108 protein-coding genes, 1 tRNA gene and 1 pseudogene are annotated in these 110,842 nt (G+C 58.3%); 55 read left to right on the forward strand and 55 right to left on the reverse strand.

Annotated elements, in window-relative coordinates:
- Window positions 1–232: 232 nt before the first annotated feature.
- From GWQ29_RS13985 to GWQ29_RS14000, 4 genes are read right to left on the reverse strand one after another with little or no spacing between them, the layout of a single operon-like run.
- Entirely contained in the window at window positions 233–1,015 is a 783-nt protein-coding gene (locus GWQ29_RS13985) for a hypothetical protein (RefSeq protein WP_275909587.1), read from the reverse strand.
- On the reverse strand, window positions 1,008–1,382 hold the full coding sequence (locus tag GWQ29_RS13990) for a hypothetical protein (RefSeq protein WP_275909586.1): 375 nt from the start codon (window positions 1,380–1,382) through the stop codon (window positions 1,008–1,010). The genes GWQ29_RS13985 and GWQ29_RS13990 overlap by 8 nt, the downstream gene beginning before the upstream one ends.
- Before the next feature lie 25 nt (window positions 1,383–1,407).
- Window positions 1,408–2,082, reverse strand: a complete 675-nt coding sequence (locus GWQ29_RS13995) for a hypothetical protein (protein WP_275909585.1) — start codon at window positions 2,080–2,082, stop codon at window positions 1,408–1,410.
- Between the two features lie 26 nt (window positions 2,083–2,108).
- Window positions 2,109–2,780 carry a hypothetical protein gene (locus tag GWQ29_RS14000; RefSeq protein ID WP_275909584.1) on the reverse strand — a complete coding sequence of 224 codons (672 nt, stop codon included), beginning with the start codon at window positions 2,778–2,780 and terminating at the stop codon, window positions 2,109–2,111.
- Window positions 2,781–3,413: 633 nt separating this feature from the next.
- Between GWQ29_RS14000 and GWQ29_RS14005 the strand changes: the two genes are divergently transcribed.
- Window positions 3,414–4,592 (forward strand): aspartyl protease family protein, encoded by a 1,179-nt coding sequence (locus GWQ29_RS14005; RefSeq protein WP_275909583.1) that lies wholly within the window; start codon window positions 3,414–3,416, stop codon window positions 4,590–4,592.
- A 41-nt stretch (window positions 4,593–4,633) separates the two neighbouring features.
- Here the strand turns inward: GWQ29_RS14005 and GWQ29_RS14010 are convergent, their stop codons facing one another.
- The 5 genes from GWQ29_RS14010 to GWQ29_RS14030 all read right to left on the reverse strand — a co-directional run bounded on the left by GWQ29_RS14010 (window position 4,634) and on the right by GWQ29_RS14030 (window position 9,091).
- Window positions 4,634–5,230, reverse strand: coding sequence for an MliC family protein (locus GWQ29_RS14010; RefSeq protein ID WP_275919669.1), 597 nt, complete (start codon window positions 5,228–5,230; stop codon window positions 4,634–4,636).
- A 90-nt stretch (window positions 5,231–5,320) separates the two neighbouring features.
- A complete protein-coding gene (locus GWQ29_RS14015) occupies window positions 5,321–5,683 on the reverse strand; it encodes a DUF2061 domain-containing protein (RefSeq protein WP_017413068.1) in 363 nt (120 codons plus the stop codon).
- Between the two features lie 195 nt (window positions 5,684–5,878).
- Window positions 5,879–6,733 carry a 23S rRNA (adenine(2030)-N(6))-methyltransferase RlmJ gene (rlmJ, locus tag GWQ29_RS14020; RefSeq protein ID WP_275919670.1) on the reverse strand — a complete coding sequence of 285 codons (855 nt, stop codon included), beginning with the start codon at window positions 6,731–6,733 and terminating at the stop codon, window positions 5,879–5,881.
- Window positions 6,727–7,188 carry a DUF2390 domain-containing protein gene (locus GWQ29_RS14025; protein WP_059168304.1) on the reverse strand — a complete coding sequence of 154 codons (462 nt, stop codon included), beginning with the start codon at window positions 7,186–7,188 and terminating at the stop codon, window positions 6,727–6,729. Before GWQ29_RS14025 ends, rlmJ begins: the two co-directional genes overlap by 7 nt.
- Window positions 7,181–9,091: an ABC transporter ATP-binding protein gene (locus GWQ29_RS14030; RefSeq protein ID WP_021140959.1), complete on the reverse strand. Its 1,911-nt coding sequence runs from the start codon at window positions 9,089–9,091 to the stop codon at window positions 7,181–7,183. The genes GWQ29_RS14025 and GWQ29_RS14030 overlap by 8 nt, the downstream gene beginning before the upstream one ends.
- Window positions 9,092–9,245: 154 nt before the next feature.
- On the opposite strand from GWQ29_RS14030, the gene GWQ29_RS14035 reads away from it, so the two are divergent.
- Window positions 9,246–9,656: a CBS domain-containing protein gene (locus GWQ29_RS14035; RefSeq protein ID WP_265421966.1), complete on the forward strand. Its 411-nt coding sequence runs from the start codon at window positions 9,246–9,248 to the stop codon at window positions 9,654–9,656.
- Between the two features lie 77 nt (window positions 9,657–9,733).
- Here GWQ29_RS14035 and GWQ29_RS14040 read toward each other — a convergent pair whose 3' ends face one another.
- Both GWQ29_RS14040 and GWQ29_RS14045 read right to left on the reverse strand, forming a co-directional pair.
- The gene (locus tag GWQ29_RS14040; protein WP_005318764.1) at window positions 9,734–10,189 is read right to left on the reverse strand and encodes an NfeD family protein; all 456 of its coding nucleotides are present in this window, start codon (window positions 10,187–10,189) and stop codon (window positions 9,734–9,736) included.
- A complete protein-coding gene (locus GWQ29_RS14045; protein WP_005318765.1) occupies window positions 10,186–11,109 on the reverse strand; it encodes an SPFH domain-containing protein in 924 nt (307 codons plus the stop codon). Before GWQ29_RS14045 ends, GWQ29_RS14040 begins: the two co-directional genes overlap by 4 nt.
- Window positions 11,110–11,306: 197 nt before the next feature.
- On the opposite strand from GWQ29_RS14045, the gene cysG reads away from it, so the two are divergent.
- The 5 genes from cysG to cysC all read left to right on the forward strand — a co-directional run bounded on the left by cysG (window position 11,307) and on the right by cysC (window position 17,672).
- Window positions 11,307–12,725, forward strand: coding sequence for a siroheme synthase CysG (gene cysG / locus GWQ29_RS14050; RefSeq protein WP_275909580.1), 1,419 nt, complete (start codon window positions 11,307–11,309; stop codon window positions 12,723–12,725).
- A gap of 80 nt (window positions 12,726–12,805) precedes the next feature.
- Window positions 12,806–13,750: a sulfate adenylyltransferase subunit CysD gene (gene cysD, locus GWQ29_RS14055; RefSeq protein WP_257979974.1), complete on the forward strand. Its 945-nt coding sequence runs from the start codon at window positions 12,806–12,808 to the stop codon at window positions 13,748–13,750.
- An 11-nt stretch (window positions 13,751–13,761) separates the two neighbouring features.
- Window positions 13,762–15,192, forward strand: a complete 1,431-nt coding sequence (gene cysN / locus GWQ29_RS14060) for a sulfate adenylyltransferase subunit CysN (RefSeq protein ID WP_275919671.1) — start codon at window positions 13,762–13,764, stop codon at window positions 15,190–15,192.
- Window positions 15,193–15,196: 4 nt separating this feature from the next.
- A complete protein-coding gene (locus tag GWQ29_RS14065) occupies window positions 15,197–16,921 on the forward strand; it encodes an SLC13 family permease (protein WP_275919672.1) in 1,725 nt (574 codons plus the stop codon).
- A gap of 157 nt (window positions 16,922–17,078) precedes the next feature.
- Window positions 17,079–17,672 carry an adenylyl-sulfate kinase gene (gene cysC / locus GWQ29_RS14070; RefSeq protein WP_275919673.1) on the forward strand — a complete coding sequence of 198 codons (594 nt, stop codon included), beginning with the start codon at window positions 17,079–17,081 and terminating at the stop codon, window positions 17,670–17,672.
- Window positions 17,673–17,886: 214 nt separating this feature from the next.
- Here the strand turns inward: cysC and GWQ29_RS14075 are convergent, their stop codons facing one another.
- From GWQ29_RS14075 to GWQ29_RS14125, 11 genes are all read right to left on the reverse strand, one after another.
- Window positions 17,887–19,911, reverse strand: coding sequence for an AIPR family protein (locus GWQ29_RS14075; protein WP_275919674.1), 2,025 nt, complete (start codon window positions 19,909–19,911; stop codon window positions 17,887–17,889).
- Between the two features lie 106 nt (window positions 19,912–20,017).
- Window positions 20,018–21,094 (reverse strand): hypothetical protein, encoded by a 1,077-nt coding sequence (locus GWQ29_RS14080; protein WP_275919675.1) that lies wholly within the window; start codon window positions 21,092–21,094, stop codon window positions 20,018–20,020.
- A 640-nt stretch (window positions 21,095–21,734) separates the two neighbouring features.
- Window positions 21,735–23,378, reverse strand: a complete 1,644-nt coding sequence (locus GWQ29_RS14085; RefSeq protein WP_275919676.1) for a PAS domain-containing methyl-accepting chemotaxis protein — start codon at window positions 23,376–23,378, stop codon at window positions 21,735–21,737.
- Window positions 23,379–23,645: 267 nt separating this feature from the next.
- The gene (locus tag GWQ29_RS14090) at window positions 23,646–24,512 is read right to left on the reverse strand and encodes a TIGR03899 family protein (RefSeq protein ID WP_275919677.1); all 867 of its coding nucleotides are present in this window, start codon (window positions 24,510–24,512) and stop codon (window positions 23,646–23,648) included.
- A gap of 207 nt (window positions 24,513–24,719) precedes the next feature.
- On the reverse strand, window positions 24,720–25,193 hold the full coding sequence (locus GWQ29_RS14095; protein ID WP_011899071.1) for a DUF3299 domain-containing protein: 474 nt from the start codon (window positions 25,191–25,193) through the stop codon (window positions 24,720–24,722).
- A gap of 22 nt (window positions 25,194–25,215) precedes the next feature.
- Window positions 25,216–26,463 (reverse strand): ABC transporter permease, encoded by a 1,248-nt coding sequence (locus GWQ29_RS14100; RefSeq protein WP_131729999.1) that lies wholly within the window; start codon window positions 26,461–26,463, stop codon window positions 25,216–25,218.
- Window positions 26,464–26,539: 76 nt separating this feature from the next.
- Complete coding sequence (locus GWQ29_RS14105; protein ID WP_005318793.1) at window positions 26,540–27,229, reverse strand: ABC transporter ATP-binding protein; 690 nt, start codon at window positions 27,227–27,229, stop codon at window positions 26,540–26,542.
- A gap of 4 nt (window positions 27,230–27,233) precedes the next feature.
- On the reverse strand, window positions 27,234–27,806 hold the full coding sequence (locus GWQ29_RS14110; RefSeq protein WP_275919678.1) for a DUF2796 domain-containing protein: 573 nt from the start codon (window positions 27,804–27,806) through the stop codon (window positions 27,234–27,236).
- 20 nt (window positions 27,807–27,826) lie between these two features.
- Complete coding sequence (locus tag GWQ29_RS14115; RefSeq protein ID WP_125608714.1) at window positions 27,827–28,132, reverse strand: hypothetical protein; 306 nt, start codon at window positions 28,130–28,132, stop codon at window positions 27,827–27,829.
- A gap of 43 nt (window positions 28,133–28,175) precedes the next feature.
- Window positions 28,176–28,718 (reverse strand): YtfJ family protein, encoded by a 543-nt coding sequence (locus tag GWQ29_RS14120; RefSeq protein ID WP_005318797.1) that lies wholly within the window; start codon window positions 28,716–28,718, stop codon window positions 28,176–28,178.
- A gap of 223 nt (window positions 28,719–28,941) precedes the next feature.
- Window positions 28,942–29,820, reverse strand: coding sequence for a hypothetical protein (locus GWQ29_RS14125; protein WP_265462571.1), 879 nt, complete (start codon window positions 29,818–29,820; stop codon window positions 28,942–28,944).
- Between the two features lie 140 nt (window positions 29,821–29,960).
- Here GWQ29_RS14125 and GWQ29_RS14130 point away from each other — a divergent pair, with 140 nt between their 5' ends.
- The 6 genes from GWQ29_RS14130 (at window position 29,961) to GWQ29_RS14155 (ending at window position 36,615) form a co-directional block, all read left to right on the forward strand.
- Window positions 29,961–30,308, forward strand: a complete 348-nt coding sequence (locus tag GWQ29_RS14130; RefSeq protein ID WP_275919679.1) for a hypothetical protein — start codon at window positions 29,961–29,963, stop codon at window positions 30,306–30,308.
- A 362-nt stretch (window positions 30,309–30,670) separates the two neighbouring features.
- Window positions 30,671–31,600 carry an ROK family protein gene (locus tag GWQ29_RS14135; RefSeq protein WP_096119068.1) on the forward strand — a complete coding sequence of 310 codons (930 nt, stop codon included), beginning with the start codon at window positions 30,671–30,673 and terminating at the stop codon, window positions 31,598–31,600.
- A 49-nt stretch (window positions 31,601–31,649) separates the two neighbouring features.
- Complete coding sequence (gene epd / locus GWQ29_RS14140) at window positions 31,650–32,660, forward strand: erythrose-4-phosphate dehydrogenase (RefSeq protein ID WP_021139185.1); 1,011 nt, start codon at window positions 31,650–31,652, stop codon at window positions 32,658–32,660.
- Window positions 32,661–32,721: 61 nt separating this feature from the next.
- A complete protein-coding gene (locus GWQ29_RS14145; RefSeq protein WP_275919680.1) occupies window positions 32,722–33,885 on the forward strand; it encodes a phosphoglycerate kinase in 1,164 nt (387 codons plus the stop codon).
- A gap of 116 nt (window positions 33,886–34,001) precedes the next feature.
- The gene (gene fbaA, locus GWQ29_RS14150; protein ID WP_005318811.1) at window positions 34,002–35,081 is read left to right on the forward strand and encodes a class II fructose-bisphosphate aldolase; all 1,080 of its coding nucleotides are present in this window, start codon (window positions 34,002–34,004) and stop codon (window positions 35,079–35,081) included.
- Between the two features lie 229 nt (window positions 35,082–35,310).
- Window positions 35,311–36,615 carry an FAD-binding oxidoreductase gene (locus GWQ29_RS14155; protein ID WP_125608711.1) on the forward strand — a complete coding sequence of 435 codons (1,305 nt, stop codon included), beginning with the start codon at window positions 35,311–35,313 and terminating at the stop codon, window positions 36,613–36,615.
- Between the two features lie 42 nt (window positions 36,616–36,657).
- Here the strand turns inward: GWQ29_RS14155 and GWQ29_RS14160 are convergent, their stop codons facing one another.
- From GWQ29_RS14160 to cutA, 4 genes are all read right to left on the reverse strand, one after another.
- Window positions 36,658–37,071 (reverse strand): hypothetical protein, encoded by a 414-nt coding sequence (locus tag GWQ29_RS14160; RefSeq protein ID WP_059112841.1) that lies wholly within the window; start codon window positions 37,069–37,071, stop codon window positions 36,658–36,660.
- A gap of 70 nt (window positions 37,072–37,141) precedes the next feature.
- On the reverse strand, window positions 37,142–37,633 hold the full coding sequence (locus GWQ29_RS14165; RefSeq protein WP_099994300.1) for a GNAT family N-acetyltransferase: 492 nt from the start codon (window positions 37,631–37,633) through the stop codon (window positions 37,142–37,144).
- Window positions 37,623–39,419: a protein-disulfide reductase DsbD gene (locus GWQ29_RS14170; protein WP_275919681.1), complete on the reverse strand. Its 1,797-nt coding sequence runs from the start codon at window positions 39,417–39,419 to the stop codon at window positions 37,623–37,625. The genes GWQ29_RS14165 and GWQ29_RS14170 overlap by 11 nt, the downstream gene beginning before the upstream one ends.
- Window positions 39,416–39,733, reverse strand: a complete 318-nt coding sequence (cutA, locus tag GWQ29_RS14175) for a divalent-cation tolerance protein CutA (RefSeq protein ID WP_275919682.1) — start codon at window positions 39,731–39,733, stop codon at window positions 39,416–39,418. Before cutA ends, GWQ29_RS14170 begins: the two co-directional genes overlap by 4 nt.
- Before the next feature lie 193 nt (window positions 39,734–39,926).
- Here cutA and GWQ29_RS14180 point away from each other — a divergent pair, with 193 nt between their 5' ends.
- Window positions 39,927–40,268, forward strand: a complete 342-nt coding sequence (locus GWQ29_RS14180; protein WP_005318822.1) for a hypothetical protein — start codon at window positions 39,927–39,929, stop codon at window positions 40,266–40,268.
- Window positions 40,269–40,363: 95 nt separating this feature from the next.
- Here GWQ29_RS14180 and GWQ29_RS14185 read toward each other — a convergent pair whose 3' ends face one another.
- Window positions 40,364–40,801 (reverse strand): PACE efflux transporter, encoded by a 438-nt coding sequence (locus tag GWQ29_RS14185; protein ID WP_021139191.1) that lies wholly within the window; start codon window positions 40,799–40,801, stop codon window positions 40,364–40,366.
- Between the two features lie 136 nt (window positions 40,802–40,937).
- Between GWQ29_RS14185 and GWQ29_RS14190 the strand changes: the two genes are divergently transcribed.
- Window positions 40,938–41,819 carry a LysR family transcriptional regulator gene (locus GWQ29_RS14190; RefSeq protein WP_169047434.1) on the forward strand — a complete coding sequence of 294 codons (882 nt, stop codon included), beginning with the start codon at window positions 40,938–40,940 and terminating at the stop codon, window positions 41,817–41,819.
- 6 nt (window positions 41,820–41,825) lie between these two features.
- Here GWQ29_RS14190 and ygfZ read toward each other — a convergent pair whose 3' ends face one another.
- A complete protein-coding gene (gene ygfZ / locus GWQ29_RS14195; protein ID WP_275919683.1) occupies window positions 41,826–42,737 on the reverse strand; it encodes a tRNA-modifying protein YgfZ in 912 nt (303 codons plus the stop codon).
- Window positions 42,738–42,850: 113 nt separating this feature from the next.
- Here ygfZ and sdhE point away from each other — a divergent pair, with 113 nt between their 5' ends.
- Both sdhE and GWQ29_RS14205 read left to right on the forward strand, forming a co-directional pair.
- The gene (gene sdhE / locus GWQ29_RS14200) at window positions 42,851–43,120 is read left to right on the forward strand and encodes an FAD assembly factor SdhE (RefSeq protein WP_155603074.1); all 270 of its coding nucleotides are present in this window, start codon (window positions 42,851–42,853) and stop codon (window positions 43,118–43,120) included.
- An 18-nt stretch (window positions 43,121–43,138) separates the two neighbouring features.
- Window positions 43,139–43,516: a protein YgfX gene (locus GWQ29_RS14205; RefSeq protein WP_275919684.1), complete on the forward strand. Its 378-nt coding sequence runs from the start codon at window positions 43,139–43,141 to the stop codon at window positions 43,514–43,516.
- Between the two features lie 161 nt (window positions 43,517–43,677).
- Here GWQ29_RS14205 and nadB read toward each other — a convergent pair whose 3' ends face one another.
- Window positions 43,678–45,285 carry an L-aspartate oxidase gene (nadB, locus tag GWQ29_RS14210; protein ID WP_275909564.1) on the reverse strand — a complete coding sequence of 536 codons (1,608 nt, stop codon included), beginning with the start codon at window positions 45,283–45,285 and terminating at the stop codon, window positions 43,678–43,680.
- Window positions 45,286–45,467: 182 nt separating this feature from the next.
- Here nadB and rpoE point away from each other — a divergent pair, with 182 nt between their 5' ends.
- The 10 genes from rpoE to pdxJ all read left to right on the forward strand — a co-directional run bounded on the left by rpoE (window position 45,468) and on the right by pdxJ (window position 54,209).
- On the forward strand, window positions 45,468–46,049 hold the full coding sequence (rpoE, locus tag GWQ29_RS14215; RefSeq protein WP_021139196.1) for an RNA polymerase sigma factor RpoE: 582 nt from the start codon (window positions 45,468–45,470) through the stop codon (window positions 46,047–46,049).
- 21 nt (window positions 46,050–46,070) lie between these two features.
- Window positions 46,071–46,664 carry an RseA family anti-sigma factor gene (locus GWQ29_RS14220; RefSeq protein WP_275919685.1) on the forward strand — a complete coding sequence of 198 codons (594 nt, stop codon included), beginning with the start codon at window positions 46,071–46,073 and terminating at the stop codon, window positions 46,662–46,664.
- A 21-nt stretch (window positions 46,665–46,685) separates the two neighbouring features.
- Entirely contained in the window at window positions 46,686–47,666 is a 981-nt protein-coding gene (locus tag GWQ29_RS14225; protein ID WP_058395228.1) for a MucB/RseB C-terminal domain-containing protein, read from the forward strand.
- Window positions 47,667–47,759: 93 nt separating this feature from the next.
- Window positions 47,760–48,221: a SoxR reducing system RseC family protein gene (locus GWQ29_RS14230; protein ID WP_275919712.1), complete on the forward strand. Its 462-nt coding sequence runs from the start codon at window positions 47,760–47,762 to the stop codon at window positions 48,219–48,221.
- A gap of 118 nt (window positions 48,222–48,339) precedes the next feature.
- Entirely contained in the window at window positions 48,340–50,133 is a 1,794-nt protein-coding gene (lepA, locus tag GWQ29_RS14235; RefSeq protein ID WP_005318848.1) for a translation elongation factor 4, read from the forward strand.
- A gap of 3 nt (window positions 50,134–50,136) precedes the next feature.
- Window positions 50,137–51,060 carry a signal peptidase I gene (gene lepB, locus GWQ29_RS14240; RefSeq protein ID WP_005318850.1) on the forward strand — a complete coding sequence of 308 codons (924 nt, stop codon included), beginning with the start codon at window positions 50,137–50,139 and terminating at the stop codon, window positions 51,058–51,060.
- On the forward strand, window positions 51,061–51,732 hold the full coding sequence (gene rnc, locus GWQ29_RS14245) for a ribonuclease III (protein WP_005318852.1): 672 nt from the start codon (window positions 51,061–51,063) through the stop codon (window positions 51,730–51,732). It abuts the gene before it with no gap.
- A gap of 58 nt (window positions 51,733–51,790) precedes the next feature.
- Entirely contained in the window at window positions 51,791–52,690 is a 900-nt protein-coding gene (era, locus tag GWQ29_RS14250; protein ID WP_021139199.1) for a GTPase Era, read from the forward strand.
- Complete coding sequence (recO, locus tag GWQ29_RS14255; protein WP_265462565.1) at window positions 52,691–53,398, forward strand: DNA repair protein RecO; 708 nt, start codon at window positions 52,691–52,693, stop codon at window positions 53,396–53,398. It abuts the gene before it with no gap.
- Window positions 53,399–53,471: 73 nt separating this feature from the next.
- Complete coding sequence (pdxJ, locus tag GWQ29_RS14260) at window positions 53,472–54,209, forward strand: pyridoxine 5'-phosphate synthase (RefSeq protein ID WP_021139200.1); 738 nt, start codon at window positions 53,472–53,474, stop codon at window positions 54,207–54,209.
- Window positions 54,210–54,293: 84 nt separating this feature from the next.
- Here the strand turns inward: pdxJ and GWQ29_RS14265 are convergent, their stop codons facing one another.
- The 9 genes from GWQ29_RS14265 to kbaZ form a co-directional block, all read right to left on the reverse strand.
- Window positions 54,294–56,183, reverse strand: a complete 1,890-nt coding sequence (locus GWQ29_RS14265) for an enterotoxin (protein ID WP_275919686.1) — start codon at window positions 56,181–56,183, stop codon at window positions 54,294–54,296.
- Between the two features lie 123 nt (window positions 56,184–56,306).
- On the reverse strand, window positions 56,307–57,161 hold the full coding sequence (locus tag GWQ29_RS14270) for a tagatose bisphosphate family class II aldolase (RefSeq protein ID WP_275919687.1): 855 nt from the start codon (window positions 57,159–57,161) through the stop codon (window positions 56,307–56,309).
- Entirely contained in the window at window positions 57,152–58,351 is a 1,200-nt protein-coding gene (gene nagA, locus GWQ29_RS14275) for an N-acetylglucosamine-6-phosphate deacetylase (RefSeq protein WP_275919688.1), read from the reverse strand. The genes GWQ29_RS14270 and nagA overlap by 10 nt, the downstream gene beginning before the upstream one ends.
- The gene (gene agaF, locus GWQ29_RS14280; protein WP_265421945.1) at window positions 58,352–58,786 is read right to left on the reverse strand and encodes a PTS galactosamine/N-acetylgalactosamine transporter subunit IIA; all 435 of its coding nucleotides are present in this window, start codon (window positions 58,784–58,786) and stop codon (window positions 58,352–58,354) included.
- A gap of 48 nt (window positions 58,787–58,834) precedes the next feature.
- Window positions 58,835–59,713 carry a PTS N-acetylgalactosamine transporter subunit IID gene (gene agaE, locus GWQ29_RS14285; protein WP_275919689.1) on the reverse strand — a complete coding sequence of 293 codons (879 nt, stop codon included), beginning with the start codon at window positions 59,711–59,713 and terminating at the stop codon, window positions 58,835–58,837.
- Window positions 59,703–60,479, reverse strand: coding sequence for a PTS N-acetylgalactosamine transporter subunit IIC (gene agaW, locus GWQ29_RS14290; protein WP_043142155.1), 777 nt, complete (start codon window positions 60,477–60,479; stop codon window positions 59,703–59,705). Before agaW ends, agaE begins: the two co-directional genes overlap by 11 nt.
- A gap of 15 nt (window positions 60,480–60,494) precedes the next feature.
- Complete coding sequence (agaV, locus tag GWQ29_RS14295; protein ID WP_275919690.1) at window positions 60,495–60,968, reverse strand: PTS N-acetylgalactosamine transporter subunit IIB; 474 nt, start codon at window positions 60,966–60,968, stop codon at window positions 60,495–60,497.
- Window positions 60,968–62,137: an SIS domain-containing protein gene (locus tag GWQ29_RS14300; RefSeq protein WP_275919691.1), complete on the reverse strand. Its 1,170-nt coding sequence runs from the start codon at window positions 62,135–62,137 to the stop codon at window positions 60,968–60,970. Before GWQ29_RS14300 ends, agaV begins: the two co-directional genes overlap by 1 nt.
- A 12-nt stretch (window positions 62,138–62,149) precedes the next feature.
- The gene (gene kbaZ / locus GWQ29_RS14305; RefSeq protein WP_275919692.1) at window positions 62,150–63,463 is read right to left on the reverse strand and encodes a tagatose-bisphosphate aldolase subunit KbaZ; all 1,314 of its coding nucleotides are present in this window, start codon (window positions 63,461–63,463) and stop codon (window positions 62,150–62,152) included.
- A 272-nt stretch (window positions 63,464–63,735) separates the two neighbouring features.
- On the opposite strand from kbaZ, the gene GWQ29_RS14310 reads away from it, so the two are divergent.
- On the forward strand, window positions 63,736–64,533 hold the full coding sequence (locus GWQ29_RS14310) for a DeoR family transcriptional regulator (protein ID WP_275919693.1): 798 nt from the start codon (window positions 63,736–63,738) through the stop codon (window positions 64,531–64,533).
- A 70-nt stretch (window positions 64,534–64,603) separates the two neighbouring features.
- On the opposite strand, the gene GWQ29_RS14315 is transcribed toward GWQ29_RS14310, so the two are convergent.
- The 3 genes from GWQ29_RS14315 to barA form a co-directional block, all read right to left on the reverse strand.
- The gene (locus tag GWQ29_RS14315; protein WP_265462557.1) at window positions 64,604–65,530 is read right to left on the reverse strand and encodes an N-acetylmuramoyl-L-alanine amidase; all 927 of its coding nucleotides are present in this window, start codon (window positions 65,528–65,530) and stop codon (window positions 64,604–64,606) included.
- Window positions 65,531–65,533: 3 nt separating this feature from the next.
- Window positions 65,534–66,013 carry a DUF1456 family protein gene (locus GWQ29_RS14320; RefSeq protein WP_005318863.1) on the reverse strand — a complete coding sequence of 160 codons (480 nt, stop codon included), beginning with the start codon at window positions 66,011–66,013 and terminating at the stop codon, window positions 65,534–65,536.
- Between the two features lie 130 nt (window positions 66,014–66,143).
- Entirely contained in the window at window positions 66,144–68,855 is a 2,712-nt protein-coding gene (gene barA / locus GWQ29_RS14325) for a two-component sensor histidine kinase BarA (protein WP_017411572.1), read from the reverse strand.
- A 153-nt stretch (window positions 68,856–69,008) separates the two neighbouring features.
- Here barA and rlmD point away from each other — a divergent pair, with 153 nt between their 5' ends.
- From rlmD to rpoS, 14 genes are all read left to right on the forward strand, one after another.
- The gene (rlmD, locus tag GWQ29_RS14330; protein ID WP_275919694.1) at window positions 69,009–70,331 is read left to right on the forward strand and encodes a 23S rRNA (uracil(1939)-C(5))-methyltransferase RlmD; all 1,323 of its coding nucleotides are present in this window, start codon (window positions 69,009–69,011) and stop codon (window positions 70,329–70,331) included.
- A gap of 239 nt (window positions 70,332–70,570) precedes the next feature.
- Window positions 70,571–72,781: a GTP diphosphokinase gene (gene relA, locus GWQ29_RS14335; RefSeq protein WP_275919695.1), complete on the forward strand. Its 2,211-nt coding sequence runs from the start codon at window positions 70,571–70,573 to the stop codon at window positions 72,779–72,781.
- 96 nt (window positions 72,782–72,877) lie between these two features.
- Window positions 72,878–73,675 carry a nucleoside triphosphate pyrophosphohydrolase gene (gene mazG / locus GWQ29_RS14340; protein WP_275919696.1) on the forward strand — a complete coding sequence of 266 codons (798 nt, stop codon included), beginning with the start codon at window positions 72,878–72,880 and terminating at the stop codon, window positions 73,673–73,675.
- A 141-nt stretch (window positions 73,676–73,816) separates the two neighbouring features.
- Window positions 73,817–75,454 carry a CTP synthase (glutamine hydrolyzing) gene (pyrG, locus tag GWQ29_RS14345; RefSeq protein ID WP_005318871.1) on the forward strand — a complete coding sequence of 546 codons (1,638 nt, stop codon included), beginning with the start codon at window positions 73,817–73,819 and terminating at the stop codon, window positions 75,452–75,454.
- A gap of 89 nt (window positions 75,455–75,543) precedes the next feature.
- Window positions 75,544–76,845 carry a phosphopyruvate hydratase gene (gene eno / locus GWQ29_RS14350; protein ID WP_005318874.1) on the forward strand — a complete coding sequence of 434 codons (1,302 nt, stop codon included), beginning with the start codon at window positions 75,544–75,546 and terminating at the stop codon, window positions 76,843–76,845.
- A gap of 179 nt (window positions 76,846–77,024) precedes the next feature.
- Window positions 77,025–77,342, forward strand: a complete 318-nt coding sequence (gene ftsB, locus GWQ29_RS14355) for a cell division protein FtsB (protein WP_265421936.1) — start codon at window positions 77,025–77,027, stop codon at window positions 77,340–77,342.
- On the forward strand, window positions 77,335–78,024 hold the full coding sequence (gene ispD, locus GWQ29_RS14360) for a 2-C-methyl-D-erythritol 4-phosphate cytidylyltransferase (RefSeq protein ID WP_265421935.1): 690 nt from the start codon (window positions 77,335–77,337) through the stop codon (window positions 78,022–78,024). The genes ftsB and ispD overlap by 8 nt, the downstream gene beginning before the upstream one ends.
- A 133-nt stretch (window positions 78,025–78,157) precedes the next feature.
- Window positions 78,158–78,634: a 2-C-methyl-D-erythritol 2,4-cyclodiphosphate synthase gene (ispF, locus tag GWQ29_RS14365; protein WP_265421934.1), complete on the forward strand. Its 477-nt coding sequence runs from the start codon at window positions 78,158–78,160 to the stop codon at window positions 78,632–78,634.
- Complete coding sequence (truD, locus tag GWQ29_RS14370) at window positions 78,634–79,692, forward strand: tRNA pseudouridine(13) synthase TruD (protein WP_265421933.1); 1,059 nt, start codon at window positions 78,634–78,636, stop codon at window positions 79,690–79,692. The genes ispF and truD overlap by 1 nt, the downstream gene beginning before the upstream one ends.
- On the forward strand, window positions 79,673–80,419 hold the full coding sequence (gene surE / locus GWQ29_RS14375; RefSeq protein WP_265421932.1) for a 5'/3'-nucleotidase SurE: 747 nt from the start codon (window positions 79,673–79,675) through the stop codon (window positions 80,417–80,419). The genes truD and surE overlap by 20 nt, the downstream gene beginning before the upstream one ends.
- A 4-nt stretch (window positions 80,420–80,423) precedes the next feature.
- Entirely contained in the window at window positions 80,424–81,041 is a 618-nt protein-coding gene (locus tag GWQ29_RS14380) for a protein-L-isoaspartate(D-aspartate) O-methyltransferase (RefSeq protein WP_005318888.1), read from the forward strand.
- Entirely contained in the window at window positions 81,038–81,619 is a 582-nt protein-coding gene (locus GWQ29_RS14385; protein WP_021139210.1) for a YqaA family protein, read from the forward strand. The genes GWQ29_RS14380 and GWQ29_RS14385 overlap by 4 nt, the downstream gene beginning before the upstream one ends.
- A 9-nt stretch (window positions 81,620–81,628) precedes the next feature.
- Window positions 81,629–82,675, forward strand: a complete 1,047-nt coding sequence (locus tag GWQ29_RS14390; protein ID WP_275919697.1) for a peptidoglycan DD-metalloendopeptidase family protein — start codon at window positions 81,629–81,631, stop codon at window positions 82,673–82,675.
- 47 nt (window positions 82,676–82,722) lie between these two features.
- Entirely contained in the window at window positions 82,723–83,706 is a 984-nt protein-coding gene (rpoS, locus tag GWQ29_RS14395; protein ID WP_017411567.1) for an RNA polymerase sigma factor RpoS, read from the forward strand.
- Between the two features lie 84 nt (window positions 83,707–83,790).
- Here rpoS and tsaD read toward each other — a convergent pair whose 3' ends face one another.
- Complete coding sequence (tsaD, locus tag GWQ29_RS14400) at window positions 83,791–84,804, reverse strand: tRNA (adenosine(37)-N6)-threonylcarbamoyltransferase complex transferase subunit TsaD (protein ID WP_265421930.1); 1,014 nt, start codon at window positions 84,802–84,804, stop codon at window positions 83,791–83,793.
- 179 nt (window positions 84,805–84,983) lie between these two features.
- Between tsaD and rpsU the strand changes: the two genes are divergently transcribed.
- The 5 genes from rpsU (at window position 84,984) to GWQ29_RS14425 (ending at window position 89,884) form a co-directional block, all read left to right on the forward strand.
- Window positions 84,984–85,199 carry a 30S ribosomal protein S21 gene (gene rpsU / locus GWQ29_RS14405; protein WP_005309452.1) on the forward strand — a complete coding sequence of 72 codons (216 nt, stop codon included), beginning with the start codon at window positions 84,984–84,986 and terminating at the stop codon, window positions 85,197–85,199.
- A 15-nt stretch (window positions 85,200–85,214) separates the two neighbouring features.
- On the forward strand, window positions 85,215–85,658 hold the full coding sequence (locus GWQ29_RS14410) for a GatB/YqeY domain-containing protein (protein WP_219597790.1): 444 nt from the start codon (window positions 85,215–85,217) through the stop codon (window positions 85,656–85,658).
- An 89-nt stretch (window positions 85,659–85,747) separates the two neighbouring features.
- Window positions 85,748–87,535, forward strand: coding sequence for a DNA primase (gene dnaG / locus GWQ29_RS14415; RefSeq protein WP_275919698.1), 1,788 nt, complete (start codon window positions 85,748–85,750; stop codon window positions 87,533–87,535).
- A 213-nt stretch (window positions 87,536–87,748) separates the two neighbouring features.
- Window positions 87,749–89,614, forward strand: a complete 1,866-nt coding sequence (gene rpoD / locus GWQ29_RS14420; protein WP_081100716.1) for an RNA polymerase sigma factor RpoD — start codon at window positions 87,749–87,751, stop codon at window positions 89,612–89,614.
- Window positions 89,615–89,807: 193 nt separating this feature from the next.
- Window positions 89,808–89,884: transfer RNA gene (locus GWQ29_RS14425), tRNA-Ile, on the forward strand.
- A 48-nt stretch (window positions 89,885–89,932) separates the two neighbouring features.
- On the opposite strand, the gene GWQ29_RS14430 is transcribed toward GWQ29_RS14425, so the two are convergent.
- From GWQ29_RS14430 to purH, 6 genes are all read right to left on the reverse strand, one after another.
- Window positions 89,933–90,403 carry a tetratricopeptide repeat protein gene (locus GWQ29_RS14430; RefSeq protein WP_275919699.1) on the reverse strand — a complete coding sequence of 157 codons (471 nt, stop codon included), beginning with the start codon at window positions 90,401–90,403 and terminating at the stop codon, window positions 89,933–89,935.
- Window positions 90,404–90,593: 190 nt separating this feature from the next.
- Window positions 90,594–91,967, reverse strand: a complete 1,374-nt coding sequence (locus GWQ29_RS14435) for an alpha amylase C-terminal domain-containing protein (protein WP_275919700.1) — start codon at window positions 91,965–91,967, stop codon at window positions 90,594–90,596.
- Window positions 91,968–92,416: 449 nt separating this feature from the next.
- Complete coding sequence (locus tag GWQ29_RS14440; RefSeq protein ID WP_111589071.1) at window positions 92,417–92,968, reverse strand: cytochrome b/b6 domain-containing protein; 552 nt, start codon at window positions 92,966–92,968, stop codon at window positions 92,417–92,419.
- Window positions 92,949–93,323: a cytochrome b562 gene (locus tag GWQ29_RS14445; protein ID WP_159165445.1), complete on the reverse strand. Its 375-nt coding sequence runs from the start codon at window positions 93,321–93,323 to the stop codon at window positions 92,949–92,951. The genes GWQ29_RS14440 and GWQ29_RS14445 overlap by 20 nt, the downstream gene beginning before the upstream one ends.
- Before the next feature lie 299 nt (window positions 93,324–93,622).
- Window positions 93,623–94,912 carry a phosphoribosylamine--glycine ligase gene (gene purD / locus GWQ29_RS14450; RefSeq protein ID WP_155603097.1) on the reverse strand — a complete coding sequence of 430 codons (1,290 nt, stop codon included), beginning with the start codon at window positions 94,910–94,912 and terminating at the stop codon, window positions 93,623–93,625.
- Window positions 94,913–95,029: 117 nt separating this feature from the next.
- Complete coding sequence (gene purH / locus GWQ29_RS14455) at window positions 95,030–96,637, reverse strand: bifunctional phosphoribosylaminoimidazolecarboxamide formyltransferase/IMP cyclohydrolase (protein WP_275919701.1); 1,608 nt, start codon at window positions 96,635–96,637, stop codon at window positions 95,030–95,032.
- 431 nt (window positions 96,638–97,068) lie between these two features.
- Between purH and zntR the strand changes: the two genes are divergently transcribed.
- The 3 genes from zntR (at window position 97,069) to GWQ29_RS14470 (ending at window position 98,498) form a co-directional block, all read left to right on the forward strand.
- Complete coding sequence (gene zntR, locus GWQ29_RS14460; protein ID WP_275919702.1) at window positions 97,069–97,509, forward strand: Zn(2+)-responsive transcriptional regulator; 441 nt, start codon at window positions 97,069–97,071, stop codon at window positions 97,507–97,509.
- Between the two features lie 81 nt (window positions 97,510–97,590).
- Window positions 97,591–98,130: a dihydrofolate reductase family protein gene (locus GWQ29_RS14465; protein ID WP_111589076.1), complete on the forward strand. Its 540-nt coding sequence runs from the start codon at window positions 97,591–97,593 to the stop codon at window positions 98,128–98,130.
- Between the two features lie 131 nt (window positions 98,131–98,261).
- The gene (locus GWQ29_RS14470) at window positions 98,262–98,498 is read left to right on the forward strand and encodes a ribosome alternative rescue factor ArfA (RefSeq protein ID WP_169047451.1); all 237 of its coding nucleotides are present in this window, start codon (window positions 98,262–98,264) and stop codon (window positions 98,496–98,498) included.
- 98 nt (window positions 98,499–98,596) lie between these two features.
- Here the strand turns inward: GWQ29_RS14470 and hemW are convergent, their stop codons facing one another.
- Window positions 98,597–99,742 (reverse strand): radical SAM family heme chaperone HemW, encoded by a 1,146-nt coding sequence (hemW, locus tag GWQ29_RS14475; protein ID WP_275919703.1) that lies wholly within the window; start codon window positions 99,740–99,742, stop codon window positions 98,597–98,599.
- 85 nt (window positions 99,743–99,827) lie between these two features.
- On the reverse strand, window positions 99,828–100,424 hold the full coding sequence (gene rdgB, locus GWQ29_RS14480; RefSeq protein WP_275919704.1) for an RdgB/HAM1 family non-canonical purine NTP pyrophosphatase: 597 nt from the start codon (window positions 100,422–100,424) through the stop codon (window positions 99,828–99,830).
- A gap of 234 nt (window positions 100,425–100,658) precedes the next feature.
- On the opposite strand from rdgB, the gene GWQ29_RS14485 reads away from it, so the two are divergent.
- From GWQ29_RS14485 to GWQ29_RS14495, 3 genes are all read left to right on the forward strand, one after another.
- Entirely contained in the window at window positions 100,659–101,822 is a 1,164-nt protein-coding gene (locus GWQ29_RS14485; RefSeq protein WP_275919705.1) for a multidrug effflux MFS transporter, read from the forward strand.
- 107 nt (window positions 101,823–101,929) lie between these two features.
- Window positions 101,930–102,979 carry an oxidoreductase gene (locus GWQ29_RS14490; protein ID WP_275919706.1) on the forward strand — a complete coding sequence of 350 codons (1,050 nt, stop codon included), beginning with the start codon at window positions 101,930–101,932 and terminating at the stop codon, window positions 102,977–102,979.
- 310 nt (window positions 102,980–103,289) lie between these two features.
- Entirely contained in the window at window positions 103,290–103,535 is a 246-nt protein-coding gene (locus GWQ29_RS14495; protein WP_005318949.1) for a hypothetical protein, read from the forward strand.
- A gap of 50 nt (window positions 103,536–103,585) precedes the next feature.
- Here GWQ29_RS14495 and GWQ29_RS14500 read toward each other — a convergent pair.
- The 3 genes and pseudogenes from GWQ29_RS14500 to GWQ29_RS14510 form a co-directional block, all read right to left on the reverse strand.
- Window positions 103,586–103,717 (reverse strand): annotated as a pseudogene (locus tag GWQ29_RS14500) (30S ribosomal protein S5 alanine N-acetyltransferase); the annotation flags it as partial.
- A 37-nt stretch (window positions 103,718–103,754) separates the two neighbouring features.
- A complete protein-coding gene (gene rimJ, locus GWQ29_RS14505; RefSeq protein WP_275919707.1) occupies window positions 103,755–104,306 on the reverse strand; it encodes a ribosomal protein S5-alanine N-acetyltransferase in 552 nt (183 codons plus the stop codon).
- A gap of 65 nt (window positions 104,307–104,371) precedes the next feature.
- Window positions 104,372–104,926: a GNAT family protein gene (locus tag GWQ29_RS14510; RefSeq protein ID WP_275909541.1), complete on the reverse strand. Its 555-nt coding sequence runs from the start codon at window positions 104,924–104,926 to the stop codon at window positions 104,372–104,374.
- A gap of 351 nt (window positions 104,927–105,277) precedes the next feature.
- Here GWQ29_RS14510 and GWQ29_RS14515 point away from each other — a divergent pair, with 351 nt between their 5' ends.
- Window positions 105,278–107,044: a M4 family metallopeptidase gene (locus GWQ29_RS14515; RefSeq protein ID WP_275919708.1), complete on the forward strand. Its 1,767-nt coding sequence runs from the start codon at window positions 105,278–105,280 to the stop codon at window positions 107,042–107,044.
- Window positions 107,045–107,095: 51 nt separating this feature from the next.
- Here GWQ29_RS14515 and GWQ29_RS14520 read toward each other — a convergent pair whose 3' ends face one another.
- Window positions 107,096–107,995: a LysR family transcriptional regulator gene (locus tag GWQ29_RS14520; protein WP_275919709.1), complete on the reverse strand. Its 900-nt coding sequence runs from the start codon at window positions 107,993–107,995 to the stop codon at window positions 107,096–107,098.
- Between the two features lie 209 nt (window positions 107,996–108,204).
- On the opposite strand from GWQ29_RS14520, the gene mdtH reads away from it, so the two are divergent.
- Window positions 108,205–109,398, forward strand: a complete 1,194-nt coding sequence (gene mdtH / locus GWQ29_RS14525) for a multidrug efflux MFS transporter MdtH (protein ID WP_275919710.1) — start codon at window positions 108,205–108,207, stop codon at window positions 109,396–109,398.
- A 62-nt stretch (window positions 109,399–109,460) separates the two neighbouring features.
- Here the strand turns inward: mdtH and GWQ29_RS14530 are convergent, their stop codons facing one another.
- Window positions 109,461–110,546, reverse strand: coding sequence for a porin (locus GWQ29_RS14530; RefSeq protein ID WP_265421918.1), 1,086 nt, complete (start codon window positions 110,544–110,546; stop codon window positions 109,461–109,463).
- Window positions 110,547–110,842 lie beyond the last annotated feature (296 nt).

Raw genomic sequence — 110,842 nt, forward strand, 5'->3', positions numbered from 1 at the left:
AGCTCGTGACCGCTATCTGGCGCTCAGAATGGTGGGTGTCCCAATTTTGCGGTCTGAATCATCAAAATCTGGGCTTTTCTTTGTTTCTACGATGTACATTAAAACTCCTTATGGCTAACGCCCTGTTAAGGTGTGAACAACGCAATACCTCCGCCGCAGATAACTATAAAAACTAAACGCATAGCAAAAATACCAAGTGTTGAGAATCACTCTTAAATAGTTTTTTATGCAATTATTTTCCTATCGTATTTTTTAGATACTGTACTTCACACTCTGCTAGGTGAAGTAAGTGCCCCAAAGACACAATTCTAGATGCCGCAGTCCCATGTCCCCAATTGACATCTTCTCCAAGCCTAATTTTCTCGTATAGTTTATGAGATAAATGGCGCCAAACCTCACTTAACTTAGAGTATATTTGGACTTCCACACGCAAGCCGTCTGCATATTTAATGTCAAGGTGATAAGCGAAATAGCCATTATCCATCTTTGCTTCTTGCTGTGCTTCAATCGACTCTATGTCAGAGTAATCGCTCTCATTTATACGTAGTTCAGCTACAAGATCTTTCCAAAGACCAATAGAGGAGGCTAAGTTCTCTGCATAAGAAAATGTAGAAGTTACAATAGATGTTCGAACCAAATCACCTAGGTTTTGCTTTATGTTCTGACTCGTAATACAGTTTTCAAGTGTTCGCCCTTTGTTCTTACGCCACAGTTTATCAATAACTGACTCCTTTGTTTTAAATAAGGAGTCGTAGTTTTTTAGCAAACGGTCTTGAAGCTGAATTTGTGTCTCACAATCAGAGACATCTTCTCGCTTCATTTTGCTAGCTAGCAAGTGAAATGAGTGAATTCGAGAAAGCAAGTCAGCTAACTTACCTAATCGGTTTTTATTTGTTGCTTTTAAGTCTGAAAGCAATAGATCTAATTCATCATTTAATGACTTTTCTTGCTCTACATTCTGGTCATGCCATTGAATATACGAAGCCATATTGTACTCTTGAGGATAGTTATCCATAGAAACCTCTCTCAAGATAAAACATGGCTGCTACTCTTTTTGCTAGAGATTTAACCTCAATGCTGCAATAGCTCATTTCGAACGCTTCAGCTACGCTAATTGCAAGGCTACGATATGCATCATCCTCACAGTCAAGATAGTATGATAGCCCTGAAAAAACCATTACTTCTTGCGCACTCCAACGATTGAGACCAAGATCTTTTAAAGTCCATTCAAATTGAAGCTGTTTAGAGCTTAAAGCATTAACTAGATAACCAAGGTCACCTTGGTAATTCGCCAGTATTTCATCCCACATTGCATTAGCAATACGATAGGCTTCTAGGACCCGTCTATCTCCATGTTTTAACAGAGAAAAAGTTGCACTCATACTGTCCTCGCTACTTGTATGACGCTTAAAGCACGGGCGCAGATTTTTCGCGTCCCGTTCCTTTATTTGTTAGCATTTTGGCCATGCGTTCTAGATCACTAGCAACATCATTAAAGCCAAAATAATTTGTTGGGTGTTCATATGCTGAATCACGATGCCTATCTTGGGGATCATAATCTGGCAGCCGTGAGCGAAGCTCGTCTCTTAACATCATAGTGTCGACCCTAAAGCGTCGATCATACTCAGCGTTCATCTCACTACTGAGTCGCATCATATGATTTGTTTGTCTATTCCATTCAATATTTCTCTGCTCTTCAGACTGGGCTGCTGAAAAATTATGACGCTCCATCATGTTAGTTTGATCTTCTCGCTTATAGCGTTCGATAAATTCACGAAGATTTTTCACGACTTCGAGCGTTTTTTCCTTTAATGCGACCTCATCGGAGTCGACAACCGAATGAACTTTTTCGTCATATTTTAATGCGCGATCTTTATATGATTCAGCTTGCTCAGTTTTTAGATGAAGGCGCTCCTTCAATGTTTCATTAGCAGACTTAGTTTGCTCAACAACGGCTGTGTAACGCCATTTAGCTGCGAGATAGGCCAAGCCAAACATGATTGCAGCCAAAATTAGAAAGGCAAATGGTGCTTGAGAAACAACACTCCATTCCTTAGCTACATATTCGAATAATTTTTCCACTCGACTTCCTCGTGAATGCTAACGCCTCAATCAGCCGACGCGTTAGCGGTCGGCAGCATTGATTTGTTATAAGGCAACTCTGCCGGGTTTATTTTGAATATTTTTTCCAAATAATTATCTATCTGATCTAGAAGCTCAGTAGCTGATGCATTTCGACTATCAACTAGCGTATTATTAGTATTGCCGCTATTAATCGACTCATTTGCGTTTCGAAAGCTATCTAGGTATACGTTCACTTTTTTCTCAAATTCAGTGAGAAATTTAGGATCAATTTCTTTGACAAAATGTTTGTTGCAGCTCATAAAGTCGCTCACTTGAGCCAAGGTATCCTGAAATTTATCAAAGGCCATCTGTGCTTCATCAGTTGATTTTGCTCGATGGTAAAAGTGTCTCGTGTAGACTTTAAGATCTACGAGTCCTTCGTAAAGCTTTCTTTTTGTTTCTATTCTAATTTTTAGGCTTTCTTTAAACTCCTCTACAATATATGCAGCTTGAGCTTTTTGTTTTTCAAGCTCGATATCAAACGGTTGACGACCAGCTGATCTGAGGGATTCTAATTCACCTATATCTTCTTTATCAGCTCGATTATTCCCTTTTCTAGAAGAGTAAGCGTCAATCACTTTCTTTCCAAACAAATACCATGCAATGTAGAGAACCAACAATACGTTAGTTGTTATTGTGCTTCCAAATATTTCCATAGCCTACCTTGCCCTATAACATTGATTAGATAGAAGGCGGTACTAACACATTAATACCGCCTTCTATCTAACTCCGCTTTATATCGATTCAGAGAGCTGTAAATAACATTATAATTCAATGAATTACCTTCCTAGCTCTGAAGCTGGGTGTATTCGCTTGATCTCTTCTTTTTGCACAACAATTACGACCGTATAGAAAATCAGTGTGACCATTGGCCACGGCAAATGCCAGCATGGCTACCGCACAGGATTTCAGCTTCCAGATTGCTGCTTTTAACCAAGGGATGATCGCTGGCAGGGCTCATGGGGGAGACTCCGACGAGGCAAATGTTGCCAATCGAATATATTAGCGGTGCTAGTGCAGAGGGGAAGGGCAAGATGTCGGATTTCTGTGCAAGATCAATAAATTAATCGATAGGACAGGGTGAACTGTGGATAGCCGGGAGGCGGTGGATGCCTCTCCTGACGGATAGCCGTAGAGGATTCGTGGTCATAATAAGCTTGAGTCAGCATAAAACTCTTTGTTATTGTCACCAGCACCGGCGAAGATAGTTTATTTATCTATAAATCAACAAGATAGTGTTCTGTGATGCCGTGGTGGGGGCAGCGCATTCGCTATCGTAAAGGAGTGTTATGACATTGCAGTTCAACGCAATGGCACTGGCCATATTGATCCTCTCCGCCGTCCAGGGCTGCAGCGACCCTGACTCGTCCGCCACGGCAGCCTCATCCGCGCCAGTACTGGCTGTTCATTACGAAAGTGCTCCCCTGATACCCGTCACCATAGACGGTGAGCAGTACCAGTTTCTGCTCGATACCGGCGCCAGCATCACTGTGATTGATCGCCGCCTTGCCACTCGATTCAAGGCGCTCAGCTTAAGTGAACTGCCCCTGGCCTATCAGGCCGACTTTGCCAATGTGGCCAGCGTATCGGGTCAAGTGGGTAGTGATCAGCTTGGATTCGTGCAGCCGGTACCCTTCTCGGTGGGGTCGGTCACCATAGATGACAGCGATCTGTGGGGAACCATGGATTTTGAGCTCTTCTCCCAGTCCATCGGTACCCGCATCGATGGTGTACTCGGGATTGATACCATACGGCGCTTCAACTGGGTGTTTGATAACGGGCAGCATCAGATCAGCGCCTCGCTGAGGGCGCCGTCCGCCGCCGGGTTCGAGCGTTGTATCGGATATGAAGACAGCTACAACCGCTCACCGGCCATCTACCTGACTCACGGCGAGAGCAGCGTGCGAATGTACCTCGATACCGGGGCCGATCAGAGCTATGTCGATCGCGCCTTTATCGGCTTTATGGCCGACAAGCAGGCGTTGCTTGGTGCAGGTGCTAGCCCGCGAAAAGGGGCTGATGCGAGCGGTATGCAGGCGGCAAGTGAACATATCCTCACGGATCTTCAGTTTGACGAGCGTCCGCTCGGTCAGTTGCGGGTGTCGGAAAACGGCAACGACAAGTATGCCCTTGGCCTGGACTTTGTGAACCGCTTCAAGCGTTTTGCGATCATTCCGGGGCGCATGATGATCTGCTACGACGCAGGCAGCCTGGCGCGACAATTACCGCCCTTCCTGCGCAATATAGCGGTGCGCTTTGATGGTCAGCATCTGCAGATCTATTACAACGATGAGCAGGCGCTGATCCCCTACGGCCTGAAGAACGGTGATCTCATAGAGCAGGTCAACGGGGTGGCGTATCGCCCCATCGAGATCGACAAGGTGCGCGAACTGCTCAATATCAGCAAGCCGGGATCGCTCAAGATGCGGGTTATCAGAGAGGGCAAGGCACTGGATATCGCCATCTAATCAAGAACGGGGCCGGCAATCTGACCGGCCCCGGGACGGGATTAGCCCTTGGCTGGGCTCACTGTGCAGTTGAGCGACGGCTGGCCGTAACGCTCCAGGCTGGCCTCGTCCCCCTTGGTGAAGAGGCTGAGGTTCTGGCCTTCATAACGGGCGCCGCTGGCGCTGGGGGCTTCATAGGCGAGCACCTGTTGCTGGCTATCCCCTTCGCTCAGGTTGATCACGGCGGCGGGCAGCTTGGCATCGTTATAGAAGTAGGTGGAGAGGGTGACCTTGTTGCCGCACTGGTAGTCGACCGGTGTCGTGACCATTAGCTGGCCACCTTTTATCTGCAACTCAGTGATCCGCTGCTGGTAGTTCTCCTCTACGCATTGGCGCAGATCCTTGGCCTTCCAGCAGTCGTTGCGACCCTTGATCCAGCCGCGCTGCATGGTCTTCTCCGTTTTGAACTGTTCGGGGGAGAGGTTGGCGAGCGCCTTGGGATAGAGGGCGGCCAGCTCGTTATCCAGCGCCGCCAGCGCGGCATCCTTGCAGATCAGGGTTTCGGCCGCGCCGGCTGCCTTGGCACAATCAAAGGAAGGGGTGGCAGCACAGGCCAGCAGAGGGGTAAAGAGAAGAGGGCCAAGCAGCAGCTTGTTCATCGGAAAGACTCCAGCAAAAAGAGTGGGATACCCGGCTACTACAGCACAATGTAGCAGGGCCGCCGAGCGGCCCTGAACAAGGCAAGAGCTTCAGGCCAGCGCCAGTTGCTGGCGGGCGCGCCACAGCCGCTCGTGGAAGAAGAAGACAACTGTGTTGATGGCGGGCTCTATGATGGCCATCACGCCGCCGGTGAGCAGTTCGCCGCTCAGCAGGAAGGCGACGGCAAACGCCACGCTGAAGTGTACCAGTGCGAAGCTGCTGGTCTTGGCCTGCAGGCTGTGGCTGGGCTTGAACTTGTGCCAGCCCAGATCATGAAAGTAGAAGGCGACCGTGTTGACGGCGGGCTCTATCAGGGCGATCAGGCTGGCGGTCAGCAGCTCACCGGTCAGCAGGTAAGCCACGGTAAAGGCGACACCGAAGTGCAGGATGGCAAAGCTGATGGTCTTTTTCATGATGGTGACTCCCTCTGGTGATGACAGCAGTATCCGCCACAATTGCATTAAATGAAAATCATTCTCATCTAATGGTTGGATAGGGAGAACCTATCAAGGGTGATGGTTCTGCCAGTCGCCCAGTCATGAATATCCCGGCCCGGAATGACAAAAAGCCCCGAAAGGGGCTTTTTGTTTCAAATCTCGGGGCTGGTCTCAGGCTTCCGTTTTGCTTAACCATTCCACCTTGTACTTGGCGCCAGCCCCCTGGGCCAGCTTGGCGCACAAGGGTTTGAGGAAGGCTTCTATCTGCTCGTCCAGCATCCAGGGGGGGCTGATAATGAGCATGCCGGAGCCGTTCATGCCCCAGTCGGCGGTCTGTTCGGCCACTTCCAGCTCGGCCACCAGCACGTTACCGAAGTTTTCCCGCTTGATGGCGCGCAGCATGTCGCGGGATTTGTCCGCTTCCTGCCCCAGGATGGGATACCAGAGGGCGTAGATGCCGGTCGCCCAGCGCTTCTGTGCCTTTTTCAGGGTATCGACCACGGCGAAGTAATCTTCTTTGAGCTCATAGGGTGGGTCGATCAACACAAGTCCGCGGCGCGGGGCCGGCGGCAGCAGGGCTACCAGCCCTTCGAAGCCGTCACGGTGGTGCACGACGACTCTGGGGTCATAGCCCATGTTGGCGCGCAGGTCTTCCACCTCGTTGCTGTGCAGCTCCATCAGAGCCAGCTTGTCCTGCTCGCGGGCAAGACGGCGCGACAGCTCGGGGGAGCCCGGGTAGTAGTGCAGCTCACCGCCCTGATTCATCTCGTCGATGACGCCAAGATAGGGGGCCATGGCGGGCCATTGGGCCCGCTCATCCCACAACCGGCCTATGCCATCGGCATACTCGGCCTTCTTCTGGGACCAGTCGCCGCGCAGGTCGTAGAGACCGCCGCCGGCATGGGTGTCCAGCACAATGTAGGGCTTATCCTTCTTCTTGAGGGACTCGATGATCAGGGCCTGAACGGCATGTTTCAGGACGTCGGCATGGTTGCCGGCGTGAAAGGCGTGGCGATAACTCAGCATGTCAGATCTCTGAGGGGGCCCTGCTGGGCACCCAGTAACGATAAATAGTTCAACAGATTGCGGCCCTTGCCGCGAAACAGGGTGAGGCCGCGCAGTGTCTGCAGCAGGACCCCTTGTTGCAAGCGTTCCAGCTCCAGCTCATGGGCCAGCATGGCCTGGTATTCCTGCTCATCGAGTCGCGATTTGGCGTTCTGGCGCAGGGCGCGCCAGGGGGCCAGTACCGCTTCTGTCTGTACCAGTGCCGGCTGCAGATCGGTCAGGTCGACGGCTATGCCAGTCTGATCCAGTCGATGCAGCAGCAGGGCCAGGTTGACGTTGCCCCCTTGTGCCTGCACCGTGAGCCAGTCCTGGCTGCGCTCGCCATAGACCTTGCCGCTCCAGTGCCAGAAGCCGATGGGCGTCGGCAATTCGTGTACGGCGACCCGCTCGGTCGCTATCAGCGGGTCATCATGCAAGGAAGGTCTGCTCCATGGTTTCCAGCTCTTCAGAGAGGCTCATCCACTCCAGCTCGACACCATCCAGCTCTTCCTTGATGGGCCCCTGGGATTTGAGCAGCTCAGAGAGCTTGTTCTTGGCCGCCTCTTCATAGATGGCGGGGTCGGCCAGTTGCTCTTCCACTGCCGCCAACCGGGTCTGCAATTTCGCCATGCTGGCTTCCAGCTTCTCCAGCTTCTGGCGCAAGGGGCGGGTCTGCTGGCGGAATTCCGCCTCGCGCCGCTTCTGATCCTTGCGTGCCAGCGCCGAGTTGGCGGAGATGATGCCGTCGCTGGGCTTGGCGTTGGCCTCTTTCTCCTGCTCACCGAGCCACTTGTGGTAGTCGTCCAGATCGCCGTCGAAGGCTTCGACCCGGCCACCGTGTACCAGATAGAAGTCATCCGTGGTGGTGCGCAGCAGGTGACGGTCGTGTGAGACCACCACCATGGCGCCCTCGAAGCCTTGCAGCGCCATGGTCAGGGCGTGGCGCATCTCCAGATCCAGGTGGTTGGTCGGTTCATCCAGCAGTAAGAGGTTCGGTTTTTGCCAGGTGACGAGTGCCAGTACCAGCCGTGCCTTTTCGCCGCCGGAGAAGGGGGCCACCTTGTCGAGGGCCTTGTCACCGTGAAAACCAAAACTGCCCAGATAGTTGCGCAGCTCCTGCTCGGACTTGTCTGGCGCGAGGCGGGCCAGGTGATCGAGGGGGGTATCGTCGAGCCGCAGGGTTTCGAGCTGATGCTGGGCGAAATAGCCAATGCTGACGCCGGCGCTCACTTCCAGCTTGCCCGACAGGGGCGGATTGGTGCCCGACAGCATCTTGATGAAGGTGGACTTGCCGGCGCCGTTGCGACCGAGCAGGCCGATGCGCGAACCCGGCACCAGGTTCATCTTTATCTTCTCCAGGATCACCTTGTCGCCGTAACCGGCGCTGAGGTTCTCCATGGCGATCAGCGGGGTCGGCAGAGCCGACGGCTCGCGAAACTCGAAACTGAATTCGGAATCGGCGTGGGCGGGCAGGAGTTTCTCCATCCGCTCCATGGCTTTGAGGCGACTCTGGGCCTGACGGGCCTTGGAGGCCTTGTAGCGGAAGCGGTCCACATAGGCCTGCATGTGGGACACCTCCCGCTGCTGCTTCTCGTACATGGACTGCTGCTGGGCCAACTGCTCGGCACGCTGCAGTTCGAAGTCGGAGTAGCCGCCAGTGTATTCGTTGAGCTTGCCGTTCTCGATATGGATGATGCGGCTGATGACCGAATCGAGGAAATCGCGGTCGTGCGAAATCAGCACCAGCGTGCCCTGATAGCCCTTGAGCCACTTCTCCAGCCAGATGACGGCATCGAGATCCAGGTGGTTGGTCGGTTCATCGAGCAGCAGCAGGTCTGAGCGGCAGAGCAGTGCCTGGGCCAGGTTCAGGCGCATGCGCCAGCCACCGGAGAAGCTGCGTACCGGCGAGCCGAGTTGCTCGTCGCCAAAACCCAGACCGTGCAGCAGCTCGGCGGCGCGGGCCCGAATGCTGTAGGCGCCTATGGTATCGAGCTTGCCGTGCAACTCGGCCACCAGTATGCCGTTGTCATCCAGCTCGGCCTGGGCCAGCTGGGCTTCCAGTGAGCGGAACTCCTTGTCACCGTCGATCACGTAGTCCAGCGCAGAGCAGTCCAGCGCCGGTGTCTCCTGGGCGACGCCGGCGATCTGCCAGCCTGCGGGCAGGCTGAAGCTGCCGCTGTCGATGGCCAGCTCGCCCCGTACCAGTGCAAAAAAGGTGGACTTGCCACTGCCATTTTTACCCACCAGGCCCACCTTGTGGCCCGGGTGAATGGTGGCGGAAGCGTTGTCCAGCAGCTTGCGGCCGCCGCGGATCAGTTCGATTTGACTGGCAACTATCATGGGTGGGGTCTGCTTGCTCAAAATGGAGGAGAAAATCTGGCGCGGATCTTACGTGAAATGGCGCAGATTTGCACTTGGGCTAAGGACGGGCGACTGGCTGGCGTGGTAAAAAGATGCCATAACAGAGAAACCAGTTGGGTTACGGGAGGTTAGCATGCTTATCAAGGACATCATGACGACCCGGGTCGCCACTGTCTCCATGGACGATCGGCTCAGTGTCATCAAGGATATCTTCGAGCAGGCCCGCTTTCGCCATCTGCTGGTGCTGGAAGAGGATCAACTGGTGGGAGTCATCTCGGACAGGGATCTGTTCCGCGCCATCAGCCCCTATCTGGGCTCCGAGGCCGAGATGAGCCGCGACACCGAGACCCTCAACCGGCGGGCTCACCAGATCATGAGTCGCCAGCCCGTCACCATTGCCTCCCACCTGCCGGTCCGTGACGGCGTCAAGCTGATGCTGAAGAAGGGGGTCTCCTGCCTGCCGGTGCTGGAAAATGGCGCCCTGGTCGGCATCATCAGCTGGAAGGATCTGCTGCGCGCTGCCCTCGAGGATGATGGCTTCTAACCCGCTGCGTTACTTCATGAAAAAGGGCTCCGTGGAGCCCTTTTTGGTGTGGTGAAGCCAGTGTTCGCTCGCCGGGGTCAGGGCAAGGGTTCCACCAGCAGGATATGGGAATCCGTCCCGACCACCTTGACCCGGCTGCCGGCGGTGAGCGGCATCTGGCTGCGCACCGTCCAGACGGTGTCATCCAGATGGACCCGGCTCAGCCCCTGCACCACGTCATCCAGCAACACCAGCTCCCGACCCACATAACCCTGCATCCGTTCATTGATGGGAGCTGCCGCATCACGGCCCGAGCGGTCGCGCTTGTGCTGCCAGCGCCACCAGGCCCAGGTAGTGAGCAGGGATTGCACCGCAAACAGCAGCAGTTGTGCCTGCCAGCCGAAGGGCCACAGCAACAGCAGCAACCCCACTTCCAGCGCGGCTATGCCGGTCCAGAGCAGAAAGCCCACCGACCCCAGCACTTCTATGGCCAAGAGGATGAAACCCAGCCCCAGCCAGTGCCAGTGGGTCAGCCCCTCGAGCAGGGCTGTCATGACTTGTTACCCTTGCCGTCTTTGTTGAACATCTCGGCCATGCCGGCTATCGAGCCGATCAGGCTGCCCGCTTCCAGCGGCATCATGATGATCTTGCTGTTGGGGCCTTCGCCGATACGGGCCAGTGCTTCCGTGTACTTCTGGGCCACGAAGTAGTTGATGGCCTGCATATCCCCTTCCGCGATGGCCTTGGAGACCATGTGAGTCGCCTTGGCTTCCGCCTCGGCAGCCCGCTCCCGCGCTTCGGCGGCGAGGAAGGCGGCCTGACGCTCACCCTCTGCCTTGAGGATCTGGGACTGTTTCTCACCCTCGGCTTTGAGGATCTTGGACTGACGCACCCCTTCGGCTTCCAGCACCTCAGCCCGTTTCTGGCGCTCGGCCTTCATCTGGGCGTTCATGGCTTCCACCAGCGCCAGCGGCGGACGGACATCCTTGATCTCGATCCGGGTCACCTTGATGCCCCAGGGGGCGGTGGCGGCATCCATGGTGCGCAGCAGCTTCTCGTTGATTGTGTCGCGCTGGGAGAGCATCTCGTCCAGCTCCATGGCGCCCAGCACTGTCCGCATATTGGTCATGGTGAGATTGCGAATGGCGCTGGTGAGATCGTTGACCTCGTAGGCGGCTTTGCGGGCATCCACCACCTGCACGAAGCTGATGGCGTCTATGGTGACGTTGGCGTTGTCGCGGGAGATCACCTCTTGCGCCGGAATGTCCAGCACCTGCTCCATCATGATGATCTTGTGACCGACTCTATCCACATAGGGGATAAGCAGGTTGAGGCCGGGGGATAGGGTGCGGGTGTAGCGGCCGAAGCGCTCCACTGTCCAGTTGTAGCCTTGCGGCACTATCTTGATGCCGGCACCCAGGGTGACGATCACCAGGAACACGAAGATCCCTAGCACAATCAATGACTCATTCATTATCTAGCTCCTTATGAAACACATTCACTAGCCTATGGCCTTGCGCCGAGCACCACAAGGATGATCGTCCGCCTTTGTCATCATATGGCTTTGCTAATTACTAAAATGCATTAAAAAGCATTTTTTATTATTTTGAGGGATAAGCAGCCCTGCCTATAGTCGCCCCATATTAGTCGTGTTCCGAGGGATGGGCCGAAATGGATTATTTACCTATGTTTGCCAGGTTGGAAGGCCGCCCCGTCTTGCTGGTAGGCGGGGGCGAGGTGGCCCTGCGCAAGGCGCGTCTGCTGCTGGCGGCAGGCGCAAGGCTGACCCTGGTCTCCCCCGAGATTGAACCCGAATTCGCTGAATTTGCCGGCCGTTTTACCCATCTGGTCGAGCGCTTCACCCCGGCTCACCTGGCTGGTCAGCTGCTGGTGGTGGCCGCCACCGACAATCTCGAAGTCAACGCCCTGGTCTATCAAAGCGCCAACCAGCTGGGTCTGTTCGTCAATGTGGTGGATGACCCAAAACGTTCCAGTTTCATCTTTCCCTCCATCATAGATCGCTCGCCCCTGATGGTCGCCGTCTCCAGCGGTGGCAAGGCCCCCGTCCTGGTGCGCCTGTTGCGCGAGCGACTCGAGAGTCTGCTGCCCCGCCACCTGGGGGGGCTCACCGAGCTCTCAGGTCGGGTGCGTGACAAGGCCAAGCAGGTGCTCTCATCCATTTCTGATCGCCGCCGCTTCTGGGAGCGCGCCTTTGCCTCCAACACCCTGGCCGGGCTTATCGAAAAGCAGGATTGGCAGAGTGCCGAAACCTGGCTCAATGACGGGCTCGACAAGGCCCAAAGTGAGGTGGGCGAGGTGGTGCTGGTCGGTGCGGGCCCTGGCGATCCGGGCCTGTTGACCCTCAAGGCGCTGCAACAAATTCAGCAGGCGGAAGTGGTGCTCTATGACCAGCTGGTCTCCCCGGAGATCCTGGATCTGGTGCGCCGCGATGCCACCCTGGTCTCGGTCGGCAAGAAGGCCGGTGCCCACAGCGTGCCCCAGGAAGAGACCAACCGTCTCTTGGTGGAGTACGCCAGGGCGGGTAACCGTGTGGTGCGCCTCAAGGGCGGTGATCCCTTCATGTTTGGCCGTGGCGGCGAGGAGCTGGAGGTGCTGGCGGCAGAGGGGATCCCCTTCTCCGTAGTGCCCGGCATCACGGCCGCCGCTGGTGCCACCGCGTATGCCGGTATCCCGCTTACCCACCGCGACCACGCCCAGAGTGCCGTCTTCATCACGGGCCACTGCCAGAAAGAGGGCAAGGAGCCCGACTGGCAGCAGCTCGCCATGACCCAGCAGACCCTGGTTATCTACATGGGGCTGATGCGCTCCGAACATATTCAGCAGCAACTGGTGAGCCACGGCCGCAGCAGCCAGACCCCCATCGCCATCATAGAGCGGGGCACCACGGCCCGTCAGCGCGTGCTGACCGGCACCCTGGCTGAGTTGGCTGTACTGGCCCAGCAGGCAGTGAGCCCGTCCCTCATCGTCATCGGTGAAGTGGTGGCCTTGCGCGAGCGGCTGGCCTGGTTCGGCGAGGGACAGCCTGAGGCTGAGGGCGCCTGCGACCTCAAGCTGGTCAACCTGGCCTGAGCCCCCATCCCGAATGTTGTGACCATGAACCGATTTGACGGTGCGGCGACAGCGGCACCGACCTGAACCCGAATCGCGCCCTGACCCGGCGCGTTAGCCAGACCAGAGGACCCGACATGGACCGTGAAAGACTGACGCATTTGCAGCAACTGGAGGCCGAGAGCATCCATATCATCCGCGAGGTGGCTGCCGAATTTGAAAACCCGGTGATGATGTACTCCATCGGCAAGGACTCCTCCGTCATGCTGCACCTGGCCCGCAAGGCCTTCTATCCGGGCAAGATCCCTTTCCCCTTGTTGCACGTCGACACCGACTGGAAGTTCAAGGAGATGATCACCTTTCGCGACGAGACCGCCAAAAAGTACGGGCTGGATCTCATCGTCCACAAGAACCCGGATGGCCTCGCCATGGGGATCAACCCCTTCGTGCACGGCAGCGGCAAGCACACCGACATCATGAAGACAGAAGGGCTCAAGCAGGCGCTCAACCAGCACGGCTTCGATGCCGCCTTCGGTGGTGCCCGTCGTGACGAGGAGAAGTCCCGTGCCAAGGAGCGGGTCTACTCCTTCCGTGACAAGTCTCACCGCTGGGACCCGAAAAACCAGAGACCCGAGCTGTGGCGCGTCTACAACAGCCAGGTCAACAAGGGGGAGAGCATACGGGTGTTCCCGCTCTCCAACTGGACCGAGCTGGATATCTGGCAATACATCTATCTCGAGAACATCGACATAGTGCCGCTCTACTTCGCGGCCGTGCGCCCGGTGGTGGAACGCAATGGCATCAAGATCATGGTGGATGACGAGCGCATGCCCATCGGCCCTGAAGATGAAGTGAAGCAGGAACTGGTGCGCTTCCGCACCCTCGGCTGCTACCCGCTGACCGGGGCCATCGAATCCGATGCCACCACGCTGCCGGAGATCATCGAAGAGATGCTGCTCACCACCTCGAGCGAGCGGCAGGGACGGCTGATTGACCACGATCAGGCAGGCTCCATGGAGCAGAAGAAGCGTCAGGGATATTTCTAAGGAATCGCATCATGAACAACCATATTCAGACCGCTATCAGCGAACAGGGCATTGAAGCCTACCTGCACGCCCAGCAGCACAAGAGCCTGCTGCGTTTTCTCACCTGTGGCAGCGTGGACGACGGCAAGAGCACCCTGATCGGTCGCCTGCTGCATGACTCCCAGCAGATCTATGAAGATCAGCTTAAAGCGCTGGAGTCCGACAGCCAGAAGCTTGGTACCACAGGCGAGAAGCTGGATCTGGCGCTGCTGGTGGATGGCCTGCAGGCCGAGCGCGAGCAGGGCATCACCATAGACGTGGCCTACCGCTATTTCTCCACAGCCAAGCGCAAATTTATCATCTCGGATACCCCGGGCCACGAGCAGTACACCCGCAACATGGCGACCGGTGCCTCCACCTGTGATCTGGCCATCATTCTGATTGATGCCCGCAAGGGCGTGCTGGATCAGACTCGTCGTCACAGCTTTATCGCCAGCCTGCTCGGCATCAAGCAGTTCGTGGTGGCGGTCAACAAGATGGACCTGGTGGAGTTCAGCCAGGAGGTGTTCGAGCGCATCAGTGCCGATTATCGCGAATTCGCCAAAAAGCTCAACGTTGACACCATACAGATAGTGCCTGTCTCGGCGCTGGACGGCGACAACGTGGTCAACCCGAGCGACAAGCTGGCCTGGTATCAGGGCGAGACCCTGCTCTCACTGCTGGAGTCTGCCGACGTTGAGCGTGAGCTGGAGCGTCATCCGGTGCGTCTGCCGGTGCAGTACGTGAACCGCCCCAACCTGGATTTCCGTGGCTTTGCGGGTACGCTCGCGGCCGGTATTTTGCGCGTCGGCGACAAGCTGGCGGTGCTGCCGTCCGGCAAAGAGAGCACTGTGACCCGCATCGTGACCTTCGACGGGGATCTGGAGTATGCCCTGCCGGGTCAGGCCATCACTGTGACTTTTGCCGATGAAATCGACATCAGCCGCGGCGATTTGCTGGTGGATGCGGCGAAAAAGCCCCAGGTGACCCAGAACGTGCTGGCTCACATCGTCTGGATGGGGGAGGAGTCCCTGCAACCGGGCCGGGTCTATGACATCAAGCTGGCTACCAAGAAGACCCGTGGTCAGGTGGAGGTCATCCGTCATCGTATCGAAATCAACAAGCTGGACCAGCTGGATGCGAGCGAACTGCATCTCAACGAGATTGGCTTGTGCGAAGTGAGTCTGACCGACCCTGTGGCGTTCGACCCATACACGGATATTCGCGACACCGGCAGCTTCATCCTGATCGACCGGCTGACCAATGTCACCGTCGGGGCGGGCATGATAGTGGAAGGCCTGGCTGCGAAAGCAGTGACTCTTGGTGGCAAAGCGGAGCAATACAGCGAGTTTGAAATCGAGCTCAACGCCCTGGTACGCAAGCACTTCCCGCACTGGCAAGCACTCGCCATCGGCAAGGAGTAACCCCATGACCTGGCAACAATCCCTGGTGCTGGGTCTGCTGGCTGCGCTCGTCGCCCTGCTGATCCAGGGCAAACTCCGCCCGGCGCTGCTCTTTTCGGGCGCCGTGCTCATCACCTATTTGAGTGGACTGGCGGACATCAACGCCGTGGTGGCGGGTTACACCAACAGCGCCCTGCTGACCCTGGTGTTGCTGTTGCTGGTGTCGCTGGCGGTGGAGAAGACCCGGATCATGAGCTGGTTCGCCAATCTGGTGGGCTCGGGTTCATTCAACAAGGTATTGATCAAGCTGTGGTTTTCCACCGCTTTCCTGTCGGCCTTCGTCAACAACACGGCCGTGGTAGCGTCCATGCTGGGGGCGGTCAAACGCAATCCCAACCATGCGCCCTCCCGGCTGCTGCTGCCCATGTGCTTCGCCGCCACCTTTGGCGGCGTGCTGACCCTGATCGGCACCTCCACCAATCTCATCGTCAACAGCTTCCTCATCAAGATGGGGGCCCAGCCGCTCGGCATGTTCGATTTCTTTATGGTGGGGGGCGGCACCCTGCTGACCGGTCTGGTGGCCGTGCTGCTGTTTGCCCGCTATCTGCCGGAGCAGGATACCGAGATGAGCCGGGAATCCGGCTATTTTCTCGAAGCCAAGGTAGGCGCCGGTTCGCCGCTGGCGGGGCGCAGCGTCAAGGAGAACGGCCTGCGCAGCCTGAAAAGCCTCTATCTGGCGGAAGTAATTCGCGGTGACCAGGTGATCTGCCCGGTACAGCCGGAACATGAGCTGCACGAAGGGGATGTGTTGCTGTTCTGTGGCGAGGTGGAGAGTGTCGGCGTGTTGCAGGAGATGAAGGGACTGGATCTCTACGGTCAGCATCGTCTCAACGGCCAGCATCTGGTGGAGGTGATCGTCAGCCACAGCTCGCGACTGGTGGGGCAATCCATCAAGGATGCCGAGTTTCGTACCCACTTCGATGCCGTGGTACTGGCGGTGCGTCGTGGCGAGACCCAGCTTACCGGTGGCCTCGGTCAGATTGAGCTGCACGCAGGCGATACCCTGCTGTTAGCCCCGGGCCCCAAGTTCGCCAGCAACAAGTCCCTGTCGCGGGAGTTCGTGGTGGTGAGCGGGCTAGAGGCCTCCACCCGCCTCGATGGCAAGCGCAGCGCCGCCGTTGTACTGGGCTTTCTCGGTGTGCTGGCACTGTCGGTTTTTGAGCTGGTGCCGCTGTTCAAGGGGCTGCTCATGATGCTGGTGGCGTTGCTGTTCTCCCGCATCCTGACCCTGGACGAGATCCGCCGCCGCTTTCCGCTGGATATCTGGCTGGTGGTGGGCGGTGCGCTCGCCATCGCCGATCAGCTTGAGAAGAGCGGTCTGGCCAGGGTGATTGCCGACTGGCTGATGGGGGAGTTCAACGGTTCCAGCCCCATCATCGCCTTTATCGGCATCTACCTGTTTACCCTGGTGCTGACCGAGCTGATGAGCAACAACGCCGCGGCGGCGCTCGCCTTCCCCATGGGCTACCAGCTGGCGCTCAGCATGGACGTCTCGACCATGCCGTTTATTCTGGCGGTGCTGTTCGGGGCCAGCTCCAGCTTTATCCTGCCCTACGGCTATCAAACCAACCTGATGGTCTATGCGGCGGGCAACTACAAGATGCCGGATTACCTCAAGCTGGCGCTGCCGGTCTCCCTGGCCTACAGCCTGGGGGTGATTGTGATGGTGCCCCTGCTGTTTCCGTTCTGAGGCGTGATGGCGGGTGATAAAGGCCGGGTCATTCGTCGCGATCCAAGGGGTTGAGATGAGCAATCATGGCCATGGCACCGGCAAGCCATCTATTGATGGGCTGGGAGTCAGAGAGAGTTTCAGCGTGGCAGCGTCAATGCCAAACAAGGAGTTTTAGATGAGCAATATAGTGTGGCACCAGCATGCTGTCAGCAAACAGAGCCGTTCTGAATTGAAGGGGCAAAAGCCGCTGGTGATCTGGTTTACCGGGCTCTCCGGGGCCGGTAAGTCCACCCTGGCGGGGGCGCTAGAACAGGCGCTGGCTGCCGAGGGCAAGCACACCTATCTGCTGGATGGGGATAATGTGCGCCACGGCCTGTGTGGGGATCTTGGTTTTGATGATGCCGCCCGTCAGGAGAACATCCGCCGGGTCGGCGAGGTGGCGAAACTCATGGTGGATGCGGGCCTTATCGTGCTCACCGCCTTTATCTCGCCGTTTCGTGCCGAGCGTGAGCTTGTGCGCAATCTCTTGGGGCCGGACGAGTTTGTCGAAGTATTTGTCGATGCGCCACTCGCCGTCTGTGAAGAGCGTGACCCCAAGGGGCTCTACAAAAAGGCGCGAGCCGGCGAGATCCGTAATTTTACCGGTATCGACTCCGCCTACGAGGCGCCGGAAAACCCAGAAATCCATCTGCTTAATACCGGTAAATCGGTGGAGGTGCTGGTGGAGGAGTTGATTACTGCTCTAAGGCTGCGGGGGTTGATCGATTAAGATGTATTGTTTGGACGGATTATTGATAAACAAGGGGGCGTTTGCCCCCTGTTTATTTCCTGCCAACAATTCCCTTTGTTGTCAGTGGTTAATGGCTTAATAGAACGCGTTATATGACGCTCAAAAGGTGAAATGTCCTCTGACTAACGCCGCATTTTCGGCTGGTTTGGAACACAGCGAAAAACCAGTCCGACAGCATGCATTTGTTAGGCATTTAGGTGTCCAGCAGCTCAAGAGTGTCTGGGTCGACTCTTTCTGGATCAAAAGTGATGACATTACCTTCATCGTCATATACGACACCATCAACCTGCTTATTTCTCATACCCTCTTCAATAAGAATTTGCACTGCTTGAAAGTACTCTTTATTAGAACAGCCTAACTCCTTAGTAATTTTTCTATGAACTCCTGGCTTCCAAGGCTGAGGTGGAAGGAGGCTATCAACTTTCCGAACAAACTCAAAATAAACAATCACATTATCAGATCTATGGCGGTCTGCTATAGCAGGGGTAGAAGTATTAAAATCATTAGCCTTCTCTACACGGGAAATATCGGATATTGAGAATTCTTCCGCTGCTTCTTGGCACAGGTCTACATAATAACGTTTATTATTGATATTTTTGGATATTATATCTTCTTGGCGTCTTAGGCATATAAAGTCCCATGTTTCTTTCACCTCTTTATATGTATATTTTTCGATATCTAATTTTGATAACTCCACCACGGAAAAATCAAAGCTACCTAAAAGCCTTGATACGGTAATAAAGCTCACAACTTGTCTCCAGCGTTTAAGAAATCGCTCTCCCCCTGAGCCTCGCTTAGGACGAAAATCTTCTAAAACAAGATCTGTTATTTTAAGTACTGCTGCTATTACTGGATACACTGATAATGGTCTTTTGTCTGAAAAGACAGTGTTGTAAGCCTCATCAGAGCGCATGAAACGAGATCTCAAATTTGAGGCTTTTTGTGGTGACTTCAAGACAAGACTTACATAGCCTGAAGCAATATATAAAGGAGTTACAACTTTTGCTGAAGGATTCCCAAGATTATTATGGAAATTCTTTCTTCTTTCGTAAAAATAATCTGATCTTTCGAAAATATCTTCTATATCTCTTTGTATTTTATCTGTGGCGTGCAATGAAGCCATCTCAACATCCGTTTGGTTGTTTGTGGCGCGGATTATTGAGTCTCTTACATCATCATTTTGAGAAACAATAACTTTAATTAGAACAGATCTATTTTTATTATCTTTTCCTCCGGCTTCAAAATATCTAAATATTGATTCCGTTGTTTGTAATCCATTAACAATTTGAATGTCTTCTAGTTTAATACAGTCACCCACGAGACTTGCCGAAGTTGCAAGTATCGTCACTCCATTATTTAAGCACCAGAAGTCAGGAGACTCATCATCCTCAAGTGTATTCTTTATATCTTCATTAACTCTGTTTAGACCCATGAAGTCGCGAACGTTTGAGTCAAAAAGATATCTTCTTAAGCTTCCCTCGTCTGATACAAAACCATAATAGTCAGCTAAATTTGCTAGTAATACGTAACGTTCACCACTAGACAACACTTCAGTAAATGGAAGTTCGAGGCTAAAATTTGGTGTCTTTCGGTGGAGATTTACCAATTCAGTGGATCCGATAAACTGGAATTCAACCTTGCAGGCCCCAAAAAATTCTTTTGTCATGTTAGTAAGTTGATCTGACCTAGATGTGATTGACTCCCCTATCTGCGTTGTGTCACCTCTAGATGCATAAACGTATTGAATGTTGAAACCACTTAATTTTGGGGAAAGCTTTCTATACGCGAATTTTAAATTCTCCCTGAGCTTTATCACTTCTTCGGAATAGTCACCCTTAAAATGCTCTGCAGCTATGCTCAGGTCGAACAATTCAGACAAACTTGCAACTATATTATCTAAGGGAGCTTGTTTAAAAGTATCGTGATGTTTACAGGTTATAACCCATATCTCTAGCAATGCTCCTGACTTAGGCCATATAAATGATTCTACATCCTTAAGTAAGTGGCCATTTACAAAAATAAAAAAGCCATCGATCCCACCGTCATTTCGACCATCTATAGAACCGTAGGTTATTTCTTCACCGGAAAGATCATAGTTTTTAAGGATTTGCTCGAAGGCAAGATATTCAAATGCTTCGTCTCGCCTATTTGATGGAGTGTTGTTTTCGATTCGGTCGTCAATTATTCCATCAAGTAGCAACGCATCATTTCTTGCCATATTTAGTCCTTTTATCTTATTTAATCATGGTTCCTAACGTCTGCGTAACAGGTCGGTTTGGAGTGCTAGCAGAAAACCAGTCATCATTGACGCGTTTGTTAGAGTGCTAAAACCCAGCATGGTAGGCCTTACTTTTTTCAAGCAATGGAAAGTCCAATAACGGAATGCCATAGGAAAAACTAGGCTCTATCGATTCTCGCTTTGTTTTAGGGTTGAAATGTTGATGATCTGGTCCGAATGGTATATTAGGATGATCATCAGCTGAATCAATACGATGAACCTGCTTGTTGGCAGGATTAAACAGCATATAAGCGTAATCTGTTAGCGTGTTAAGTCGCAGCAGCCATGACCAACCGTCTTGCATTTTGAAGCGAATGTGCCAACCACGTTCTCTCTTTTCGGGTGGTTCAATTTGTGCATTCAAATTTGAGGCAATTATGTCTGCTAGAGGAACTACCAAATTATCAGGAATATGATCAAGCTTAATTAAGTCAGGAATATCAATGTTTAAGAAGAAGAGAGTGCCAAAAAACTTAAGTATGTATGGATGTTCACTTGCTTCTAATTGATGAACTTCACAAAGTGACATAGATAACATAACTGTACTATATTCACTTAGTGTAGTAGTAGCATGATGTCCAGCTGAAGCTCCGCAAACTGCACAACCATTTCCTTTTGTTACAAGTATTGCTTTATCGACAACTGTATTTGAGAGTCGGCCTTCCGCAAATTCAGTAGGGACAGAGTTAACTTTTAACTGGTGTGCCTTCCAGTTTTTGAATATTTCACGATACTCAACAGTATTCAAAATATCTAGCAATGAGGCTTCTGATTGAACGTTCCTCCATGAGCCTATATCCCATGGCTTATCTCTTCGAAGATCGTGATTTTTCGAAGGCTTGAATCTGTAAATTCTTGTATAACCACAGTCTTGGCTAGGGTAAAAAGCAGCCCACCCTCTACCTTCATTATTTAGCCAAAAGAGCTCATCGGCTTCTTTAATTAGTCTTTCCCAGTATTGAATCTTATGAGTCACCAACTCCAAAATGTGTTCCTTCCGTTTTGGAAAGTCCAGCATATTGATACTCATCATACATATGTAACTATCCATTACTTCGGCAGTCACTTCAGTGTCACTTAAAGACTCATAGTTCTTATCAATAGCTAGTAGTGGTATCTGCATACTTTCCCTAGTGTTCTAACGCCCCAATCACCGGGCTGGTGGAGCCATGCTGGTAGCAAAAGAGCGAAGCGACACCGCAAAAATTGCGTAACATAGCTGGCTCCGTGAGCATTGGCTTGTTATCTCCGATGTTGGGCTAAGAATCGTAGGTTGGTGCTGAACGAAGTGAAGCCCAACGTTTATTGCGAAACGTATCTGCAAATTTGTTTTACCGTTCGATCCACCCCATGTTTATCCCGCTCTGGTTGACGTGATAATGCTTGTCTGTTGGGCGTTGCTACGCTCTGCACCAACCTACAAAAACCACGCTACCGCCCCTGAATTTCAGCCTCCAGTCTGCTGCTTTTTACCTGCGATATGGCTCTGGCCTGGCTCATGGCTGACTCCGACTAAACGGTTGCCAAGCGGGTATGTTACCGAACGGGGCTGGGGAGGAAAGGGAGTGATAGGTGTTTTCTGCGCAAGATCAATAAATTAATAAGAATGGTGTGGCGATATGGCTGCTTAACAGTAGTGGTCTAGCAGAACAGTGGGTAAATCGGAAGGTGAAACCGTGAGTGTCGCCCTCTTGTTGGCGGGCATTAAAAAACCCTATGGGCCTGCGGGCCCATAGGGTTTTGCGGCAATTGCCAGCGGGGTGCTATCTGGCTTGGCGTACCGGCATGGCGTTCGGGACCGCTGCTGCATGTGCATGGCGGTTTTGGGTTGTCGGTGCCGGCTTCTGGAACTGGCGCACCAGCCGGTCAAGATCGCTCAACTGGTTTACCAGCTGGGTGATGCCGTGCACGGCGTGCTGGCTGCCTGTGCTGGAGTCATCGGCCAGGGTCTTGATGCTGAGCACGTTGCGATTGATCTCGGCGGTCACATGAGATTGCTCCTGTACCGCCTGGGCAATCTGGCCGCTGCCAGAGGCAACCTGCTGCAACATGCTGTTGATCTGCTGCAGTATGCTACCGGTCGCCGACGCCTTCTGCTGGCAGCTCTCCGAGAGTTGGCACCCCTTCTCCATTGCCTGCTCAGCATCCCCGGCGCTGGTTTGCAGCTCGGTGATCATCTTCTGGATTTCGCTGGTGGAGGCTTGGGTCTTGATGGCGAGCGAGCGGATTTCGTCGGCCACCACCGAGAATCCCCGACCCGCTTCACCGGCGCGGGCCGCTTCAATTGCCGCATTGAGCGCCAGCAGGTTGGTCTGATTGGCGATGTTGTTGATCACATCGAGAATGCCGTCGATATCGCGGCAGTGGCCAACCAGTTCGCTGATGACCGTTTTCGAGGTGGTCAGTTCGCTGTTCATGCCTGCCACGGCCGCCACTGTCTCGGCAACGCTGCTGTTGCCGTTCCTGAACAGGTCGGTCGTCTCGTCCAGCAGGCTGGAGGCGTCGCTGGAGCTTTGCGATACCTCGCGGATGGACTCCGACATCTCTGTGATGGCGGTGGCCACCTGATTGGTCTCGGCTTGCTGCTGTTGCAGGTTGTCGGTGATGGATTCGGCGTTGCGCAGATCCCCCTCTGCGGCCTGCAGTATTTGAGTGCAGGTTTGCTGGGTGCGGGCCAGTACGGCATTGAACTCGGCCTGATTCATCAGCATGGCGAGCTCGATGGCGGCGATATTATCGACCTTGTTGGTATAGAGCAGCTGCATCAACGGGTTGTCGAAGCGGCTGCGAGCCATCTTGTTAAGCTTGCCCAGACGGCGGGAGAGAGCATGGATAACCACAGCCGCGAGTGCCAGCGGTAGGGCTGCCAGCGTCAGTTGCCAGTTAATGCCCTGGCTGTAACCCAGGCCGAGCATGGTCGCCAGACTTAACAACAGGCAGAGGTTGATGGTCAGGGTATGGGAGAAGGTGGGCAGCCTGAGAGCCAGTGGAACCTTGTCATTGCGCAGGTCGGCATAGACGCCCTCGGCACGCTGTTTGAGCGCTTCGCTCGGCGCAGTACGTACCGATTGAAATTCGGCTATCCGTCCATTTGTGTCTTTGATCGGGGTGACAAAGGCGCTGACCCAGTAGTGGTCACCATTCTTGCAGCGGTTCTTGACCGGCCCCATCCAGCTCTTTCCCTCCTTGATGTGGAGCCACATATCTGCAAAGGCCTGTTTGGGCATATCCGGATGGCGCACCAGATTGTGATGTTGGCCTCGTAACTCGTCAGGGCTGAATCCTGCGATGTCACAGAATTCATCGTTGGCATAGGTAATGCGACTTTCCAGATCCGTGGTGGAGATCAGGTTCTGGTGGTCCGGATAGAGGCGTTCGCGCTGAGTAACGGGTTGGTTGACTCTCATGGAGCTGCTCCAGAATGGGGTTGTTAGGAAAGACGTATGGCTAGTGCAAGTGGCGCACCAAGGTGACACCTTTGGTGATGATTTTGTAAATAGAGGCTTTATCCGACCAAAATTGTCAGACTTTGCTGAGAGTCCGGATCATGGAGGGGTGATCAAACAGATCGATTCGCATTTCGAGAACCGATTTGGGAGCGACAGGGGGAATTTCGCAAGATGGGGCGACAGGCGTGTCACGACAAGAGGAGCCCGCCGAGGGCTCCCCTGGATTCAGGTGGTCGGTGTTGGCGAGAGGGGATCTTGTTCGGGCGGCGGGGGCAGCGTCATGGTCTCTATCTGCAGCCCCTGCACCAGCACGGTTTTCAAGTCCTGCAAGTACTCCTCCAGTGGCGACTCCTGCAGCAGATGGGCGAGTTCATTGCCCACAGGCGTCAGGCGGTAGTAGAGCAGGGTGATGTTGGCCTGCTTGCGTTGCAGGCGCCAGTGCTGGTTGCCGAAGGCCAGCTCCACCCCATCGGCGGGCAGCGGACCGGATTCCAGCTCCCCTCTGTGCAGCAAGCCCAGTTCGAACAGTTGCAACATGGCGTTGTAGGGGAGCCGGTATTTGCCAAGGCCAAGACGGGTCACCTTGGCGCGGGTGAGCAGGCTGGCACCCTTGTGCAACCCCAGCAGCAGACGCTGCTCATCGCTGCCCGCATAGTGGCAGGAGAGAGCGCAGACTCGCTGAAACAGCATGGCTTCGCGCTGGGTCATCTCTTTGAGGGTGGTCAGGGCGCGGATGGAGAAGCGGCCGGGAGTGGCGACCTCGATGGCGAAGATGCGGCCCCACAGCTGCTGCATGGGCACCATGCTGATGTCTTCCGCCAGTTGCAGGAAGCGGGTCAGCCAGTCGCTGTCCATCTCGCCGCCGGCAGCCGTCTCCTCACAGTGACGGGAGGCCATCACCATGATGGCTTCCAGGTTGCGCTGGCGAGCGGCCTGATCCGCAAGATGGCGAAAGGTGGCGCGTTGCTCGAAGGTGCTGTCGCTGTTGCGAGTGAGCATGCCATCGATGCCGCGGCTGCGGGCCAGGCGCAGGGTCTGCTCCTGGCTGCTCAGGATGGCACTCTCTTTCTTGGGCGGGGGCAGGTCAGCCATGCTGGCTCCGTGATCGCAAGGTTTGGCCTTGAATGTTACTCCAACCGGCATGGCGGGCAATCCCTCAGGCAGGGACTATGTCTGGATTTTTGCCCGTGACGGGACAAAAAATGGCCTCCGAATGGAGGCCATCTCGTGACTGACGTTATTGCAGGGCCGGGGTATGCGTCATGGTGGCCAGTGCCCGAACACCTTTCATGGCCAGTATCACTCTTCGTAGACGCTGACCTCGACCCCTTCCATGGAGTAGGAGGCGGTCGCCATTTCATGGCTTGAACTGATGGTGCGCATCTTGCCCTTCACCCAGATGGCGTCCCAGAGATCATCCACGGGGGCGCCCTTGGGATAGCTCACATAGATCACCTGATTGGTCGGGGGGGGCGGCACATGGATACAGGCGCCGAAGTAGGGCACCAGCAGGAAGGCGGTGATCTTCTTGGCATCTCCCTCCAGCGGCACCACGAACCCCGGAATACGCACATCCTGCTGATCCAGCTTCTGATTGACACCCCCCACAGGTTGAGGAACCGACATGGGATCTTCATGGTTGACCTGGGGCGGTGGCAGCAGCCTTTCCCCTTCCGGGATCAGCACATCCCAGTCGATGGTCTTGTAATCAGCGGCCACTGCCGGCAACACCAGCAGGCTGGCCAGCAGCGCCATTATTTTCCACTTCATCATCTGTCCTTCTGTTTGTCGCTCACTAGACCCGGATGCTCATGCCATCGCTCAGGCTGTAACGATAGGCGCGGGCCGCTGGCAGCAGACCGATCACCATGCCAGCCAGCCACACCAGCCCCAGCAGTTGCCATTCATAGGCGCTGGGCAGCCCCAGGCTCAATTGCAGGCCATAGTGGCTGAGCAACCAGGGAGTGGCAAGCCCTTGCCCCAGATAGAGCGCGGCTACCCCGACGGCTATGCCCGCTGTGGTGAGGGCCATCGCCTCCAGCGCCAGCAGCAGGAAGAGGTGGGCCGGACCCGCGCCGAGGGATCTCAATATGGCCAGCTCGCGCCGCCGCTCGTTGAGTCCCGCCAGCAGTGTGGTCAGCATGCCGATGAGGCCCGCCACCACCACAAATCCGGCGATCACCGAGAGCGCGGTTTCTGCCACGCTCATCAGGCTCCACAACTCCTGCAGGGCCGCCCCCGGCAGGATCGCCATCAGCGGCTCGCCTCTGTAGGTGTTGACGCTGCGCTGGAGCTGGAACGCCAGGATGCGATTGCTCAGCCCCACCATGAAGGCGGTAATGGTTTTAGGTGTCAGATCCTGCGCCAGTGCCTGCTCGGCGGTCACGTTCTTGCTGTGACGACCCGTATCCCAGCCGAGGTGGATGGCCTCGATACCGGCCAGCGGCACATGAATGGTGCGATCGATGGGGGTGCCTGTCGGTGCCAGTATTCCTACCACCTTGAACGGCAGGTTGTCATGCTGGCTGAAGGAGGTATTGCCGGCGCCGTGGGCGATGATGATGGATTGATCCAGCTGGTAGCCCAGCTTCTCTGCCACCTGGGCGCCGAGCACAGCCTCGAATGGCGTGTCGAACGGCCGCCCCTCCCGCAGTTGCAGCGACTGCTGCTGGCCGTACTTCAGATGAGTGAAGTAGTCGCCATTGGTACCGAGTACCCGAAAGCCCTTGTGGGAATCACCGAGGGAGAGGGGAATGGTCCAGGCCACGCCGGGTTTCTGCTTGATGGCTTGATAGGCATCCCAGCCTACGTTGTTGGTGGGATTGCCGATGCGAAATACCGAGTAGAGCAGCAGGTTCACCTGGCCGGAGCGGGCGCCGACGATAAGGTCTGTGCCAGATACCGTATTGGAAAAGCTCTCGCGGGCCTGGGTGCGCACCCGCTCCACCCCGAGCAGCAGGCTGACGCTGATGGCCACGGCCAGCAGCGTCAGCCCGGCGGTGAGACGACGGGCCCAGAGACTTTGCAGGGCAAGTTTCAGCACGTTAGCCTCCGGTTTTGTTGTTGCGATGCATCCGCGCATGCGGATCCCGCCGGGCGGGTGCCGTGGTGATGAATGGTCAGCATATGGCCCTCCGGTTGAGCTGTTGCAGGTTTTCAACCCGCGGGAAGAGAGGTTCGAGGTAGGGATCGTGACTGACGAAGATGAGGGTAGAACCCTGCTTGTCACACTCTTCGAACAAGAGCTTGATAAAGGCGGCCCGGTTGTCGGTATCCAGGGCCGAGGTGGGTTCATCGGCGATCACCAGCGGCGGCGAACCGATCAGCGCCCGTGCGGCGGCAACCCGTTGCTGTTGACCAATGCTGAGGGCGTGAACAGGGCGATGCAGTGCTTCGTCCGGCAGTTGCAGCTCTCCCAGCAGACGGCGTGCCTCCTGTTCGGGGCTGCCTTGCAGACGAGCCCGCTTCTCGGACGAGAAGGTGAGGGCGGCGGTGACGTTGTCCAGCACGGATAAAAATGGCAGCAGATTGAACTGCTGGAAGATATAACCCAGATTGGCCGCCCGGAAGTGGTCACGGGCACGGCCGGATAGCTGGGCCAATGGTTGGCCCAGCACCTCCAGGGTGCCGTGGTTGGCGGTCTGGATCCCGGCCAGCAAGCCGAGCAGGGTCGACTTGCCCGAGCCCGATGGACCCTTGATAAACACCCGCTCACCTTGGGATATGGTGAGGGCGGGCAGATCGAGTACAGGCTCGTGACCCGGCCAGGAAAAGGCCAGATCGCGGATCTCAACCACGGCTTTTTTCATGGGATTACCAGCTCAGCTTGTTGGCGGATGGGGTCAGCTCGGCCGCAGTCTGGCCGGTGGGCAAGATGCCCTGCACGCTCAGCTTTTCCAGGCTCGGGTAGACACTGAACAGGGTGGCTTCCAGGCCGGTCAGCTTGGCAGGTGTCTGGCAGGTGTAGGTGTACATGGCCCCCAGATCGGCGTGACCCGCCTCATCATGGTGGTGTTCATCGTGATCGCTGCCAGCCTTTTCATGGTCATGGTCATGGTCGTGATCTTCTTTGGCCGCCCGCAGCTCCTGGTGAGTCAAGGTGCAGCCAGCCGCCGGGTCTAAACGGAACAGAGCATCCGGCTGCTTGAGCTGAGCCATGGCCTTGGCGTATTGCGCCTTGTCTGCATCGCTCTTGGCTGCGTGCTCGAATCCGACCAGATCGGCGCCGGGTGCCTGGAACTCTATCATCAGCTGCTTGCCATCGAGCACCAGATTGAGGTGAGCGTGACCATGCTCGTGGGCACCGTGGCCGTGGCTTTCATGCTCGTCGTGGTTTGCTTGCACGCCAAAGGCGGCGGCTGCCAGTAATAAGGTGACTGCTTTCATCGTTAATCCTTGCGAAACAATTAATAAGAGGAATGTTCAGAGGGAAAGGCGATGAGGGGAGGAGGCGCGCGGATGCGGCAATGACCTGTGGTTCTGTACTGCGGGGTAGGGAAAGCGATGGGGGCGAGATGACCTGCGACAAAGAGTGGCTGTGGGACTGGCAGTGTCGGCGTCAGAGCAAGCTTGCCATCCAGATGGAGGGCGCAGAGGAGGCAGCTGTGATTGTGGTCCGGCAGGTCTGCTTCCAGCGGGTGTTGTGCCAGCGCCGGTTGTATCCACAACCAGCCCAGCAGCAACAACCCGATTTTCAGCTTGGAACGACCCATAGACCCTTATGAAAAGGCGCCGTCAGCGCCCCTTCTCTCTGATTCAGAGATGGGACTGGATGAGCCCCATCACGGTAGCAATATTGGTGGCATCGAGCTGGCCGTCTTTGGCGAACAGCACCTTGCCCTCTTTATCCAGCAGTATGATGGCCGAACTTTCCGGCGCGAGATCCCAGGCGTTGCGAGCCATGCCTTTGGCATCCAGTACCATGGCGGACCAGGGGAACTCTTTCTTGCTGTCTTCGGCACTGCTCTTCACAAAGCCGGAAGTACCCCAGATGGCGTCATTGCTGTTGATGATGGTGACGGTCTGGTACTTGTCGTGAGGCAGCTTGGCCGCTTTGATCGCCTCGATCATGGGGGCGTTCAGTTCCTTGGCACTGGAGCGACCCGCTATGTGCTGGATCAGAAAAACTTTGCCAGTCAGTACCTTGCTTTGCCAGGGTTGGTAGCTGACCTCTTTCTCTTTCAGCACCAGTTCACCCTTGTCGCTGATATTGACCAGCGGCACCTGGGCAGACTCCTTGATGTTGTGAGCCATGGCCAGGGTCGGCAGCAGCGCCAGAGTAAGTACGAGATGTTTCATCCTGATGACACTCCTTTTGTTATGTTATAACGATTTTTCACTTGAGGGAATGGGGCAGAACTCATCCTAAACTGATCGGATCTGTTTAAAAAGTGTTAAATAAACTCGCAAGGGCGTCGATGATGCCGCCCGTCAGCGCTGAGCTCGGCTGACAAAGGCGGCAAGGATGGCACGAAGTCGATAAAAATCAATTGGTTATCAACTGGTTTGATGAGTGTTGAACCTAGTACAAGGGTTCGCTGACCAACGGGATCTTGGCCATGGTCATCTGTTCGGCCAGCAGGGGCGAACCTGTCAGCAAGACGTGGCGCTGATTGCCGATCACCACCGTATCCCCTTTCAATCCACTGTCGGCCGTGATGGCCAGCCAGGCTGGCGAGACGCTGCCGATGCTGATATTCGGGTAGATGATGCTGAGCATGTATTGCGGTGCCAGCTCTGCCAGCAGGCTTGCCATAAGCAGTGCCTTCTCATCGCTGTCTGCCTTGTTGTTCTGCAATGCCTGCAGGGGCGGGGCGAAGTGATCCATCTGTTCCGGTGGCGTGGGTATACCGCTCAGCCACTCCTGCAACAGGCCGACGCTGGTGGCCAGATCCTTGGCGGAAAACTGTTTTGCCAGGGGTTTGAGATCCCCCTTGAACTGGTAGAACAACTGGGAGTAATTGGGGCGCACGCAGGGCAGCTTGCGGTTGGATGGATGAACGCAGGGCACGACCCGCATCTGGTAGAAGGCGTCGTCCTGATATTGCTGGTAAGCCTGCCAGAACAGGGTCGACTCCATGCTGTCGTCGCGCAGAGTGAAGGCCTGCTCCAGATTGCGAAACTTGGTGGCGGTCTCGGGACTGTTCTGATTGATGAGGTTGATGCTGTTATAAAGGCGCGGGCTTATGTAGGAGTAGAGTGTCTCCAGCGGATAGTTGAGGGCGGCATCGAGCAGGGTCATTTCGTGGCGGCTGACCGACATGATGCGTTCATTGGTATTCAGTTGCAGTCGCTTCTGTTGCCCGTCGGCAGATTGCCACTGCCAGCTCAGGTTGACCTCGCTTGCCCCGACCGTCGATGCGGCCACTAGACTCAACAACAGACCTTGTGCCAGTTTCATGATGGTGCATCCTGCTCGGGGTGATACTAAACAACTAGGTGAGCTGACCGGATTTGGATTGGTTTAGTTTTTGTGATCTGGGTAACAGTCTGATAAGGCTTTAAATTTAATTCTCGAAATAAGTCATACAGGAAACTGCCATGAAGCGAATTCCCATACTCTTGCTGCTGTTGGCCGCCTTGCCTGCGGCGGCGGGCCAGGTGATTGTCAACAAGGGCATGTCCATTGAGGATACCTTCGCGCTGCGAGACAAGCTGGCGCGGGAGCATGAATGGCAGGAGTGGCTGCGTTTCCAGCAGGCCATCAAGTGGCTGGAAGTATTGCCGGTCAATTGTGAGTTGATGAGTCAACCGGGCGGTGGTTATCGCTGTGGCAGCAACCATTACCGGCCCTATCAGCAGGATGGACGGGAGATTTACATCCAGGGCGATCCAGCCGGGGTGACGCCGGGTCAGCCTCCGTCGCATCCAATGAAGCAGGCGCCTTGAGGCCAGTGCTGTTCAGTCAAGACTGGGCAGATATTCTGCTTTATCTGAACGGCATCAAGGCATCGATGGCGGTGCCGTCATACCTCTTCAATGCTCGTGTTGCTATCTCTCGGCCAAGGGATATCACCTCAACCATTTCCACCTCTTGTTCAACCTATAAATGAAGCAAAGGCGCTATTGGCGCTTTGGCGCCTGACCTCTTTGGGGTGACTGGAGACGCCCTTGTTTGGGGCTGCATCATGGCTCTGGCTCAGGTTACACTGTGCCATCGTTGGGCGCAGAAAAAGCAAGATGAGCGACCCTGAGGAGGCCGGACAAGCGGCGTCCTCACGGCAGTATCCTTGGCCATGGCAGGAGACAGGATGAGCAAGAAATCGTTGGATTGGGGTATCGATCTCGGTGGTACCAAGTGCGAGTGTGTGGTGCTGGATGGCGACGAGGTGCTGCTGCGTCATCGCATCCCCACTGAACGTCAGGGCGGTTATCAGCATATGATCGGCCAGATCGCGAAACTGGTAGAGGAGTGCGCGGTCAAACTGGGTCAGCGCCCAACCATCATAGGCATGGGCACGCCCGGCGCACGTGATCCCCAGACCGGGGTAATGAAGAACTGCAATACCACCGAGCTCAACGGCAAGCCGTTCAAGGAAGATCTGGAACGCAGGCTCGGTGTTCCCGTGCTCATCGCCAACGACGCCAACTGCTTCGCCCTGGCGGAAACCCATCTCGGTGCGGTGCGCCAGCACCATCCCGATGCGAAGGTGGTGTTCGGCATCATAATGGGCACCGGTGTTGGCTCCGGTATCGTCATCAATGGCAGTATCTTGAATGGCCACCACGGCATCGCCGGTGAGTGGGGCCACAACGTGCTCTCCCCCGATGGCCCCGAGTGCTACTGTGGCAAGCGTGGCTGCGTCGAGACCCTCATCAGCGGCCCGGCGCTGGAGGCCTGGTATCAGGCCAAGACCAAGCGTCATCTGTCGCTGGCCCAGATTGCAGCGGCGACGGCTTATGATCATGTGGCCAAACTCACTATCGATCGCTTGCACTTGCTGTTCGGTCAGGCGCTGGCCAACGTGGTCAATATTCTCGATCCGGATGTCATCGTCATCGGTGGTGGCGTCGGCAATGTGCAGAGCCTCTACAGCGCAGGGCGCCAGACAATTTTGCCATTCCTCTTTAATCCCCGCTTCGCTACCCCCATTATTGCTCCAGCCCTGGGAGACAGCGCCGGTGTGTTCGGGGCCGCACTGCTGGCCCGTGGCGTATTCCATGACGCCCTGCTGTCGTGAATCATCCATCCGTTCGTCCCTTTGTCGCAGGTAAGGACACACTTTTTTCATGATCAAGATTGCCATCAATGGGTACGGGCGGATCGGCCGCAACGTGCTACGTGCTCTTTATGAAAGCGGGCGCGACAAGAACATCAAGATAGTTGCCATCAACGAGCTGGCGGCGCCTGAAGCCATGGTGCACCTCACGCGTTTTGACACCAGCCACGGTCGTTTCCGCTATCCGGTACAACTGGCGGGTCACAGCATGCTGGTGGGGGAGGATCTCATCTCCCTGTTTGCCGAGCGGGACCCCGCCAATCTGCCCTGGCGGGCGCTGGGGGTGGACGTGGTGCTCGATTGCACCGGCGTATTCGGCTCGCGTGCCGACGCCGAACTGCATCTGGGCGCGGGGGCGGGCAAGGTGCTCTTCTCCCATCCGGCGGATGCGGATGTGGATGCCACCATCGTCTACGGAGTGAACCATCAGGTGCTGACGGGAAGGGAGCGGATCGTCTCCAACGCTTCTTGCACTACCAATTGCGTGGTGCCCGTCATCGAAACATTGCATCGAGAATTCGAGATAAATTGTGGTACTATTACGACAATTCATTCGGCCATGCATGATCAGCAAGTCATCGATGCCTACCACAGCGACTTGCGTCGAACCCGTGCTGCCAGCCAGTCCATCATTCCGGTGGATACCAAGCTGGCAAAGGGGTTGGAGCGAATCCTCCCCCACTTCGCCGGCAAGTTCGAGGCGATCGCGGTACGGGTGCCGACCATCAACGTAACGGCAATGGATCTCAGTATTACTGTTCGTAAAAAAGTGACGGTTACTGACGTAAATCAAGCCCTGCAACGGGCATCCAGAGGTACATTAAGCGGTATTCTGGATTACACGGAGGAGCCATTGGTCTCCGTAGACTTCAATCATGATGCGCACTCCTGCATCATCGATGGTACCCAGACACGGGTAAGCGATGCCAACCTCGTCAAGATGTTGATGTGGTGCGATAACGAATGGGGCTTCGCCAACCGTATGCTGGATACCACCCGGGCCATGATGGCCGCAGGCTGAGAGCCTGAACGGGCGCAAGGTTACTGTTTTTAACATTACCTGAAAATATAGAGGACTGAATATGTCTGTTATCAAGATGACCGACCTGGATCTGGCGGGTAAACGCGTTCTGATCCGTGCTGACCTGAACGTACCGGTAAAAGACGGCAAGGTCACTTCCGACGCACGTATCGTGGCGACGCTGCCTACCATCAAGCTGGCTCTGGAAAAGGGCGCCAAGCTGATGATCACCTCCCACCTGGGTCGCCCGACCGAGGGTGAATACAACGAAGAGTTCTCCCTGGCTCCGGTTGTCAACTATCTGAAAGACGCTCTGTCCTGCCCGGTCCGCCTGGCCAAGGATTACCTGGATGGCGTAGAAGTCGCTGCCGGTGAGCTGGTCGTGCTGGAAAACTGCCGTTTCAACAAAGGCGAGAAGAAGAACACCGAAGAGCTGGCCAAAAAATACGCCGCCCTGTGTGACGTCTTTGTAATGGATGCGTTCGGTACTGCTCACCGCGCCGAAGGTTCTACCTACGGTGTGGCTCAATTTGCCCCGATCGCCTGTGCAGGCCCGCTGCTGGCCGGTGAGCTGGAAGCCCTGGGCAAAGCCATGCTCAAGCCCGAGCGCCCCATGGTTGCCATCGTTGGCGGTTCCAAGGTCTCTACCAAGCTGACCGTGCTGGAATCCCTCTCCAAGATCGCTGACCAGCTGGTGGTCGGTGGTGGCATCGCCAACACCTTCATCGCAGCTGCCGGTCACAACGTCGGCAAGTCCCTGTGTGAACACGACCTGCTCGACACCGCCAAGAAACTGGCCGCCGAGACCAACATTCCGGTCACCACAGACGTGGTCGTGGGTACCGAGTTCTCAGAAAGCACTCCGGCCACCATCAAGTCCGTCTCCGATGTGACCGACGGCGACATGATCTTCGACATCGGCCCTGACTCTGCCAAGGCCCTGGCCGACATCATCATGAACGCCAAGACCATTCTGTGGAACGGCCCGGTCGGCGTGTTCGAGTTCGACCAGTTCTCCGCAGGTACCAAGGTGATCGCCGAAGCCATCGCTGCTTCTCCGGCCTTCTCCATTGCTGGTGGTGGTGACACCCTGGCTGCTATCGACAAGTTCGGCATCGCCAACAAAGTCTCCTACATCTCCACTGGCGGCGGCGCCTTCCTGGAGTTCGTAGAAGGCAAGGTTCTGCCGGCTGTTGCGATGCTGGAACAGCGCGCCAAAGCCTAATTGACCCGGGACGGGGGGCAAAAGCCTCCCGTTTCGTTTATCATGTGGCCGCTGTGCCGGTTCATGATGAACCCCCCATTTTTTATTAACGGCATACGAGAACAGGACGATTAAACATGTCTAAGAAAATTTTCGACTTCGTAAAACCCGGCGTGATCACTGGTGATGACGTTCAGAAAGTGTTCGCCATCGCCAAAGAGAACGGCTTCGCTCTGCCAGCTGTAAACTGCGTTGGTACCGACTCCGTCAACGCCGTACTGGAAGCTGCTGCCAAGGTCAAAGCGCCGGTTATCGTTCAGTTCTCCAACGGTGGTGCCGTGTTCACCGCCGGCAAGGGTCTGAAGCTGGAAGGCCAGCAAGCCGCCATCATCGGTGCCATCTCTGGTGCCAAGCATGTTCACGCCGTTGCCGAAGCCTACGGTGTACCTGTCATCCTGCACACCGACCACGCTGCCAAGAAGCTGCTGCCGTGGATCGACGGTCTGCTGGAAGCAGGCGAGAAGCACTTTGCTGAAACCGGCAAGCCGCTGTTTTCCTCCCACATGCTGGATCTGTCCGAAGAGTCTCTGGAAGAGAACATCGACATCTGCTGCGAGTACCTGACCCGCATGGCCAAGATGAACATGACTCTGGAGCTGGAACTGGGTTGCACCGGTGGCGAAGAAGACGGTGTGGACAACAGCCACATGGATCAATCCGCCCTGTACACCCAGCCGGAAGACGTGGCTTACGCCTACGAGCGTCTGTCCAAGATCAGCCCGCGTTTCACCATCGCTGCCTCCTTCGGCAACGTACACGGTGTATACAAGCCGGGTAACGTCAAGCTGACCCCGTCCATCCTGGACGCTTCCCAGAAATTCGTTTCCGAGAAGTTTGGTCTGCCTGCCAAGTCTCTGGACTTCGTATTCCACGGTGGTTCAGGTTCCACTCTGGAAGAGATCCGCGAGTCCATCTCCTACGGCGTAGTGAAGATGAACATCGACACCGACACCCAGTGGGCTACTTGGGAAGGTCTGCTGCACTTCTACAAGACCAACGAAGCTTACCTGCAAGGTCAGCTGGGCAACCCGGAAGGCGCTGACAAGCCGAACAAGAAGTTCTACGATCCGCGCGTATGGCTGCGTGCCGGTCAGACTTCCATGATCGCCCGTCTGGAGAAAGCCTTCTCCGACCTGAACGCCATCAACGTACTGTAATTCGTTACCGTATCTTGATTGCATGCAAAGGCGCCCTTCGGGGCGCCTTTTGTATTTGTGGGTTGCGGTCATCAGCCCCACGGCGTGACCGAAGCAAAAGGTATCCCCCGGGATGCCTTTTGCATTTCTGTGATCCTCATGGACTGGATTGGTGGCGGGGGGCTGGGTATTATCGATGACAGGTCGTTTATTTTAGTAAACACATGGTCACCAAGGCGGGATGCTGAGTATGCAGGCAGGAAAGTTCAACGGATATCAGGAACATGTGGCCTCCTATTATGCGGCCACCCGCAACGACAATCAGCAGTGGCCAGAACTTGGCGGTGAGCTGAATGTCGATGTCTGCATCATTGGTGGCGGTTTTACCGGCCTCAATACCGCCATCAACCTGGCACAGGCGGGCTACAAGGTGGCCCTGCTGGAGGCAAACCGCATCGGCTGGGGGGCGTCCGGTCGCAACGGCGGCCAGCTCATTCGCGGCATAGGCCACGATACCAGCCAGTTCGCCCGCTGTATCGGCGAGCAGGGAGTACGTGAGCTGGATCTGATGGGGTTGGAGGCGGTACAGCTGGTGCGAGAGCGCATCGAGCATTTCAACATCGACTGCGATCTCACCTGGGGTTACTGCGACCTCGCTACCCGTCAGCGCCATCTTGCCGGATTTGAGGAAGAGGCGGCACATCTGGCCAGCCTGGGTTATCAGCACGAGATCAAGCTGGTGCCACGGGAGGAGATCCACTCGGTGGTGGGGTCGGATCGCTATATTGGCGGCATGATTGACATGGGCTCGGGTCACCTGCATCCCCTCAATCTGGCGCTGGGTGAGGCGCGCGCCGCGGCCAGCCTGGGTGTCGCTCTGTTCGAGCACTCCCGAGTGGCCCATATCGACTATGGCAAGCGGGTGCAGATCACCACGGCCCGTGGCCGGGTGAGTGCCGATTATCTGGTGATAGGTTGCAACGCCTACCTCAATGATCTCAATCCCGAATTGGGGGGCAGGGTGCTACCGGCGGGCTCTTACATTCTCGCCACTGAGGTGCTGGAGAAGCGGCTGCGCCAGCGCTTGTTGCCGCAGAATATGGCGGTGTGCGATCAGAACGTGGCGCTCGACTACTATCGCCTCTCCGCCGATGGTCGCCTGTTGTTTGGTGGTGCCTGCAACTACTCGGGAAGGGACCCGCGAGACATCAAGGCCTTCATGTTGCCCAAGCTGCTGAGAGTCTTTCCCGAGTTGGCGGGGACGGCCATCGAGTTTCAGTGGGGCGGCATGATAGGGATAGGGGCCAATCGCTTGCCACAGATCGGCCGCTTGCAGGATCATCCCAACGTTTTCTATGCCCAGGCCTATTCCGGTCATGGCCTCAACGCCACACACATGGCGGCCAAGCTGGTGGCAGAGGCGATCCGCGGCGAGAGCCGGGGCTTCGATCTGTTCAGTAGCGTGCCCCACATGACCTTCCCCGGTGGCCCGGCGTTGCGCTCCCCCCTGCTGGCGCTCGGCATGCTGTGGCACCGGATGAAGGATCTGTTGTAAAGGGCAAGCGCAAGCAGCCCGAAGGGGGCGGGTGGGGAGGCGTTATTGAGCAGGTTCGGCCAGACGCCAGCCCTGTTCGGTTTTCATCATCCAGACGTCGGTCTCTTGCTGCAGCACCTGACCGGCCTCGAATTCGCCATATTTGCGCTCCAGCTCCATCAGTCCCATCTCTTGCTGGAAGGGACCAACCCTGTCATAGACCAGGTCCTCGTCGTGCAGTACCTGCAACTGATCCAGCCCCAGTTTGAAATGGAGCTGGTAGCTCACCTTGATCAGATAGACGCCCTCCATCCGCTCTTCTTTGCCGAGAATGGCAAAGTCACTGATCTCGAACAGATTGTCGTCTGTGTCAGACTGGAGTTTGGCGGTGACCTGATGCTGGATTGCCTCTTCACCGGGTCCTGCGTAACAACCATATAGCCAGAGGGCCAGCAGGGGGATGAACCACTTTTTCATCAAAACTCCGGACAAGTGCAAAACGGGAGGGCAGATTGTGCCACGCCAACGTGCGGTGGCAAACCTCGGCTCACGGTTCCAGAGTGCGTTCCAGCACTATGGCCTCGGCCCGATAGACAGCCAGCTCGCGGCGATAGCACTCGGTGAACCCTCTGCGCAGCCAAAAGGATAAGGCGGCCTCATTGCTGGCAATCACCGACAGGCGCAGCCGGGTTGCCCCCCAGGTGCGCGCCATCATGCAGGCGTGGAGATAAAACGCCTGACCCCGGCCGTTACCTTGCCAGGGTTCGCCCACCAGCAACAGACCCAGATAAGCGGTGGCAGGATCGGGATAGCCGCGCAGCAGATCGACCACTGCGGTGAGTTCCCCATCTTCCCAGCGACCGATGAGATGTTTGTCAGAGAGCGACAGGTTGGGCGGACATGCCACTAGCGCTTCCTCCGCAGCTCGCGCGGAGAGGGGCTCATGACTCACGGCCGCCTGATAGGCAGGGGCAAGTTCGAACAGACGCTGCAAGGCTGGACCATCGGTTGCCAGCAGCCGACGCAACTCAGTTTGCATCGCGCACCCTATCGAGGTGTCCGGCAAATGCTTCCGGCCCCATAAAGCCGGTCACCCGCTGGCCACTCACTTCTTGGCCGGCACTGTCGAAGAAGATCAGGGTCGGCAGCCCCAGCACGTTCAGGCCGTTGAGCAGCTCCACATCGGCATCGTCGTTGGCGGTGACGTCCGCCTGCAACAGCACCATCTGGCCGAAGCGCTCACGCACGGCGGGATCGCTGAAGGTCTTGTGCTCGAACTCCTTGCAGGCCACGCACCAGTCGGCGTAGAGGTCCAGTAGCACAGGTTTGCCGCGGGCGGCGGCGAGTTGCGTCTTGAGGTCATCCAGGGTCTTGATGCGGATAAATTGGGGCGCCTGGGTATCGGCGCTGGCCTTGACGCCGGGCACGGGCAGCAGCAGATCCTTGCCCACCACAACGGCGCTGATCATCGCCAGCAGCAGCACGAAGCCGCCGAGACTCTTGCCGACCGAGTGGGCGCGATGCTGGTTGTGGTGATAGAGATAGCCGCACAGCACCAATCCCCAACCCAGCCAGGCCAGGGTGGCCATCTGATCGCTCCACAGCCGTGACAGCAGCAGTATAGGTACCGCCAGCAGTGCAAAACCAAAGAGTTGCTTGATCACATCCATCCAGGCGCCGGCCCTGGGCAGCAACTTGCCGCCCGAGGTGCCGAGCAGCAGCAACGGCAGTCCCATCCCGAGCGACAGGGCATAGAGGGCTGCACCGCCGAGCCAGAGATCGCCGCTTTGAGCCACGTAAATCAGGGCGCCGGAGAGCGGGGCCGTGGTGCAGGGGGAGCAGACCAGGCCGGAGATCATCCCCATGATGCCGACCCCGAGCACTGAGCCGCCCTGCTGGCGGTTGGAGAGGCCGGACAGCCGGGTTTGCAGGCTGCTCGGTAGCTGCAGGGTGTAGAGCCCGAACATGGAGAGCGCCAGCAGCACGAACATGACGGAGAGCCCGATCAGAACGTAGGGGTGTTGCAGTGCCGCCTGAAATTTCAGGCCCGCCGATGCCACCACCAGCCCGAGCAGGGTATAGGTCACCGCCATTCCCTGCACATAGACGAAGGAGAGCAGGAAGGCGCGACGGGTGGAAAGATGATGGCCCGCACCAGCTATGATGCCGGTCAAAATGGGGTACATGGGGAAGACGCAGGGAGTGAAGGCGAGGCCGAGCCCCAGCGCAAAGAAGGCGGCTATGCTGAGCCAGAATCCCTGGCTGCCAAGGGCGGCGGCCAGCTGATCCTGCTGGCTGCTGGCCGTGGTGTCGGCGGCTTCATCCATGCTGGCCTGCGCGACATCGCTGGCGACAATGGGCAGCACCGTAATCTGCTTGTCGGTGGGCGGGTAGCAGAGGCCGTCGGTACAGCCCTGATAGCTGACGGTGAGGCTGGCCTGCTGGCCCACTTCGGTCAGGGTGACGGGGATCTGCACCTCCCGGTAGTAGACTCGGGTCTTGCCGAAGAAGTCATCCTGATGCTCGTCACCTGCGGGCAAGACGGGTTCACTGAAGGCGAGGTTCTCGCCCTTGAAGCGGAAGCTGTGGCGGTAGAGATAGTAGTCATCGGCGATGCGCAGGGTCAGCAGCAACTGCTTGCCCTGCTGTTCACTCTCAAGCACGAAGGCGTCGTCGACTTTCAGAAACTTGGGTTGGGCGTTGGCCTCGATGCCGAGAGCACTCAGCAGACTGTCACTGCCGGCCTGAACCGGCGTCGCACTCAGGGTGGACAGCAGCAGGGCGGAGAGCACAAGCAGGGGGGAGAGCAGGCGAGACAGTGTCATGAGGTTTCCTGTGTTAACCAGTCGAGATAGGGCTGATGGCCCTGGCTTGTCGGGAGTGCCAGGAGCTCCGGCACCTCATAGGGGTGATGGCTGAGGATGCATTGGCGCAAGAGTTCGAACAGCGAGGCCCGCGACTTGATGATGAGCTGGATCTCCCGTGCCCGTTCGATCTGCCCCTGCCAGCGATAGACGGAGGTGAGACCGGGCAGCTGATTGATGCAGGCCGCCAGCCGCTGGTTCAGCAGTTGTTCGCTGATGAGGTCGGCACTGGCCTCATCCGGGCAGGTGCAAAGCACCAGAATGGTATCTGTCATGGTGAAATTTCTCGTCCGTTCGAGGCGGCACGGCGCCTTTAAACCAGTGGCTACTATACCTAGCGACGGGGTAAATAGCATCTGACGGGCTTTATCGGCTCGACATGAAAATAAGTGGGGGGCATGAGATAGACGCTGTCAAAGGGACAAGGCAGAATGAGCTGGCTTGTTCCCATTTGACGTAAGGAAATGTATGACCCAACAGAATGAGCAGCAGAGAAACCGCATGTTGAGCCTGTTGCGCGAAGGTGAGCGCCGTATGTTGGTGCAACTGGCCGGTCTGCTGCGTACCAGTGCCGATGAAATCAATGCCGAGCTGGAAAAAGAGGAGCTGCTGGCTACCCTGGAGCAACCCGTCACGGTGGAGTATCTCAACGGCGTGGTGCAACACCATCTGTTCGAGCGTCTGCACAAGGGTGACATGGTGGCGGCCCAGCGCCTGCTGAACCAGTACCAGAGCGACCTCGAGGCCATGCTGACCCAGGAGTCGGCCGAGGCGGATGCCCCGACCGAAGAGCTGAAGGCGCAAGCCTGAACGCTGCGGCAGGCCTTGCGGGCTTGTCTTCCTCCAGCACCATCATGCCAGTTGCATGATGGTGCCTAGTGTTCCCCGCTTTATTTTCCTGCCGTTTAGCCCAGTGCGTTCTGCTGTACCTGGCCCGGGATCGGGAAGACCTTGTCATAGCTCCAGTTGTAGATGAAGGCATAGACCAGGTAGAACAGCACGAAGCCCAGATCCAGCACCAGCGCCTCCATCATGCTGATTTCGAGCCACCAGGCCATCACTGGCAAGGCGACAAACAGCAATCCACCCTCGAAGCCCATGGCATGCCATACCCGTTGCCACAGCGTCTTGTGGGTGTGACCCTGATACTTGAGCAGCAGTTTGTCCACGCCGATGTTGTAGACGTAGTTCCAGACGGTGGCGAGCACCGAGAAGAACAATGCCAGCGGCCCCATATGGTTGAGTCCTACGCCAGTGATCCAGCTTGCCAGGGGGGCGGCGATCAGCAGGCCAATCAGTTCGAAGCCAATGGCATGGCGCAGGCGGTCACGGGTATTACGCATGGTCTGTCTCTCTATCTATCTGTGTCTGAGTGTCTATGGTGGCCAATTTATCGCGAATTTGTGATAGGTTCACGTTGGTATCTATCTATAAAATAGATAGGTTGGCGCGCAACCAGATCATGGCAGGAGCAACCGGATGAACCCCTCGCTGGAACAACTCAAGGCGCTGCTGGCGGCAGCAGAGACCGGCTCCTTCTCGGCGGCTGCTCGCAAGCTGGGCAAGGCGCAGTCTGTGGTCAGCACCGCTATCGCCAACCTGGAGATAGATCTCGGGTTGGAGCTGTTTGATCGCTCTGCCCGCTATCCCGTGCTGACGGAGGCGGGCACCCGCATCCATCAGGAGGCCAGTATCTTGCTGGCCCAAAGCGAGCGCTTGCAGGCGATCGCCGGTGAGCTGGCCGCAGGCGTAGAGTCGAGGCTCACCCTGGCGATTGATGATGACTCCCATCTGCCCTGGCTTGGCTCCCTGTTGGAGGAGTTCGCCACCCGCTACCCCGGCGTCGAGCTGGAGTTGCTGTTTCCGCTGATGGAGGATGTGACTGAACTGCTCAAAAGCGGCCGGGCCCAGCTTGGCATCAGCTATCAGAAGGAGCGGCCTGAGCGGGAGCTCGCCTCCTGTTCACTGGGCTCCGTCAAGATGCCGTTGGTGGTCTCCCCCGATCATCCGCTGGCCCGCAAGACGCCACTGCGAGAGAGCGACTTGCAAGGGGCCCGTCAGCTGATGGTGACGGGACGACGGGAAGGCACTGAGCGCCACCGTTTCCGCCTCTCGGCGCAGGTGTGGTGGGTGGAGGGGGATCTGGGCATTTTGGAGCTGGTCAAGCTGGGGTTGGGTTGGGCATCAGTGCCGGACTTTCTGTTGCACCGGCCGCTGGCGCGAGGGGAGGTAGTGGTGCTCAATCCGGACTTTATTGCGCTGGCTGAGCTGGCTCTGGAGCTGCAATGGTATCGCGCCCGCCCGCTGGGGCAGGCGGGGAGCTGGCTCAAGGAGGCACTGCTGGCGCGAGTGCCTCGTTAGCCGACCTTACTCGGTCAGCGAGTAGGGCAGGGCTTGCAGAGCAAGGCTGGAGGCCTCCTCCTGCTTGAAACGAAAATGGGCATCGGCCTCTGTATCCTTGGGCAGCACGGCCGTGATCCACACCTGATCTGCCTGTTGCCAGACGTTGAGCACCATGCCGCTGCGTCGCCAGTTGTCACCGAGCTGGATCTCCAGGGCATCGCCACAGGCGACGGGCTCGCTGGCAGTCCCGGCCAGCACGAACAGGGCGCGATTGTTGGCCCCGCGATACTTGGCGCGGGCGACAGTCTCCTGCCCCATGTAGCAGCCCTTGGTGAAGCTGATGCCATCCAGTGCCTGCAGGTTCAACATCTGGGGTATGTACTCCCCCTGATGCACGGCTTCCAGATGGGGGATGCCAGCCTTGATATCCAGTCCCCACCAGAGTGATTCGCTACCGGCAGGCAAGTCGATTGTCAGTGGTTGCTCGCTCACCAGCAGCCAACGATCCGCTTCGATCTGCACTGCCATGCCAGCGTCGATCAGGCCGGTTTGTGACACGGCAAATCGGGCCGCCATCCACTCATCCGTGCCCTGGCCAGCCACGCCAACTGCCTGACCATGGTTCTCGGCGATCTCGACCTTGGCAAACACCGCAAACTTCTTGAGTTCGGGCAACTGACGCGCCAGCACAGAGGGCTTGGTCAGCATCAGCAGGCGATCGCTCAGGCAGAGCAGACGAAAGTCGCTCCACAGCTTGCCTTTGGCATCGCAGTGGCCGCCCAGCGTGCTTTGGCCCGGTTGCAGTGCATTGACATCGCAGGTGACCTGGCCTTGCAGATACTTGACGCGATCTGCACCGGTCAGGCTGGTGATGGCCAGATCGGTCAGGGGGAAAAGGGTTGGCTCGGCAGGAAAAACAGGCGTTTGCAGGCTCACGATGGTATTCCAGAGACAGAAAGTATGTGACCTGCATGGTAAAGACGTAAGGAATGTTTGTCAGCCGGAAAATCCAGCTGTTACCATCCTCGGGTCTTTGTAAGGAGAGTTCCATGTTGAGCCCAATTGAAAAATCCCGCCTGAAGTGGGCCTGCCGTCGTGGCATGCTCGAGCTGGATGTGATCTTTATGCCGTTCTTTGAACACGAGTTCGACAGCTTGAGTGACGAGCAGCAGCAGACCTTCATCCGTTTGCTGGAGAGCGATGACCCTGACCTGTTCAAGTGGTGCATGGGCCACGGCGCTCCTGCCGATCCCGCGTTTGCCGCCATGATCGCCCTGATCCTGGAGCGCAATCAGGCTCGCCACGATAGCCTGAGCTGATCCCGTATGCGGGTTTACATGCCCGTCATTCCCTCCCGGCAGCAGCGTGTCCTGCTGCTGATCCTGTTTCTGCTGCTGTTGTGGCCGGTTGCCAGTCTGATCCATGGTTGGCAGTGGGCACTGCTGCTCCCCTGCTGGTTGGCGGGGCTCTGGCTTGCCTGGCAGGGTGCCAGCCGTATGGCCGGTTTGCTGGAGTGGGATGGGCAGTGGCTGGTGTGGCAGGGTTATCGCTACCAGCTGGGGGAGCGCAGTCGCGTCCTGCCCGGTGTACTCTGGCTGCAACTGGTGGCAAGCGACAGGCCGGATGCCCGTCTCTGGCTCTTCTCCGACGCACTCGCACCGGAACATTACAGGGCGCTGGCCCGCGCCATCAGGCTAACGCCACCCGTCCGTTAATCATCCTGCCTGTTTCTACCCTTCTCCCTCATAGCAAATGACCCCGCCGGGGCGAGGTCATTTGGTGACTGCTAACGGATGATTACTCCCGATCCTGCGTCAGTACTGTGGGCCTGGAGTTAGGCTGCATGTCCGGGTAGTCCGGAATGTGGGGTGCAGGATCAGTCCCGCTCCGGGGTCAGCACAGTGGGTTTGGAGTCTGGCTGCATGTCTGGATAATCCAGGTTGTAGTGCAGGCCGCGTGACTCCTTGCGCTGCAGTGCGCAGTTGACGATGAGCTCGGCCACCTGCAGCAGGTTGCGCAGTTCCAGCAGGTTGTTGGAAACGCGGAAGTTGGCGTAGTACTCCTGCACTTCCTGCTTGAGCATGTCGATACGGCGCTTGGCACGGGCCAGGCGTTTGTTGGTACGCACTATCCCCACATAGTCCCACATCATCAGCCGCAGCTCATGCCAGTTGTGCTGGATAACGACCTGTTCGTCCGAATCGTCCACCTTGCTCTCATCCCAGGCGGGCAGATGGGGCGGTTCCACGCTCATGGGCAACTTGGCCATGATGTCGGCTCCCGCCTGATGGGCATAAACCACGCACTCGAGCAGGGAGTTGGAGGCCATGCGATTGGCACCGTGCAGACCCGTGTAGGTCACTTCGCCAATGGCATAGAGACCGGGAATGTCGGTCTGGCCATTGTTGTCGATCATCACGCCGCCACAGGTGTAGTGGGCCGCCGGGACTATGGGCATCGGCTCCTTGGTGATGTCGATGCCGACCGCCATGCAGCGCTCAAAGATGGTCGGGAAGTGCTTGATGATGAAATCCGCCGGCTTGTGGCTGATGTCCAGATACATGCAGTCGGCACCGAGGCGTTTCATCTCGTGGTCGATGGCGCGGGCGACTATGTCCCGCGGGGCCAGCTCGGCCCGCTCATCGAACTCCAGCATGAAGCGGCTGCCGTCGGGACGGCGCAGATAGGCACCTTCCCCGCGCAGGGCTTCGGTCAGCAGGAAGTTGGGATCATCGGGGTGGAACAGGCTGGTGGGGTGGAACTGGTTGAACTCCAGGTTCGCCACCCGGCAGCCGGCGCGCCACGCCATGGCGATACCGTCACCCGAACTCACGTCCGGGTTGGAGGTGTACTGATACACCTTGGAGGCACCGCCGGTGGCCAGCGCCACGAAGCGGGCGCGGATCACCTCGACCTGCTCGGCGTTGCGGTTCCAGACGTAGGCGCCCAGCACCTTGTTGCCCGGCAGGTTGAGCTTGCGGGTGGTGATGAGGTCGACCGCGTTGAAGCGCTCCATCAGCTGGATGTTGGGGTGGGAGCGCACCTGATCGATCAGGGTGAGCTGCACCGCCTTGCCGGTGGCATCGGCCGCGTGGAAGATGCGGCGATGGCTGTGGCCCCCTTCACGGGTCAGGTGATAGTGGGACTCGCCCTCGGCGTCCTCCTCCTGATCGAAGGGAACCCCCTGCTTGATTAGCCACTGGATGGATTCGCGGGCGTTGCGGGCGGTGAACTCCACCACGGCAGGGTCACACAACCCGGCCCCGGCGTTGAGCGTGTCGCTCACGTGGGATTCAATGCTGTCGGTTTCGTCGAAAACGGCAGCGATGCCTCCTTGCGCATAGAGAGTGGCCCCCTCACTGATGGGCCCCTTGCTCAGAACCAGGACTTTGGCCTGGTCTGCCAACCGCAACGCGAGGGACAGACCAGCGGCACCGCTGCCAATGATCAGTACATCGCAAAGGTATTCAACACTTGCTTTCATAAGTATCATTGGCCTGGATTAAGAACTGGCACCATGGTAGCCCAAGCGAGGGCGGTGATGCAGCCTGCGTCACATTTTTTTCAATGCAACCGAACTTTCCCTGATTCCTCCTGTCTGAACTTGTGCGCTTAGGAAGGGCCGGAAAAGAAAAACGATAACCTGATGGGGGTTTTACGGCTCTGATGAGCGACCAGAATCTACTGGACGAACAGCTGGTTGAACGGGTCCAGCGTGGCGATAAAAATGCATTCAACCTGTTGGTAAAAAAATACCAGCATAAAGTGGTCAACCTGGTTGCCAGGTATGTCAACAATCCGGGCGATGTGCCGGATGTGGCGCAGGAGGCGTTTATCAAAGCCTACCGGGCGTTGCCGACATTCCGTGGCGAGAGCGCGTTTTACACCTGGTTGTACCGAATCGCCGTGAATACGGCCAAAAATTATCTGACCTCTCAGGGGCGCAGGCCGCCCAGCAGTGATGTAGAGGCGGACGAGGCAGAATACTATGGTGGTGGCGAAGCCTTGCAAGAGGTTGCCACACCGGAAAACCTGGCGCTGACCGACGAGATCAAGCGTACCGTGTTTTCCGCCATAGAAGCTTTGCCTGAAGACTTGAGGACAGCCATCACCCTTCGCGAAATGGAAGGGCTGAGCTACGAAGAGATTGCCGAAATCATGGATTGTCCGGTGGGTACGGTGAGATCCCGCATCTTCCGGGCGAGGGAAGCAATCGATAAAAAGCTGAAACCTCTGATCGAGAATTAACTGGGGAAAGACAGGTTAACTATGGCAACTAAAGAGCAACTCTCGGCCCTGATGGATGGTGACTTGAGCGATGTTGAGGTTCTTGGCGAGCTGGGAATGGATCCGGCGCAGCGAGATACCTGGTCTCGTTACCACTTGATCGGTGATGCCATGCGGGGCGACCTGCCGGTCAATCTGCAACTGGATCTCAGTGACAGCATCATGGCTGCACTGGAAGACGAGCCCACCATACTGGCGCCCAAACCGGTGGAGAGCAAGCCAACTGCACCGCAGGTTCACACTGCCGCCAAGGTGGTTCCGCTGTTTCGCCGGGTCGGTCAACAGGTGGGGCAATATACCATCGCCGCGTCGGTCGCCGCTGCCGTCATCTTCGGGGTGCAGCAGTATCAGGGTCAGGACGGCATACCGACCAACCCTGTGCTCAACACCATTCCTGTCGGTGGCAGTGCTTCGCCAGTGAGTGTGCACTACCCGCAAGATGGCAACCGGGCCTCCACCCGCCAGCAAGGGTTGAGCGAGCAACAGATGCAGGAGCAGCGTGAGCGTATCAATGCCTTCCTGCGTGACCACCAGTTGCAACAGCGTCTGCTGCAAGACAAGCAGATTCAGGAATAACGCATTTTTAGGGATCAGACCGTGCGCCAGTCCAGCCGTATTTTGCTGGCCTCTCTCCTGCTGATTTGTGCCAAGGCCTCGGCCGACGATAAGTCGGCCGAGGCCTTGTTGCAGCAGATGCAGAGTGCCGTTTCGCAACAGAATTTCGAATTATCCATGGTCAAGGCCCGTCAGGGACGCCTCGAACCCATACGTTTCAGCCATGGAGTGATCGATGGCAAGGAGGTGGCTCATCTGAGCTATCTCGACGGCAAGACCATAGAGTACCTGCAGCGCCAGGATGAGTTCACCTTCTTCGAAAATACCCACGAACCCTACACCCTCAAAGGCGCCCGCTTCCCCGGTGTCTGGGCGACGCTGGTTAATATGCCGTTGTCCCGTGTGCTGGAAAGTTATGATCCCGTGCTGGCCGGCCGCAGTCGGGTAGCAGGTTTGGTGGCGCAAGTGGTCAGGCTGGTTCCCAAAGAGGCAGACAAGTATGGCTTCATGCTCTGGATCGATGAACAGAGCAGCCTCTTGCTGCGGGTGGACATGGTGGATCGGGAAGGCAATCTGGTCGAGCAGGTGCTGGGGGTGGATCTGGACAGGCTGAGCGCGCCTGCGCCCTGGTTGGTGAAGCTGGCCGGCAGCAAGCTGCCCCAGGCGCTGGCGCTGGAGGATGCCTATCCGGCGCCGCAGCAGACGCTTAACTGGCACCTGACCTGGTTGCCGGATGGTTTCAAGGTATTGTCTCAGGACAGGCATCAACTGGTGACCACCAGTTTGCCGGTCGATTACATGATGCTCTCCGATGGGCTGGTGGATCTCTCCGTCTATGTGGCTAGGGTTGATCCCAAGCAGGCGGTGCGTCAGCAGCTGATCCGCCAGGGCGCTACTTCGCTGGTGAGCTATGTCAACGATGTGGGGGTCGAGATCACTGTCGTCGGTGAAGTACCGGCCGACACCGCGAAACGTATCGCCGAGTCGGTGCAACCGTTGGCTCGTAATGAGACTGTACAGTAGTCGCCTGCACATGCTCGCTTGCCCGAGCGGGTCAGTCATGTTCAGATGGGGTCAATCTTTCCCTCGTTATTGTGGAACCGTCTTGTGAGTGAAATGAGCGAAGAGCTGGCAACCGTGGTGGCCATTGATGGACAGCATGCCTGGGTGGAGTGCGAACGGCGCTCCGCCTGCAGCAGTTGCCATCAACAATCCAACTGCGGTACCGGCACTGTTGCCAAGGCGTTTGTGATGAAGCAGCAACGACTGCGGATTGCCCTCACCGCCGAGGTGAGCGTTGGTCAGCAAGTGAGGCTCGGTATTCCCCAGGCGAGTATCCTGCTGGGTGCAGCACTGGTGTATGTATTGCCGCTGTTCTGTCTGCTGGCGGGCGCCCTGCTCGGTCAGCTCTGGTTGGTACCCTTGCTGGCGGGCGGGGAGGGGATCACCATCCTCAGTTGCCTGCTGGGTGGCGTCATCGGATTTTCACTGGTTCGTTACTTTTCCACTCGACTCGAACAGGGGGCATACGGCCCCCGCATGCTGGGTGTGGTACTCCATACCCGCAACCTCTCCTGAGCGTGCAGGCCTGTATTTCTGGTGCTCCGTCGACTAAAGATTGGCCGTCGACCGGGTTATCCAGTAAAATCCTGCCTCCATATCCGGCCCTAACCTAATTTTGAGTGATTCTTGCTCGATGAAACACATTCGTAACTTTTCGATTATTGCGCACATCGACCACGGTAAATCGACCCTGTCGGACCGTCTGATCCAGACTTGCGGCGGCCTGTCCTCCCGCGAGATGCAGGCTCAGGTGCTTGACTCCATGGACCTGGAGCGCGAGCGCGGCATTACCATCAAAGCACAGAGTGTGACCCTGAACTACCAGGCACAAGACGGTAACACCTACCAGCTGAACTTTATCGACACCCCGGGCCACGTAGATTTCTCCTACGAAGTCTCCCGCTCATTGGCGGCCTGTGAAGGGGCGCTGCTGGTGGTAGATGCCGGCCAGGGGGTTGAGGCACAGACTCTGGCCAACTGCTACACCGCCATGGAAATGGAGCTGGAAGTGGTGCCGGTGCTGAACAAGATTGACCTGCCGGCCGCAGAGCCCGAGCGGGTTGCCGAGGAGATCGAAGACATAGTCGGCATCGACGCCATCGATGCTGTCCGTTGCTCCGCCAAGACCGGCCTGGGCGTTGACCTTGTGCTGGAAGAGATAGTGGCTCGCATCCCGGCGCCGGTCGGTGATCCCGATGCACCGCTGCAAGCGCTGATCATCGACTCCTGGTTTGACTCCTATCTGGGCGTCGTCTCTCTGGTGCGGATCAAGAACGGCTCCCTCAAGAAAAACGACAAGATCAAGGTGATGAGCACCGGTCAGGTGTGGGGTGTCGATCGTATCGGTATCTTCACGCCCAAGCAGGTGGATACCCAGGGTCTGGGGTGTGGCGAGGTAGGTTGGGTCGTCTGCGGCATCAAGGACATCCACGGTGCCCCTGTGGGCGATACCCTGACTCAAGCCAAGAACGGTGCCGAAAAAGCGCTGGCGGGTTTCAAGAAGGTGAAGCCGCAGGTGTATGCGGGCCTGTTCCCCATCTCCAGCGATGACTATGAGTCGTTCCGTGATGCCCTCGACAAACTGTCCCTGAACGATGCCTCCCTGTTCTTCGAACCCGAGAGTTCCACTGCGCTGGGCTTCGGTTTCCGTTGTGGCTTCCTCGGTATGCTGCACATGGAGATCATCCAGGAGCGTCTGGAGCGGGAATACGATCTGGATCTCATCACCACGGCCCCGACCGTGGTCTACGAGATTGAGCTCAATGATGGCTCAACCATCCACATCGACAGCCCGTCCGCCATGCCTCCGGTCAACAATATCAAGGAGATGCGTGAGCCTATCGCCGAGTGCAACATTCTGTTGCCGCAGGAGTACATGGGCAACGTCATCACCCTCTGTATCGAGAAGCGTGGCGTGCAGACCAACATGGTCTATCACGGCAATCAGGTTGCACTGACCTACGAAATCCCGATGGCGGAAGTGGTGCTCGATTTCTTCGACCGCCTGAAATCCACCAGCCGTGGTTACGCCTCGCTGGATTACGGCTTCAAGCGCTTTGAAACCTCCGAGATGGTCCGTCTGGATATCATGATCAACGGTGAGCGCGTCGATGCGCTGGCCATCATCACCCACAAGGAGAACGCCCAGTATCGCGGTCGCCAGGTGGTGGAGAAGATGCGTGAGCTGATCCCGCGCCAGATGTTTGATATCGCCATTCAGGCATCCATTGGCAACCAGATCATCGCGCGCAGCACGGTCAAGGCCCTGCGTAAAGACGTGACCGCCAAGTGTTATGGCGGTGACGTGAGCCGGAAGAAAAAGCTGCTGAACAAGCAGAAAGAAGGCAAGAAGCGGATGAAGTCCCTGGGCCGTGTCGACGTACCGCAGGAAGCCTTCCTCGCAATTCTCCATGTAGGAAAGGATTAATCGATGGCAAGCACGTTTTCCCTGATCCTGGTGGTGGTCTGCGTGATCACCGGTATTATCTGGTGTCTGGACAAGATGATTTGGTCCAAGCAGCGGGCCGCCAAGATTGCCGTGGCCCGTGCCCACGGCGGTGCTCATCTGGATGAGAAAACCCTGGCCAAGGTTGCCCCCATGCCGGTCTGGATCGAACAGACCGCAGGTGTGTTTCCGGTCATTACCCTGGTGCTGATACTGCGCTCCTTCCTGTTTGAGCCGTTCCAGATCCCGTCAGGCTCCATGATGCCGACCCTGCTGGTGGGCGACTTCATCCTGGTGCAGAAGTTTGCCTATGGCCTCAAGGATCCGGTGACCAACACCCGATTCCTCGAGACCGGCGAACCCAAACGCGGCGATGTGGTGGTGTTCAAGTATCCGCTGGATACCCGGGTGGACTACATCAAGCGGGTGGTCGGCATGCCGGGGGACAGGGTCATCTATCGCAACAAGGAGCTAATGATCCGGCCCAAGTGCGAGGAGCAGGAAGGGAAAACGTGCCCGGGTTTCAAGAAGCTCGACGTCAAGTTTGAACAAAGGGGTGAATTTACCCAGATGGGGATCCCGCTTGATCGCTATACCGAGCAGCTGGGTGAGGTGTCTCACGAGACCCTGCGTAACCCGCTGATGCCCGATATGGTCGGCCGCTATTATCGCCAGCCCGGTACTTACCCCGATGAGTGGGTGGTACCGGAAGGTCAGTACTTCGTGATGGGTGACAACCGTGACAACAGTACCGACAGCCGTTTCTGGGGCTTTGTACCCGAGCAGAATCTGGTGGGCAAGGCGGTCGCTATCTGGATAAGTTTTGAATTTGAGCGTGAAGAAGGCTCCCTGCTGCCAAGCTGGGTACCGACAGGTGTGCGCTTCAACCGCATTGGCGGAATCAAGTAAATGAATATCAAAATGAACAGACTGCAGTCCCGTCTCGGGCATGTCTTTCACGATAAAGAGCTGTTGACCCGGGCGCTGACTCACCGCAGCGCCGGTTCCCGTCATAATGAGCGACTGGAATTTCTGGGTGACTCCATCCTGAGTCTGGTGATTGCCGATGCTCTGTTCCACCGCTTCCCGCAAGCGGCGGAAGGAGATCTCAGCCGGATGCGCGCCACTCTGGTGCGCGAGAAGACCCTGGCCGAACTGGGCCGGGAGTTTGACCTTGGGGATGACCTTATCCTCGGGCCAGGCGAACTCAAGAGTGGCGGTTTTCGCCGCGAATCCATTCTGGCCGACACGGTCGAGGCGGTGATCGGCGCCGTCTATCTGGATACTGATCTTGAGGCGGTGCGGGTGCTGCTGCTGAGCTGGTATGCCAGCCGTCTGGATGAGATCAAACCAGGCATAGAGCAGAAGGATCCCAAGACCCGCCTGCAGGAAATTTTGCAGGGAAGCCGCAAATCCCTGCCGACCTACACAGTGACCAACGTCAAGGGCGAGGCCCACAACCAGGAGTTCACCGTCCAGTGCGACGTGGAAGGGCTGGATGGTCCGCTGGTCGGGGTCGGCACCAGCCGTCGCAAGGCCGAACAGGCTGCGGCGCAGCAAGCATTGGAAAGACTGTCATGACTGCTATTGATGCAAGAGGCCGCGGTCTTTCAACACAACAGGCATTGGAAAAACTGTCATGACAGATACGACTTACTGCGGCTTTGTCGCCATCGTGGGCCGCCCCAACGTGGGCAAGTCCACCCTGCTCAACAAGCTGCTTGGCCAGAAGGTCAGCATCACCTCGAAGAAACCCCAGACTACCCGTCACCGGATTTTGGGGATCGACACCGAGGACAACTATCAGACCATCTATGTGGATACCCCGGGTCTGCACATTGAAGAGAAGCGGGCCATCAACCGCCTGATGAACCGCGCCGCCACCAGTTCGCTGGGGGATGTGGCCATGGTGGTGTTCGTGGTTGACGGTACCCACTGGACCAAGGATGACGAGATGGTGCTCGGCAAGTTGCGCCATCTGCCCTGTCCCGTTGTGCTGGCGGTCAACAAGATCGACAACGTCAAGGACAAGGAAGACCTGCTGCCCCACCTGGAGTGGCTGGGTCAGCAGATGAAGTTCTCCCATATCCTGCCCATCAGTGCTGAGAAGGGCACCAACGTGGAGAAGATCCGCGAGTGGTCCAAGGATCTGCTGCCAGAGAACAACTTCTTCTTCCCGGAAGATTACGTGACCGACCGCTCTTCCCGCTTCATGGCCTCCGAGATCATCCGCGAGAAGCTGATGCGTTTCACCGGTGAGGAGCTGCCTTACTCTGTGACCGTGGAGATCGAGCGCTTCAAGGTGGAAGAGAGCGGCATCTATCACATCAATGCCCTGATCCTGGTGGAGCGCGATGGCCAGAAGAAGATGGTCATCGGCAACAAGGGTGAGAAGATCAAGACCATAGGCACAGAGGCACGCATCGACATGGAACGCCTGTTCCAGAACAAGGTGTTCCTTGAGCTGTGGGTCAAGGTCAAGGCAGGCTGGGCCGATGACGAGCGCGCTCTGCGCAGTCTCGGCTATGGCGATGACTGATTGCTGAGTCCAGCCTTCGTCATCCACAGTCGGCCCTATCGGGAGACCAGTCAGCTGGTCGAGGTGTTTACCCAGGATAGCGGCCGATTTACTCTGGTGGCTCGCGGTTCTCGCGGGCCACGCTCCCCTCTGAAGGGGTTGCTTCAACCTTTTTCCCTGCTCACCATCAGCTGGCGTGGCAAGGGGGATCTCAAGAATCTCGCCCAGGTCGAATGTCCGGATCACTCATTGCGACTCGGTGGCGATCGCCTCTTCTACGGCCTCTACCTCAACGAGCTGGTCTACTACCTGCTGGAAGCCCATACCCCCTTTCCCGAGGTGTTTGACGCCTATGCCCGTGCCCTGATGGCGCTGGCAGATGGCGAGACGCCCGAGTTGCCGCTGCGCCGCTTCGAGTTCCTGCTGTTGCAGGCGCTTGGCTATGCGGTGGACTTCGAATACGCCGCCGACGACGAGGCCGCGATCCAGCCCGAGCTGCTCTACGGCTTCGAGCGCGAATTGGGCTTTGTCGCTTGCGAGCGGGCGCCGGATCCCCGTACCCTGTTTCTCGGTGCCCACCTGCTGGCCTTCGCCGAGGGGCGATTCGATACCCCTCCCTTGCTGCAGGCGGCCAAGCGTTTCAGCCGGTTGGCGCTGCAACCCTATCTGGGAAAACGCCAGTTAAAGAGCCGGGAGTTGTTTTTAAAGCGCAAAGCCAGCACACAGTGACATATGGATATCCGCGCTGGCGCCAAGGCGGCAGCCGCACAGTTAACAGATGAAGTGTTTCAAGGAGTCATCAATGAGCGAAATCTATCTGGGTGTGAACATCGATCATATCGCCACCCTGCGCAATGCCCGTGGCACCCAGTATCCGGATCCGGTACAAGCTGCCTTCGTGGCCGAGCAGGCCGGTGCCGACGGCATTACCGTCCACCTGCGGGAAGACCGCCGCCACATCACGGACCGCGATGTGGAGATACTGCGCCAGACCATACAAACCAGGATGAACCTGGAGATGGCGGTGACCGAGGAGATGATCGGCATCGCCTGTCGCATCAAGCCCCACTTCGTCTGCCTGGTGCCGGAGAAGCGTACCGAGGTAACCACAGAGGGTGGTCTGGACGTGGCTGGTCAGCTCGACAAAATCACGGATGCGGTGACTCGTCTGTCGGCCATCGGCGCCAAGGTGTCGCTGTTTATCGATGCCGACCCGCTGCAGATCGATGCGGCCGCCGACAGTGGTGCTCCCTTCATCGAGATCCACACAGGCCGTTACGCCGATGCCACCACGGATGCCGATCGCAACGCCGAGTTCAAGCGCATCGCCGCTGGCGCTTCCTATGCCGCCGGCAAGGGACTCAAGGTCAATGCAGGTCATGGTCTGCACTACCACAACGTCAAGGCCATCGCCGCCATCCCCGAGCTCTATGAGCTCAACATAGGCCACGCTATCATAGGCCGCGCCGCCTTTGACGGCCTGACCAAGGCGGTCAGCGACATGCGCCTGCTGATGCAGGAAGCCCGTCAGGGGATCTGACCGATCTGGGTTGATGAGAGATGAAAAGGGACGCTGCGGCGTCCCTTTTGTATGGCATCAGCCACAGGTTGATTGGATTTATGCCTATTTGATGGGCGTCAGCTCCAGAGTGATGAGCTCCAGTGGTGCCAGTTTGATGACCATTCCATCGCTGATTGAAGTCGGCACGGTTTTGTTGTCGCCATATAGTGGCTTGATATTAAAGCCTTTCGCCTCTGTGGTGGGCACTTCAAGCTGGCGAATAGGTTCCAGGAAGAACTGTTGAGGCTGGCTCGAAGGATTGCGCAGGGTAATGAAAGACTTTGCCGGGCTCCATGCCGCCCAGCCATAGACAGCCAGCAGGGTGGGGTCGCCGCCTATCCAGTGGCTGTCAAACAGCGCGGCCTGGTTCTGCTGTGACCAGAGCGCCGCCTTGGCCAGCAGATCCCAGTTCTCGCCGGTCAGCAGCTCGGGAGTAATGTAGAGCTCCTGCAACTGGGTGCCGGTGGCAAAGTAGCTCCAGGCCTGATCGGCAAAATCTTGTGGCGACTGCTGATCCAGATGTTTGGCCTGCTTGGCATAGACAAGCCCGTGCAGCATAAGGGAGTTGAGCGGAAACAGGGGGCCTTGCTTGACGATGGAGCGGTAGGTCTCCGCATCCCGGTAGGTGATCCACTGCTGAACCCTTGAGCCGGGGCCATAGAAGTTGATGTCATCACCACCGCGCCAGATGGAATCGGCGAAGAAGAGCCAGGAGGGAGAGGCCGTGGTGCCAGTGGTCAGGTTGATGAAGACCTCTTTATTGGCGGCGCGGGCATCCGAGATCAGGTGGATGGCGGCATCGAAGTCGCTGGTGAACCGGCTGCCCTTGATCTGCTTGTTGGCGTTGCCGGTACCATCGAACTTGAAGTGGGTGACCCCTTGCTCCTGAATGAGTGACATCACTTTCTGGTGGAAGTTTTTGTAGTAGACGGGGCCCGAGAGGGCGAACTTGCCATCGCTCAGCTCGTAGCCAAACTCGGCGGCATGGGAGACCCGCTCATCCCTCGGCTTGTTGTAGCCACCCCAGGGGGAGAACCAGATGCCGAGCTGGGCGTGATATTTTTCTGCCGCCTTTTTCAGCTTGCTGAAACCATGAGGAAAGTCCTTGCTGAATCCCCAGTTGCCCTTGCGGTCATCCCAGCCATCGTCAAACAGGAAGCCGCTCATGGGCACACCGCGTTTGGTGACCAGCTCCTCGCCAAACTGCGTGATGCGGGTGAGGGCGTCGTCTTCCGTGTAGGGGTTAAAGAAGCCGATATCGAGCCAGGAGTTGTAGTGCAGATAGGGGGCGTAGGGTCTGTCACGGGCGTCGTTGATGAACTGGTTGAAGTCACGTCTGAGCTGACCCTCGCGGAAGGTGCCGACATAGGTGCGATAGGTGAGCGGCTTGCCCTGCTCCAGCGGCAGCGCGAGCGGGATCATCTGGCTGACGCCCCCCTCGTAGGCGCGGGTGTTGACCAGCGGATTCTGCGGCGTGATGAAGAAACTGTCGCTGACGATGGGGGAGCTGTTGATGGCACCGTAGACAAAGGGCGCCTGGGAGTGGAACGGCAACATGGAGAAGCCGTTGATCCGCTTGCCATTCTTGAGGGTGTCGAGGGCGAAGTCGATGCTGGCGTAGCGCTTGTCTTTGGCCAGCCGGATCTCGCTCTTGATCAGGAAGTCGGCGTTGCTCAGCGCTATGTCAATGTGGTCCTGCTCTTTGGCAAACGTATCTACAGTGAAGTCGGCCGATGAGGTCAGCCTGTCATCCAGCCCCTTGATATCGAACAGGGTATTCGAGCGGATGACATCCCCGTTCGCCCTGTTGGTGAAGGTGATCTCCTGGAACTTGCCGGCATCCGTTTTGACGCTGATCTGGTACTGGTTGCCCTGCAGCGACATCACCTCGGCCCGGGCGAGGGCGGGCAGGGTCAGCAGGAGCAGCAGCGTCATGGCGGTACGTGCGTTCATATTTATCTCCGTATAGATGATGAATGGCGGTGTGACTGGGCGATGGGGCTTGGCGTCCTCCTGATGCTGGCGGATTTGCGGGATCTGGTGCGGGCTCACCAGGCTGGCGAGCCCGCAGACCGGTTACAGCTTGCCGTCGCTCATGCACATGCGGATCTTGGCGGTGACCACCTCCTCCATGGCGGCCATGGCGGGCACCAGATACTGGCGGGGATCGCTGGCATCCGGGTGGGCGGCGAGGAAGGCCTTCATGGCGTCGGCGAAGGCGATCTTCAGCTCGGTGGCCACGTTGACCTTGCATACCCCGAGCGAGATGCAGCGGCGAACGTCCAGGTCGGGAATGCCGGAGGCACCGTGCAGCACCAGCGGAATGGAGACCCTGTCCCCGATGGCGGCGAGGCGGTCGAAGTCGAGGCGCGGCTCCTCCTTGTAGAGGCCGTGGGCCGTGCCGATGGCCACGGCGAGGGAGTCGATGCCGGTGCGCGCCACGAACTCGGCCGCCTTGTCCGGATCGGTCAGGTGGGCGTTGGCGGCGTCCACTATCAGGTCATCCTCCTGCCCGCCGAGCTGGCCCAGCTCGGCCTCCACGCTCGCCCCCATGCGGTGGCAGAAGGTGACGACCCGCTGCACCTTGGCGACGTTCTCCTCGAATGGCAGGTGGGAAGCGTCGATCATGGCGGAGTGAATGCCGGATTCGACCTTGAAGTGGATATCCTGTTCATCCTCGTGGTGGTCCAGGTGCAGCACCAGCGGTATGCGGTACTGGTGGGCCGCCGAAGCGCAGATGGAGACCAGATACTCGACCCCCGCGTGGCGATAGGTGCCCGGCGTGGCGGCCAGGATAACGGGGGATCTCAGCTGGGCGGCGGTGCGGGCCACCACCTCGACGGTTTCCAGGTTGTGGATGTTGAAGGCCGGTACCGCGTAGCCGCGGCGCTGGGCATCCTTGAGCATTTCGTGGGACGAGATCAGATACATGAGGACTCCTTGGCGCCTTGAGTGGCGTCTTGTTCAGAGAAAGAGGCTGGGGCGCTGGCGGGAGTTATCTCCCTGCCGGCGACCCAGATATGTTGCTGGTAGAGTGCTGGTGTGAGGGCGAGCAGGTTGGCCCGTTTGCCGACGGCCAGCGAGCCGAGTTGGTCGTCAATGCCGAGCATGCGAGCGGGAGCCAGCGATGCCATCTGGATCGCTTCTGCAAGGGGCACCCCGGCCAGATGCACCATGTTGCGCACGGCCCCGAGCAGGGTGAGGGTACTGCCCGCCAGGCCGCCGGTGGCGGTACGTACCACCCCATTTTTCATCTCCACCCGGTAGTCACCGAGCAGGTAGTGGCCGTCCGGCATGCCGGCGGCGCGCATGGCATCCGTGATGAGCAGCAGGCGATCCCCGGCGCAGCGGTGGCACAGCTTGAGTACGGTAGGATGCACATGATGGCCGTCGGCGATGAGCTCCAGCCAGGCGGTGGGATGAACCAGACCGGCCCCCACCATGCCGGGTTCCCTGTGGTGCAGTCCGCGCATGCCGTTGAAACAGTGCACCAGGCCGGTCGCACCTGCCGTCAGTGCCGCCTGTGTTGTGTCGTGGCCGGCGGCGGAGTGACCCAGCATGACCCGGATGCCGGCCGCCTTGAGGTGGCAGATGGCCGCCAGGGCGTTGGCTTTCTCGGGGGCGAGGGCGACAACCTTCAGGGTGCCACGCGCCTGACACTGCAACTGCGCCAGCTCCGTCAAGTCGAGTTCCCGGAACAGGGCTGGATCGTGGGCACCCTTGTTGTCGGGGGTGAAGTAGGGCCCCTCCAGGTAGCTGCCGAGCAGCTGGGCGCCCGGCATGCCGCTCTCCATGGCATCGGCGACCCTATTCAGGGCGCGTGCTATGGCGGGTAGCTGTGCGGTGACCGTGGTGGCGAGGAAGGCACCGACCCCTTCCGCCGCCTTGGCGAGGGAAAGCCGGGCCAGCACGCCGGCTTCCTCGTCCATCACGTCGACGCCGGCCCCGCCGTGCACGTGACCATCTATGAGGGCGGGCACCAGCAACTCGACCTCCCGCACCGGATCGTCTGCCGGTATGGGGGCGATGGCGGTGATGATGCCCCCCTCATGGGTAAGCACTTGATGCTCCAGCCAACCCTGCTCGGTCAGCAGGCGACGGGCACGGATCCGTGTTGCCATCTAGATACCCTCCTCGACCCGCGCTTCGGCCCGCTCGCGCGCCAGCTCGTCCACCAGACTGGTGAGGCCGCGATGACCGCAGCACAGGGCTTGCTCGCGAAACTGGGCCGGGGTCAGCTCGCCGCGATCCATGGTCATCTCCAGCAGCAGCTGCAGATTGGTGCCGGTCACGACTTCCCGGTCTGGCTGGCGCAGCGCCAGGGTAGAGGCGACCCGAAACGGGGTGCCGCCCAGCAGATCGGTCAGAAAGACCACGCCGTCGCCACGGTCGACCCGGGCCAGCGCTGCCTCGCACTGGCTCTGCAGCAGGGCCGTGGTGGAGGACTCGGGAAAGTCGATGGCGACTACCGCCTCCTGCTCACCGAGGATCTGGATCATGGCCTGCTCCATGCCGCTGGCAAAGCCGCCATGACCGCAAATGATGATGCCCAACATAAGGTGTTCCTTTACTGCAAAGGGGGCCGGCCTGTCGCCGGCACCGGATTAGAGGAAGCCTGCAAACTTGCCGACGATACCGAGCACGACCGTGATGACGATGAGACGCAGCGGACTCCAGCCGCGGCGGATCAGCGCATACATGGCCAGGGTGTAGAGCAGCGGCAGGAAAGCCGGCATCAGCTTGTCGAGCACGTCCGCCTGCAGTTTCACCACCGCATCACCGGCGGTGATCTCCAGGGTGGTGCCGAGCCGCACATAGGTGGCGACCAGGGCGCCGATCACCGTCATGCCTACGATGGAGGCGGCATGCCCCACCTTGCGGGTGTTGGCCTTGATGAGCGGAATGGCGGCGACCCCCATGCGGTAGGCGTAGTGCGCCAGCCCGAAGCGCAGGCCGAAGTGCACCACATTGAACAGCAGGAAGAAGAACACGGCGCCCATGATGGAGCCCTGCAGCGCCAGATCGGCGCCGATACCGCCACAGATGGGCAGCAGGGTGAGCCAGAACATGGCATCCCCGATCCCGCCCAGCGGTGCGCCGACCGCTATCTTGGTGCTCTGTATGCTGTTGACGTTCTGCTTGGATCGCTCCATCGCCAGCACTATGCCCATCACGAAAGTGACCAAGAAAGGGTGGGTGTTGAAGAAGCCCATGTGCCCCTTCATGGCCCGGGAGAGATCCCTGGGGTTGGTGTGGATCTTCTGCAGCGCCGGCAGCAGGCCGTAGAGCCAGCCGGAAGCCTGCATCCGCTCGTAGTTGAAGGAGGCCTGCAACAGCAGGGAGCGCCAGGCGAAGCGATTGATGTCCTGGCGGGTCAGCTCGGCCCCCAGTTGCTGATCTTCGTAGACGTCGTCGGAGACGGTGCGGGTCGGTTGCGGCTCGGCCGCCGGGGCGATCTGCCGGGCTGTGTTGTTAGATACCATCTTCAGTTTCCTCCTGGGTGGGGCGGGCTTGCGGCGCCGGGTCCTTGCGCATGAAGTCGATCAGGGCCATGGCCAGAGCGGCCGCGGCTATGGCCAGCACCGGCAGCTTGAGCCAGGCGGCGGCGACGAAGCCGAGGATGAAGTAGGGGATGTAGACATTCTTCATCATGATCTTGAGCAGCACGGCGAAGCCGATGGCGGGCATGATGCCGCCGGCGACCCCGAGACCGTCGATGAGGCGGGCGGGCAGCACGTCGATGGCGGTCTTGGCGTGTTCTGCCCCGAAGTAGGTGGGCAGGAAGGCGCACAGGAAGTAGAAGGTGCCGAGCGCCAGCAGGGCAAGGTAGTTGACTCTCTCTATGCCACGGGTATCGCCTGCCTCCGCCATACGGTCACAGCGGGACATGACCCCGGACATCACCGAGAAGAGGAAGGTGATCCCCATCTGGACCGCGACCGCGAAGGGGACTGCGACCCCGACCGCCACATCCGGCTTGACCCCTGTGGTGATGGCGAAGGTGGCACCGACTATGGTGCCTATGATGACGTTGGGCGGTTGCGCCCCCGCCAGCGGCGCTAGCCCCATCCAGACCAGCTCCAGGGTGCCGCCCACCAGTATGCCGGTGGGCAGGTCGCCGAGGATCAGGCCCACCAGCGGACCCAGTACCACGGGCCTGTGGAAGTGAGTCAGGCCGTTGAACAGGTCAAGTCCGGCGAAGAACGCCAGAATGCCCAGCAAGAGCCCTTGCAATAAACTGATTTCCATCACAATTGTCCTTAATCAGATCAGGTTGAAAATGTCCTGTGCCGGTTCGGTCGGCACGCCCTGGACAAAGCACTCGACGTGGGCGTCCTGCAGGGCGCGAAACGCCGCTATGTCCGTCTCATCCACGGATACCGTCTTGTGGATCTGACGTTTGCCGTCGGCGTAGTGCATGTTGCCGACGTTGATGCGGGGGATGGGCACGCCCCCCGCGACCAGGGTGCGAAAATCCGTCGGGTTTTTGCACACCAGCAATATCTTCTGGCGATCGACGGCCTTGCCTATGTTGTCGATCACCTTCTGCAGCGGCCAGAAGCGCACCGCTATCCCCTCCGCCAGCACCATCTCCATCAGGTTCTGTTGTATGGGGTCTTCCGCCACCTCGTCATTGGCCACCAGCACCAGGTTGGCGCCGGCAAACCCGACCCATTGCACCCCGACCTGACCGTGGATCAGCCGCTCGTCGATACGGCTCAGCACTATGTTTGGCATCAGACGCCTCCTTGCTGGTTGAACGGATAGATGCTGACGCCCTGCACGACCCGGTTGACCCGGCCGCTCGGGCAGGGGTTGTCCGGGGTGATGCCCAGCGCCAGTGCTGTGTGGAAGGCGTAGTACTGGGCGTAGAGCAGGTAGCAGAACGCCAGTTCGGCATCGTCGCTGTTGAGGGGGGTGGGCAGATAGATGTGCTCGCCGGCTGCGATGAGCGGATCGGGCCGATCGGCCAGGGCGACAACCCGGGCGGCGTGGCCGTCCTGGCGAAGCTCGGTGAGCAGATCCAGATCGTACTGGCGGGTGTAGGGATCGTTGGAGATCATCAGCACTATCAGGGTCTGGCCGTTGATGGCGGATTTCGGCCCGTGGCGAAAGCCGGTGGGGGAGTCATACATGGCCATCAGTTGACCCGAGGTGAGCTCAAGCAGCTTGAGCGCGGCCTCCTGGGCCACCCCCTGCAGGCTGCCACTGCCAAGATAGATGACCCGCTCCGGCAGCGGTTTATTCCACTCGGGCACGCTCAATTCGGCCTGGGACAGAATGGCTTCCCCCAGGGCGATGAGCGGCTGGCTGACGGCGGGATTGAACTGGCGCGGCAGGAACACAGCCAGGCAGCTCAGCATCATGCTGGTCAGGCTGCTGGTCATGGCGAAGCTGCGGTCGTGGGTCTGGGGCGGCATCAGCAGCGCCAGGGAGCGGACATCCTTCTGGCAGCGCCGATAGAGCTCCCCTTCGCCGTTGCAGGTGAGCACCAGGTGGTGGCACTCGCTCAGCAGCTGGCTGGCCAGCTCGACGGCGGCCACGCTCTCCGGGCTGTTGCCGGAGCGGGCGAAGGAGATGAGCAGTGTCGGGTAATCCTGCGCCAGGTATACGTCAGGGTTGGTGACTATATCTGTGGTGGCGATCGCCTCGAAGCGGCCGTTGAGCCTGCCGCAGAGGTAGGGCGCCAGGGCCCGGCCGGCAAAGGCGGAGGTGCCGGCGCCGGTCAGGATCACCCGCAGGTTGCTCCGGGATAGCAGGGGCAGCAGGAAGCGCTCTATGGTGGTGCGGCACTCCTCCACCATGGTGAGTGTCTCCCGCCAGGCGGCGGGCTGTTGCCGGATTTCGCGGGCGGTGGCCAGGCCGTTGGCCGAGCGCAGTGTCTCTTCTGGATAACCAAGGATCATCTCTACAACTCCTTATGCAACCGGGGTGAGCCGGGAATGACTGGCGGGGGTGGTGCCACAGGCCTGGGCGTATTGGCGCAGCACCTCCTGCACCTGATCGAGAATGAGGTCGTGGGCTCTGGCCGACAGCGTGCCCTGGCGCACCTTTCGGTATTGCAGCGGCAGGTGCTGGCTGAGCAGGGGCAGGGGAATGGGCTCGGCGGCCAGGTTGGTGAGCAGCCGGGCGTAGCAGTCGTCGACCCGGCTGTCGGGCCAGTAGTAGCGAATGCGGTCGGAATAGCTGTAACCGCGGGCCAGCCGGCACTCGTTGGCATTGCCCTGATAGTGGCTGCGCCAGAAGTCGGGACGATCCAGCATTGTCTCTTCCAGTACCTGGCGCAGGCCCGAGCAGGCGCGGGCGACCACCAGCTCCTCTTCGATGGCGGCAAGGGAGAACAGCGCCTCCCGCAGGGCGAAGGTGAGAGCCGGGCCGACCTTGAGGATGGCGAAGTGGTCGCGCACCAGCTGGCAGTAGGCTTGCGGGGTCTGGTAGTCGGTGGAGTGTGCCTCGAACACCAGATGGGGGTAGGCTTCGATCATCCGGCTGAGGGGGGCGGCCTTGTTGGACTGATAGTCGATGACGTGGGTGTGGTCGAACTCCACACCGGGTTGCACCACCAGGCCGATCACTCTGGGCCAGATGGCCTCGAGTCCGACCCTGGCAAAGGCCTGCTGGTGGGTACTCAAGGTATGGCGGGCGGCTTCCGGTGTGGTCACGGTCAGCTCGGCCAGCGTCTCATGGGCGCCGCCAGGCACAGGCACCTCCGTGCCTATCACATAGACCAGATCGCAGCAGCCAAATTCGGCCAGGCAGGTCTGCTCGGCGATCAGGGCCAGTCGGGCAGCCCGCTCGGCGACCAGCTCATCGGGGAGGGGAACCGGATCCCCCAGGCAGGACATGCTGCAATCGAGGTGGATTTTCTTGAAGCCGGCGGCGACATAGCTGGCGATCAGCGCCTCGGCGTGTTCCATGGCCTGCTCGGCCGGCTCCCCCTGCCAGCGGTTGGGGCCCAGGTGATCGCCTCCCAATACCAGTCGCTGCAGGGGAAAATTGCACTCGGCGGCGAGCCGGTGCAGCCGGTCGCGAAAATCCACCGGCGTCATGCCGGTATAGCCGCCGAATTGATCCACCTGATTGGAGGTGGCCTCGACCAGCAGCAGATCCTCTCCCTGTGCCGCCAGCCTCAGGGCGGCCTCCAGCACCAGCGGGTGGGCGGAGCAGACGGCGTAAATCCCGACCGGTACCCCCTGCTTGTGCTGCGCGATCAGTGCCAGCATTGATTTCATTTCCCTCTCCCTCATGGCTGAATACAGAATGAATCTTTCGATGTCTTTCTTTACCCTAGGCTTGCAGCCCCTTAAACGAAACAAAAGCGTGCTCACACCTTGAGCAAGATCACAAAAAGAAATGAATCGAAATGCTTTTGATGTTTCGGAGGAGTCTAAATGAGGACTTTTAAACCAATGAAAGCTTGATTTGGCATAAAGGCTGGGCGTTAATAGCTAAACGTAACGAAGTGAAAGTCCTGATTTCACCACAGCACTCCGGCAGAGAGATTATGCAAACAACCGAAAAAAGTGTGCTTGGCACAAGCGAGCGGCGGGAACGCATCATTCAGCAACTGCGCAGCAATGGCAGCGTTCAGGTCAACGAGCTGGCCAGTCACTATCAGGTATCCACCGTCACGATCCGCAACGATCTGGCGTTTCTGGAGAAACAGGGGGTGGCAGTACGCGCCTATGGTGGTGCCCTCTTGTGCGAACCGAACCAGGCGATGCCCGAGCGCACCATAGCCGACAAGAGCATGCTCAATACCCCGGTCAAGCAGCGTATCGGTGCCATGGCTGCGAGCCTGGTGCAGGCCGGGAGTCGGCTCATTCTCGATTCGGGAACCACCACTCTGGAGGTGGCGCGCCACCTGCGCGAGCACCAGGAGATAGTGGTGATGACCAACGGCATGAACGTGGCGGATGCACTGCTGGAGGCGGAAGGGGTAGAGCTGCTGATGACGGGGGGACATCTGCGCCGCAAGTCGCTCTCTTTCTACGGCGCCCAGGCGGATCAATCCTTGCAGAACTACCACTTTGACCTGCTGTTTCTCGGGGTCGATGGCATCGATCTGGAGCGTGGCGTCAGTACCCATCATGAAGATGAGGCACGTCTCAACCGCTGTATGTGCAAGGTAGCCGAGCGGATCATAGTGGTGACCGATTCCAGCAAGTTTGGTCGGTTGAGCCTGCACAAGATCATCGATACCCAGCGCATCCACACCCTGATCACCGATGATGCCATTGCGGCCGAGACGCTGGCGGGGTTGCGTCAGACGGGGATAGAGGTGTTGCTGGTGCCGGCCTGATCCGGACAGTGAAAAGGGAGTGAGAAAGAGGGATGCCATGGCATCCCTCTTTCGTTGTCAGGAGACAGGCTCAGCCAGGCTCGGGGAAGTAACGTTCCAGCAGGGCGGTGAGGATGGCCTGGCTCTGCTCATCGGGCTCGCCGCTGACCAGGGCCGGGCGGAAATGGAGCTGGAAGGCGCGCAGGGCGGCGCGGCTCTGTTCATCCCAGGTGCCGCTGGGGGCGATCCCATAACCATAACGGGCGAGTTGCTGTTGCCAGGTGAGGGCATTCCAGGTGGGTGCTGGCTGCTGGCGCAGTGCTGTGACCCTGGCTTCATCAGGCCAGGCGCCGACCCCGTAGTGCAGGGCGAGCTCGCGCCAGGGGAAGTGGGGGCCGGGATCCTGCTTGCGTTCGGGGGCGACATCGCTGTGGGCCAGCACCTGGGTTGGCGGAATCCGGTAGCGTTGTACCAGCTTCTGGGTAAGGGCGCCGATGGCGGCGATCTGCGCCTGGGTGTAGGGCTGCCAGCGCCGCTGGTGGGCGGGTAGCAGCGCATCTTCCGGCGGATAGCCCAGGTTGACGATTTCGATGCCGAGGGAGCTGGCGTTGAGCCCCGCATACTGGTGCCAGCGACTGCGGCCCGCATGCCAGGCGCGCTGGCTGTCGGGCACCAGCTGGTAGACGGGCAGCGGTGTCTGGTCGGTGTCGCGGGGGATCAGGTAGTGAGCGCTCACCTGATGGGCCGGTTCGGTCAGCAGGCGCAGTGAGTTTGCATCATCTTCATCGGTGTAGTGCAGGATCAGGAAGGCGATGCGTTCATTCTGGCTGGCGCTGGGGTAACGGGAAGAGAGCTGATAGGGGGCAGGCTGGCAGGCGCTCAGCAGCAGTATGAGGCAGAGTGACCATAACCGCAGCCATATGACCCCGTTCGAGCCCGGACCGGGAAGGTGCGACGGCCAGCGCCGCCCACTGGCCAGTGGGACACGGGCTGACAGTGAGCAGATACGCTGGCCCATGACTCAGGCGCGGTACTTGGCGGTGAGGCCGATGAGGAAGTTGCGCAGGATCTGATCCCCGCAATCCTGATAGTGCTTGTGATCCTTGGAGCGGAACAGGGCACTCAGTTCGGACTTGGAGAGGTTGAAGTCGGCGAGCTTGAGGGTACCGAGCATGTCCTCTTCTTTGTAGTTCAGGCCGATGCGCAGCTTGCGCAGTATCATGTTGTTGTTGATCCGGTTCGGGATCACCTGGGCCGGGGCATCTTCCCGCACACCGCGGCGCGCTATGATGAAGCCGTCAAGGAACTGGCTCAGGGCTGCATCGGGACAGGCGACATAGCCCGCTTCCTGCTCTTCTCCTTCAGCCGCCTCTTTCATCAGCCAGCTGTGCAACTGGGCGTGAGTGACCGTCAGATTGCCTTTGGCAAACATCTCGACCATCTGGTCGTTGCTGATGGTGAGGGCGTAGCGCAGACGGCGCAGAATATCGTTGTTGGTCATGTTGACTCCTGTAGAAACGGCGCAACTTTATCATCTGGCGCGCCCCGCGTCAGAAAAAGCAGGGCCGACTCTGTTCATTAACGGAGGCTGATAGCGGCTGCCAACCGGCACCACGCTGCATCCACGGCATTCAGGCGAGGTAAAGGGGCGCCTCCCGACGCACCTGTTCCATCGCATCCTGCAACTCCAGCAACTCGGGCTCCAGCTCGCTGACCGGCACTCCGTCGCGCAGCTGTTGCTCCAGCTGGGAGAGCAATCGTTGCAGGCCGGGCACCCCGGAATAGGCACAGCCGCCATTGAGGCGATGCAGCTGTGCCAGCACCTCGGCATCCTCCACCTGACCGGCGAACGCGGCCTCCAGAACCGGGTCCACCTCGTCGAAACTGGCCATCAGCATGGTCAGCATCTCTTTGGCGAGATCCAGCTTGCCAGCGGCCTGACGCACCGCCAGGGACCAGTCGATCTGCTGATCCCCGTGGTTCTGGTGGCGACGGTGGGCGAAGTCGGTGATCAGCTGGGCCAGCATGCTCTCGTCGATGGGCTTGGCCAGATAGTCATCCATCCCCTGGCGGATCAGGCGTTCCCGCTCGCCGGGAATGGCGTGGGCAGTGACCGCCACTATGGGCGTCTCAGTGTTGAGGGACTGGCTGCGGATCGCCTGGGTAGCACTGATGCCATCCATGATCGGCATCTGTATATCCATGAAAATGATGTCGAACGGCTGACTCTGGGCCAGTCTGACGGCCTCCTTGCCGTTCTTGCACACCACCACCTGGCTCACCATCTCCTTGAGCATGGCGGCGATCAGCTTGAGATTGGCCGCATTGTCGTCCACCGCCAGCACCTTGATCGCCTGCACGCTGCGTGGGGAGGGGGTGGGCAGCGGCGCGCTCTTGGTCGCCTCGGGGGAGAGCAGGGCGTGCAGCAGCTTGCGATGGTTGGTTGGCTTGGAGAGACAGTGCTGGGCGCCGTGGGCCAGCATGGCCTCATAGAGCGATGGCTCGTGGCTGCTGAGCAACACTATGGTGTTCTGCTGGCCGTCCAGCGCATCGAGGCGAGCGATCACCTGCTGCGGAGTGTGCAGTGTGCTGCTGCCGATGATCACCATGTCCTGATTGCTCATCTCGGGCCAGATGGTGTCGATGGCGAGAGATTGCACATCCAGCTGCCATTCGGCCAGCAGGGCACACAGGGAAGAGTGGCTGAAGGGATCCGGCTCCAGCAGCCAGACCCGCTTGCCCTGAATGCGATCCAGCGGCAGCTTCTCGGTCTGGGGCAGGGGAGAGACGTCCATATCCAGGCTGAAGGAGAAGATGGACCCCTTGCCCAGCTCGGATTCAAAACGGATCTGGCCTCCCATCTGCTGTACCAGCTTCTGGGTGATGACCAGACCGAGACCGGTGCCGCCATAACGGCGCGAGATGGAGGAGTCGGCCTGATTGAAGGCCTGGAACAACTGGCGTTGCTGCTCTTCCGAGATGCCGATACCGGTATCGCGGATCAGCACATTGAGCCGCACCTTGTTGCCATTGCTGCCGCCGGTCTGCTCGATGTGCACATCCACGTTGCCACGCTCGGTGAACTTGATGGCGTTGCCGGCGAGGTTGGTCAGCACTTGCTGCAGGCGCATGGGATCGCCAGTGAGATAGTCCGGCACCTCGGCATCTACCTGCAGGGAGAGTTCGAGCTGCTTGTCGTGAGCACTGGGGCCGAGCAGGTGCATGGTCTCGTTGAGGGTGTCGCGCAGGCTGAACGGGATATGCTCCAGCTGCAGCTTGCCTGCCTCCAGCTTGGAGAAGTCGAGGATGTCGTTGATGATGCCTAGCAGGTTGCGGGCCGACTTCTCTATGGTCTGCATGTAGTCGGTCTGGCTCGGGGTCAGCGCCGTCTTGAGCAGCTGGCGGGTGAAGCCGATGACACCATTGAGCGGAGTGCGCAGCTCGTGGGACATGTTGGCCAGGAACTCGGATTTGACCCGCGCAGCCTCCTGCGCCCGCTTCTTGGCCATGTCGAGCTCGACGTTCTGGATCTCTATCTGTTCAAGTGTTTCCCGCAGATCCGAGGTGGCCTGATCGATATTCTGCTGCATCTCCTCGTGATATTCGGAGAGCGCTTTGGCCATGGCGTTGATGCCGTTTTTCAGCATGTCCAGCTCGCCGGTGAGCTGACCGCTGACCCGGGTATCGAGCCGCCCCTCCCTGATCTTGTGCACCGCCTGCACCATATCGGTGATGGGCTGAGTCACGCTCTTGACCAGCCTGAAGCCAAACAGGGTACTGAAGGCGATGCCGATGAGCACCATGATCACCGCGAAGAAGGTGTCGCGATACTGCAGGATCATGGCCCTGTCCGTGGTCATCTGCATGGAGATGTAGCCGATCATCGGCGGCTCCACATCGCTGGGCAGCGGGAAGCCATCCATGCTGGTTTCGGCCTGGATCGGGGTGCGCAATATGATGTCGTCACCGTACAGGGTGACGCTGGTCAGCTCGGGGATCTGGCTGCCATCGGGCAGCCGCAGCCGGGTGAAGTCCCTGTGATAGTTGGACGTCACGAACAGCTGGTTGTCCTGGGTGAAGACGGCGATGGACTTGATGAGCGGCGAGTTTTTGCGGTGGGTCAGGCCAATCAGCCGCTTGAGCGACTCGCGACTGTGCTGGGTCATGCCGTACTCACTGGCGATGGCCAGGGGCTCTATGATGTTGATGCCCTGATCGATCAGGTTGTTTTCCAGCTGCTGGTAGCGGTGGAAAGTAAAATAACCTGCCATCAGGCCGCCAATGATCAGGGTCGGCAATATGGTAAAGGCCAGTACACGGGCTCGAAGGCCGTACTTGGTCATGCGGATAGTCCCCCGATCATCCGGGTCGGCAATAGGGCAAACGACAGTGGGCGGGCCCGCAGGCCGGATTTGGTCATACTATTATTCTTGTGGGACAATAGCCTGCTGCAGATTCCACAATCATGACATAGCCACCTATAGGCACCAAGTTTTATGGCCCAGTTTTTCAAGCCCCAAAAGAAATCCACCCAGCCCCAACGTATTGAATTTACGGTAGACAGTCTGGATCACCACTGTGTCGGTATCGGCCGTCATCAGGGCAAGGCGATCTTCATCGAAGGGGCTCTGCCCGGCGAGCAGGTCAAGGCCCGCATCCTCGACGACAAGAAGCAGTATGCTCACGCCGCCTTGCAACAGGTAGTGACCCCGGCGGCGAACCGTATCGCCCCCTTCTGCAGCCACTACCGCGAGTGCGGCGGCTGCAATGCCCAGCACCTCGGCGAAGCGGATCAGCAGGCCGCCAAAGAGGCCGGGCTGATCAGTCTGTTCGAACGACTGGGGCAGATCAAGGCACCAGTGCTGGAGCCAGTGCTGACAGGGGAGTCCCGCGCCTACCGCCGGGTCTGCCGGCTGGCCATCAAGTTTGACAAGAATGGCCGCTGTACCCGGGTCGGTTTTCGTCGCCGTCAGTCCAACGATCTGGTGGAGATTGAGGGTTGCCCCGTGCTGGCCGAGCCGCTCTCTGCCCTCATAGTGCCGCTGCGCGAATGCCTCAATCGCCTCAAGAGCCAGCGTGAACTGGGCCATGCGGAGCTTATCCAGGCAGAGCAGGGGATCATGATGCTGCTGCGCCACACCGGTCGTCCCAACGAGGCGGATCGCGCCCTGCTGGTGGCGTTTGCGAAGTCGCAGGGGATAGACCTCTATCTGCAGGCTGCCGATGAACGCATCGAACCACTGCACCAAGCATTCCAGCCATCCTACTCACTGGATGGCCTGTCTCTTGCATTCGCTCCCGGTGACTTCATTCAGGTCAATGGCCCCATCAACCAGAGCATGGTGGCCCAGGCGCTGGCGTGGCTTGGTGCGAGCAAGGATGACAAAGTGCTGGATCTGTTCTGCGGCATCGGCAACTTCACCCTGCCACTGGCCCGTCAGGCCCGTGAAGTGGTGGGAGTTGAAGGGGATCTGGCCATGGTGGCCCGCGCCGAGGAGAACGCCCGTCGCAACGGTATCGACAACGCCCGTTTCTACAAGGCGGACTTGAGCGGCGACATAGTCGGCATGTCCTGGGCGCGGGAAGGATTCGATCTGGTGCTGCTGGATCCGGCCCGCCCCGGTGCGCTGGAGGTGATGGGTCACGTCGTGAAACTTTCACCCAAGCGAGTGGTCTACGTTTCCTGTAACCCGGTCACCCTGGCCCGTGACAGTCAGGTGTTGGTGAAAGGGGGCTACCGACTGGTGCGCCTGGGGATGCTCGACATGTTCCCGCACACGGGGCATCTCGAGTCAATGGCGCTGTTTGAGCGGGGCTAAGCAGAGGATGTCCGGATGTTCCGTCGCTGCGGCCATCTGGACGCCATTGCGCTGTTTGAGCAGTAATGATTGAGGTAATCTAGACCCTCGTAAATCGGCAGGGCCTGTTGGAGAACTCTATTGTCTTTATTGACAATATGCCTTGAAAAGTTCTCCAGATATCCCCATTTGAGGCAGTCTCATCAGGTGAGGGGGAGGAAGCGGCAGCTTTCGGCCCAATAATTTAAAGGATTGATACCATGGTTGCGGTTCGCGATATTCATTTGAAAGACAACTTCACCCTGGAAGAGTGGGTCAGCTCGCTCAACCTGAGTGACAGTGACAAGGATCAACTGCGAACCGTCTATCAGTACTGTTTGACGCTCGGTGACGAGGCGATCACCAACCGTTTGCTGGTGCGTGGTGTCGAGATGGCGGGCATTCTACTGATGCTCAGCATGGATCTCGGCACTCTCAAGGCCGCCATCATCTACCCCTTCGTCGAAGCCGGCCTCATCAGCCAGGAGCGGATGGACGAAGACTTCGGCCCCAAGATCGCCAAGCTGGTTGAAGGGGTGCTGGAGATGGAGGCCATCCGCTCCCTGCAGACTCTGCACCGCAGCGAAACCTCACCGGAGCAGGTCGACAATGTGCGACGCATGTTGCTCGCCATGGTCGAGGATGTGCGCGCCGTTGTCATCAAGCTGGCGGAGCGGATCGCCTGCCTGCGGGAAGCCAAGAAGGCAGATGAAGAGACCCGGGTGCTGATGGCCCAGGAGATCACCAACATCTATGCGCCGCTCGCCAACCGGCTTGGCATTGGTCAGCTCAAATGGGAGCTGGAAGATCTCGCCTTCCGTTACCTGCACCCGGACACTTACAAGCAGATCGCCAAGCAGCTCGATGAAAAGCGGCTCGACCGTGAGCGCTACATTCGCGAGTTTGTGCAGTCCCTGCGCGACGGGCTCAAAGAGGCCGGTGTGGAGGCGGAAGTCTATGGCCGCCCGAAACACATCTACAGCATCTGGCGCAAGATGCAGAAGAAGCACCTCGAGTTCAACGAGCTGTTTGACGTGCGTGCCGTGCGGGTGGTGACCAAGCGGCTGCAGGATTGCTATGCGGCACTCGGTATCGTTCATACCCATTTCCACCATATTCCCCGCGAGTTTGACGACTATGTCGCCAACCCCAAACCCAATGGTTACCAGTCCATCCACACTGTCGTGGTGGGGCCAGAGGGCAAGACGGTGGAGATCCAGATCCGTACCGACCAGATGCATCAGGATGCCGAGCTCGGCGTTGCCGCGCATTGGCGTTACAAGGAAGGGGCTCAGGCTGCCAACAAAGCCAACAACTTTGAAGACAAGATCGAGTGGCTGCGCAAGCTGCTCGCCTGGCAGGAGGATCTCTCCGAGAGCGGATCCCTGCTCGAAGATCTGCGCAGTCAGGTATTCGAGGACAGAGTCTATGTGTTCACCCCGAAAGGGGATGTCATCGACCTGCCGGCGGGCGCCACCCCACTCGATTTTGCCTATCACGTCCACAGCATGATCGGCCACCGCTGCATCGGTGCCAAGATTGACGGCCGCATAGTGCCGTTCACCTATGCACTGCAGACCGGCGATCAGGTGGAGGTGATCACCCAGAAGGAGCCGAACCCGAGCCGCGACTGGATGAACCCCAACTCCGGCTTCCTGCGCTCCAGCCGGGCACGGGCCAAGGTGGCCACCTGGTTCAGAAAACTGGACAAGGACAAGAACATTGCCGCCGGCAAGGAACTGCTGGAAAAAGAGCTGGACAGACACAACCTGACCCTTTCCAAGGTCGACAAGGTGGTGCTGGAGCGTTTCCACGCCGAGGAGCTGGAAGACCTGCTGGCCGGCATTGGCAGCGGCGACATTCGCATCAACCAGCTGCTCAACTACCTGGACACTCGTTACAACAAGCCGACGGCGGAGGAAGAAGATCGCCGGGTGCTGGAAAAACTGGAGCAAAAGGCCAATACCCCGTTCAGGCCCAAGCCCAAGGATCACATAGTGGTGGAAGGGGTCGGCAATCTGATGACCTACATAGCCCGTTGCTGCCAGCCCATTCCGGGCGACACCATACAGGGGTTCATCACCATGGGGCGCGGGGTCTCCATCCACAGAGATGATTGCGAGCAGCTCAAGGAGCTCTCCCGCCGCAACCCGGAGCGGTTGATCGATGCGGTGTGGGGAGAGAACTACTCAGGTGGCTATGGTCTTACCATCCGTATCCTCTCCAATGATCGCTCGGGTCTGCTGCGGGACATCACCACAGTGCTGGCCAACGAGAAGATCAACGTGATGGGGGTGCGTTCGCGCTCCAACGTGCGCGAGCAGACTGCCGAGATCGACATGGAGCTGGAGATCTACAACATCAACGCCTTCAACCGGGCCTTGGCCAAGTTGAGCCAGCTTAATGACGTGATCAGCGCCAAGCGCCTCTGATGGTGACCCGCCCGCAGCAGTGACCGACCTCAAGGTCGGTCACTGTTTTCCTCCTGATCACGCCCCCTGCAACCACGAATGGAAAGTTAACATCCCATGTCCCAACGTTACGACCTGCCCCAACTGCTCGATATCATGTCTCGTCTGCGTGACCCGCAAGGAGGTTGCCCCTGGGATCTCAAGCAGAGCTTCCAGACCATAGTGCCCCACACCCTGGAAGAGGCCTATGAGGTAGCCGATGCCATCGAAACGCAGGATTGGCAGGGGTTGAAGGGGGAACTCGGCGATCTGCTGTTCCAAGTGGTCTTCTACGCCCAGCTGGGCAAGGAGCAGGGGCTGTTCGATTTCGCCGATATCGTCGATACCGTGAGCGAGAAGCTCATTCGCCGTCATCCCCATGTGTTTTCCGATGCGGATCTTGGCGACGAGCAGGCGGTCAAGGTGAACTGGGAGGCGGAAAAAGCCAAAGAGCGGGCGGCACTCGATAAAGAGAGCGTGCTGGATGACATACCGCTCTCGCTGCCGGCCCTGACTCGCGCAGCCAAGATCCAGAAGCGCTGCGCCACCGTCGGTTTTGACTGGAAAACCCTGGGGCCTGTGGTGGACAAGATCCACGAAGAGATAGACGAAGTGATGGAAGAGGCGCTGATGGCCGACGTGGACGAGGGGCGGGTGAGCGATGAGCTTGGCGATCTCCTGTTTGCCACCGTCAATCTGGTGCGTCACTTGGGCAAGGATCCGGAGCAGGTGCTGCGGGGCGCCAACGCCAAGTTCGAGCGTCGCTTTCGGCAGGTTGAGCAATTTATCGCTGCGGAAGGCTTGAAAATGACCGATTGTTCGCTCGAAAAGCTGGACTCCGCCTGGGACAAGGCCAAGGAAACCGAACAAAGTTGATTTGGCGCAAGACGATGGCGCTGTGAGCCTGATAGATTTTTGTTCATTGTTTGGGAGTGGGGGTTTTGGTATACTGTTTCCCCGTCCTGCTTCATCCCCGAAGCACCCCTTAAAATTCCCTAAACTTCTTTCAGGTTCAGCATGACGACAAAATATATTTTTGTAACTGGTGGCGTTGTTTCATCCCTCGGCAAAGGCATTGCCGCAGCTTCTCTGGCAGCCATTCTGGAAGCCCGTGGTCTGGATGTGACCATCATGAAACTGGACCCCTATATCAACGTGGATCCGGGCACAATGAGCCCGACCCAGCACGGTGAAGTGTTCGTAACCGAGGACGGGGCCGAGACTGATCTGGATCTGGGCCACTACGAGCGTTTCATCCGCACCAAGATGACTCGCCGCAACAACTTTACCACTGGCCGCATCTACGCCGACGTGCTGCGTAAAGAGCGCCGTGGCGACTATCTGGGCGCCACTATTCAGGTTATCCCGCACATCACCAACGCCATCAAGGAGCGGGTGATTGCCGGTGCCGAAGGCCATCAGGTTGCCATCGTCGAAGTGGGCGGTACCGTGGGTGACATCGAGTCCCTGCCGTTCCTCGAAGCCATTCGTCAGCTGGCGGCTGAAGTGGGCCGCAACAGCGCCATGTTCATGCACCTGACTCTGGTTCCTTACCTGGCGGCTGCCGGTGAACTGAAGACCAAGCCGACCCAGCACTCCGTGAAAGAGCTGCTCTCCATCGGTATTCAGCCGGATGTGCTGATCTGCCGTTCCGATCGCACCATTCCGGCCAACGAGCGTGCCAAGATCGGTCTGTTCTGCAACGTGCCAGAGCGCGCGGTCATCTCCATGAAAGACGTCGACTCCATCTACAAGATCCCGGCACTGCTCAAGTCCCAGAATCTGGACTCCTACTTCACCGAGCGTTTCGGTCTGGAGTGCAAGGAAGCCGACTTGTCCGAGTGGGAACAAGTTGTCTTCGAAGAGGCCAACTCGACTGCGGAAGTGACCATCGGCATGGTCGGCAAGTATGTTTCTTTGCCGGATGCCTACAAGTCTGTCAACGAGGCGCTCAAGCACGGTGGCCTGAAGACCCGTCTCTCCGTCACCATCAAGTACATCGACTCTCAAGACATCGAGACCCGTGGCTTCGAGCTGCTGGAAGGCCTGGATGCGATCCTGGTACCGGGTGGTTTCGGTGAGCGTGGTGTGGAAGGCAAGATCCTGGCTGCCCAGTATGCTCGTGAGAACAAGATCCCTTATCTGGGTATCTGCCTTGGCATGCAGGTTGCCATGATCGAATTCGCGCGCAACGTCGCTGGCATGACAGGTGCTCACTCCTCTGAATTCAAGAAAGATTGCGCCTATCCGGTTGTTGGTCTCATCACAGAGTGGGTGGATGACGAAGGCAATGTCGAGACCCGTACCGAGAAGTCTGATCTGGGTGGCACCATGCGTCTGGGCTCCCAGCTCTGCCACCTGGTCGAGGATTCCAAGGTGCGTCAGATGTACGGCAGCCCGACCATTTACGAGCGCCACCGTCACCGTTACGAAGTGAACAACAAGCTGCTGCCGCAGATTGAAGCGGCAGGTCTGAAAGTGACCGGTCTCTCCGCCGACAAGAAACTGGTGGAAATTATCGAGATCCCGGATCACCCCTGGTTTGTGGCGGCGCAGTTCCACCCGGAGTTCACCTCAACTCCCCGTGATGGCCACGCCCTGTTTGCCGGTTTTGTGAAGGCGGCAGGCGAGTATCAGAAGCGTAATCTGAAGTAATTGAAAATAAATGCGGTTGAGGCTCTGTGCCACAGCCGCTTTTTTTGGCATATTTTTGTTGTTTTTTTACGAAACCTGAGGAAATACACATGTCCAAGATCGTTAAAGTGATCGGTCGTGAAATCATCGACTCCCGTGGTAACCCGACCGTTGAGGCCGAAGTTCACCTGGAAGGTGGTTTTGTTGGTATGGCAGCCGCTCCGTCTGGCGCGTCTACCGGTTCCCGCGAAGCGCTGGAACTGCGTGACGGCGACAAGAGCCGTTTCCTGGGTAAAGGCGTGCTGAAAGCCCTCGAAGCCGTAAACGGCCCGATCGCTCAAGCTCTGCTGGGTAAAGATGCCAAGGACCAGGCTGCTATCGACCAGATCATGATCGACCTCGACGGCACCGAGAACAAATCCAAGTTTGGCGCTAACGCCATCCTGGCTGTTTCCCTGGCCAACGCCAAGGCCGCTGCTGCTGCCAAAGGCATGCCGCTGTATGCTCACATCGCCGAACTGAACGGCACTGCGGGTGTTTACTCCATGCCGCTGCCGATGATGAACATCATCAATGGTGGTGAGCACGCCGACAACAACGTCGACATCCAGGAGTTCATGATCCAGCCGGTTGGCGCCAAGACCCTGAAAGAAGCCGTTCGCATGGGTGCTGAAGTGTTCCACAACCTGGCCAAAGTGCTGAAGTCCAAGGGCTACAACACTGCTGTTGGTGACGAAGGTGGTTTCGCTCCCAACCTGAAATCCAACGCCGAAGCGCTGGAAGTGATCGCAGAAGCCGTTGCTGCTGCTGGCTATGTACTGGGTAAAGACATCACCCTGGCCATGGACTGCGCTGCTTCCGAGTTCTACGACGCCGAGAAGAAAGAGTACAACCTGAAAGGCGAAGGTCGTATCTTCACCTCCAACGAGTTCTCTGACTACCTGGCTGACCTGACCACCAAGTTCCCGATCGTCTCCATCGAAGATGGCCTGGACGAATCTGACTGGGACGGTTTCGCTTACCAGACCAAAGAGCTGGGCAAAAAGATCCAGATCGTGGGTGACGACCTGTTCGTAACCAACACCAAGATCCTGAAGCGCGGCATCGACAACGGCATCGCCAACTCCATCCTGATCAAGTTCAACCAGATCGGTTCCCTGACCGAAACTCTGGCTGCCATCAAGATGGCCAAAGACGCTGGTTACACTGCCGTCATCTCCCACCGTTCCGGTGAGACCGAAGACGCGACCATCGCCGACCTGGCTGTGGGTACCGCTGCTGGCCAGATCAAGACCGGTTCCATGAGCCGTTCTGACCGTGTTGCCAAGTACAACCAGCTGATCCGTATCGAAGAAGCTCTGGGTGCCAAAGCTCCTTTCAACGGTCTGAAAGAAGTGAAAGGCCAGGCTTAATTCCAGCCCGCCCTTAATCTGCTCAAAGCCCCGCCAATCTGGCGGGGCTTTTTCGTATCCAGCTCAGCCGCTTGCGGTTTCTGCATTTTTTATTCCGGCCCAACCCATACGGGACACAGGCTTCCTTTTGTCTTGCCTGCGAATATGGGAAACTAGGCTGCTTGAAGGAGACTCAGTGCATGCGGCTACTCACTCTTATCCTGCTCTTCCTGTTGGGAGGGCTTCAATACGACCTCTGGCTGGGGAAGAATGGCTTGTCCGATTATCACGAATTGTCTGATGCCATCTCCCGGCAGCAGCAGGACAATCTGGTACTCAAGGATCGTAATAACCTGATTTATCGCGAGATTGATGATTTAACCTCAGGCCTTGAGGCCATCGAGGAGTTGTCGCGCAACGATCTTGGCTACATCAAGCAGGGCGAAACCTTCTACCGGATTATCCCCAAGGATAAAGGTCAGGAGACGGCGTCGGACGATGAGCCCTACGATGACTGATGCGAGAGTCACTGGCTTGATCGCTATCGTCCCGGCCGCTGGCATCGGCAGTCGGATGGGGGCCGATTGTCCCAAGCAGTACCTGCACCTGGCGGGCAAGACCATTCTCGAACATACCCTGGAGCGGCTGCTCTCTCACCCGGCGATAGCGCAGGTGATAGTGGCGCTGGCGCCTCATGATCGCTGGTTCGAAACCCTGCCCGTGGCGGCCGACTCGCGTATCCTGCGGGTAGAGGGGGGCGCCGAGCGCGCCTTTTCCGTTCTCAATGCGTTACATGCGGCCGGGGGGGAGTGGGTGCTGGTTCACGATGCCGCCCGTCCCTGTCTGACCCATGGCGATCTCGATACCCTTATCGCCGCCGCCATCCAGTGTGGGGGCGCCATTCTCGGCAGCAGGGTGCGCGATACCATGAAGCGCTCTGATGCTGCAGGCAACATCATTGGTACCGTCGATCGCGAGCAGCTCTGGCATGCGCTGACGCCACAGATGTTCCCCGCTCGCACCCTGAAGCGAGCGCTGGAGGAGGGGCTGACACTGGGGGCCACCATTACTGACGAGGCCTCTGCCATGGAGCGTGCCGGTTTCACGGTGCGGATGGTGGAAGGGCGCGCTGACAATATCAAGGTAACCCGGCCTGAGGATCTCTCTCTGGCTGGGCTGTTTTTAAGCCAGCAGACATAAGCCGTTTTTGCGACGGATGTGTCCACTGGCGATGAAAGTGACTTAAAGGAGCAGGCATGATCCGGATTGGACGTGGTTTTGACGTGCACAAAATTGACGAGGTAGGTCCCTGTATGTTGAGAGGACGCCAAGCATGATGCGAATTGGTCATGGTTTTGATGTACACAAGTTTGGTGGCGTGGGGCCTTGCATGCTGGGCGGGGTTGCGGTTCCGTACGAGCAAGGACTGCTTGCTCACTCCGACGGTGATGTGGTGCTGCACGCTGTGAGCGATGCCTTGCTGGGCGCCATCGGCGCCGGTGACATAGGCCGTCACTTTCCCGATACCTCTGCGCAATTCAAGGGGATCGACAGTCGTATCCTGCTGCGGGACGTTTTTGCCCGGGTAAAAACCGCGGGCTATGCCATCGGCAATCTGGATGTGACCATCATAGCCCAGGCCCCCAAGATGGCGCCCCATATCGATGCCATGTGCGCCGTGCTTGCCGCCGACCTGCAATGTGATTTGAACCGGGTGAATGTCAAGGCGACTACCACAGAACAACTCGGCTTTACGGGGCGCAAGGAAGGGATCGCCACCGAAGCCGTCGTCTTACTGGTGAAACAATAATGTTGGAACAGCTCAGTTATTTGCATGGTGTGCCGGCCGCCAAGGGCATTCTCAAGGCCGAGGCCAGCGATTTTGTGGTGGTTGAGGATCTGGGCTTCGAGCCTTGTGGTGAAGGTGAGCACATCTTCGTCCGGGTGCGCAAAACCGGCGAGAACACTGCCTGGGTTGCGGGCCTGCTGGCCGATGCAGCCGGGATTAACCGCAATGCGGTGACGTGGGCTGGCCTCAAAGATCGCCACGCTGTGACCGAGCAGTGGTTCGGCATCCACTTGCCGGGCAAAGCCGAGCCGGACTTGTCGGTGGTCGAGAGCGACAGCATCCAGATTTTGCAAGCCAGGCGTCACAACCGCAAATTGCGGGTTGGCTACCTCAAGGGCAACCATTTCACCTTGCGCCTCACCGGTCTGGCGCAGGCCGACGGGCTGGGGGCCCGCCTGCAAGCCATCGCCACTCAGGGGGTGCCCAATTACTATGGCGAGCAGCGTTTCGGCCGGGGTGGCAACAACCTGGAAGCGGCCAAGGCGATGTTTGCCGGCAAGCGGATCAAGGATCGCAACAAGCGCTCCCTCTATCTCTCCGCCGCCCGCAGCATGCTGTTCAATGCCATCGTCAGTGCCCGTATCGAGCAGGGGTTGGCCCATCAGCTGCTGGCCGGCGACTGCGTGATGCTAAAAGGCAGCCATTCCATCTTCAGTGAAGAGGTGCTGACCCCTGAGCTGGCTGCACGGCTGGCTTCCGGTGACGTGCAGCTGACCGCCCCCCAGTGGGGACGCGGCCGCCTGGCAAGCCAGGGCGCTGCCGCCGAGTTTGAGCAGGCGGTGCTGGCTCCTTATGCCGAGTGGTGTGACGGGCTGGAAAAAGCCGGACTGGATCAGGATCGCCGCCCGCTGCTGCTCAAGCCGGAGCAGATGAGCTGGCAGCTGGACGGCGAGGTGTTGACCTTGTCCTTCTTCCTGCCGGCCGGTGCCTTTGCGACCAGCGTGGTACGCGAATTAATGCAGGCCGAAGAGGCCGATCATGGTTTCAGGAATCAGTCCGATGCGAATTCTGGTCAGTAATGACGATGGTGTGCATGCCGAGGGCATTCGCGCGCTCAGCGATGCACTGAAGGCGTGTGGCGAGGTCATCGTGGTGGCGCCGGATCGCAACCGCAGCGGCGCGAGTCACTCCCTGACGCTGGAAGTACCGCTACGGGTCTCCCGTATCAGCGAAAACGGTTACTATGCGGTGAAGGGCACCCCGACCGACTGTGTGCATCTGGCGGTCAACGAACTGGTGCGCCCCGAGCCGGACATGGTCGTTGCAGGCATCAATCATGGCGCCAACCTGGGAGATGATGTCATCTACTCAGGCACGGTTGCGGCGGCGACCGAAGGACGCCATCTCGGTTTCCCCTCCCTTGCTATCTCACTGGTAGGACGGACCCACTTCGCCACGGCGGCCCACTATGCGGCCAAACTGGTGAGGGGGGTGATGGTGCATCCGCTGCCTGCCGATCAGATCCTCAATGTGAACGTGCCCGACCTGCCCCTTGATCAGGTCAAGGGGATCAAGGTGACACGCCTTGGCAATCGTCATCGGGCGGAGTCGGTGATCTGTACCGAGGATCCCCGTGGTCAGCCGATCTACTGGATTGGCCCCCCCGGCAGCCAGCAAGATGCGGGAGAAGGCACGGATTTCGCCGCCATCGAGCAGGGCTATGTCTCGATCACCCCCCTGACCATCGATATGACTGCATACAGCAGTCTGGCGGGTCTGGGGGCTTGGTTAGACCTGCAGGGATGAAGGTGTGATAGTACAGCGCCTGTTGAACCAGCTGATCGCACAGGACATTCGTGATTTCCGCGTACTCGCGGCGATTGCGAAAGTACCGCGCCAGCTGTTTGTGGATGAAGCCATGGCCCACAAGGCATGGGATAACACGGCGTTGCCCATCGGCAATGGTCAGACCATCTCCCAGCCTTACATGGTGGCGCGGATGACCGAGCTGCTGATCCAGAATGATCCGGCCCACGTGCTGGAGATTGGTACTGGTTCCGGTTACCAGACCGCCGTGCTGGCACATCTGGTGGAGCACGTCTATACGGTGGAGCGGATCAAGTCGCTGCAGTTCCAGGCTCGGCGCCGACTGCGCCAGCTTGATCTGCACAACGTCTCGGCCAAGCACGGCAACGGCTGGCTGGGGTGGCCCAATAAAGGGCCGTTCGATGCAATCCTGGTGACGGCTGCGGCCAGTGAAGTACCTACTGCTCTCACCGATCAACTGGCCGATGGTGGCCGTCTGGTACTGCCGGTGGGTGATAGTCATCAGACCTTGCAACTGATCGAACGGGCTGGTTCCCAGCTGACCAGCCGGATCCTGGAGCCTGTGCGCTTTGTTCCCCTAATTGATGGAGATGTTGAGTGAAGCTGTTTTCTCGTCTGTATGTACTGGTGATGCAGTGGGCTCGTCACAGGTATGCCCCTTATTATCTGGCGATCACTGCTTTCATCGAGTCGGTGTTCTGGCCTATTCCGGTTGACGTCATGCTGGCACCCATGGCGCTGGCCAAGCCGCACAAGGCGTGGCACTACGCTACCCTGGCGACGATCTTCTCCGTATTGGGGGCAGTGTTCGGCTATGCGCTCGGCTATGCCCTGTGGGAGCCGCTGGTGCAGCCGTTGGTGGTCTCTGTGGGGTATGAAGGCAAGATTGCCCTGGCACAGCAGTGGTTCGAGCAGTGGGGCATCTGGGTGATTTTTATTGCCAGCTTCACGCCAATCCCCTACAAGGTGTTTACCGTCACGGCGGGCTTGCTGCATATGGCACTGTTGCCCTTCATTGTGACCTCGTTGATCGGCCGTGGCATGCGCTTCTTCCTGGTGGCAGGCCTGATGCGCTGGGGCGGTGAGAAAATGGAGCGCAAGCTGATGCACTATGTGGATGTGCTGGGCTGGCTCTGTATTGGTTTGGCCGTTGCGGCCTATTTCTGGTTTAGTCGTTAAGGATCCACTATGCGTTCGCGTGTCTGGCAAGGAAGCAGTATCGTCGTGTTGTCATGGCTGCTGCTCGCTTGCTCTTCCAGCAAGACTGCTGCTCCGGTACAGGGATTGGGCAATGATCGCCTTGTCTCCACCATACCGGCTCGTCATGGGGCGGCCCAACCTGCTATTCAGGGCAACAGCTACACGGTGAAAAAAGGGGATACCCTCTACTCCATCGCCTTCAATTCGGGTAACGATGTGCCATCACTGGCCAACCTCAACGGTATCAGCCCTCCCTATAACATCTACCCGGGACAGCAACTCAGGCTCGATGCATCCGGTAGCAATACCCTGACTGCCAATCGCAGCGCCAGCACCTATCAAGTGCGTCGTGGCGACACGTTAAGCAGTATTGGCCGTCAGTTTGGCATTTCGAATCAAACACTTGCACAGAGCAACAACCTGCAGGCACCCTATGGGCTCCATGTTGGTCAGGTGCTGAACGTGCAGTCTGCCGCTATGGGCGGTGGCCAGATGGTTGCCGTGACGCGTCCTGTCACACCGCAAAGTAGCGGCCCCAAACCGCTTGCAATGGCACCATCAGGTACGACCACACCATTTATCAAACAGAAAACGATTGCTCAGCCATCTTCAAAAGAATACGCTCAGATAAGAGAACAAAAAAACAACAATAAACCTCAGTCGAGACTTTCTTGGCACTGGCCGACGCAAGGCCGGATAGTTGAGGGTTTCTCCGTTGCAGAACAGGGAAACAAAGGCATAGATATCGCTGGCCAGAAGGGGCAACCCGTCTACGCAGCGAGTGGCGGAAAAGTCGTCTATGCGGGTAGCGCACTAAGGGGTTATGGCAAGCTGATCATCCTCAAGCATGATGATGACTACCTCTCGGCTTATGCTCACAACGACGAGTTGCGAGTGAAGGAAGGGGATAGCGTCAAAGGCGGAGCGGTCATTGCCAACATGGGTAGCACGGACGCGCCGGATGTGCGTTTGCACTTTGAAATCCGGTATCGAGGCAAGTCGATAAACCCGATGAGCTATTTGCCAAAGCGTTAACCCCAGAGAGTTAAGTCTTACTCTGGTTCAGGTCAGGGAGACACACCATGAGCCAAGAACAACTGGTTATGCAGGATGCCGAGTTAGAGTTCGACGAAGAGCTGGAGACCCGTGAGGAGGAAGAGGTTCAGGAAGTAGCCGCTGAAGTGGAAGAGACTATTTCCGATGAACTGATGGCTCCGGAAGTCAACAAGGTGATGGATGCTACCCAGCTCTATTTGGGGGAGATTGGCTTCTCCCCCTTGCTCACCGCCGAAGAAGAAGTCTATTACGCTCGTCGTGCGTTGCGAGGCGACAAAGCCGCCCGCAAGCGCATGATTGAGTCCAACCTGAGATTGGTGGTCAAGATCGCCCGTCGCTACAACAACCGCGGCCTGGTGCTGCTGGATCTCATCGAAGAGGGCAACCTTGGCCTCATCCGCGCGGTAGAGAAATTCGACCCGGAACGCGGCTTTCGTTTTTCCACCTATGCCACCTGGTGGATCCGCCAGACCATAGAGCGGGCCATCATGAACCAGACCCGCACCATCCGTCTGCCTATTCATGTGGTCAAAGAGCTGAACGTTTATCTGCGTACTGCTCGTGAACTCTCCCATCGTCTCGATCATGAACCGACTGCAGAGGACATCGCCTTTGCACTGGATCGCTCGGTAGACGACGTAAATCGTATGCTCAAGCTCAACGAGAAGATCACTTCGGTGGATACCCCCATCGGTGGCGATCGTGACAAGGCGCTGCTGGATGTGCTCTCTGATGAACGTGGCATGGGGCCCGAGCTGGAGTCGCAGGATGACGACATGCGTGCCAGCATAGTGCACTGGCTGGAAGAGCTTAATCCCAAGCAGCGCGAAGTACTGGCACGTCGTTTCGGTCTGCTCGGTTATGAACCGGCCACGCTGGAAGATGTAGGATCCGAGATAGGCTTGACCCGGGAGCGGGTACGCCAGATCCAGGTTGAAGGACTGCGTCGCTTGCGGGAGATCCTGCTGGGGCAGGGGCTCTCCATTGAGGCGCTGTTTCGTACCAATTAGTTAGTACCAAGGCAGTCTGATACTGCTGACAGAAATACAGAAGGGGCCATGGGCCCCTTCTTCATTGCAACTGGATCCGCAGGATCATACCGGATCCAGAGTGTCCAGTGGCCAGCGTGGCACTGCTTTGACCGCCAGCGGCTCGAACACACCTGCCTTCAGGCGCTGCATGCCGGCATAGGCGATCATGGCACCGTTATCGGTGCAATACTCTGTGCGCGGATAGAACACCTCACCCTTGAGGCTCTCCATCAGCTCGGCCAGCTGGGCACGCAGGTGACGGTTGGCGCTGACGCCACCGGCCACCACCAGCCGTTTTAGGCCGGTCTCTTTCAGAGCGCGGCGGCACTTGATGGCCAGGGTATCGACCACCGCATCTTCAAACGCACGGGCGATATCGGCGCGGATCTGCTCATCATCACCGTTAGCTGCTATGGTGTTGGCGGCAAAGGTTTTGAGACCGGAAAAGCTCATGTCGAGCCCCGGGCGGTCAGTCATGGGACGGGGGAAGTGGAAACGTCCGGTGGTCCCCTTTTCTGCCAGCCTGGAAAGCAGTGGGCCACCCGGATAGTCCAGGCCCATCAGCTTGGCAGTCTTGTCAAAGGCTTCGCCAGCAGCATCGTCGATGGATTCACCCAACAGTTGATAGCTGCCGATACCGTCGACCCGCACCAGCATGGAGTGACCACCGGAAACCAGCAGCGCCACGAAGGGAAACTCGGGGGCTCTCTCTTCCAGCATGGGGGCCAGCAGATGCCCTTCCATATGATGCACGGCGATGGCCGGTTTGTTCCACGCCATGGCCAGCGAGCGGCCTATGGTAGCCCCCACCAGAATGGCGCCAACCAGACCCGGCCCTGCTGTATACGCGATGCCGTCGATGTCATCTTTACCCAGTCCCGCCTCTTGCAATGCGGCCTGGATCAAGGGGATCGTCTTGCGAACGTGATCCCGGCTGGCGAGCTCGGGGACGACCCCACCGTAGTCCGCATGCAGCTTGACCTGGCTGTACAACTGATGGGAAAGGATCCCTTTTTGATCGTCGAAGATCGCGATCCCGGTTTCGTCACAGGATGTCTCTATGCCCAATACACGCATTGCTAAAAAATTTCACTGCTAAAATGAGACGGCTATGGTAACCTTCGCGGGTTTTTTAAACCAGAGCGATCTCTGCGGGTTTACTTTCATTCCCTGTCCAGAGTATAATTTCGCACCATTTTAAGACATGCTGATCGACTGATGGTCAGCTAACAATATATCACTGAGGTGAAAGGCACATGCCAGTAATCAAAGTCCGTGAAAATGAGCCGTTTGACGTTGCTCTGCGTCGCTTCAAGCGTTCTTGCGAAAAGGCCGGTATCCTGTCTGAAGTTCGTAGCCGTGAGTTCTACGAGAAGCCGACTACCATTCGTAAGCGCGCCAAAGCGTCTGCTGTAAAGCGTCACGCCAAGAAGCTGTCTCGCGAAAACGCACGTCGTATCCGCCTGTACTAATCAGGAGAGAATGCCGTGTCTCTGAAGGATCAACTCAAGGATCAACAAAAACTTGCCATGCTTGCCAGAGATAAGGCTCGCTTGGGGGCGATCCGTTTGTTGATGGCAGAAATCAAGCAACGTGAAGTTGATTCCCGTATCGAGCTCAATGATGAGGATATCCTCGCTGTCGTGACCAAAATGGTCAAACAGCGCCGCGATTCCATCAGCCAATTTGAAGCTGCCGGTCGCCAGGATCTCGCCGACAAAGAGTCCGCCGAGATCGTTGTGCTGCAGGAATTCCTACCACAACAGCTGACCGCAGAGGAAATTGCCGCACTGATTGAGCAAGCCATCACTGAAAGTGGTGCTGCCGTCATGGCTGATATGGGCAAGGTCATGGCTGTCTTGAAGCCGAAAATTCAGGGGCGTGCCGATGTTGGCGCCGTCAGTGCTCAGGTGAAAACCCGCTTGGCGTAACAGGCAACTCTCTTGTTTGGTCGAAGAAGCCGTGCTTCCCTGGGAATGCGCGGCTTTTTTTATTTTCTACGCAGTGAAACAGGACGGTTATGGCAGGCAGGATCCCACAATCCTTTATCGATGATCTGCTCGTACGCACAGACATAGTCGAGCTGATCGACTCGCGAGTGCGGCTGAAAAAAGCCGGTAAGAACTACCAGGCTTGCTGCCCTTTTCATAACGAAAAAAGCCCTTCTTTTACCGTCAGCCAGGAGAAACAGTTTTATCACTGCTTCGGCTGTGGCGCCCACGGCAATGCTATCGGCTTTGTCATGGAGTACGACGGTCTCGAATTCCCCGATGCCATTGAAGAGCTCGCCAGCATGCATGGCATGCAGGTGCCTCGCGAGCAGAGTATTGGCGGCTCGAGCAATAGCCAACCGGCCGTCAGCAAGGATCTCTATGAGCTGATGAACCAGATCACCCGTTTCTACGAGAGCAACCTGAAGAGTGCCCCCCTGGCGGTGGAATACTTGAAGGGGCGCGGCCTGACTGGTGAAGTGGTCAAGCGTTTCAATATTGGTTATGCCCCTGCAGATTGGGATCAGGTGAGACGCCGTTTTGGCGCCAGCCGCGATCACGAGCAGTTGCTCGTCTCGGGTGGCATGTTGATCACTCGTGACAGCGGTGCCGGCAGCTATGATCGTTTCCGCGATCGCATCATGTTCCCGATCCGGGACAAGCGCGGCCGAGTCATAGGTTTTGGTGGCCGGGTACTGGGTGATGGCACGCCCAAGTACCTCAACTCGCCGGAAACCCCGATCTTCCACAAGGGGCGAGAGCTGTTCGGCCTCTACGAGGTAAAGCAGGCCCACAAGGATCCTAGCCGGATCCTGGTAGTCGAAGGCTACATGGATGTGGTGGCGCTCGGTCAATACGACATCGATTATGCCGTTGCTGCCTTGGGAACAGCCACCACAACTGACCATATCCACACCCTGTTTCGCACCACGGCAGAGGTGGTTTGCTGCTACGACGGTGACAATGCCGGTCGTGAAGCGGCCTGGCGAGCGCTGGATAATGCACTGTCCCATCTGCAGGATGGACGTGAACTCAAGTTCGTGTTCCTACCCGATGGAGAAGATCCGGATTCGCTGGTGCGTCAGATTGGCAAGGAAGGTTTTGAGGCCTTGCTGGATCAAGCTCAACCCTTCGCCGACTTCATGTTCGAGCGTCTGGGGCGGGATGCTGCCCTCTCCGGTGAGGCGGGCAAGTTCGAGGTGGCCAACAAGGCTGCCGAGCTTATTCGCCGCGTACCGGAAGGGTTTACCCGCGAAGGGTTGATCACCCGCCTCTCCAGCATGATGCGCTGGGGGGAGAATAAACAACGTATTGCCGAATTGTTCGCCCGCAATAGCCAGCCGAAGGCAGAACTCACCAAACCCAAAGCTGCCAAGCTGACACCATTGCGCCGAGCACTGGCGCTGATGGTGCAGTATCCGTCGGTCACCGCCGAACTGCCGGCCATGCCTGAGCTGGCTGGATTGCGGGTGCAAGGCATCAGGTTTCTGCTGCAGCTGCATCAGCAGATCCTGGCGCAATCCGGCATTACTACCGGTATCTTGCTGGAACACTGGCGCGGCACCAAAGAAGGCGAGATCCTGGCCCAGTTGGCTATGCACGACTTGTTTGAAGAGGTAAAGCTCGACCAAGAGCCGGATATTCTGGGAGAATTGCAGGATACCTTCGTCGGCTTTATCAACCAGTTTCTGAAGCAACGAATTGAAGAATTGCAGGCCAAGGTGGCTCAGGAAGGGCTAAGCTCTGAGGAAACACAGGAGCTGATGATGCTGATCAGAGAAGTGCAGATTGAGAAAAGAAATGAGAGTGGGGCTTGATAATTGAGTGATTAGTCCCAATATAAATAGCGTTGCCCGAATCGACGGGATTAAAAGCAAACACTTTATGACCGCCTGGCCCCGACAATACTGCGGGCAGGGGTTTCTCACGACCGACGCCGCAACCAGACATAGCATGTCTGGCGGTTTTCTATTAGAATTGGCTATTTGCGCAGCAGCGCACTGTACGCGCAACCTAGCATCACCAACCGGATGAGTTCTATGGAGCAAACCCCGCAGTCTCAGCTTAAACTCCTCGTTGCCAAAGGTAAAGAACAGGGCTACCTGACCTATGCCGAGGTGAACGATCACCTCCCGCAAGACATTGTCGACTCTGACCAGATCGAAGACATCATCCAGATGATCAACGACATGGGTATTCAGGTGGTTGAAAACGCCCCGGATGCCGATGACCTTATCATGGCTGAAGGTGGTACCGCCGATGAGGACGCTGCCGAAGCAGCTGCCCAGGCACTGGCATCTGTTGAATCTGAGATTGGTCGAACGACCGATCCCGTCCGCATGTACATGCGGGAAATGGGTACCGTCGAACTGCTGACCCGCGAAGGCGAAATCGACATCGCCAAGCGGATCGAAGACGGTATCAACCAGGTACAAAGCTCCGTTGCAGAGTACCCGGAAGCGATTACCTATCTGCTCGAGCAGTATGATAAATACGAAGCCGAACAGCTGCGTCTGTCCGACATCATCTCAGGTTTTATCGATCCCAACGAGGCCGATGATGTAGCACCGACTGCTACCCATATCGGTTCCGAACTCGGCGAAGACGATTTGGCCGACGAAGATGAAGACGAAGACGAAGATGAAGACGACGATGGTGACAGCTCGGATGACGAAGGTGACGGTGGTCCTGATCCGGAAGTTGCTCGCGAGAAGTTTGGTGATCTGCGTGCCCAGTATGAGGTAACTCGCCTCTCCATTCAGAAGAATGGTCGTGCTCACGAAGATACCCAGGCTGCGATTGCCCAGCTGGCCGATGTGTTCCGTCAATTCCGCCTGATGCCCAAGCAGTTCGATCGCCTGGTCAACAACATGCGCGAAATGATGGAGCGCGTCCGTGTGCAGGAACGCATCATCATGAAGCTCTGCGTTGAGCAGGCCAAAATGCCGAAGAAAACCTTCGTTGCGGCCTTCACCAACAATGAGTGTGAAACTGCCTGGTTTGAATACCAGAAACAGGCTGGCAAGGCTTGGTCTCCACGTCTGCTTGAGATGGACGAAGAAGTACTGCGTTCCATCGGCAAACTGCAGCAGATTGAAGAAGAGACGGGGCTGTCCATCGCCCAGATCAAGGACATCAACCGTCGCATGAGCATTGGTGAGGCTAAGGCCCGCCGTGCGAAGAAAGAGATGGTTGAGGCCAACTTGCGTCTGGTTATCTCTATCGCCAAGAAGTACACCAACCGCGGTCTGCAGTTCCTGGATCTGATCCAGGAAGGCAACATAGGTTTGATGAAAGCGGTAGACAAGTTTGAATACCGTCGCGGCTACAAGTTCTCGACCTATGCCACCTGGTGGATCCGTCAGGCCATTACCCGCTCCATCGCGGATCAGGCCCGTACTATCCGTATCCCGGTGCACATGATCGAGACCATCAACAAGCTCAACCGTATCTCCCGTCAGATGCTGCAGGAGATGGGTCGTGAACCGAACCCGGAAGAGCTGGCCATGCGCATGGGCATGCCGGAAGACAAGATCCGCAAGGTACTGAAAATTGCCAAAGAGCCCATCTCCATGGAGACGCCCATTGGTGATGATGAAGATTCCCACCTGGGCGACTTCATCGAAGATAATACGCTTGCTTTGCCAGCTGACGCTGCGACCAGCGAGAGTCTGCGCAACGCTACCCGCGAAGTGCTGGCCGGTCTGACCGCACGCGAAGCCAAGGTGCTGCGGATGCGTTTCGGGATCGACATGAACACTGACCACACCCTTGAGGAAGTGGGTAAACAGTTCGACGTTACCCGCGAGCGTATTCGCCAGATCGAAGCCAAGGCACTGCGCAAACTGCGTCATCCGAGCCGCTCGGAAGTGCTGCGCAGCTTCCTGGACGAATAGTCCCTAGGTATCTGCTCGAGTTGCCGTCTCAAAAGCCCCGCCATGCGGGGCTTTGTTTTATGCGGGTTTCACGAAGAGGCCGGGGGAACAGATATATTGATAGCCGAGTGGACAAAATGTCGCCAAGTGATTGATCTGCCTATGGACTGACTAGCAGACATCCCCTATAATCCACGCCGCAAACCAACATTCTGGCCCCTTAGCTCAGTTGGTTAGAGCAGTCGACTCATAATCGATTGGTCGCCCGTTCAAGTCGGGCAGGGGCCACCAAATCCAGACAACGCCGCTCATTATGAGCGGCGTTGTCGTTTCTGGCGCTTACCATCGCCGATCCAGATCGGTGGCGTAGAGCGCCATGGCGCGTCGATAAGGGATCAGATCGGCAGTGGTTGTCGTCTCTGCCAGCACCGCCAGCAGGCTCTCCATTCCCTCCTTGTGGCGCCCCAGGTTGTAGCAAACCATGGCGCGAAATACTTTGAACTCATTGGCATTCGGGAAGCAGGCGAGACCCTGCTCGAAGGCCGTCAGCGCCTCCGGATACTGTCCTGTGGTGCGATAAGAGCTGCCAAGGCCGAGCCAGGCTCCGCGTAGCGCATCACCCGTCAATCCCAGTGCGATGGCCCGCTGATAGAGGGGGATCGCCTGTGCCTCTCGCCCCAGGTTATCGTGCAGGCCAGCCACTTCATAATGCAGCTCGGCGTTTTGCGGATGCTCTGCGAGCTGAAGCAGGCCGTGTTGACGAGCCTCTTCGATCCGTCCCTCGGCTTTCAGATTTTGTAGCTGTTCCATATGGGCTCCTGCATGGGAATGTCGACTCAGTATGCCTGCGAGTCGGCGACCGGGAAATGACAGAGGGTGCGCTATCGTGTGGGTGCAAGGGGCAGTTGAGATGGCCCCACATGAGCAGGGCCTCCTGCCCGGATGGGAAGGAGGCCCTGCTGGTTGGTCGCAACCTGAAAGCGTCGCAACCCCTTGGGGTTTACTGGGCGTTCAGGCTGTAGGTCAGGGTTTGATCGTTGAAGCGGACCACATAGGCTCCCACCACCGGGGTAGTGATGTCGGCACCGGTCAGATCGGCGACGCCATCCGTGTTGGTATCCCCGTAGTTCTGGCTCCAGTCACCCTTTACATCGAACTTGAAGCGCTGGTTGGTCTGGCCATCGAAGGTGACTCGTGCTTCCCACTGATTGTCGGCGACCAGGGTCATGGCAAGAACACCCCAGCCGTTCGGGGTACCGCGAAAGTGCAGGGTCGGCAGCTCGCTGGTGTAGGCGCCACTGCCGTCGGTCACGTTCACTGTCGCGCTGGCACTGGCTGTCAGCCCTTCTGTATCGGTGACAGTGACTGTCACTGTGCGGGAACCCAGGGTATCGAACTGGACAGTCTCTGTCTTGCCGCTGCCACCGGTGGACCAGCTGTAACTCGCAACACCGGCATCATCGGTGGAGCCTGAGGCGTCAAACACCAGGTTCTCACCCAGCTTGACGCTGGGGTTTTTGGGCGAGATGACGGCAACTGGCGCCAGGTTATTGTTCAACGCAGTGACCGTGTAGCTGAGATCGCTCTCCTTGAGGGCGATGCGATACTGGCCTGCACCATCGAAGTAGATATCCTTGCTGCTGCCCTTGTCGGCAATGCCGTCTCCTTCGTTGTCACCGTAGTTCTCGGTCCAGTTGCCAAACACATCGAACTTGAAGCGCTGTGCACCGCTGGTGTCACCGGCGCCGGTGAAGTTGACGATGGCCGACCAGATGCGGTTGGCGTCCACCTGCATTGCCGTGTTGCCCCAGGCATTATGGGTACCGCGCAGGTTCAGGCTACTGAATCGGTTACCCGGAATGACGCCACCGCAAGGGGCTGCCTTGGTACAGCCGGCCAGGATGGCGGCGGCCTTCATGCCGACGAGGTTCAGGCTGGCCTTGCCGCTGCCGTCGACCTTGATGTAGGTGCTGCTGCAGTAATCATTGCCACTCAGGATGTTGCAGTACTCGCCAGCGGGCAGTCCGGTCTGGATCGAGGCTATCAGGTTGCCGCTTTCGTTGTTGATGGCGACGAAACCTTTGTCACCCCGACCGAAGGCAATCTGGTTGTTGCCGTTATCCCACCAGTTGTTGACCGGCAGATCCTTGGTCTGGTTGTGGAACATGGCCATGTTCATGATCTGTGGACGGCGTTGTTCACAGTTCCACTGGGTATCGGAGCAAGGTGTGCTGCCAGGGGCGCCCTTGTCGGTTTCGTAGGTACCCATGTTCTCGAAGCGATATCCCGACATTACCTGTTTCCAGCCATAGGGCCAGGCCATCATGAAGACGTTGGCCAGCTCATAGCGGGCACCGTTCATGAAAGTGAGCATGCCGCCGCCACCGTGACCGCGCTCGCGGTCGTGGTGGCGGCAGTGTGGCTGAATGAGCTCAGCACCGCCGCGAGCATGGCAGTTCGAAACAGTGTGTTGTGCATGACGATTTTCCCTTCGATTTTGCTGTTATTGATGTGTCACTGTCGGAATTTCGAACGGACAACGAACAATCCTCGTTCGGCTCAGTAGCATCAATGAAATCGATCTGGTTGAAAATCAAACAATTTTATTTAGTTAATAATTGTGAATGAAAATGCTTTCATGCGCTGTTTGAACGGCTATCGATGACAAGGTATGGGGCTTTCCAGCGCCGGAGTGATTCGGTATAGATGCTGGCGTTAAGCAGGGGAAGGATGACTGGGTAGCAGGTGCGGGTTTGCCGATGCAGCATGGCTGCATCTAAATGGTGTCGGGATACGGGCACCCGGGGAGGATGCCCGTCTGGGTCAAGAGTGCGGCTCTTGCCGGGCTGTTGCGGTCCGCTGGCGCATCGGCAACATGCGAGCTACCAGGTTGCTGCGCTGACGCCAGGAGGTGAACGCCAGGGCCGTCAGGTGCAGAGCAATCAGCCCCTGCAACGCCCAGGTGCACCAGACGTGCCAGTCATCGGCACCCAGCTCAAACCCCGTCTCCGTGTTCTGGAACCAGCCGCTACCTGCGGTGGCCAGTACGGTCAGCCAGAGCGCCCATACTGCCAGTTTGCCGCTGCCATGATGACCGGGGGCGGCCGGAGCACGTTCCCGCAGCTCCACGGCCTGCTGGCGAAAATCTTCCCGGCTCGGGATCAGGGATCGCAACCGGGCATGGTCTTTGGCGAAAGAGAGTCCCCACAGCAGGCGCAGGACAATCAGTGCCATGGCTGCGTACCCCAGCCATTCATGCCACTCCTCCCCGGCTTCGTTGAGCCAGAGATTGCCGATACAGGCAGCCGCCACACCCCAATGGGTGAGGCGGACCAGACTATCCCAGTGAAAGGGATCAGCCTTTTTGCTTGGCATATTTGTGGTACTCCTTCTTCAGGTCATTGACCTTGGCCAGGTGCTCGCGCGCCTTGGCCTCGTCACCTGCCTTGAGGGCGGCCAGGCTGGCATCCAGCTCGGTCTGCACCTCGTTCATGCCTTCCAGGAACTTCTCTTTCTTGGCTGTTGGCATGTTCTTCTGCTTGGCGACGTCGAGCTGAGCCTTCATCTCGTTGATGTGCTTCTCCATGGTGGCTGCATCGTCAGCTTTGACAGCCTGCTTGTAGTTGAAGCCGATCTTCTTCATCGGCTGTTCCAGATCACCCGCCATGGCAGGCAGGGCCATCAGGCCAAACATCAGGGGCAGCAACAGGGGGCGAACAGTTTTCAACATGGAATTTCCTTATTGGACGACATTGCGGTTTCTTATGGCACTCTTTTGAGTGCGGTTAATTTAACATGATGCCATGAAGATTGGGCAATTGTATGAAGAAAGTACGACCAATTGTGTCCAAGTGTGTCCATTGTGCTGATCACATGTAGCACGCCGAATGGCACCTGGTTTGTCAGACGATGGACGTTGGCGAGGGGAGGAATAGCGACATCACAACCCCGTTGCTGGTAATCGGGCGGTGCCGGGCAGCAAAAAGGGCCCGCAGGCCCTGATGATCATGGTGGTGGCGAAGGCGGGAATTACTGCTCCTGCTCGCGCTCTATGGCACGCCAGCCGATGTCCTTGCGGTAGAAGATGCCATCCCACTTGATGCGACCAGCCAGCTGATAGGCGCGTTGCTGCGCCTCGGCAACCGTGTAGCCCAGCGCGGTGGCGCACAGCACGCGGCCACCCTGGGTCAGGCTGGTATCCCCTTCCAGTCGGGTACCGGCATGGAACACCTTCTCACCGGCCACTTCATCCACCGGCAAGCCGCTGATGGGGTGATTGCTGCTGTAGTCGCCAGGATAACCACCCGCTGCCAGCACAACACCGATGGCGGCGCGAGGATCATAGATGGCCTCTTTCTGATCCAGCTTGCCTTCGCAGGCGGCCAGGCAGAGCTCCACCAGATCGGACTGCATCCGCAGCATGATGGGCTGGGTCTCGGGGTCGCCGAAGCGGCAATTGAACTCGATCACCTTGGGGTTGCCCTGGCCATCGATCATCAAGCCGGCGTAGAGGAAGCCGGTGTAGACATTGCCTTCGGCCGCCATGCCACGCACGGTTGGCATGATCACCTGCTCCATCACCTTCTTGTGCACCGCATCGGTGACCACGGGTGCGGGGGAGTATGCGCCCATGCCGCCGGTGTTGGGGCCTGTGTCGCCATCGCCGACCCGCTTGTGATCCTGACTGGTGGCCATGGGCAGCACATGTTCGCCATCCACCATGACGATGAAGCTCGCTTCTTCCCCATCCAGAAACTCTTCGATCACCACACGGGCACCGGCATCGCCGAATGCATTGCCGGAGAGCATGTCACGCACGGCGTCTTCCGCTTCTTGCAGGGTCATGGCGACGATCACGCCTTTACCTGCCGCCAGACCATCGGCCTTGATGACGATGGGAGCACCCTTCTCACGCAGATAGGCGAGCGCAGGATCCACCTCGGTGAAGTTCTGGTAGTCGGCGGTCGGAATGGCGTGACGGGCCAGGAAATCCTTGGTGAAGGCCTTGGAGCCTTCCAGCTGGGCGGCGGCGGCGGTTGGGCCGAAGATGGGCTGACCGGCGGCGCGGAAGGCATCGACCACCCCCTTCACCAGCGGGGCTTCAGGCCCGACTATGGTGAGACCGACCTGTTTCTCTTTGGCAAAGGCCAGCAGCCCCTCGATGTCGGTCGCCTCGATGGCGACGTTCTCGACGCCAGGCTCCAGCTGGGTGCCCGCATTGCCCGGTGCGACGAAGACGTGGTGCACCAGTGGAGAGTGTTTGGCCTTCCAGGCCAGGGCGTGTTCACGACCGCCGTTGCCAATGATCAGTACTTTCATCGTATCGCTCGCTTCTATTTGTGGTAACCGGCTCGGCCCGCAGATGGCGCGTCGCCGGTTGAAAATAGTCAGTTGAAAAGAGACAACAAAAGGGTCGCCAGCGGCGACCCTGACTCATCAGTGACGGAAATGGCGCATGTTGGTGAACACCATTGTCATGCCATGTTCGTCGGCGGCGTCGATCACTTCCTGATCGCGCATCGAGCCACCTGGCTGGATGACGCAGGAGATACCGGCGGCCGCAGCGGCATCGATACCGTCACGGAACGGGAAGAAGGCATCGGACGCCATGACGGAGCCCGCTACTGTCAGCCCTTCATCCTCGGCTTTGATGCCGGCGATCTTGGCGGAGTAGACCCGGCTCATCTGGCCGGCGCCGACGCCTATGGTCTGGCCCTCTTTGGCGTAGACGATGGCGTTGGATTTGACGAACTTGGCCACTTTCCAGCAAAACAGCAGATCTTTCAGTTCGGCTTCGGTTGGCTGGCGCTTGCTGACCACTTTCAGGTCGCCCTGGGTCACCATGCCGAGATCCCGCTCTTGTACCAGCAGGCCGCCATTGACCCGTTTGAGGTCAAACCCCTGGGCCGGTGCAGTCCACTGGCCGCACTCGAGCAGACGAACGTTCTGCTTGGCGGCGACCACATCGCGAGCCTCCTGGCTCACGCTCGGGGCAATGATCACTTCCACGAACTGGCGCGCGACTATGGCGGCGGCGGTGGCCCCATCCAGTTCGCGGTTGAAGGCGATGATGCCGCCAAAGGCGGAAGTGGGGTCGGTCTGGTAGGCGCGATCGTAGGCAGTCAGCAGGTCATCGCCGATGGCCACGCCGCAGGGGTTGGCGTGCTTGACGATAACGCAGGCGGGCTCACTGAACTCTTTCACGCACTCCAGCGCCGCGTCGGTATCGGCGATGTTGTTGTAGGAGAGCGCCTTGCCCTGCAACTGTTGGCTGCTTGCGACAGAACCCGGGGTGGCATGCTCCTCGGCATAGAAGGCGGCAGCCTGATGGCTGTTCTCGCCGTAGCGCATGTCCTGCTTCTTGATGAACTGGCTGTTGAAGGTGCGCGGGAAACGGGACTCGGCATCACCCTCCTTGTTGTCGCCATAAGAGGGCACCCCATAACTAGGAACAAGGGTACCGAAGTAGTTGGCGATCATGCCGTCGTAGGCGGCAGTGTGCTCGAAGGCGGCGATGGCAAGGTCAAAACGGGTAGCCAGTTTCAGGCTGTTGCCGTTGGCATCCATCTCGGCGATCACGCGTGCGTAGTCGGCTGCCTTGACCACGATTGCCACGTCTTTGTGGTTCTTGGCGGCGGAGCGCACCATGGTCGGGCCGCCGATGTCGATGTTTTCGACTGCATCGGCCAGGGTACAACCGGCTTTGGCCACGGTAGCGGCAAAGGGGTAGAGGTTGACGACAACCATGTCGATGGGGGAGATATTGTGCTGGGCCATGATGGCGTCATCCTGATCCCGACGGCCGAGAATGCCGCCATGAACCTTGGGATGCAGGGTCTTGACCCGACCATCCATCATTTCAGGGAAACCCGTGTAGTCGGAGACCTCGGTCACCGGCAGACCCGCGTCGCCGAGCAGCTTGGCGGTGCCGCCAGTGGAGAGCAGGGCCACGCCACGTTCGTTGAGTGCCTTGGCAAATTCCAGGATGCCAGTCTTGTCAGACACACTCAGCAGTGCACGGCGAATGGGTCGAGCTTGTTCCATCACACTATCGTCCTCAGCATGCGGGAACTTCTATGGCAGGCAAGCGCACTGGGTCGCACCAAACACAGAGAGTCCCCAAATAAATGTAAGTGGGGGATTTCGCAAACCACTCTCGCCTGAAAGACCCGTTTCTGGCAAAAGCGTTTTAGGAAATGCCCGCTTGACGCGACGCTCTCTTGTGGGCGCGTATTCTACACAAAAAATGTGACCTGTGGTGGATTTTTTAAAGTGACAAAGCCTTGTCTGGTGCGGTGTTAAACGTTTTCTGGTTGTTTTTTGTGAAACGTTTGTCTTTTCAGTGTTTTGATGAAAAAAAGCGGCGGACTCACCTTTTGCTTGCCCCTTTCCTGCCCTTGGCTGGCAATCAAGGGGCAAAGGGGCGATAGTAGGTTCCGGTTTTTTCGAGTGGCAAACCAGAAGGGAGGCAGGGCATGTATCGGATCGGTGAACTGGCCAAGGCGTGCGGGGTAAAGGCGGATACCCTGCGCTTTTACGAGAAGAACGGCCTCATCTCGCCGGGGGTCCGCAACGAGTCCGGCTACCGCCTCTACGGCGAGCAGGACAGGCGGCGACTCGAGTTCATCATACGTGCCAAGTCGGTGGGCTTCTCCCTTGCCGACATAGGTGAGCTGCTCGATCTCGACACCCACAAGGCCAAGGTGACCTGTCAGGAGGTGAAGGCGGTGGCCGACACCAAGCTGGCCCAGGTGGAGCAGAAGATCATGGAGCTGACCCGCTTTCGCGAAAATCTGCGCGAGCTCTCCAACATCTGCTGCGGCGGTCCACGCTCGGCGGAGCACTGTGCCATCCTGGAGGTGCTCGAATCCGGCGCCCCCGCCCAGCATGAGCATCATGCCCACGCTCATGAATAAACCCATTGACCCGACAGCGGTTGCTGGTGGCGAGCATCCAGATAGCGCCCTATCAGCCGTTTGCGCACAGAGACAAACATCATGATGACAAGACCCGAAGTCACCGTCTTTCTGGCGCTTTCCCTTGATGGCTTCATCGCGGGGGAGGCCCACTCACTCGACTGGTTGACGCCTTATTCTTCCGATCCCCCCGATGAAACCGGGTTCAATGCGCTGATGGAGCATAGTGATACGCTGCTGATGGGGCGCAATACCTATGATGCCATCATGGGGTTCGGCGTCTGGCCCTATGACGGATTGAGAGTCAGGGTGATGACGCACAATCCCGTCGAGCCTCGCTATCAGGAACAATTTGTCAGTGGTGAACTGAGGCAGGTACTGGCCAGGCTGTGGGATGAAGGGGCCCGTCATGTCTATCTGGATGGTGGCAACCTGGTGCGCCAGGCTCTGCAGGCCGACCTGGTCGATACGCTGACGCTGTCCAGCGTCCCGGTGCTGCTTGGCAAAGGCATTCCGCTGTTCGGGGCTGATATCCCGGTGAGTCATTGGCATCCAGCTCAGGTAAAGACGCTGCCAAGCGGGATAGTTCAGGTGAGTTACCAGCGAGAGCAAAAGGGCTGATCAGTTTGCCAGGATGCCATTGTGACGGCGGCGATTTGGTGACAAAATCGCTGCGTTTTTGACCTGGGCCACAGGGCCTGCAGAGAAAACCGCCATCCAGCCAATAACGAGAGAGAAGAGAAGGAGCCACTATGGCCAAGAGAAGGGTTGATGAGCCCGTCATCGTGCAGGATATCGCCGCTCAGGCAGGCTATGCCCACAGGCGCGGGGAGATAAAGGATAACCACTTGCAAGCCCTGCTCACGGATCCGCTGTTTCGCAGCCGGGTCGAGCAAAACAAGAAGGGCAAGGGGAGTTACCAGCGCAAGGCCAAATATGGCAAGCGGTGGGAGCCCGGCCAACAGCAGATGAGCCGCATCTGCTGCTGAGCGGGTTTCTGCCGCAAGGCATGACTGACACAATGAGGGCGCCATGGGCGCCCTCATTGTGTTGGCAGTGAAGCCGGACCTTGCCATGCCCCGTCGGCTTACTCGTCCATAAAGAGTTCCAGCAGCACGTTCAGGTAGCGATGGCCGAGGGCGGTGAGCTGCCAGCAGTCACCCAGATCTTCGATCAGCTCCTTGGTCTGGGCAATCGCGAGCATAGTCTCCACCCGCTCCAGGCCCAAGCCGGTGTAAGCCTCGAACTCCGCCTTGGGGGCCGGCTCGAATAATCTGAACCGGTTCATGAAGTACTCCAGCGGCAGTTCGTCCTCGGTCACCTGCCACTGCTTGTCCAGGTAGGGGCGGGCGGGATCCAGATAGCCTTTCGGGTGCTTCACCTTGGCGCTGCGCAGTATCTGGCCGCTGGCAAGATCCGTCATCTTGCCGTGGGCGCCGCAACCTATCCCGAGATAATCGCCGAAACGCCAGTAGTTGAGATTGTGGCGGCACTGATAGCCCGCTTTGGCATAGGCCGAGATCTCGTACTGCTGATAGCCCCGGGCGGTGAGCATGGCGTGCCCCTGCTCGTAGATGTCCCACAGGGTGTCATCCTCCGGCAGCCGTGGCGGCTTGGAGGCAAAGGCCGTGTTCGGCTCTATGGTGAGCTGATACCAGGACAGATGCGGCGGCGCGCAGTCGATGGCCTGCTGCAGATCATAGAGGGCGTCGTCCAGGCTCTGGTCCGGCAGGCCGTGCATCAGGTCCAGATTGAAGGTGGGCAACTTGATGGCGTGGGCCAGTTCGGCGGCCTTGCGTGCCTCTTCGGGGCCGTGGATGCGACCGAGCCGGGTCAATTTTTCTTGCTGGAAGCTCTGTACCCCGATGGAGATGCGGTTGATGCCCGCCTGCTTGAAGCCGGCGAACTTGTCCGCCTCCACAGTCCCCGGGTTGGCTTCCATGGTGATCTCGCAATCCGGCGTCAGGGGGATGCGGGCGCGCACCCCATCCAGCAGGGTCTGCATGGCCTCTACCGTCAGCAGGCTGGGGGTGCCACCGCCGATAAAAATGGAGGAGAGCGGACGCCCCTGGGCCCACTTCAGATCCAGATCCAGATCCTCCAGCAGAGCGGCCACATACTCGAGGTGGGGCAGCTCCCCTTTCTGGGCGTGGGAGTTGAAGTCGCAGTAGGGGCACTTCTGGACGCACCAGGGCACATGGATATAGAGGGAGAGGGGCGGCAGTTGCAGCATGGGGCTTCCAATAATCAAAAATAAAAACGGGGGCTGACGGCCCCCATTGTAGATGACAATGCTTGATTGGCGAGAGGCGGCGAACTCAGTGAGTCGCAGCCAGAGCGGCTTTCAGCTTGGCCAGCGCCTGGCCGCGATGACTCAGCTGGTTTTTTAGCTCGCTCGGCATCTGGGCCGAGGTGCAGTCATGGTCGGGGACGAAGAACACAGGATCATAGCCAAAGCCGTGCTGGCCGCGGGGCTCGTCGATGATCATCCCCTCCCAGCTCGCCTGGCAGATGATGGGGGTAGGATCGTCGGCGTGACGCATGTAGACCAGCACGCACCAGAAGCGGGCACTCTTGAGATAGTCGGGGGCACCCTTGAGCTCGGCCAGCAGCTTGTCGATGTTCTCCTTGTCGCTGGCAGCGGCGCCTGCAAAACGGGCGGAGTAGACGCCGGGGCGACCGTGCAGCAGATCCACTTCCAGTCCCGAGTCGTCGGCGACGGCGGGCAGACCTGTAATGCGGGCGGCGTGACGGGCCTTGATGATGGCATTCTCGACGAAGGTGGTGCCGGTCTCGTCGGCATCAGGCACAGCAAACTCGCTCTGCGGGATCACCTGGATCTTCATATCGGCCAGCATGGTGGCCAATTCCTTCACCTTTTTCTGGTTCCCTGTTGCCAGGACAAGCTTGTTCATCGAGCACCTCCGCAAAATAATCTGCGCATTCTATGCGGGGCACGCCTTGAGTAAAAGCGCCAATTGCCCTCAATACCTCCGAGGCTTGCCACTACTTTGACCCCGGTGGAGGTGCGAATAACATACATGTTTCCGTATAGGAATAACCAAAGTGATTAAATACCATTTCAATTCATTACTGTGAGTCAGTAGACTCGCGCCCCAATCGATTTTCCGTAAGCCATGAGGTGACTGATGCCATTGATTCTTCTGCTTGTACTACTGGTGCTGTTCAGTCCGCTGGCCATCGACATCTACCTGCCGGCCATTCCGCAGATGGCCGAGCAGCTAGGTGCCGAAGTGACACTGATGCAGGGCACCATCACCTGGTTCCTGTTCAGCATGGGGCTGGGTCAGCTGCTGGTGGGGCCGCTCGCCGACCGTTATGGCCGCAAGCCCATCGCTCTGGGTGGTGTGCTGCTCTATGGCCTGAGCGCTCTGGCGGCCGGCTTTGCCGCCAGCCTGGGTGAGCTGATGCTGGCGCGGGTGCTGCAAGGCTTCGGCGCCTGTGCCACCTCAGTCGCCGCTTTTTCTGTGGTGCGTGACAGCTATGGCCCCAAGAAGAGCGGCCAGATGATCTCCTATCTCAATGGCGCCATCTGCTTTATTCCGGCGCTGGCGCCGCTGCTGGGTGGCTGGCTCACTGCCAAGGCGGGCTGGTCTGCCAACTTCTGGTTCATGGCAGGCTATGCGGCCATCGTCGGCAGCTGGCTGCTGTGGCGGATGCCGGAGACCCGCCCGGGCGAGACAAGCAGCAGTGGTCCGCTCATCAGCTGGTCCCGCTACAGCCCTGTGCTGCGCTCTCCCAGCTTCCTGTTCAACGCCTGTCTGTGCATGTTGGCGATGGCGGTGATCCTGGCTTATGTCACGGCCGCCCCTGTGCAGCTGATGGTGAAACTGGGGCTGGACATGAGCGGTTTCAGCTACTGGTTCACGGCCAATGCGGCGCTGAATATCCTCGCCTGCTTCCTGGCACCCCGTTTCGTCGCCAGAGTCGGGCCGAGACGCACACTGCGCATCGGTCTGCTGGTGATCACACTGTCAGCCATGGCGCTGACCCTGGTGCAGCATATCGACCACCCGCTGACCATGATGGGGCCCGTGTTCTTCTCCAGCATCGGCTTTGCCATGGTGCTGGGGGCCGCGGCCGGCATGGCACTGGCACCGTTCGGCCACTGTGCCGGTACGGCAGCGGCCCTGCTCGGCCTGTTCCAGATGAGCGGCTCCGGCGCCTTGGTGGGGATCACGGGCTGGTTGATGCCGGATCCGCTCAACCAGCTGGCGCTGCACATGTGGCTGCTGTTGCCGCCATTGCTGTTGCTGCTGACCCGTCAGGGCCGGCGCTTGTGTTTGCAATAAATCCTGTGCTCTGATGGGGACACTCAGGGGGCCATGAGCCCCCTGTTCTTTTTGCAGGCGACATCTCGCCTGATTCTCATGACACACAGACCCGTGGAGAAAACCGGATGAGCCAGACTCTCAACGCCGCCCTGGTGGGCTATGGCTTTGCAGGCAAGACCTTTCACGCCCCCTTCCTGACCAGTACTCCGGGCCTCTCCCTCAGTTGGGTCGTGAGCCGCGATGCGGCCAAGGTGCAGGCCGATCTGCCCGGTTGCCGGGTTGGCTCGCTGGAAGAGGTGTTGGCCGACAGCGCTGTTGATCTGGTGGTGATCGCCACCCCCAACGACACCCATGCCCCGATTGCCCGCCAGGCGCTGCTGGCCGGCAAGCACGTGGTGATCGACAAGCCGTTCGCGCTGGATCTGGCCGAGGCAAAGGCGCTTGTTGAGCTGGCCGGGAAGCAGCAGCGGCTGCTCAGCATCTTCCACAATCGGCGCTGGGACGGGGATTTCCTTACTGTGCGCCGGCTGCTGGCAGAGGGGGCCCTGGGGCAAATTGCCCAGTTCGAATCCCACTTCGACCGCTATCGCCCCGAAGTGCGCCAGCGCTGGCGCGAAGCGGGCGGCCCTGGATCGGGTCTGTGGTTCGATCTTGGTCCTCATATTCTGGATCAGGCGCTGCAACTGTTTGGTCAGCCCGACTGGTTGCAGGCGGACTTGGCCCTTCAGCGGCCGGGTGCATTGAGTGATGACTACTTCCACGTGATGCTTGGCTATGGCGAATTGAGAGTGATATTGCACGGCAGCTGTCTGGTGTCGGCCACCATGCCTCGCTTCGTCATTCACGGCAGTGAAGGATCCTTCATCAAATTCGGCATGGACGTGCAGGAAGATCAGCTCAAACTTGGCAAGCGGCCCCCGGCGGCCGACTGGGGTCTGGATGGTGAGCCCGGTCAGCTCAGCCGTATTCGGGAGGGGCAGTTGCAGCAAGAGACAGTGGCCGGTGAGGCAGGGGATTACGGTGCCTACTATCGCGGTGTTTGCGCCGCCATTCTGGGGGAGGGAGAGAATCCCGTCCCGGCCAGCGAGGCACTGGCCGTGATGGCGCTGCTGGATCTGGCCCGTGACAGCCACCAGCAGGGGAAACGGCTGGTTTGTCAGGTTTTGTCTGATTGATACTTCTGTCGTGGGCATCATTCGGCCAGATGCAATCACCACTTGCTGCCAGTGAATGTGCCATCTTTGGTGATTTATTATACTAAGCGGCAGTTTGGTGAGTGTTTTGTGTTAATTTTTTTCGTTGTAATAGTTCTTTTCATCTAGCCAACGAGAAAATATCATTGTGATACTCGTTTCCATTGGCCGCGTATGGGGATATATTTCGCGCGCCTCTTGGCTCCCGGCCTAATGGGTTTCTAACCGGGTGAAAGGACGCACTGTGATGGTTGAATGAACCATCTCTCCATATTTTTTTGAGGGTATGCACATGAACAAAGTACTGGTAGCCGGTATCCTGGGTCTGATGTTGACCGCCTGTGGTCAGAAAGAAGAAGCCGCTGCTCCGGCTGCGACTCCGGCCGCCGACGTTGCTGCAACTGTTGAGAAAGCCGCTAGCGAAGCCACTGCTACTGTAGAGAAGGCTGCTTCCGAAGCGACTGCAACTGTTGAGAAAGCTGCTGCTGACGTAGCCACCAAGGCTGAAGCCGCAGTGAGCGATGCCAAGGCCAACTAAGCCTGCACCTCATCTGAAGACGGGCCCAAAGGTAACTTTGGGCCCGTTTTTTATGCGTGATTGCAGGCCGGATTGATACGCGAAGTGAGGATGTGGTCCTCCCAGCGACCATTGATCATCAGGTAATCCTGGGCATAGCCCTCCCGCTCAAAGCCAAGGCGCTCGAGCAGGGCGGCGCTGCGCAGGGTGATTGACTGGCATATGGCTCGCTTTATGACGCTAGACCGCGGGATTGAGCCGGGCGGTGAGAACATGATCCTCCCAGCGGCCATTGATCATCAGGTAATCCCGGGCATAGCCCTCCCGCTCAAAGCCAAGGCGCTCGAGCAGGGTGCCGCTGCGCAGATTGGCTGGCATATAGCTTGCCATGACGCGGTGCAGGCCGTGTTCCCGAAACAGATAGGCTATTCCGGCACCGACCACCTCTTGCATCAGACCCTGACCCTCATGGGCTTTATCGACGGCATAACCGAGGTGACAGGCCTTGAACATGCCCATCATGATGTTGGTGAAGTTGCAGGTGGCGATCACCTGCTCGCCCTTGGGGTCGAGCGCCACCAGATGGACGGCGCTGCCATTGAAGAACTGGCCATAGCTGTCGCGCAATCGACCATGCCAGTGACTCAGGGTATAGAAGCTCTCGTCACGGCTGGGTTCCCAGGGGCTGAGGTGAGCGCGGTTGCGCAGATAGAAGTCCAGCATCAGGTCGGCCCGTTCGGGTGGCAGAACAGTGACTCGGGTGCGGGCCGTGCTGAGGTGTGGTAGTGCCATCAAGATTCCCTCTGTGGATTCATGAGCATGGTGCCGGCCGCTGGGGGCAGGGCAGCCTGCGACCATCAGTGATCCCGTTGTCTTAGCCAGTCATCGCGCAGCAGGCCGTAGTGGACGTGATCCACCACCCGATCTGTCAGCCGCTCGGCCCGCCGTGTGATCCCCTCCTGCTGCATGCCGAGTCGTTCGCACACCGCCCGGCTCGGCTCGTTCTCCACCGCCGCGCTTATCTCGACCTTTTCCATTCCCATCTCTTCAAAGGCGTGATGGATCAATGCCTGACAGGCGCGGGTGATGATGCCGTTGCCCTGCCAGCGCTCCGCCAGCCAGTAGCCTATGGTGACCTTGGCCAGCGCCTGATCGATCTGGTTGTAGCCGATGACGCCAACCACTTCCCCCTGATATTCGATGGCGGTGGTCAGCCCCTCGCCCCGGGCAAATTTCTCGATGGCGTGGCGGATGAAGGTGGCGCTGTCAGCCGGCTGCTGTATGTAGGGGGGCCAGGGCAGCCACTGGGTGAGGTAGTCGCGGTTCTCCCGGCACAGGCCGAAAAGTTCGCTGGCCATGTCGGGCTGCAAAAACAGCAGTGCCAACTCGTCGTCCAGTTGCCATGAAAACATCCTTACCTCCCACCCGAAAATAGGCCTTTGCTGGCCGCCAAACAGCCAATGTAGCCAATCAACCCCTTGTTCGCCAAGGACTTTCATCCTCTCACTTGCGTCCGCTATCCCCATATGGAGGGGCCCATATGCGGGGTTGTTCGAGGCCTTGCCATTCTCCGCCCTTTTTCAGCGCGATTCACTACTTCTGGTTTTGTTTTCGCTACTGAACAGGTGTAACAGCAGATCCTGCTGCGGGTTCATGCTGCTCTGTCACATATGACAGGCAGCAATTTTGATCTCGACAACTAGTGTAGGAACGCCGGGCAACGGATCCGGCGTGTAACCTTCATCGACCTAAGGAAAGACGAGATGAACAAAGTGTATTTGGCCGTGGTATTGGCCTGCTGGGGAAGCGCAGCCTTGGCTGCAGAACAGGTAGAAGTGCATCAGGTCGCGGGTATTCAGGGGGCACCGAGCGGCGCTGCCGGTGTCAGCGCTCTGGCCGGGGATGGCGAGTTTCGTCAGGTACGGGTAGTCAAGTTGCCCAATGGCCAGCAGCGGGTTCGCTATGAGCAAACCTGGCGCGGCATTCCGGTTTGGGGTCAGGTGCTGGTGGCCGAACAGTCTCTCGGTGGGCAGATAAGCCAGGTTTCCGGCCAGATGTTGCGCCAGATTGATGCCGACGTGGCCAGCCCTACCGCCGCCCTGTCGCCAGCTGACGCTGCTGGCAAGGCCCGTGCCGGGGCCAAGGGCAGCAACGAGCGGGTCAAGCTGTTCGTGATGCAGGATGAGGCAGGTCAGGCCCGTCTGGTCTATCTGGTCTCCTGGCTGGCGGCAAGCGAAGAGCCGAGCCGCCCCTTCGTGGTGATCGATGCCCAGAGCGGCGCCGAGCTCAAGCGTTGGGAGGGGATCAACCACAAGGATGCCACAGGCCCGGGTGGCAACATCAAGACCGGCAAGTACTTCTATGGCGCGGACTTCGGCCCCCTGCTGGTGGATGACAGCTGCCGCATGACCAGCCCGAACGTGGATACCATCAACCTCAATCACGCGACCTCGGGTGGCGCCGTGCACCAGTTCACCTGCCCGGAGAACACGGTCAAGGAGATCAATGGCGCCTACTCGCCGCTCAACGATGCCCACTACTTCGGCAATGTTGTGTTCAACATGTATCGCAACTGGTACAACACGGCGCCGCTCAACTTCAAGCTGAAGATGCGGGTGCACTACAGTCGCAACTATGAGAATGCCTTCTGGGACGGCAGCCAGATGACCTTCGGGGATGGTGCTACCACCTTCTATCCGCTGGTGAGCCTGGACGTGGCGGCCCACGAGGTGAGCCACGGTTTTACCGAACAGAACTCGGGGCTGGTCTATTCCGGTCAGTCAGGTGGCATCAACGAAGCTTTCTCCGACATGGCGGGGGAAGCGGCCGAGAACTTCATGAAGGGCAGCAATGACTGGCTGGTGGGCGCCCAGATCTTCAAGGGCAACGGCTCCCTGCGCTACTTCGAGGATCCGACCAGGGATGGCCGCTCCATCGGTCATGCCAGCGATTACTACGATGGCATCGACGTGCACCACAGCTCGGGCGTCTACAATCGGGCCTTCTACCTGCTGGCCAACACCAGTGGCTGGAACACCCGCAAGGCATTCGAAGTGTTTGTGCTGGCCAACCGGCTTTACTGGGGCGCCAATACTACCTTCGATCAAGGCGCTTGTGGCGTGACCAGGGCGGCCACCGACCTGGGCTACAGCCTGACTGACGTGGCGGCAGCCTTTACTACTGTCGGGGTCAATGCCTCCTGTGGTACCACGCCCCCCCCCGGCAGCGTGCTGCAAAACGGGGTCCCCGTGAGCGGGCTCTCCGCCGCCAAGGGTGGCAAGGTGAACTTCACTATCGATGTGCCGGCCGGCAAGAGCCAGCTGGTGGTCGCCAGCAGTGGTGGCACAGGTGATGCGGATCTCTACGTCAAGTTTGGTTCGGCTCCGACCAGCACCAGCTATGATTGCCGCCCCTACAAGATTGGCAATACCGAGACCTGCACCCTGAACTCGCCCCAGGCGGGTACCTGGTATGTGCAGCTGAGCGGCTTCAGCGCCTTCTCCGGGGTGACCCTCAAGGCGACCTACTGATCCTTGGTTGATGTGACTTAGCGTTTGGCGCCGGACTTGTCCGGCGCTTTTTTATGCAGATTTGCCTGACCAGTGCCGGGCAAGGGTTCTGGCTGCCTCCAGTACCCGCTCCTTGGCTGGATTGGGCCGCTTGCCGCTACGCCAGGCCATCATGACATCCCAGTGATCCGGCGGCAGGTCTACCACATCCAGCTGGACCAGGCGGCCAAACTCCAGATCCCGGCTGATGGCGAGTGCCGGCATCAGTGTGATGAAGCCGTGCTCCAGCGCCAGTTCCCGCGCCGCGCTGGCGGGCTGAATGGCGTGCAGCGGGCTCGTTACCTGACGCAGCAGCCGCAGTTGCAGGATCAGCTCGTCACAGCCGATGCCCCACTGCTGGGGAGCCAGCCGCTCGTTGGCGATATCTTGCAGGGTCAAACCTTGTCTTCCCGCCAGCGGATGGGTGGCGCAGGCCACCGCTATGATGGGGGAGCGGTAGAGCAGTTCGAGCTGGATACCGGCTATGGCGGGGCACTTGAGGATGAAGCCGACGTCGGTTTCCCCGGTCAGCAGTTCCTGCATTATGATGCCGGAGTGATCTGTGTTGCAGCGGATCTCGAACGCTTCGTCTACCAATGCCAGCAGCAGGGGGCCAAACACTACCGTGGTCAGGGAGGGCAGGCAGGAGAGCTTGATGCGTGGCAGGGCCGGTGCTCCCTGCATCGCCAGACGTCCCCCTTCCAGTGCACTCAGGGCGGCTGCCGCCGCAGGCAAAAACTGCTCGCAAGCCGGAGTGGGCGTGGCCCCACGTCTGTGGCGGCGAAACAGGGGCTGCCCCAGCGCCTGCTCCAGTACGGCGATCCGCTGGCTGACCATGGGTTGCGACCAGCCACGAATGGCTGCCGCCTTGCTGAAGCTGCCGCGATTGACCACATCCAGTAGTAATTGCAAGTCATCCAGGGTCATAGCCATAACGTAATCCAATATGAAATATAGCCAGTTGTCGGCTACCACTATATCTGGCGCCCTTCCAGAATAGCAGTCTCAATTGTTGCGAATTGGCATATTGCCATGCCGGGTCAGAGGGTTGCAGTTACCCTTTGCCCGATTTGACGACGGTGTCATCCGGGCGATGAGACGAGCGAGTTGGATGTCATTAGCAAAGCAGGGGTCAGGCAGTCATGGTGGAGCGGGCGAGGCGGTTGGGGCGGTGGTTTTTGGCGTTGGATTCCCTCTTGGTGATCCTGGGATTTTTCGTGGTGATGCCCATGATCAGTCTGCGCTTCGTGGATCAGCTGGGCTGGGCGGCCGGTGTGGTCGGTCTGGCGCTGGGGTTGCGTCAGCTGACCCAGCAGGGATTGGGGGTGCTGGGGGGATCGCTGGCAGACAAGTTCGGTGCCCGGCCACTCATAGTGGGGGGCATGCTGTTGCGGGCCGCGGGGTTTGCCAGTCTGGCCTATGCCCAGAGCGGGCTTGAGCTGATCCTCTCCTGCATCATCTCGGGGCTGGGTGGTTGCCTGTTCGATCCACCCCGTGCCGCCTTGGTGATCAAGTTTACCCGCCCGCGTCAGCGGGGCCGTTACATCTCCTTGCTGATGATGCTGGAGAGCGCCGGCGCCGTGGTGGGGGCCCTGCTTGGCAGCTGGCTGCTCAACTTCGACTTCGAGTATGTCTGCCTGCTTGGGGCGGGTCTGTTTGTCTGTGCGGCCCTGTGCAACCTGCTGATCCTGCCCCCCTACAAGCTCTCGCAGCGGCCGACGCCTATCCGTGCCGGTCTGGGCCAGGTGCTGGCGGACACGGCCTTCTGCCGGCTGGTGCTGATCCTGAGCGGCTACTACGCGCTCTGGGTACAGGTGATGCTGATTTTCCCCATCCTGGTCAAACAGATGGCGGGCACCACCACGGCGGTTGGCTGGATGTATACCCTGGAGACCGCCATCTCGCTGACGCTGCTCTATCCGCTTGCCCGCTATGGGGAGAAGCACTTCAAGCTGGAAAACCGCCTGATGGCGGGCGTACTGCTGATGACAACCGGGATCGGGCTGGTGGCGTTTGCCACTACGCAGCCCGCCGTCTTCGTATTGCTGGCCTGCTTCTATCTGGGGATCGTCATCGCCGAGCCGGCGCGAGAGACGCTCATGACCAAGTTGGCACAGCCGGGGGCTCGTGGCAGTTACATGGGATTCAGCCGGCTGGGGCTGGCGCTCGGTGGCATGACGGGATACGTGGGGGGCGGGGCTCTGTATGACTACGCCAACGTCCAGGGGCAGCCCTGGTTACCTTGGCTGGTGCTGGGAACGGTTGGCGTGACTAGCTTGTTGCTGCTGGTGAACTGCTTTCACCGCGAGCCGAGTCTGGCGCGGGTCAACATCTGACGGGCAATAAAAAACCGGCCGCAGGGCGGCCGGTAAAATACAGTAGGCAATTCAGGGAAAACTTAGAAGTTGTACTGCAGGGCCACGGCGACCACGTCGTCGGTGTTCTTGCCGAGCGAGTTGGTGTGGGTACCGTTGACGTTGTCCAGCAGGTTGATCTTGTAATCAACATAGGCATTGAAGTTGTCGGTGAAGTTGTACCAGGCACCGATGGAAACATATTCGGTGGCGGTATCGTCAATGCCGCGGGCATTGTCTTTCACGTCGGTACGCAGGTAGGCCAGAGACGGCTTGAACTTGCCGAAGGTGTACTGGGCCACGGCTTCGTAGCCATCCATCTTCTCGGCGTAGCCGTTGTTGACGAACAGGTGGTCTTCACCGTGGGAGTAAGTAGCGGCCAGGTAGAGGTCGCCGACGGCGTACTTGGCACCCACACCGTACAGCTTGGCATCGCGGTCGCCACCGAAGGCAGCGTTGTCAGCCTGCTCGTCGGTCTTGCCAGCCTGGTTGTAGGCGGCACCCAGACTCAGACCCATGTCGAAGTCATAGTTGGCGGACAGGGCGAAACCTTCAGCAGACCCTTCTGAATTCCAGGTGCTGTTCGGGCCGGTCATCTCGGAACGGCCAGCGTTCTGCGGATCGTTGTTGCCGGTGAACTGGGCACCCAGGGTCAGACCCTGATAGGTGTAGATGTACTGAGCCAGACCGTTGGTGCGGCCGGTGCCGAATACTTCGGTGTCTTTACCCAGGCCATCACCACCCCATTCCGGCAGCACGTCTGTGTAGTTGTTCACCGCCTTGGTGAACAGGCCATCCTGACGACCATAGCTGAAGGCACCGAAACGATCGTGCTTGATACCGGCGAAGGCATAACGCAGTTCGTCGTTGTCAGAACCGGACACCGGCAGGTTGTACTCGGCAAAGCCGAAAGCGGTCAGCTCGTTGTCGATCTTGGTTTCGCCGGCAATGTGCAGACGCAGATAGCTCTTGTCGCCTTCAGAACCGTTGTTATCAGTGCCGTAGTACATGCCTTGAGCACGGCCACCTATCTCGAGTTTGGTGTCGTTCTGGTCATAGACGGTCGCGGCTTGGGCGCCGCCAGCCAGCAGCACGCTGGAGATGGCCATAGTCAATGCTGTCTTCTTCATCGTTTTTTCCTCTGTGTAAACAATGTCGGACCTGTGCTCGGTCCTGCAGGATCGGTTGCTGTTCCGATGGCCCAGAGTAGATCTGTGAACCTTGATAGGAACTGAAGCAGTCGAGGATTAATTGACTGAGAAAGGGAAACACGAGGAATAAAAAACGGCCCAATGAGGGTAATGCCGATCAGTTAAGGATCCATTGACCGATCCTGCTGATGTGTAAAAATCCGAAACCTGTTGATTTGGTTTCGGATTTTTTATGCGTATCGAACAGGCCCTCGACTTCCTTCACGCCAGCAATG

The sequence above is a fragment of the Aeromonas sp. 2HA2 genome, from assembly GCF_029237345.1.
Lineage (GTDB): Bacteria > Pseudomonadota > Gammaproteobacteria > Enterobacterales > Aeromonadaceae > Aeromonas > Aeromonas salmonicida.

Bases quoted from the DNA above. Each gene is read 5' to 3' on its own strand.
- GWQ29_RS14185 (WP_021139191.1), bottom strand. From the start codon at position 40,801: ATGCGTAATACCCGTGACCGCCTGCGCCATGCCATTGGCTTCGAACTG.
- cysN (WP_275919671.1), top strand. From the start codon at position 13,762: ATGAACAACCATATTCAGACCGCTATCAGCGAACAGGGCATTGAAGCC.
- lepA (WP_005318848.1), top strand. From the start codon at position 48,340: ATGAAACACATTCGTAACTTTTCGATTATTGCGCACATCGACCACGGT.
- hemW (WP_275919703.1), bottom strand. From the start codon at position 99,742: ATGCTGCAACTGCCGCCCCTCTCCCTCTATATCCATGTGCCCTGGTGC.
- rpoS (WP_017411567.1), top strand. From the start codon at position 82,723: ATGAGCCAAGAACAACTGGTTATGCAGGATGCCGAGTTAGAGTTCGAC.
- rlmD (WP_275919694.1), top strand. From the start codon at position 69,009: ATGGCCCAGTTTTTCAAGCCCCAAAAGAAATCCACCCAGCCCCAACGT.
- rnc (WP_005318852.1), top strand. From the start codon at position 51,061: ATGAATATCAAAATGAACAGACTGCAGTCCCGTCTCGGGCATGTCTTT.
- GWQ29_RS14265 (WP_275919686.1), bottom strand. From the start codon at position 56,183: ATGAACGCACGTACCGCCATGACGCTGCTGCTCCTGCTGACCCTGCCC.
- GWQ29_RS14000 (WP_275909584.1), bottom strand. From the start codon at position 2,780: ATGGAAATATTTGGAAGCACAATAACAACTAACGTATTGTTGGTTCTC.
- pdxJ (WP_021139200.1), top strand. From the start codon at position 53,472: ATGAGCGAAATCTATCTGGGTGTGAACATCGATCATATCGCCACCCTG.
- nagA (WP_275919688.1), bottom strand. From the start codon at position 58,351: ATGGCAACACGGATCCGTGCCCGTCGCCTGCTGACCGAGCAGGGTTGG.
- GWQ29_RS14300 (WP_275919691.1), bottom strand. From the start codon at position 62,137: ATGATCCTTGGTTATCCAGAAGAGACACTGCGCTCGGCCAACGGCCTG.
- rpsU (WP_005309452.1), top strand. From the start codon at position 84,984: ATGCCAGTAATCAAAGTCCGTGAAAATGAGCCGTTTGACGTTGCTCTG.
- GWQ29_RS14075 (WP_275919674.1), bottom strand. From the start codon at position 19,911: ATGGCAAGAAATGATGCGTTGCTACTTGATGGAATAATTGACGACCGA.
- GWQ29_RS14490 (WP_275919706.1), top strand. From the start codon at position 101,930: ATGAGCCAGACTCTCAACGCCGCCCTGGTGGGCTATGGCTTTGCAGGC.
- mdtH (WP_275919710.1), top strand. From the start codon at position 108,205: ATGGTGGAGCGGGCGAGGCGGTTGGGGCGGTGGTTTTTGGCGTTGGAT.
- rimJ (WP_275919707.1), bottom strand. From the start codon at position 104,306: ATGGCACTACCACACCTCAGCACGGCCCGCACCCGAGTCACTGTTCTG.
- kbaZ (WP_275919692.1), bottom strand. From the start codon at position 63,463: ATGAAATCAATGCTGGCACTGATCGCGCAGCACAAGCAGGGGGTACCG.
- GWQ29_RS14510 (WP_275909541.1), bottom strand. From the start codon at position 104,926: ATGTTTTCATGGCAACTGGACGACGAGTTGGCACTGCTGTTTTTGCAG.
- GWQ29_RS14095 (WP_011899071.1), bottom strand. From the start codon at position 25,193: ATGATGAAGTGGAAAATAATGGCGCTGCTGGCCAGCCTGCTGGTGTTG.
- GWQ29_RS13990 (WP_275909586.1), bottom strand. From the start codon at position 1,382: ATGAGTGCAACTTTTTCTCTGTTAAAACATGGAGATAGACGGGTCCTA.
- cutA (WP_275919682.1), bottom strand. From the start codon at position 39,733: ATGACAGATACCATTCTGGTGCTTTGCACCTGCCCGGATGAGGCCAGT.
- GWQ29_RS14085 (WP_275919676.1), bottom strand. From the start codon at position 23,378: ATGAGAGTCAACCAACCCGTTACTCAGCGCGAACGCCTCTATCCGGAC.
- GWQ29_RS14520 (WP_275919709.1), bottom strand. From the start codon at position 107,995: ATGGCTATGACCCTGGATGACTTGCAATTACTACTGGATGTGGTCAAT.
- GWQ29_RS14465 (WP_111589076.1), top strand. From the start codon at position 97,591: ATGATGACAAGACCCGAAGTCACCGTCTTTCTGGCGCTTTCCCTTGAT.
- GWQ29_RS14130 (WP_275919679.1), top strand. From the start codon at position 29,961: ATGAAGCGAATTCCCATACTCTTGCTGCTGTTGGCCGCCTTGCCTGCG.
- surE (WP_265421932.1), top strand. From the start codon at position 79,673: ATGCGAATTCTGGTCAGTAATGACGATGGTGTGCATGCCGAGGGCATT.
- GWQ29_RS14205 (WP_275919684.1), top strand. From the start codon at position 43,139: ATGCCCGTCATTCCCTCCCGGCAGCAGCGTGTCCTGCTGCTGATCCTG.
- agaF (WP_265421945.1), bottom strand. From the start codon at position 58,786: ATGTTGGGCATCATCATTTGCGGTCATGGCGGCTTTGCCAGCGGCATG.
- lepB (WP_005318850.1), top strand. From the start codon at position 50,137: ATGGCAAGCACGTTTTCCCTGATCCTGGTGGTGGTCTGCGTGATCACC.
- GWQ29_RS14270 (WP_275919687.1), bottom strand. From the start codon at position 57,161: ATGTATCTGATCTCGTCCCACGAAATGCTCAAGGATGCCCAGCGCCGC.
- truD (WP_265421933.1), top strand. From the start codon at position 78,634: ATGTTGGAACAGCTCAGTTATTTGCATGGTGTGCCGGCCGCCAAGGGC.
- GWQ29_RS14035 (WP_265421966.1), top strand. From the start codon at position 9,246: ATGCTTATCAAGGACATCATGACGACCCGGGTCGCCACTGTCTCCATG.
- GWQ29_RS14115 (WP_125608714.1), bottom strand. From the start codon at position 28,132: ATGGGTCGTTCCAAGCTGAAAATCGGGTTGTTGCTGCTGGGCTGGTTG.
- ispD (WP_265421935.1), top strand. From the start codon at position 77,335: ATGACTGATGCGAGAGTCACTGGCTTGATCGCTATCGTCCCGGCCGCT.
- GWQ29_RS14445 (WP_159165445.1), bottom strand. From the start codon at position 93,323: ATGTTGAAAACTGTTCGCCCCCTGTTGCTGCCCCTGATGTTTGGCCTG.
- GWQ29_RS14165 (WP_099994300.1), bottom strand. From the start codon at position 37,633: ATGCAAACTGAGTTGCGTCGGCTGCTGGCAACCGATGGTCCAGCCTTG.
- GWQ29_RS14040 (WP_005318764.1), bottom strand. From the start codon at position 10,189: ATGACAGCCCTGCTCGAGGGGCTGACCCACTGGCACTGGCTGGGGCTG.
- GWQ29_RS14135 (WP_096119068.1), top strand. From the start codon at position 30,671: ATGAGCAAGAAATCGTTGGATTGGGGTATCGATCTCGGTGGTACCAAG.
- GWQ29_RS14440 (WP_111589071.1), bottom strand. From the start codon at position 92,968: ATGCCAAGCAAAAAGGCTGATCCCTTTCACTGGGATAGTCTGGTCCGC.
- GWQ29_RS14105 (WP_005318793.1), bottom strand. From the start codon at position 27,229: ATGAAAAAAGCCGTGGTTGAGATCCGCGATCTGGCCTTTTCCTGGCCG.
- GWQ29_RS14120 (WP_005318797.1), bottom strand. From the start codon at position 28,718: ATGAAACATCTCGTACTTACTCTGGCGCTGCTGCCGACCCTGGCCATG.
- dnaG (WP_275919698.1), top strand. From the start codon at position 85,748: ATGGCAGGCAGGATCCCACAATCCTTTATCGATGATCTGCTCGTACGC.
- GWQ29_RS14160 (WP_059112841.1), bottom strand. From the start codon at position 37,071: ATGAAAAAGTGGTTCATCCCCCTGCTGGCCCTCTGGCTATATGGTTGT.
- rpoE (WP_021139196.1), top strand. From the start codon at position 45,468: ATGAGCGACCAGAATCTACTGGACGAACAGCTGGTTGAACGGGTCCAG.
- ispF (WP_265421934.1), top strand. From the start codon at position 78,158: ATGATGCGAATTGGTCATGGTTTTGATGTACACAAGTTTGGTGGCGTG.
- GWQ29_RS14030 (WP_021140959.1), bottom strand. From the start codon at position 9,091: ATGATAGTTGCCAGTCAAATCGAACTGATCCGCGGCGGCCGCAAGCTG.
- GWQ29_RS14125 (WP_265462571.1), bottom strand. From the start codon at position 29,820: ATGAAACTGGCACAAGGTCTGTTGTTGAGTCTAGTGGCCGCATCGACG.
- GWQ29_RS14170 (WP_275919681.1), bottom strand. From the start codon at position 39,419: ATGACACTGTCTCGCCTGCTCTCCCCCCTGCTTGTGCTCTCCGCCCTG.
- GWQ29_RS14090 (WP_275919677.1), bottom strand. From the start codon at position 24,512: ATGGCTGACCTGCCCCCGCCCAAGAAAGAGAGTGCCATCCTGAGCAGC.
- GWQ29_RS13985 (WP_275909587.1), bottom strand. From the start codon at position 1,015: ATGGATAACTATCCTCAAGAGTACAATATGGCTTCGTATATTCAATGG.
- GWQ29_RS14315 (WP_265462557.1), bottom strand. From the start codon at position 65,530: ATGGGCCAGCGTATCTGCTCACTGTCAGCCCGTGTCCCACTGGCCAGT.
- GWQ29_RS14310 (WP_275919693.1), top strand. From the start codon at position 63,736: ATGCAAACAACCGAAAAAAGTGTGCTTGGCACAAGCGAGCGGCGGGAA.
- agaV (WP_275919690.1), bottom strand. From the start codon at position 60,968: ATGCCAAACATAGTGCTGAGCCGTATCGACGAGCGGCTGATCCACGGT.
- pyrG (WP_005318871.1), top strand. From the start codon at position 73,817: ATGACGACAAAATATATTTTTGTAACTGGTGGCGTTGTTTCATCCCTC.
- fbaA (WP_005318811.1), top strand. From the start codon at position 34,002: ATGTCTAAGAAAATTTTCGACTTCGTAAAACCCGGCGTGATCACTGGT.
- GWQ29_RS14155 (WP_125608711.1), top strand. From the start codon at position 35,311: ATGCAGGCAGGAAAGTTCAACGGATATCAGGAACATGTGGCCTCCTAT.
- GWQ29_RS14220 (WP_275919685.1), top strand. From the start codon at position 46,071: ATGGCAACTAAAGAGCAACTCTCGGCCCTGATGGATGGTGACTTGAGC.
- GWQ29_RS14110 (WP_275919678.1), bottom strand. From the start codon at position 27,806: ATGAAAGCAGTCACCTTATTACTGGCAGCCGCCGCCTTTGGCGTGCAA.
- relA (WP_275919695.1), top strand. From the start codon at position 70,571: ATGGTTGCGGTTCGCGATATTCATTTGAAAGACAACTTCACCCTGGAA.
- eno (WP_005318874.1), top strand. From the start codon at position 75,544: ATGTCCAAGATCGTTAAAGTGATCGGTCGTGAAATCATCGACTCCCGT.
- zntR (WP_275919702.1), top strand. From the start codon at position 97,069: ATGTATCGGATCGGTGAACTGGCCAAGGCGTGCGGGGTAAAGGCGGAT.
- GWQ29_RS14320 (WP_005318863.1), bottom strand. From the start codon at position 66,013: ATGACCAACAACGATATTCTGCGCCGTCTGCGCTACGCCCTCACCATC.
- GWQ29_RS14470 (WP_169047451.1), top strand. From the start codon at position 98,262: ATGGCCAAGAGAAGGGTTGATGAGCCCGTCATCGTGCAGGATATCGCC.
- sdhE (WP_155603074.1), top strand. From the start codon at position 42,851: ATGTTGAGCCCAATTGAAAAATCCCGCCTGAAGTGGGCCTGCCGTCGT.
- rpoD (WP_081100716.1), top strand. From the start codon at position 87,749: ATGAGTTCTATGGAGCAAACCCCGCAGTCTCAGCTTAAACTCCTCGTT.
- rlmJ (WP_275919670.1), bottom strand. From the start codon at position 6,733: ATGCTGAGTTATCGCCACGCCTTTCACGCCGGCAACCATGCCGACGTC.
- tsaD (WP_265421930.1), bottom strand. From the start codon at position 84,804: ATGCGTGTATTGGGCATAGAGACATCCTGTGACGAAACCGGGATCGCG.
- GWQ29_RS14145 (WP_275919680.1), top strand. From the start codon at position 32,722: ATGTCTGTTATCAAGATGACCGACCTGGATCTGGCGGGTAAACGCGTT.
- GWQ29_RS14530 (WP_265421918.1), bottom strand. From the start codon at position 110,546: ATGAAGAAGACAGCATTGACTATGGCCATCTCCAGCGTGCTGCTGGCT.
- GWQ29_RS14065 (WP_275919672.1), top strand. From the start codon at position 15,197: ATGACCTGGCAACAATCCCTGGTGCTGGGTCTGCTGGCTGCGCTCGTC.
- GWQ29_RS14515 (WP_275919708.1), top strand. From the start codon at position 105,278: ATGAACAAAGTGTATTTGGCCGTGGTATTGGCCTGCTGGGGAAGCGCA.
- cysC (WP_275919673.1), top strand. From the start codon at position 17,079: ATGAGCAATATAGTGTGGCACCAGCATGCTGTCAGCAAACAGAGCCGT.
- GWQ29_RS14010 (WP_275919669.1), bottom strand. From the start codon at position 5,230: ATGAACAAGCTGCTGCTTGGCCCTCTTCTCTTTACCCCTCTGCTGGCC.
- epd (WP_021139185.1), top strand. From the start codon at position 31,650: ATGATCAAGATTGCCATCAATGGGTACGGGCGGATCGGCCGCAACGTG.
- barA (WP_017411572.1), bottom strand. From the start codon at position 68,855: ATGACCAAGTACGGCCTTCGAGCCCGTGTACTGGCCTTTACCATATTG.
- GWQ29_RS14045 (WP_005318765.1), bottom strand. From the start codon at position 11,109: ATGAATGAGTCATTGATTGTGCTAGGGATCTTCGTGTTCCTGGTGATC.
- agaE (WP_275919689.1), bottom strand. From the start codon at position 59,713: ATGGTATCTAACAACACAGCCCGGCAGATCGCCCCGGCGGCCGAGCCG.
- nadB (WP_275909564.1), bottom strand. From the start codon at position 45,285: ATGAAAGCAAGTGTTGAATACCTTTGCGATGTACTGATCATTGGCAGC.
- purH (WP_275919701.1), bottom strand. From the start codon at position 96,637: ATGGAACAAGCTCGACCCATTCGCCGTGCACTGCTGAGTGTGTCTGAC.
- purD (WP_155603097.1), bottom strand. From the start codon at position 94,912: ATGAAAGTACTGATCATTGGCAACGGCGGTCGTGAACACGCCCTGGCC.
- GWQ29_RS14430 (WP_275919699.1), bottom strand. From the start codon at position 90,403: ATGGAACAGCTACAAAATCTGAAAGCCGAGGGACGGATCGAAGAGGCT.
- GWQ29_RS14230 (WP_275919712.1), top strand. From the start codon at position 47,760: ATGAGCGAAGAGCTGGCAACCGTGGTGGCCATTGATGGACAGCATGCC.
- GWQ29_RS14495 (WP_005318949.1), top strand. From the start codon at position 103,290: ATGAACAAAGTACTGGTAGCCGGTATCCTGGGTCTGATGTTGACCGCC.
- era (WP_021139199.1), top strand. From the start codon at position 51,791: ATGACAGATACGACTTACTGCGGCTTTGTCGCCATCGTGGGCCGCCCC.
- GWQ29_RS14180 (WP_005318822.1), top strand. From the start codon at position 39,927: ATGACCCAACAGAATGAGCAGCAGAGAAACCGCATGTTGAGCCTGTTG.
- GWQ29_RS14485 (WP_275919705.1), top strand. From the start codon at position 100,659: ATGCCATTGATTCTTCTGCTTGTACTACTGGTGCTGTTCAGTCCGCTG.
- GWQ29_RS14190 (WP_169047434.1), top strand. From the start codon at position 40,938: ATGAACCCCTCGCTGGAACAACTCAAGGCGCTGCTGGCGGCAGCAGAG.
- GWQ29_RS14080 (WP_275919675.1), bottom strand. From the start codon at position 21,094: ATGCAGATACCACTACTAGCTATTGATAAGAACTATGAGTCTTTAAGT.
- GWQ29_RS14435 (WP_275919700.1), bottom strand. From the start codon at position 91,967: ATGCTCACTTTCATGAACGGTGCCCGCTATGAGCTGGCCAACGTCTTC.
- agaW (WP_043142155.1), bottom strand. From the start codon at position 60,479: ATGGAAATCAGTTTATTGCAAGGGCTCTTGCTGGGCATTCTGGCGTTC.
- GWQ29_RS14390 (WP_275919697.1), top strand. From the start codon at position 81,629: ATGCGTTCGCGTGTCTGGCAAGGAAGCAGTATCGTCGTGTTGTCATGG.
- GWQ29_RS14005 (WP_275909583.1), top strand. From the start codon at position 3,414: ATGACATTGCAGTTCAACGCAATGGCACTGGCCATATTGATCCTCTCC.
- mazG (WP_275919696.1), top strand. From the start codon at position 72,878: ATGTCCCAACGTTACGACCTGCCCCAACTGCTCGATATCATGTCTCGT.
- cysG (WP_275909580.1), top strand. From the start codon at position 11,307: ATGGATTATTTACCTATGTTTGCCAGGTTGGAAGGCCGCCCCGTCTTG.
- GWQ29_RS14015 (WP_017413068.1), bottom strand. From the start codon at position 5,683: ATGAAAAAGACCATCAGCTTTGCCATCCTGCACTTCGGTGTCGCCTTT.
- ftsB (WP_265421936.1), top strand. From the start codon at position 77,025: ATGCGGCTACTCACTCTTATCCTGCTCTTCCTGTTGGGAGGGCTTCAA.
- rdgB (WP_275919704.1), bottom strand. From the start codon at position 100,424: ATGAACAAGCTTGTCCTGGCAACAGGGAACCAGAAAAAGGTGAAGGAA.